The organism is Mycobacterium sp. SMC-13 (assembly GCF_045311035.1).
GTDB lineage: Bacteria > Actinomycetota > Actinomycetes > Mycobacteriales > Mycobacteriaceae > Mycobacterium.
Genome location: NZ_JBJIAI010000009.1, coordinates 1 through 112776 on the forward strand (window position 1 = coordinate 1; position 112776 = coordinate 112776).

Below are 112776 nucleotides of genomic sequence, written 5' to 3' on the forward strand. Positions count from 1 at the left end.
GAATTCGAAGCAATCATGACCACACCGGCCAGTCAGGCCGCGTGACCGAAACTGTCACCTGATCGTGCAGCAGACCCTTGTCCCCGAACGTGTGCAGCAGTGTCTTGACGTAATCGGCCCGGGTGACGAGTGAAGCGGCCGCGACGACGAGGTAGGGCCCGAGCACCCGGGCGAACATCCGGGTGCGGTGCGCGATCATCGATCCGCCTCCTCGTCGCCAGCTGCCTGTGAGCCCATCGCCGGGTCGTCTTCGTGCAGAAGGGAAATGACGTCCGTCAGCGCTCGGCGCGGGGTCGCGGGCAGCGGATCGGCGTTGAGGGGTGCCCAGCCGACCCGGATGAGCATCTGCGGGAACAACTCGTCGCCGAAAACGTCCGACCGGACGATGGCTCGGCACGCGGGATTCTCCAATGCCTCTGTGACAGGGCACGTGGACAGTCCCTGTGCGGTGGCAGTCAGCAGAACTGCGCTCGTTGCTTCGCCGGCCCGCAGTCGATCGATCGGAGCGTCGGTCGTGGTGCCGAGCGCCAGTAGCGAACCGTTGTCATCGGTGGCCGTCGTACCTGCGGCCTGGTTGAGCACGGGTCCGGCGAAGATGCGGCTGGGCAGCGCGGCGCTGTGGTCGGGTGTGGGCGTACTTCGAGCGGGCACTCCGGCGACGGACGCGTAGCGCCCGCTCCAGACCGTCAGTTCGGTGAGATAGTCCGGATCGTGCACATGATGCGAAACAGCTTGGCGCAGTGCACTTGTGAGGACGTCATTGAGCTTCACCCGGCGGAGTCCGATGCCCAGACGGGCGGCACGCGCGGTCATCAGAGCGATGTCGCCGAGTGGCACGGGCCAGCCGCTGTAGTAGCGCCTGTCGGTTCTGCGCCGCGGAATCGCGGCGGCGAGCGCGATGTCGGGTTGCTCCGGGGTGCAGGGCGTCAACTCGATCGCGGCGAGATGATCGGGTTCGGCCGGGTTGGGGAATCTGCGCACCGCCGGCTGCCAGCCCAGCGCGTGGAAGGCCACGGTCGCGTGGTGCAGGGCCGCACCGCAACTGATCAACAGGTCGCGTCCGTCTGGGTCGGTATGAATCAGGTGCAGTGACGACTCCGCATACAGGTGCACACTGTTCGAGCCGATCCGCCACCGCCACGGCTGCGTGTTGTGGACCGAGGGGGCACGCGTTGCCAGCGCCATGGCTGCGCAAATCGTCTGATGATCGGGGAACGTCTCGGACATCTGATTCACCTCGCAAGACCTGTCGTCGAGATCGACGCGGAGCGATTCAGGTCGCGCCCACTGCTCGTTTCTCATACGACGATCCTGCAGGTGGCCCGACACGAGCGACAGAGCATTACGTCACTTGCCGTAGGGCCTTTGCCGACGAGCGCGTGCGGTGGAGCGGGCCTGTCTTCGTTGGCGGCCAAGGGCATTGGTCCTCGACGGCTGACTCGCCCGTCAGGGCAGCGGCGCCCACCACCGCAGGACTGTGCCGGCGTCGACGCCGGGTTCGAGGGTCATGTCGCCGCCGGTGTCCTGCGCCCGTCGGCGAAGGTTCGCGAGGCCACTTTCGGTGATTCCGTCGGGCAGTCCCTGACCGTTGTCGGTGACCTCGATCCGCAAGTCGTTGTCGACGTTGACGGTGACGCTGACGGCGCTGGCCTTGCCGTGACGCACGGCGTTGCTCACCGCTTCCCGGACGACGGCCTCGGCGTGATCGGCCAGGTCTGGCTCGATGACCGATAGCGGGCCGTCGTAGCGGACCGTGGTGTGCAGTTCGTGGCTGGAGAATGAGGCGACAGCGGCATCGAGGCGCTGACGTAACCGGGTGGTGGAGGCGGTGCTGCCGTGCAGATCGAAGATCGCCGTGCGGATTTCGGTGATCACTTCCTGGAGGTCGTCGACGCAGTCGGTGATGCGCCGCTGCACATCGCTGGATTTGGCGCGTGGGATCGCGCCCTGGAGCGTGAGACCGACCGCGAACAGTCGCTGGATGACGTGATCGTGCAAGTCGCGGGCAATGCGGTCGCGATCTGCCAGCACGTCCAGCTCGCGCTTCTGACGCTGGCTGGCGGCGAGCTGCCAAGCCAGCGCGGCCTGGTCGGCGAACGCGGCCATCGTGTCCAGCTGATCCGGAGTGAAGTCCGGCCGGCCCGCACGCCGCAGCACGAGCAGCACGCCGATGACGCTCTCGGTGGTGCGCAGGGGCAGCACCAGTGCCGACGCCATGTCGGCCGATATCTCTTCGGGCAACTCCGCGGCCCGGCAGATCAGGGGCGTCCGATCGTGAAACGCCCGGCCGATGGGTCCGTCGGCCCCCGGAGCCTCCAGCGATGATGCGCGGACATCGCCGACGACGTCGATGACCTGCAGTTCGGTGATCTCGCTGGTCGGCGCATCGTCGTCCTCGGGAACCGCGATCAGCGTCGCATCCGCGTCTGTCAGGGAGCGTGCTTCCGCTGCGATCTGGCGGAACACCCGCGACGGCTCGGTTCCGGAGAGCAGGGCGGTACCGATATCGCGGGTGGCCTCGATCCAGGCCTGGCGTTGCTGCGACTGGCGGTAGAGCCGTGCGTTGTCGATGGCGATGCCGGCCGCCGCGGCCAGTGCCTGTGCGAGAACTTCGTCGTCTTCGCTGAAGGGCTGCCCGGACGCCTTCTCTGTCAGATACAGGTTGCCGAAGACTTCGTCGCGGATGCGCACCGGTACACCGAGGAACGTACGCATGGGTGGGTGGTTCTCGGGAAACCCCACCGAGGCAGGGTGGGTACGAATGTCTTCCAGCCGAATGGGTTTCGGCTCATCGATCAGTACGCCGAGCACGCCGCGCCCTTGGGGAAGCGGGCCGATCTTGCAACGAGTTTCCTCGTCGATGCCCTCGTAGACGAATTCGACGAGCTCGTGGTCGGTGCCCCGGACCCCGAGAGCGCCGTACCGGGCGTCGATCAGCTCGATCGCGGTGTGCACGATGGTGCGCAGCGTCTCGTCCAGTTCCAGACCGGACGTGACCGTGAGCATCGCCTCGACCAGACCGTCGAGCCGGTCACGGCCCTCGATGATCTGTTCGACGCGGTCCTGGACTTCACTGAGAAGCTCACGCAGCCGGAGTCCCGATAGCGGCGCTCGCAGCGGATGGCCGGCGCTGCTGTCTTCGCTTGTCACATCGGTGATTCTGCCATCGCGGCAGTCGCGCGCCAGGAATTTGACGCCGCGGGCATATCAGTCGTCAGTGCGCCGCGGCCGGTCCAGCTTCGACACGAACACCGCGGCCTGGGTTCGACGTTCCATGCCGAGTTTGGCGAGGAGGCGCGACACGTAGTTCTTGACCGTCTTCTCCGCCAGGAACATTCGGGCGGCAATCTGCTTGTTGGTCAAGCCCTCACCGAGCAGATCCAACAGCACCCGTTCCTGATCGGTCAGGCCCGAAAGCGGGTCGGAGCGCTCGGCGGCGTTGCGCAGCTTCGCCATCAACGCCGCGGCGGCACGATTGTCCAGCAGGGACCGTCCGGCGCCGACGGCCTTGATCGCCTCGGCCAGTTCCATGCCTTTGATGTCCTTGATGACATATCCGCTCGCGCCGGCCAGGACGGCGTCGAGCATGGCCTCGTCAGAGGTGAACGACGTCAACATCAGACACCGCAGGTCGGGCAGCCGCGACAGCAGATCGCGGCACAGCTCGATGCCGTTGCCGTCCGGCAGACGCACATCGAGGACGGCGACATCGGGTCTGAGCGCGGGAATCTGCGCCATGGCATGCGCCACGGTGCCGGCCTCGCCGATGACCTGCAAATCCGGGTCCGCACTCAACAGGTCGATGAGTCCACGGCGCACGACTTCATGGTCATCGACGAGGAATACTGTGACCATTCGTGTGCCCTTCTGCGCGCCGCCGGCGTGCTTTCAGTGATGATGTCCTGCCCATGACGATAGGCCAGGCTCCGGCTACAGACGCTGATTATGTTGGCAAATCAGTGCCGTGCAGTTCACCTGGGGCGAGGTCGAGCGTGCGGTTCCCACGATCTCACCCATCCCGGGCCTGCGATGCCTGCCGATCACCAGCAACTGGATCGAATCGGCCTGGCGATCAAGATAATTGATCGTGGAACCACGGATTGCGACGGGGTTGAACTCGACGTCCGGGTTGGCCAGTCGGTGCCGGGCCAGACGTTTGTCCAGACGTGCCTGCACGCCGTCGTCCTGCACTTTGTCCCGACCGTCCGACGGTGCGTTCTGTCGCGCCGCGAGCACCGTCAGGGGCGCTTGGCGCAGCCGGGCCTCGCTGATCCCGGTCTCGAGAACGACGGTGCTGTCCGGACTTTCATCGACTTCGACGACGACATGCCGGGGCTGCATCACCCCATGGTGGTTGCCGCCGCGGACGATGGCCACCGGGCACGGCGCGGACGTGGCCAATGTCGCCGCGGTGGAACCGAGTCGGTGCCCTGTGGCATGCGCGATGCCGAGCGAGCCGAGACACAGCAGATCAGCAGATCGGCTGGCGTCCAACAGGACGCGGGAGGGATGCCCTTGCAGTACTTCCCATTCGACTTTGACCGGCTTCTTGGTGGACTCGACCGCGACCAGCGCGCGCCGTACGGAGACGTCCGCGCACGCCAGGTCTTGAGCTTCCTGCTGCGGATCGACGGCACCATGGCCGCGTGGCTCGACCACGTAGAGCAGGCGCAGGGGCACATCGCGGCTGACGGCTTCATCGACCGCCCACAAGGCAGCGTCGACCGACCACCGCGAGCCGTCGATGCCGACCACGACGGCCGATGACGGTGAAGCTGACTTGTACATCTTCACACCCTTCTGACATCCCCGAGCTGAGTATTCGTCGACGGTAGGTGCGGTGACCGTGTCCGCGGCAGGGGCATTGGTCCCTAGTTGCCTGACCGTGGGTCCATGTGCCCTATGAGCGGGCTGGCGACTTGTCATCGTCGACGATATGAAGAAGCAACTGGCAACGGGTGTAGCGCTTGCGGCTGCACTGTGCGTAGCGGGCCGACTGTATCGCAAGTGGGCGGCCGCCAGGCGCACATCCAGCGCTCCGCCATCACTTCCGGTCATCAGAGCCATGTGGCCGGAAGCGGAAAACATCCGCCAGCTGGCGTCGCGGTGTCGGTGGCGGGACGTCCTCCAGGGCTGGGGCGGTGCCGATGCGGACCAAAACCTGGGGCAGGGGATGGCCGGTGAGCGCGCTGATGATGTCGCAGGTGGCCGGGTGCTCCGTCAGGTGGGTGAGCGTGCAACTGGCTAGGCCCGCGACGGTGGCTTCGAGCAGCACTGCCGACAACGTCTCGCCGCACGCCAAGATGTCCTCGCGCGTATCGCCGAGTGCGGAGATGACCACCACGGTGGCCTGGTCATCGCCGGCATGTTGGCGACGCTCGCGGACATGGGAAACCGGGAACGAGCGTCCGATGTCAACCCGATCACCTTCTGCAGCCGACAACAACGCACTGTGTGGAATACCGGTTGTACTCTCAAAAGACGAAGTCCACCAGTCCAATTCGGCGTGATACGCGGCGTCGTACATCCGTAGCGCATCGGTGAGATGTGAGGCCTGGGCTACTTCGGTGCGTTGTCGGGCGGTCAGGACGTCAACCTGTGCCGGGTGATTCACCGTTGCCAGCCGCAGCATTTCGACCAACGCGGGCCGGTCTGTCACTGCGCCGAACGGAAGTCGATCGGATCGCCGGCACAATATCGCGTCTGCTGCCCGTCGCTGTGCCGGTGTGACGCCGGCGGCCGACTGGAAGCGGATGTCGGCGAGGTGCCGGTGGTTCTCGGGGTCGGGAAAGCGCTCGACCTTGGTGGTCCAGCCAGTTGCGGCCATCGCCACGCGGAGATGGTCCAAGGCCGCGCCGCAGCTCAACAGTGCCTGGCGGCCTGAACCGTCGGTGGTAACCAGCCAGCCGGCGTCGAGATACAGCTTCAGCGTGGCGGATTCGAGCACCCAATTCCACGGCTGGCTGTTGTGGATCGACGGCGCTCTGCAGGCCAGAAGTACCGCATCTTCGATTTCCGCGAGGGAAATAGTGGCTTTCGTCATGCGGCGTCCTTCTCGACAACAGCGAGGTGCACCTTGAAGCCTGCGACGGTTCGGACGCTTCGCACAGGGTCGGAAGTCATCATTACCTCGCCCGTTGGCGGTCAAGCACGTCATCGGGTGTCGACAGAGCACTTTTCGGATCCCGCGAGGACCTTCGACACTATGCCGTGTTCGAGCAGTGCGGTCAGATGTCATCGGAGAGCTGCATGACCACTACGGCACAAGGACCTTTGATGAACATCCAAGCCCCGGTCAACCCGGTCGTCGTCGGCATCGACGGTTCCAAACATGCGGTGCGCGCTGCGCGCTGGGCCGCACTCGAGGCGGCGAGCCGGGACACCACGTTGCGGCTGGTCTACGTCATCGACTCGGATCATGCCGACAGCCAGGAGAGCATCGACCGCGCTCAGCACGCGTTGCACAAGGCGTGGAAAGCCGTGACCGCTACACGCGTCGACGTGAAGCTCGAATCAGAGATTCTCTCGGGCAGCCCGGCTGAATGCCTTGCCGATGAGTCCCGCCAGGCGGCTGTGGTGTGCGTCGGCGACCGCGGAACACATGACACGCCTGATGCTCCGCGCGGATCGACGGCTGTTGAGGTGGCCCGGAGCGCGCCAGGCTCGGTCGCGATCATCCGGCGGAAACATCGCGAGTTCGACCATCGCAAGTGGATCGTGGCCGTCCTGGACGAATCAGCCTCTGCCGCAGCCGTATTGAAGGCTGCCGAGTCTGATTCGGCATGGCGTGATGCGCCGATTCTGATGCTGGAGCCCTGGTCGCATTCGGGTGAGCCGGTCGATCTCAGAAATCCGGTGCACGCCGCTCTGGAGCGGTATTTGAGGGCCGCGGACAACAGTTACCTCGAGTCGGTCACCCTCGCGATGCCGGGGCATCTGAGCAACTTGCTTCGGCAGAGTGCATGCATCGACCAGCTTGTCATCGTGCCGGGAGACGACCGGGACTTGGTTGCGGAACTGACCAGCGACGAAATGCGCGAGACCTTGAAAGGTTCGGACTGCACACTGTTGTTCGTCCGGCCGGCCTACCGCCCATCACGTGGCAATGGAACAGCTTGCCACCAGAGTTCGACCGAGCTGCTGACGGTAGGGCAGTCATGACCCAGGTGCTGCATGAGCCGATCCGGCGCACCCAGTCGGCAACCAGACAAGGGTCGGTGGCGACCGAATTCGGGACGCGGCAGTCCCGTGACACCGCGGGTACGGACTGGATTGCCCACGTTGCGGCGAAACTCGCTCTTCGCGAGGGGCGCCACGATACCGCGCGGGATGCGGAGATCGCGAGCTGGTGCCGGGAGACTGCGATGCAGTTCGCGGATGCCTGCATTCAAGCGTTCGTCCCACTGTTGGTCGAGCGAATCGTCGCCGACCGCATTCGGCGTGGCAGTGATTTGGGCTGCTAGTCGGCATCCCGGACGGTCAGCAGCACCTTTCCGACGCTCTTGTCGGAGTCGAGCAGGCGGTGCGCCTCAGGGGCGTCGGTGATCGGCACCTCCGCCGCGACGACAGGCACCACCGCTCCGGCGTCGATCAGTGGCCACAGATGCTGCCGCAGCGCGCTGATGATCTCGGCTTTGGAGCCGGGGCCTTCCTCCGGCCGGCGGCGCAGGTTCGTCACATGTACCGATCCTCGTTTGAACAGCAGCGTGCCGAGATTCAGTTCGGCGACGGCGCCACCCTGTAAGCCGATGATGGTCAGGTGGCCGTTCTCGGCGAGGGCGTCGACATTCTTGCCGAGGTAACTGCCGCCCATGATGTCGAGAATGACGTCGGCGCCACAGTATTCGGCGTTGACCACCGCCGGGAAATCCTGGTCGCGATAGTTGATCAACGTCTGCGCGCCGAGTTCGCGGCAGGCGTCCAGCTTGAATTGTGTGCCGGCCGTCACCGCCACGTTGGCCCCGAGTGCGCGGCCGACTTGTATTGCGTGCGTGCCGATTCCGCTGCCGCCGCCGTGGATCAGCAGAGTCTGCCCGCTCTGCAGGCCTCCGGTCATGACGACGTTCGACCACACGGTGGCCGCAGTTTCCGGCAGCGCCGCGGCGGCGATGACGCTCACGCCCTGCGGCACGGGCAGCACATGACTGGCGGCGACGTTGACGCGTTCGGCGTACCCGCCTGCGGCGAGCAGAGCGCACACCGCATCACCGGGTGCCCAATCCTGCACTCCGGCACCGACTTCGGCGATGTAGCCGGAAACCTCGAGGCCCGGGATGTCGCTGGCGCCCGGTGGGGGCGGGTAGAAGCCCATGCGCTGCATGACGTCGGCGCGGTTGACGCCGGCCGCCACAACGTCGATGGCCACCTGACCGGGCCCGGGCGCAGGAAGGTCGTCGACCTTGGCCCACTCCATCACCTCGGGCTCACCGTGGCCGTTGAGAGTTGTCGCGTACATACTTATTTACCTCCAGGGACGGGGAATTGGGTGCGCATGGCAAGGTCCCAGAACTTGTCCGGGGTCAGTTGGCGTTGCAGTATGCTCAGCGTTGCGCTGGGTGTGACGGTGTAACGGGCCTTCGGCCGTTTGGCTTCGATGGCCTTGCGGACCACCTCGGCGACCGAATCCGGGTTGCCGCCCAGGAACTTCGCGATACTGCCGGCGTAGATGTCGGCGGTGACAGTGCCGACCCGGGAATTGAATTCGGCGTACGGTCCGTCGTTCAGGCCGTCGACCGACCCGACGGCGGTGTCGGCGAAACCTGTGGTGATCAGCCCGGGTTCGATGAGCACAATCTGGACGCCAAACCCCTGGACCTCGAACCGCATGGCGTCGGAGATGGCTTCGACGGCGTACTTGGTGGCGTGGTAGATGCCCCCGCCGGGGAAGGTGAGCTTCCCGCCCATCGACCCGATGTTGATGATGCGTCCGCTGCCGGCCGTGCGCATGCCCGGCAGCACCAGTTGACTCATCCTGATGAGCCCGAACACATTGGTTTCGAACTGTTTTCGGATGTTGTCGAGCGGAATCGACTCCACGGCGCCGGATTGTGAGTAGCCCGCGTTGTTCACCAGGACGTCGATCGAGCCGGCTTCGTCCTCCACGGCGGCCACCGCGGCGGCCATCGACTCTTCGTTGGTGACGTCGAGCGCCAGGGTGTGGCATCCCTTGCCTGCCAGCGCCTTCAGTGTCTCCGGACGCCGGGCCGTGGCATAGACAGTGTGGCCGTGTGCCACCAGATCGGCCGCGGTCGCCTCGCCGATGCCGCTCGAACAACCGGTGATGAGTACAACGGACATGCGTTCCTCCTTGGTTGGTTGTGATTGACGGACTGTGGTCGGGGTTATCGCCCGGTACTTCTCGTGGGTCTGTTCGGGTAGGTCTTCCGGCGTGCCAGGTAAGCCCGCGGGCTGGAGCCGTTCCAGCGGTGGAAGGCGTGGGAGAAATTGCTGACATCGGTGTAGCCCAGCCGGTTGGACACCTGCTCGACCGTCATGCCGCTCTGCAACAACTCCGTCCCGAGGTGGTGACGCACTTCGTCGAGCAGTTTCCGGAACGACGTGCCCTCGGCCTCCAATTGGCGGCGCAGCGTTCGGGTACTGCACGAGAGTCGGTCCGCCACCTGGGCCAGGCTCGGCGGGTTGGCTGGGTCGGCCAGCAGCAGGTCACGGACCAGGCCGGCCCGGCCGGTACGGGCTTCCCGCTGTTCGAGCAGCATCCGGCACTGCTGCTCGGTGAGCTTGGCGGTGTGGCTACTGGCTTGCGGCAGAGGAATGTTCAGCAAGCCGGACTCGATGGTGACCGATGTTTCGGTGTCATCGAATTCCGGCGTCGAGCCGAACATGTCTTCATAGAACGTCACGGCTGGCCCCGGATCGGGGAGGGCGAAGCTGATGCGGCTCGGCGGCGGGGTGGCGCCCAGAATTTCCTGGTACAGGTTGGGGATGGCCGCTGCGTCGCGCTCCAGGACGAACCTGCGGATCGGTGCCGGCACGGCCCGGGCGTCGATCACGATCGTCAGATCGTCACCGTGTCGGCGGGTCTCGAAAGTGCAGAAGGCGTAACTCAATTGGACGAATCGCACAGCGACATCGATCGCCTCACCCAAGGTCGGACTGGTCAGGATGGCGAATCCCCACAGCCCGAACGCCGTGACCGGGTACCGGGCCGCCGCTTGCAGGCCGAGGCCGGGCTGATCACCCAACGCGGCAACGATATTGGTGATGGCCCTGAGTTCCTGCTGCGCGGTGACCTCGGCATCGGGAACGCGAATCGCCGCGGGCGGGATCCTGGTGCCGGCGAGGCATTGCTGCGCGGTCAAGCCGAAGTCGGCGGCCCAGTCGAGCATCACCGTCAAGCTCGCGGCAGACCGGTTGGAGTGCAGGTCAAGCGTCGTCATCGGTCGCGCAATCGCTCGCGGTACTCGCGGGGCCCGACGCCCTTCCACCGGCGGAACGCCTGCGTGAAGCTGGAGGTCTGCGAATAGCCGAGGCGGTCGGCTATTTCGGCAACGGGCATCCCGCTCGCGACCAGTTCCTCGGCGAGTGCCTCACGGGTTTCCTCCTGCAGATCGCGCAGCGACACCCCCTCCTGAGCGAGGTGCCGGCGTAGCGTGCGCGCGCTGACAGTCAGCTGCCGTGCGGCCTCGTCGAGTGTCAGCACGGGCGCCGGACTCGACAGCATCATGTCGCGCAGGAGGCCCGCGACACCGGCACGCGCAGACCGCTGTCGCAGCAGTTCGATGGCTTGCTTCTCGGCCATCGAGCGCGCGTACTGGTTCGCCTGGGGCAGTGGTTTGTTCAACGCGTCGAGGCTGACGATGAGGCAGTTCTGCGGTGCGCCGAACTCGGGCTCGACGCCGAAGATGTCGACGTACTTCCGCACGATGTCGTCCGCGGGCCGCTCGGTGGTGTACGCGACCTGCAGCTGGGCGTCCGATGACATGAGCAGGTCACGCTGCAGCGTCTGGATACCGGTGCTGTCGCGCTCGACGGCGAACTGACGCAGGTCGGACGGCAGGTGGGACGGGTCGAGAATCAGCCGGCCGTAGCCGTCCGTCATGTCGGGCGACACCGTGAGCCGGCACAGGCAGAAACTGAGCGCAGCCAGCGATACGCCCACCTGCATCGCCTCGCCCAACGTGCGCGAGCTCATCAACGCCAGGCCCCAGATTCCGGGCGAGGCGGCATGGCAGCGCAGCCCGGCTTCGATGCCGAGGCCGGGGACATCAAGGGCGCCAAGCATATTGGTGATGATCTGGATCTCGTCGCGCAGATGTACTTCGGCGTCCAGGTCATCGAGGGCGGAGCGGGTCAGCGACGTGCCATGCAGTGATGCGGTGGCGGGCATTCCGTGTTCGGTCGCGAGGTCGACGAGCAGAGCCACCCCCGCCGGTGAGCGGAGAACATCGTGCGTACTCACATGCTCCTCATTCGGCCGAATCCGATTGCTGTCACCCTGCGGTACCGAGCCTAGGGGCCGAGCCGTCTCACGCAATAGGTGATGAATGGCCAACAAGTTGTGAGAAGTGGCCAACTCGTAGCGCCGCATTCCCGCCTGCGGAATTCTTGCCGTATGACCAAGCGCATCCTGAACGTCGTCACCAACGTCTCGCACTACGAGGACCCGTCCGAGCCGACCGGCTTGTGGCTGTCGGAGCTGACGCATGCCTACCACGTCTTCGCCGAGGCCGGCTACGAGCAGACCATCGTCAGCCCCCAGGGTGGGCTCTCGCCGCTGGAGCCGCGGTCGCTGAAGTTCCCCAACTTCGACAAGAGCGCCAAAGCCTGGAAAGCCGACGCCGCCAAGATGGCGCTGCTGGCCGACACCGCCGCGCCGGCGGACATCGACTCGGCGGATTTCGACGCCATCTACTTCACCGGCGGCCACGCGGTGATGTTCGACTTCCCGGACAGCGAAGGACTGCAACGTATCTCACGGGAAATCTTCGAACGCGGGGGAGTCGTGTCCTCGGTCTGCCACGGCTACGCCGGGCTGCTGAACACCACGCTTTCGGACGGCTCGCTGCTCGTGGCGGGCCGCAAACTCACCGGCTTCTCCTGGACCGAGGAAGTCGTGGCCCGCGTCGACAAGCTGGTGCCCTACAACGTCGAAGAAGAAATGAAGAAGCGCGGCGCACTCTACGAAAAGGGGCTCATTCCCTTCGCTTCGTACGTCGTTGCCGACGGTCGCCTCGTGACCGGGCAGAACCCCGGCTCCGCGAAAGCCACGGCCAAGAAGGTCGTCGAAGTCCTCGGGCGCGGCTAGGGGCGCGCCGAGCCGGGCAGATTCGGGTCGAGGGTGCGCACAGATCGTCAGATCCGTGGTTGAGAGGCGCTGATCGCACAGTCGCGGCCAGATACCCGGTCGCGCCGAAAACGATGATCTGGTTGGTCATCTCGGCTCGCAGATCACGACCGGTATGTCCCGGCTGGTCCGTCGTTGGTAGTCGGCGTAGCCCCGGTAGGCGGACACGATCTTCGGCCACAGCTCGGCCTTTTCTGCGGCTGTTGCGGTGCGCGCAGACATCTGCCGGCGCTGTCCGTCTATCACGATCTCGCACTCGGGGTTGGCCTGGAGGTTGCGGTACCAGTCCGGGTTGCGGTCGTCGCCGCCCTTGGAGGCGACGAGCACGACCTGACCCGAATTGTGCACGGGCGACGTCAGATAGCAGGACCGCGGCAGCCCGGACTTGCGACCTGTCGTATGCAACTCCACCAGCGCCATGCCGAAGGGCTTGGCCAACAGCCTGTTTCCGCTGAGGGTCAGGATCAGCCGGTGTGCGCGGTTCATTAGCTTGGCACCGGCGTCACTCAACGTGTTGCTGGTCATTTGACTCCTGGGATCCGGCGCAGCAGCGCGGTGCGGGCGCCGGCCACGGGCGGAGACGCGAATGTCGTCATGGTGTCTGCTCCTGCAGTGCGGTGCGCAGCGTGTCCTGCGCGAGTTTGATTGCGGCAGTGGCCGCGTGAGTCGAACGGAGTGCATTGAGCATCATGAAGTCGTGGATGATGCCGCCGAACCGCACCTGCACGACAGGCACACCGGCCTCGCGCAGTTTCGCGGCGTAGGCCTCGCCGCCGTCGCGCAGGACGTCAGCCTCGGCAGTGATCACCAGAGCCGGTGGTAGACCTTCGAGCTGCTCGACGGTGGCACGCAACGGTGACGCGTGGATCTCATCGCGTTGCGCGTCGTTCTCGGTGTACTGATCCCAGAACCACTTCATGCCCTCGCGGCTCAGGAAGTAGTGTTCGGCGAACTGGTGATACGACGGCGTGTCGAAGTCCGCCGCGGTGACGGGGTAGAGCAGCACCTGGTGGCAGATCGTCACGTCGCCCCGGTCCTTGGCCATGAGCGTGAGCACGGCGGCCATGTCGCCACCCACCGAATCGCCGGACACCGCGAATCGCGAAGAATCCAAGCCTTTTTCGGCGCCGTGGGCGAAGACCCATTGTGCGGCGGCGTAGTTCTGCTCGATGGCGGTCGGATACTTGGCTTCGGGGGACAGGTCGTACTCGGGGAACACCACGGCGGCGTCGGCGCCGACGGCCAGTTCCCGGACCAGGCGGTCGTGCGTGTGGGCGTTGCCGAATACCCAGCCCGCGCCATGGATGTAGAAGATCACCGGCAGGGGGCCGGTGGTCCCGGCGGGCTTGACGATGCGGACCTGCACCGAGCCCGTGGGTCCGCCCTCGACGGTGATCCACTCGTCGTCGACGTCGGGCATCTGGACTGCGCCGGACTGCACCTCGTCGACCGTCTTGCGGCCTTCGGCCGGCGGCAGCTGGTAGGGGAATGGCGGTGTGTCGGTGGCCTGGCAGAAGGCGAGGGCCTCGGGCTCGAGCACCGGCTTGATGTCGGTCATGGTTGTCTCCTCATGCTCACGGGGTGGAACTGCTCAACGAGGTGGGACCTGTTCGATAGTTGTCCACTTGCCTACCCCTGACACCTGTTTGGCCACTTATCACAAGTTATTGGCCATCCGACACCTGTGGACCGTGGCCGCCTGCTGTCAGCCTTGAGCTGTCAATCCCTACGAAGGACGAGGTCCATCACCATGGCTACGCAACTCACCGAGGTCGAATTCGCCGGCCAGACCGTCGAGGTGCCGAAGGGCGGTTACTACGACCGCTACCGCTCGAACCCGAATCTGGACGAGGTGGCACAAGACCCCGCGGTAGGCAACATCGACTGGTTCCGGCGCATCCCGAAGGTTCAGGTCGACTCACGGGTGGGGCCGTTGTGGGCGCCGAACTTCTACTACCGTGCCAGCATCGTTCAGGCGAATCTGCTTGCGCCGCTGGACCGTTTGGCCGCGATGCTCCCCGCACCGCTGGAGCCATTGCGCGCCGTGCCCGGTTACGGCATCGCCGCGCTGACGTTCTTCTCGTACGCGGTGTGCGACAACGATCCCTACGATGAGGTGTCCGTTGCCGCCGTCATCCGCAGGCCCGGAGACCACGGCGTGGTGTCCGGCCTGCTGCCCGAACTCGAACTGCTGAATGCCGTGCGGCGCAGGAACTTCTACGCGCACGTGCTGGCGCTACCGGTCACCACCGAGATCGCCCGGGTTCGCGGAGTCAACGGTTACCAGCTGCCGAAGTGGCGCACCGACATCAGCGTCGACATCAGTGACGCCGTGCACGCCGAGATCGACGGGCCCACAGGGAAACCCGATGTGACGCTGCACGCGCCGCTGCCCGAGTTCACCGACGTGCCGTCGCAGTCCCGCATGGGCACCAACACCATGATCCATCTGGTCGACGGCCAGTGGCACCAGACGTCGGTGCAGTCCAACACGCTGTCGTACGCGCAGCGCAGCTTCCCGCGCGACGTGACCATCGCCCGTAACGGCGGCCCGCTCAGCGACCTGCTCGACGGGCTCGGCGCGTCCCGGGTCCTGAGCCTGGACATCGCCAAGGATGCGCAGTTGGTCCTGAACCTGCCGCGGCCGCTGAACGCCTTCGGCTGATCGGGTACTCGTGCCGCATCTCAGCCCGCGGGCCGTCAGAGCACCGGTGACTGCAGTTCACAGAAGCTGTGGCACAACCGATCTCGCACGATCACGTCGGTGGTCTCGGGATCGAACCAGCGATCCACCACGGTCCAGTGGATCGGGTGCATCAGGTACGGCCCCAGGAGACCGTCGACGTCGGTGAACTCCTGCTCGAACACGTGCGTCCACGGGCTGGAGCCCATTGCGGTGTCGACGCGGCTGAGCTGCCACGCCGCAATGGTGGCGACGAACCCCGGCATCGACAACAGTTCGCCTTCGAACCGGGCGACCGTCGCGTCGTCGACTGCCGGATCAACCCGCAGTAGCAGTGTGCGGTAGACGGTGCCCGAGCCGCGTCGTGTGGGTGTGCCGTGGTAGGTCGCGCCGTTGACATGGGTGATAGCCGGGTCGGCCAGGGCCTCATCGAATGTGCTTTGCTCCCAGGACTGCTGATCGTGGAACCGCAAGTGCACCAGGATGTCGCCGCCGTTGCGCGTGCCCGGCAGTGTCGGCGCCACGACATGCGCGAAGGCTCCGCTGCCGTGAGCCGCGACACGCAACGCGTCCAGTACGCGGACGCGGTCGGTCTCGGCGACGTCGACCAGGCGCGTCACGCAGAGCGCCGTTGAACCCGTGGCACCCACCAGCGCGTCATCGGCCGCCAGAACGACGTTGTCGGGCCGGCCGGCCACACTCCGCTCGCGCTCGACGACGAAATCGCTGATGCTGTCCCACCATTCGGCCAGGCTCGGGTCCGAACGGCCGCACCACGTCATCCGCCACCAGGCGGCGGCATCGGGCAGTGTCCAGGTGATGGTGACGGTGTTGGTCCGATCGTCGAACCAGATCGGCGGGCTCACGAGGACGTCCCGCAGCGTCATGCCGCGCGCACGGGCACCGGGCGCGTACCCGGCCAGGTAGGCGTCGAGGAATCGCTGCGCGCATCCGGGCGCGATCACCACGCGGTCGACGATGAACACCTCGTCCATGGCACGAGGCTAGGGTCCGGCGATGGCGCAGGGTGGGCGGGTTCCCGGATATCGGGAGCTTCCTCTGGCGCCGAGGTCTACCGTCTTGGCTAACCACCGACCGGAGGAGACCGCGATGCCACTCAACCCCAAGGATTCGCTCGACGCGGTACGGGACGTCGCCGCGCATTCGGTCGAGAAGGCGTCGGACATCGTCGACAACGCCGCAGACATCATCAGAGGTGATGTCGCAGAAGGGATTTCCGGAATCGTCCAGAACTCCGTCGACATCGGCCGGCACGCGGTCGAGAAGCTCAGGGCGGCCGTCGCCGGCGATGGTGCCGATAGTGACGCCGAAGCGTGATCCGGATTTCCAGCGAATGGCCGCGGGTCGGGGATAGGGTGCGGGCGGCGACGCGGCCCAGCGGCCTGTGCGGGGTCGGCGCCATACCGACAATGGCCGGCGAGCCCCGGGGAAGGACGGACGATGAAGGTTCTGGTGACCGGGGGGACGGGCTTTGTCGGAGCGCATATCGTTGCCGCGCTGATCCGTGACGGACACGACGTGCGGATGCTGGTTCGGCGGGCGGAGCAGGTGCCGATATCACTTGAACCGCTGGGTGTTTCGGTCGACGACATCGTCGTCGGTGATGTGCTGGACCACGAGGTGGTAGCTGCCGGACTCGACGGTGTCGACGCCGTCGTCCACGCGGCCGCCGTGTTCAGTCTCGACGCGCGCCGAGCCGCCGAGATCACCCGGACCAACCTGCGCGCAACGGAATTGGTCGTGGGCGGTGCCGTGGAACGCGGTCTCGACCCCATCGTGCACATTTCGTCGACGGTGGCCCTCACGTGTAGCGACGGCGGCGGACCCGACCTGCCGCTGGGCGACGTCGACCTGCCGTACGCCAAGTCGAAACGTGAGTCAGAGGTACAGATTCGAGCATTCCAGTCGGGCGGGGCTCCCGTGGTGTCGGTGTACCCCGGTGGCGTGTTGGGGCCGCACGATCCGTATCTGGGGACTCAGGTCGAGCTGTTCACCTGGATCGTGAAGGGCTGGCTTCCCGTGTGGCCGAGGGGCGGTGCCCACTACGTCGATGTCCGCGATGTCGCCGATGTCGTTGCCGCATGCATGGTGCGGGGCAACGGACCGCGTCGCTATGTGGTGCCCGGCCATCACCTGACCGGGGACCTGATGCACGGCACGCTGCACAAGATTACCGGACGCTGGCTGCCATTTGTGACGACGCCGTCCATCGTGGCCAAGCCCTTCAGCCGTTTCGTGGAACTGCTCAACAAGGTGCTGCCGGACGACATCCACCTCCCCGCGGACGTCGAGACCGTCGAGGTCGCCGAGCGGGACACCCGCTTCGACACGTCGCCCACCACGGAGGACCTCGGCATCGTCGCGCGGCCGTTCGAGGAAACCGCCCGCGACACCCTGCTGTGGCTCATCGAAATCGGCGCGCTGGCAAGCAGATACGCCGGAAATCTGCGCTGAGCTACGTTTTCGCGGCTGTGGCGGCAGCGGCTGCCCGGTCGGTGAGCAGGTCGTAGATCGGTCGCGAGCCGAGTGCGATGGCGACCAGTAGCGCCGTCGCACAGGCACCGAGCATCGGGGGCAGCTGGTTCGCGCTGCCCGTGAGTTCGGTGGCGAGGATGAGGCCCGTCACCGGCGCCTGGACGGTGGCGGTGAAGAACGCTGCCATGCCGATGAGGGCAAGGGCCGCCGGAGCAGGCGCCGATTGTGGCGCGACATGGGTCGCGATCAGGCCGACGATCAGTCCGACATCGGCGCCGAGGACGAGCATCGGTGCGAACAGGCCGCCCGGTGTACCCGCGGCATACGAGACCACGCCCAGGACGAAACGCAGCACCAGCACCGCCGTGACGGCACCGATGGCGCCGTGGCCCAGCAGCGCTTCCTGGGTGAGGTGGTCGCCGCCACCTGCGAGGTTGGGGGAGTACCAGACCAGCACACCGACGCCGGCGCCGATGAGTGCGGCACGGACCTCGACCGGCCAGCGGCTGGTATCGGCGGTGCGCAGGCCGAACATGATGGCTTTGTTGTAGAGCACCCCCAGGACTCCGGTGAGCACGCCGACGGCCAGTATCCACCCGGAGTCGGCCAGCGCCGGATCGGCCAGGGCCGGCACCTCGAATTCACTGCCCGAGCGGACGAATGGGTAGGCCGCCATGAAGCCGGACGCCGAGGCGACCAGCGTGGCGACGGTGGTGCGCGGGTCGAAGCGCTTGACGAGCTCCTCCAGGACGAACACCCCGCCGGCGATCGGCGCGTTGAACGCGGTCGCCAGGCCGGCGGCCGCACCGGCGGCGGCGAGGATGCGCAGATCAGCTTGGGGACGGCGGGTCGCCGAGGCGACGATGACGGCGATGGAACCGCCCATCTGTACCGACGGCCCTTCGCGGCCGAGGGCGAGGCCCGAGCCGAGGGCCAGCAGTCCACCGACGTACTTGACCGGCAGGATTCGGAACCGGCCCGGTTCGGCGCGGCCGGCGACCACTGCCTCGACGCGCGGAATACCGCTGCCCTCGGCGAACGGTTCGACGCGGCGGACCAGCGACGCCGCCAGCGCGGTGCAGGCGGCACAGATGGCGACGACGACGATTGGGCCCCACCAACTTCCGTGAGACCACTGCGACAGCGAGGCGCGCCACTGTGTCGCGTAATCGAGCAGCACGCGGAAGCTGCCCGCCGCCAGACCGGTCAACGCACCGACGACGGCTGCGGCGAGGACGAACCCGATGACGTTGCCGGCGCGTCCCTTATCCATCAGAGCCCACCGCGGGCGACCAACTGCGCGGCGATGACGTTGCGCTGGATTTCGTTGGTGCCTTCGCCGACGATCATCAGCGGGGCGTCGCGGAAGTAGCGTTCGACGTCGTATTCGGTGGAATAGCCGTAGCCACCGTGGATCCGGACGGCATTGAGCGCGATCTCCATGGCGATCTCGGATGCGAACAGCTTGGCCATGCCCGCTTCCATGTCGCAGCGTTCGCCGCTGTCGTAGCGCTCGGCGGCATACCGCGTCAGCTGGCGCGCCGCGGTGAGTTTGGTGGCCATGTCCGCCAGGTAGGTGCCCACCGACTGGTGCTTCCAGATCGGTTGCCCGAAGCTCTCGCGTTCCTGCGCGTAGTCGAGTGCGTCCTCCAACGCCGCGGTCGCGACGCCGAGCGCACGCGAGGCCACCTGAATCCGGCCTGTCTCAAGGCCTTTCATCATCTGGCCGAAGCCCTTGCCGGGCTCGCCCCCGAGGATCGACGACGCGGGCGTGCGGTAGCCGTCGAACGTCAGCTCGCAGGATTCGACGCCCTTGTAGCCCAGCTTGGGCAGATCGCGTGACACCGTCAGCCCGGGACCGTGTTCGACGAGCACCACCGAAATGCCTTTGTGCCGTGGCTCGGCGGACGGGTCGGTCTTGCACAGCAGTGCGATCAGCCCCGAGCGGCGCGCGTTGCTGATCCACGTCTTGGATCCGTTGATCACCAGGTCGGTGCCGTCCCGGCGGGCAGTGGTCGACATGTTCTGCAGATCCGAGCCGCCGCCCGGTTCGGTCAGCGCCATGGTCGCGCGCAGTTCACCGGTGGCCATGCGCGGCAGGTACGTCTGCTTCTGTTCCTCGGTGCCGAACAGGCCGATCAGCTTGGCCACCACGGTGTGACCGCCCATGGCGCCGGCCAGGCTCATCCACCCGCGTGAGAGTTCCTGCGTCACTTCGACATAACACGGCATCGACACCGGGGAACCGCCGTACTCGTCGGGGATCGCGAGCCCGTAGATGCCGATCTGCTTCATCTGTTCGATCCACGCCTCGGGGTAGGTGTTGGCGTGTTCGACATCGCGCACCGTGGGCTTGACGTCGCGGTCGATGAACGCGCGCACGGTCGCGACGAGCAGGGCCTCTTCGTCGGTCAGGTGAGTGGACACGGGCACTACCTTGCCAGGGCGGTGCCGCTCTCGAAGCAGGTCGGTCTAGGCGAGTTTCCGGTGCGCAGCCTGCTCCACGAAGAGTGGGATGAAGTCCCGCACCGCGTGATCGTGGAAATCGGCGTGTATCCGGCGGACAACGGCCCGCACCGTCCGGGGGTCGATGTTCGGGTAGGTGATGGTCAGTTGCGCCACCAGCGCGTCGATGGCGGCGTATTCGGTGGCCCGCGCCGTGGTGGGATCGACCTCGGCCTCGACGTCGTTCTCGGTTCCGTCGATGCCCTGATGTTCGATCGCGAACGCGTCGTATGCCGCGACGACGCGCTCGGGCGTGGCGTCCGGGTGCTCGCGGGCCAGCGCGTCGAGCGCAATCCAGCAGGTCGGGCCCAGAATCGTGGTGGGTGGCGGCCGGTCTCCCCGCGTGATGGCCGCGGTGAGCAGATCCCGGAAGGTCTGCTCGGCGAGGCTCGTGGGTTCTTCGGACATGCCAGCGACTGTACGGATCGTTGGTTACCGCCAGGCGACGCGCACGTGAGATCGACTTTTCGCCCCACGGGGTGGGACACGTGCCGTCAGCGGCCGGTGATCCCGCACACAATCGGCGGCGCCTGTCAACGAAGGAGCGCGAATGTACCTGCACATCGACCCCACCGGAATCCCGCCAGTCGTCGAGGTGCGTGAACCGGACGACTTCACGGCCTTCAATGTGGTCATCGAGATACCCGAGCACGCCTGGATCGCGCCGGACGTGCTGACCGACCTGGCCGGCCGGGGCGATGACGACCAATGGCGGCAGAACCTGGCCGGCATGCTGGCATACGCCGCGAGCAAGGGCTGGTGCGACGACGCCGGACGGGTCCGGGCCCACGTCGAGGTGACTAGCGCAGCACCGCACCGGGGTTGAGAATACCCTGCGGATCCAGCGCGTCTTTGATGCGCCGGGTCAGGGCCATGGCGTCGTCGCCCAGCTGAGCGGGTAGCCAGTCCCGCTTCAGCCGTCCGACGCCATGTTCGCCGGTGATGGTGCCGCCGAGCCCGATGGCCAGCTCCATGATGCGGGCGAACGCGCGCTGGGCGCGGTCGGTGGCGTCGGGGTCGGTGGGGTCGTACACGATGATCGGATGGGTGTTGCCGTCGCCGGCGTGCGCCACCATGTAGATCTGCACGTCGCAGGTATCGGCGATGTCCTCGACCCCAGTGACCAACGCGGGAAGTTGCGGTATCGGGACGCCCACGTCCTCGAGCAGCAAGCTGCCGAGCTTCTCGACCGCGCCGAACATGCCGCGGCGGGCGGCGGTGAACGCGGCGCCCTCGGCCGGATCATCGGTGGCGAAAACTTCGGTGGCACCGCACTTCTCGCAGTTGCGCACGATCGTCGCCACTTCTTCCGCTGCGGCCCCCGGCGCGTCGGACTGCATCAACAACATCGCCCGGGCAGACCGGTCCAGGCCCATCCGCATGTGGTCCTCGGCGGCGTTGATGCTCGCGTGATCCATGAATTCCAGCATGGCCGGCCGGATTTCACCGGTGATGGCGACCACCGCGTTGGCGGCATCCTCGACGGAGTCGAACAAAGCCACGACGGTCGACGCGGGCGGCTGAGCCGGGATCAACCGCAGCGTCAGCTCGGTGATGACCCCCAGAATGCCCTCGGATCCGATGAACAGTTTCGTCAACGACAGTCCCGCAACGTCTTTCAGTAACGGACCACCCAGCCGCAACGCCGTGCCGTCGGCCAGCACGACCTCCATGCCGAGCACGTAATCACCGGTGACGCCGTACTTCACGCAGCACAGGCCGCCCGCGTTGGTCGCGGCATTGCCGCCGATCGACGAGATGTCGATGGACGACGGGTCCGGCGGGTACCACAGACCGTGTTCGGCAGCCGCGCGCTTGACCTCGGTGTTGGTCAGGCCCGGCTGCACCACGGCTGTCCGGGTGGCCGGATCGATCCGGATGTCCCGCATCCGTTCGGTGCTGAGCACCATGGATCCGTCGACGGCGTCGGCCCCGCCGGACAGGCCCGATCCGGCGCCGCGCGGTACCACGGCGACGCGGTGTTCGGCGGCCCACCGCAGCACCTGCTGCACGTCAGCGGTACCGGCGGGGCGCACCACGGCGACGGGGGTGCCGGCGTTCGGGTCGGCTGCCGAATCTCGGCGGTAGCGCTCGATGATGTCGGGGTCGGTGATCAGCGCGCCGTCGGGCAGGGCATCGGCCAGACGGTTCAGCGCGGCGGCGTGCATCGTCGGACTGTATCGAGATCGCGGCCCTCATGGACCGGACTGGTCCGCTGGGCGGATTTGTCGACGTTGCCTGCGCCGGCACCCCCGCGGGGTCGATCATCGGGTTGCGACCGATGATGTACGCGCGGTCCAACGGGTACACCGCCCCGTCGTCGGCAGTGAGGATGCCGGTGACGGGACCGACCCCGTGCCATGCGGCGAGTGCCCGTCGGCGGCGGGTGCTCGGCCGCCGGTACTGACCGCTGAAGAGGTACGACGTCCCTGACGTCGATCACGGCGGCAATCTGCCGTCGGTTACCGAACTCAGGGACCTCAGACGGCCTCAGCGCGTACCTGGCTTCAACCGCGATGGGCGCGCGGCCCTCGTGGGCGACGTCACGGATCGTCTTCGTGTACCCGCTAGCTGCAAGGGCACAACGGGTGCCTGCGGGAGCGACAAACGTGCAGGTCAGGCCCGACGATGGAAGCACGCCGGAATACCGGCCACCGACCTGAAAGGACGTGCCGACCATGAAGATCGCCGTCAAGCACTTCGCCCCGTGGCTGGCCGCTGTCGCCGCCATCGGAGCGTTGACGCTGGCACCTGTCGCCGGCGCAGACCGCGACGAGGCCAACCAGTCTGCCGGCGCGCTGGATCAGCCTCTCTGATCGCGCGCCCGGCGACCGGCCCGGCTCCACCAGACCAGTGTTTCTGCCTTCCAAGGGTTTTCGATGAGAAGGCGGTATCGAGGGGTGACATTGGCGGGGGCCGGGCCGTTTCGGCTGTGTGGCGCGGCCGGGTGCGGCTCGGGCCGTCAGGCGATGAGGGCGCGGATCGCGTCGCCCGACAGATCGAGTTTCGGCAGAAACCTCGGGGGCGAGTCCGTCAGCTCGGCGACGGGCAGTTCGGTGAAGGTGGAAGTCAGGATGGCCATGACGGTGGCGGTGCCCGCATGGGAATTCAGTTGGGCGACAAGGTCGAATCCGCTCTCCTCGCCCAGGTTCACGTCCACCAGCGCGATGTCCGGCCGCAGCCGTTCGACGGTGTGCATTCCGTCCGAGAGCGACCGCGCCGTACCGACCACGTCGATGCCGCCCTGCTGCAGCAGTGCTGTCGCCGCGGCCAGGTAGTCGGCGTTGTCATCGACGATGACGCATCGCAGAGATCGTCCGTTCGTCATGTACTTCATTGTCGCGCGGGTGATGCAGTCGGGGCATTCCTGCTAGCTGCCATCTGTGCCGACGGCGGTGGCCTCTTTCAGCGGCATCTCCGCCACCAGGGTGGTGCCGGCGCCCACGGTGCTGGACAGGTGGAGCTTGCCGCCGAGTGCGGCCACCCGGTCCTCGAGGCCGACCAGACCGCTGCCGGCGTCGAGGTTCGCACCACCGACCCCGTCATCGGCGACCGAGATGCGCAGCGATGTCGCGTCGGTGTGGACGTTCACGGTGACCACGGATGCCTGCGCGTGCTTTGCGGCGTTGGTGAGGGCTTCGGCGACGGTGTAGTACGCGGCGATCTCGACGGCCTGGGGCAGCCGCGCCGGGACATCGACGTTGACCTCCACGGGCAGCGGTGCGCGCCGGCCAAGATCGCGCAGTGCCGGACGCAGCCCGCCGCGCGACAGGATCGCGGGATGGACCCCGTGCGCGAGCTCGCGCAGCTCGTCGCTCGCGGTACGCAGTCCGTCGCCGATGCCGGCGAGGCGGGACCGCAGTTCGGCGGGATCCGGCGGGATGGCCATCTCGAGGGTGCGCACCTGCAGGGCCAGCGTGACCAGGCGCTGCTGGGCGCCGTCGTGCAGGTCGCGTTCGATGCCGCGCCGGGCGTTGTCGGCGGCGGTGACGATGCGGGCGCGGGACGCGACGAGCTCGGCGCGCGCATGCGCGTTCGCGATGGCCGTGCCGATGAGTTCGGCGAAGTCCTTCAGACAGTCCTCGGTGTCGGCGGGCAGTGCATCCGGACCGGATGTGCCGACAATCATTGCGCCCCAGAGCTGTCCGTCGACGGTGACGGGTACGCCGACGCACGCGTACAGCCCCAGGTCGCGGAGTGTCGAACCACTGGCACCGTCCTGGATGTCCATACGCGCCGGGCGGCCGGTCGAGCGGACCTTGGCGATGACGCCGTCGCCGTCGAGGGGCAACGTGGTCCCGACGGAGACGGCCGTGAGTCCGGGCTCATCGTGTGCCGCAACGAGAGTCGCGGTGCCGCCCGGCTCGAATCGGACAAGCCCGGCGTTGCGGACGTGCAGCACCGCGGCGACTTCGTCGGCAACGCCCGATAGGACGTCGGACGGTGATCTGCCTTCGGCGATCTGCGTCGCGACCCGCCGCAGCGCCCCCTGCTGGTCGGCGAGTTCGCGCACGCGCTCGGTGGCCTCGGTGGCGACCTGCCAGCTCTGGTAGGCGTCGCGGGCGCGGTTACGCAGTTGCCAGCCAAGAACATTCGCGATCCCGGCGATGGGCAGGAACACCGACACGGTGAGAACGTCGATGGGCTTGAGGGGCAAGAGCGGGCCGCCGTCCAGATGCACCCACAGATAGGCGAACGTGCTGGCGACGGTGGTGAGCAGTGACAGGCCCAGGCCCCAGCCCGCGCTCATGACCAGCACGCCGAACATGAAGACGATGGCGTAGGTGCTGTGCGGCGGCGGATCCCGGAGCAGCTGCACCACCCCGACCTCGGCGGCGATCAGTCCCGCCGCGACGAGTAGGCCGATGTACCACGGCGGGGTGGAGACAGCCGGATTCCATCGTGCCGGGTTCATCGGCCGCCTCCCGTCTGGTCGCCTGATCTCGTCACGACCCTAACCGCGGTCAGGACGGCGCAGACGGCGAGTTGGCGGAAGCGTCAGAACGACTGATCGACGTGGCCTGCCGGCGCGTTCGTGTTGTGTTCGCCGTTCACGTACTGGCTGTAGGTGTCGGTGCCGGAGGGAACGGTCGGGTTGGTGTCCGCGGCGGCGACGGGTGCCACCACGAGTGCCCCGCCGACCGCGGCGATGGCCAACCAGACGGTGGCGCGCTTCAGGGAGTTCTTCATGATCGGTGCTCGCTTTCGGTCGGACGGTTAGGGGTCGGGATCGGGTCAGTGGTTGTGGAACAGCAGGAAGCCGTAGTCGCCGCCGAACGGCTGCTGCAACTGGCCGGCTTCCTGGGCTGCCGGGCCCGGGGTCGCCACGATCTGGGCGTTGCCGCTGCTCTGGGTGACGGTGGATCCGGTGGGCAGGGTCGCGGCCGCCGCGGTCGGGGCGGCGACGATGGCCAGGGCCGCAGCGGCGGTCGCGGCCAGCGGGATGATCCGGGTGCGGGTGATATGCATTGTCCTCTACCAGCTTTCGGTGTTCTGAATTCTTCGGTTGGCCGTGTCCGGCTGGTATCCAGATTGCTCCGCGGCATCGCCGGTGTCGTCGATGCCAGCGCCCAAATAGGGGGTAGGGCTAGCTGCAATGCCCGGCCCCGGTCAGCGGGTCCCGGGCCGATTCACCGGACCGCGAGCGACTCGGGACCGGGGCCAGGCAAGATGAACGCAATGAGCGGCACGTCCGGCGTCTGACGGCACGGCGGCCAGGATCGAGACGAACAGGACATACGTGGACGCAGTGGGCGCACGGGAGGGGACACGCGTCGTCGTCGCCGACGACGACGTGCTGCTTCGGGAAGGGGTGGCGAGCCTGCTCAGCGGCGCGGGTTTCACCGTCGTCGGGCAGGCCGGTGACAGCGACGAGCTGCTCGCCTTGGTCCGGGACACCGTCCCCGACCTGGTGGTGACCGATATCCGCATGCCACCGACGCACACGACCGAGGGTCTGGACGCCGCCAAGGTGATCCGCGGCGAGCTGCCGAATGTCGCGATCCTCGTGTTGTCGGCACACGTCGACGTCGAGCATGCGATGGAACTGCTCGGCGGCGGTCAGCGTATCGGCTACCTGCTCAAGAGCCGCGTCATCGATGTGACCGACTTCCTCGAGACGCTGCACCGCATCACGGGCGGCGCATCGGTGGTGGACCCCGCCCTCGTCCAGGAGCTGTTCGCGGCCCAGCGCCGGGAAGACCCGCTGGCGGTGTTGACCGAACGCGAACACGAAGTGCTGGCCCTGATGGCGGAGGGCCGGTCGAACGCCGGCATCGCACATCAGCTCTGGGTGACCGAAGGCACCGTCGAGAAGCACGTGCGCAGCATTCTCAGCAAGCTGAACCTGCCCGACACCGGTGAAGATCACCGCCGGGTGCTGGCGGTCATCACCTTCCTGGACTCGCGCTGACCAGCGGGCGGGATGCGCCGCCCAGCGCCCAGACGGTCACGTAGGCCAATCCGAAGAACGCGGCGACCGCCAGCCCGACCCCGGTGGACTGCACGTACGACAGTGGCGAGCGCACCCACTCGAACGTGGCCGCCACGACCGCGTGGGGCCGGGTGACCAGGTCCCAGGAGTTCCAGCGCTGAAACCGGCCGATCACGACGCCGATCGCACAGAGACCCACGGACGTCACCACGGTCAGCCAGCCCCAGATAGGTCCGAACTCGCGATCGATCCTCTTGTGCACCAGCAACAGGGACACGGTGCCCAGCAGGATGCCGGTCCACGCCGCGAACCCGTACTGCAGGACGTGGCGCCACAGCTCGTCCCGTTCACCCAGGTGGACCAGGTCGGTGACCAGGTATGGCGCGTTCGGCAGGAACGCGAGCCAGCCCAGCCCCAGCGGAAGCAGCCAGCGGCGCCGCGTCACCGCGGCAAACGCGGCCGCGAACAGCACCGGGATCCAGGCCAGGAACATGTTCCACACCAGGAACCGGGTCGGGTAGGACAGCGGCGCCTCGGGATCGGTGATCCCGAGGACCAGCGTCAGGGCGGTCGTGGCGAGCAGGGCGGCGACCAGCAGGTACCCGCGGAAATCGATCACCTGACCAGTGTGCCTGCGATTTTCCCCAATTTGCGGCTCGGAGGTTTCGGCCGGCCCGTGCCCGGGTATGTGAAGCCGAGGGCAGCGCCTGCCCTGAGCTGATCGAGCGGAGCCATGGAGGGGAGCAGTCCTTGACGGACGCGAGCGACAACTCAATACGGTCGATTCGACGCGTGGCGGCGATCGGTACAGAGGCGCCGACGGCAGCGGACGCAATTGCGTGGTCCGCGCGCGTATCCCACTGTCCAACGGGGTAGTGGCACAGACATTTTGACGAGGTTAGTCGGCTACCGCGCAAGGCGGTAGCCGGCTAACCGGACCCTGCATCCCGAAATCGATTGGAAATCAACAGGAAACGCCAGATGACGCTGCGGGAGCGCAGTCAGCGGCACGGGCACTTTCGTGGCCGTAAATCGGATCGCTGAGAGCTTCGCGAGCAAACATATTGCAGCAGAACAAATTTGAATCATCCGCACGTCGACGGTGCACATCGGGTACGGTGGAGCCGGAGACGTCCACCAAGGGAGCTGACTTCCACCATGTGCGGCATTGCCGGCGAAATCGCCTGGGGCCGTGGTGCTGATCTGGCGGCGGTTGCTGCCATGACCGACCGCATGGCACCGCGGGGCCCGGACAGTAGCGGACTATGGGTGCGGGACGGGGTGGCGTTGGGTCACCGGCGTCTGGCCATCATCGATCTGTCCAGTCACGGACACCAGCCCATGCACGATCCGGAGCTCGGCCTCACCGTCGTCTTCAATGGGTGCATCTACAACTATCCCCAACTGCGCCAAGAACTTTCGAGCAAGGGATACCGCTTCTTCTCGCACAGCGACACCGAGGTGGTGCTGAAGGGGTACCAGGAGTGGGGTGAACGCGTCGTCGAGCACCTGTACGGGATGTTCGCCTTCGCGGTCGCGGAGATCGAATCGGGCCGGGTGCTGTTGGCGCGTGACCGCCTCGGCGTCAAGCCCTTGTACTGGTGTGAAGCCGACGGGGGAGCGCTGCGTTTCGCGTCGTCACTCCCGGCGCTGGTGGCTGCCGGCGGTGTCGATACCGAACTCGATCCTGTTGCGCTGCAACACTATCTGAGCTTTCACTCGGTCGTGCCCGCCCCGCGCACCATCCTGCGTGGTGTGCAGAAGCTGCCGCCGGGCACCGTCATGCGCATCGAACGGGACGGCAAGCGCACGGAAACGACGTACTGGGAACCGGTTTTCGAGCGGTCGCTCGAGCGGGCCGACTGGACCGAGAACGACTGGCGGGACGCGGTGCTGGCGGCACTGCGCACCGCGGTCGAGCGCCGCCTGGTCGCGGACGTGCCGGTGGGCTGCCTGCTGTCCGGTGGCCTGGACTCCAGCTTGATCGTCGGTCTGCTCGCCGAAGCCGGCCAGCACGGCCTGGCCACCTTCTCCATCGGATTCGAATCCGCCGGTGGCGAGGAGGGCGACGAGTTCAAGTACTCGGACATCATCGCCCGCCAGTTCGACACCGACCACCACCAGATCCGTATCGACTCCTCGCGCATGCTGCCTGCGCTCTCCGGTGCCATCGAAGCCATGAGCGAGCCCATGATGAGCCACGACTGCGTGGCGTTCTACCTGCTGTCGCAGGAGGTCAGCCAGCATGTGAAGGTCGTGCAGTCCGGACAGGGCGCCGACGAGATCTTCGCCGGCTATCACTGGTACCCGCCGATGGCGCGGGCCGTCGACAACGATCCGGCCGACGCGCAGCGGCACTACCGCGCGGCGTTCTTCGACCGCAGCCACGACGCGGTCAACCGCCTGCTGCAACCGCAATGGCGGCTCGAGCACGATTCCGCGGGCGCTTTCGCGCTGCAGAACTTCAGCCATCCCGGCGCGGCCACCGCGACCGATCGGGCATTGCGCCTCGATACCACCGTCATGCTCGTCGACGACCCGGTCAAACGCGTCGACAACATGACCATGGCGTGGGGGCTGGAGGGCCGCGTGCCCTTCCTCGACCACGAGCTGGTCGAGCTCGCGGCGACGTGCCCGCCGGAACTCAAGACCGCCCAGGACGGTAAAGGCGTCCTGAAAGACGCTGCGCGCAAGGTCATCCCGGCCGACGTCATCGACCGGCCCAAGGGCTATTTCCCCGTGCCCGCGCTCAAGCATCTCGCCGGTCCCTACCTCGACCTGGTCCGCGACGCGCTGCACAGCCAGGCCGCGCGTGACCGTGGTCTGTTCGCTCCCGACGCGGTCGCCGGGATGCTCGACGATCCCAACGGCAATCTCACCCCGTTGCGGGGGAACCCGTTGTGGCAGATCGGATTGCTGGAACTCTGGCTAGCCAACCACGTCGACGGAGCAGGCCGATGACGACAACGGAAACCACCGACAGGGCCGAGGGTGTCATACAGGACATGGGTTGGGGGCGGCTGGTTTTCGGTCAGACCTTCCACGACCCCGACGCGTTCGGCACCGCGCTGCGGGAAGAGGGCAGCGGGCGCCGTGACATCGGGATGTACCTCGACGCGCCGCATGTCTTCGTGGCACTGCACTCCCACGAATTCTTCATCGACCCCAGTTTCACCTACCGCCTCGACCTGACGAAGCCCATGCAGTACCGGCCGCCCGACGTACCGGGACTGACCGTGCGCCAGGTGAATTCGCTCGAGGACTGCGTGGCGATCAACCACATCTACGTGCGGTGCCACATGGTGCCGGCCGACAGTGACCTCATGTGGACCAACAGCCAGACCGCACCGCAGGTGGTGTACCTGGTCGCCGTCGACGACGCGACCGGACAGGTCGTCGGCACGGTCACCGGCATCGACCACCGCCAGCTGTTCGGAGATCCGGAGAACGGCTCCAGCCTGTGGTGCCTCGCGGTGGATCCGGCCGTGACCCGGCCCGGCACCGGCGGCCTGCTGGTGCGCTCGTTGATCGAGGAGTTCGTCCGGCGGGGACGGGCACAGATGGATCTCTCGGTGCTGCACGACAACGACGGTGCCATCGCGCTGTATGAGCGCATCGGCTTCGCCCGTGTCCCCGCCGTGCTCGGAATCAAACGCAAGAACGCCATCAACGAAGCGCTGTTCGCCCCGGTGAAGCCGGAAGAGGAACTGGCCCAGCTGAATCCGTATGCGCGCATCATCGCCGACGAGGCGATCCTGCGCGGCATCGCGGTGGACGTGCTCGACGCGCAGGCAGGTTACCTCCGGCTGACCCATGGCGGGACGAGCATCGTCACCCGCGAATCGTTGTCCGAGCTGACCAGCGCAGTGGCGATGAGCCGGTGTGACGACAAACGCATCGCCCGATCCGTCGTCGCCGAGGCCGGCATCCGCATACCGGAAGGCTGCACTGCGACATTCACCGACGAGGACTGCCGCTTCCTGGAGAAGGTGGGCAGCGCTGTCGTCAAGCCCGCCCGCGGAGAACAGGGCGCGGGCATCACCGTCGGGGTCACCACACCCGACGAACTCAACCGGGCCATCGGGCTCGCCGTGCAGCACTGCCCCGACGTTCTCATCGAAGAGCGTTGTGAGGGTGAGGATTTGCGCATCATCGTCATCGACGGCAAGGTGATCGCCGCCGCCCTCCGCCGGCCACCCGAGGTGATCGGCACCGGCACCCACACCATCCGCCAGCTGATCGAAGCGCAGAGCCGGCGCCGGTCGGTGGCCACGCACGGGGAGTCGGTGATCCCGCTGGACAGCGTCACCGATGACACCGTGCACAAGGCGGGCTGGCAGCTGGACGATGTGCTGCCCGCCAACGAACGCCTCATCGTGCGGCACACCGCGAACCTGCACACCGGTGGAACCATTCATGACGTCACCGACGAACTCAACCCCATGCTGGCGAAAGTGGCGGTCGACGCGGCCGCTGCGATCGAGATTCCGGTGACCGGGATCGATCTGATCGTGCCGTCGGTGAGCGGCGAGGAGTACGTCTTCATCGAAGCCAACGAGCGGCCCGGCCTGGCCAATCACGAGCCGCGGCCGACCGCACAGGCGTTCATCGATCTGCTGTTCCCGCGAACCGCAGCGACGCCCTGGGCCTGGCATCCCGACCCGATCGAGCAACACTGACATTTGGAGAGATGATGGCTGAGCCCGACGATGCCGAGAACGTACGGATGTCGCCGGACGACCGGGGCTGGATGGTCGACACCCTGTTGGCGCTGCTGCAGACGCCGAGCCCCTCGGGTCGCACCGATGCCGTGATGCAACTGATCGGCCAGACCCTGACGAAACTCGGCGTGCCGTTCACGCTGACCCGGCGCGGTGCACTCATCGCCGAACTGCCGGGGCGGTCGCAGACCACCGACCGCGCCATCGTGGTGCACGCCGACACCATCGGCTGCATGGTGCGCGAACTCAAGGACAACGGCCGGCTGGCGCTCGTGCCCGTCGGCACCTTCTCGGCGCGGTTCGCGACCGGCGCCCGGGTCCGCATCCTGCCCGACGACAATGACCAGTTCTTCACCGGAACCGTGATGCCGCTCAAGGCGAGTGGTCACGCGTTCGGCGATGAGATCGATACGCAGCCGACCAGCTGGGACGACGTCGAGGTCCGCGTCGACCGCAGCGTGTCATCGCGCGCGGATCTCGAAAAGCTCGGCCTCAACGTCGGCGATTTCGTCGCGCTGGTCGCCAGCCCCGAGCTGACGGAGGACGGCTTCGTCGTCTCCCGCCACCTCGACGGCAAGGCCGGTGTGGCCATCGCATTGACGCTGGCCAAGGTCGTCGCCGAGGGGAACATCGTGCTGCCGCACCGGACCACGCTCATGGTGACGATCACCGAGGAGGTCGGCCACGGCGCCAGTCACGGCCTGCCGCCCGATGTCGCGGAGCTGGTGTCGGTCGACAACGCCGTGTGCGCGCCCGGCCAGCAGTCCCTCGAGCACGGCGTCACCATCCCGATGGCCGACATGCACGGGCCGTTCGACTATTACCTGACCCGCAAGCTGTGCAAGCTGGCGCAGGAAAAGGGAATCACCTACGCCCGCGACATCTTTCGGTATTACCGGTCGGACGTGGCGGCGGCGATCGAGGCCGGCGCGGCCACGCGCGCCGCGCTCGTCGGATTCGGGCTCGACGGCAGTCACGGCTGGGAGCGCACGCACCTCGATTCGCTCGAAGCGACCTATCTGCTGCTGTACAGCTGGCTCCGGACACCGCTGACGTTCGCGATGTGGGACGCGCAGCCGTTCGGCGATCTGGAAGATTTCCCCGCCGAGCAGGCCGCAGCGAGCGAGCAGTGGGTGCCGTTGTCACGCGGCGACTTCCACGACCCGGGCGCGGCGTCACAGGGGCACCACTGGCCACCCGAGGAGGGCAGCGCCGACGTCTCGCAGCATTGATTCAGGCGCAATTGGTGGGTTTACTTCGCCGCGAATTGGGTAGCAGAAGCTGGAACACCGGCCGGAACGACCTTGGAGGGGATTTTCATGACACCTGCATCGACGACTGCCACCGATGCCGTCATCGACTACGTCAAGGCCCGGCACCTCATGGCACGCGAGCTGTTCAGCAAGACGTTGCACGCGGCCGACACCGCTGCGCGCCGGCGGCACTTCGCGGAGCTGCGCGCGGCGCTCACCGCGCAGGAAGTGAGCGAGGAACTACTGGTTCACCCGAGGGTGCGGCGCGGGCTGGTGGTCGAGTCGTTGCGCGGCGAGACGGACGACACCAAGCAGCGGCTGGACCGCATGGCCCGGCTGGACCCGGCCTCGGCAGAATTCGAGAGCGCCCTGACCGACTTACAACAGGCCGCAGAAGACCACACGCAGCGCGTCGAAGCCGAGGAGTTTCCGCTGCTGACCGGCCGCTGATCAGCGCGGCGCGGCCTGCTCGACGCGGGGTTGTGCAGGGGAGCGGCCGAGCTTGTTCATGACGAATTGTGCTGCCTGGTCGGCCATTCCGTTGTCGGAGTACGCCACATGGGCGGCATTGTCGCCGCCGCCCGTCGAGCACACCGGGTCATCGGCGATGCACAGGTCGAGGGTCTTAGACACATAACGCGAGCCGACCGTGATCGGAGGCGCGCCCGTGTAGACCATCTGCAGGAAACCGGACGAGGGCTTGCCGAACAGTACGACCGCGGCAACATGGTCTGCCACGAATGCCGGCATCGGTCCCGTGATGCCCATCGGCAGGGTGACGCCGGCGGGGACGGCGTCCTCGGTGATGTACGCGGCCACCGCCGCGCCCTGGGAATACCCGCCCAGCACGATCTTGGTGGTGGGACAGACTGATGCTGTGCTCTGGACCCTGTTCGTCGCGTCGACGACCCCGTCCGCGGCGGTCGCGAAATCGAGCGACGCCGGGTAGTCCACGGGGGCCACATCGACGGTCCGGCCCGCAGCCCGTGCGGTCAGTGCGTCGACGAAGGCCTGACCGGCCTTGCCCACGCCCGGTGGTTCCATCGTGCCCCGCGCGAAAATCACTTGAATATCGGGGCAGGGTTGCGCAGGCGCTGGAACGCTCCCGGCCGGTACGGCCAGCAACAGGGAGGTCAGCGGCACCGCCGCGGCGATACAACACGTGATGGTCTTCATGACTGAACCCACCGATCTTCGGCTCACCGGTCGGATCGCTCCATTGCGGTCGACGAATACGGCCCGTTTACCCCGGGAACCGTCGGTCTAAACCATCAGTGGCGTCACTCGTCCGGGCTGGGCCGGGAGACCGCTATCCGAATTGCCAGCGGTCGGTGTTCGCCGCCGGCCGGGCCGAGTGTTCGCCGGCCTGCGCGCAATGGTCGCAGCAATACTGGCGGCCGTCGAGTCGCAACCCGTGGCCCAGTATTCGGCATCCGCAGTGGCGGCACATCGGGGCCACCATCGTGGCCATACATTCGATGCAGTCGAAGCTCGCGCTGCGTCCGTTCCAATTGACCGTGAACGACTCGTCGCAATCCGTTCCGCAGGTAATACACACCGCCATCGAAAAGAGCCGTTCCTGTTGGGGTTTTCAAGTGCTGCTCACGCCGACGGGGTGCATACCCTGGGCCATTCTCGGCCAAACCTGTTCTCGCAGAAATGTTTTTTGCCGCCTGACCAGCTGTGATGGCCGGTCGGCGCAGCGTCGCGGTGGTGCCCCGATGCGTTCGGCGGTAAGGTCGGGTACAGCGTCAAGATGGCGCAGTTGCTTAGACCGAAGCGACAGCAGCTGAGAGCTACCTGTCCGGTATGCAGCCGCGGTCCAGATGAGGGCACGGCTGTGCTGGGTGCCGTAGGTGGCGATCGGCGACGGCAGATTGCCGGTCCACCTCACTGGTGGAAACAACACGCATGCCACGGCGCCGAGTCGATACTCAGGGAGCCGAATCTCCCGATGCGTGTTGTGGGCCTGGGGAAGGCACGTCATGTCAACTTCGTTGCTGGAGAAGCGTTTACCTGAAGGAGACCGCTACGCCGACGAGTATGCGGACGTACCGGGATTGGTGGCGGAGCTACGCACCCTTCCGGCCGAATCCGACGAATTCGCTCGGCAACGCGAACAAATCGTGTTGCGGTGCTGCCCGTTGGCGGACCGGCTGGCCCGCCATTTCGACGGCAGGGGAGAGAACCTCGACGACCTGGTCCAAGTTGCGCGACTCGGACTGATCCAAGCGATCAACCGCTTCGATCCGGACAACGGTGCCGGGTTCGTGGCGTTCGCCGTCCCGACCATCATGGGGGAGTTGCGCCGCCATTTCCGTGACTACGGCTGGAAAGTCCACGTCCCGAGGAGCATTCGAGACATCCGCCAGCAAATCAAGGGCGTGACAACGGAATTGACGCAGCGGTTGGGGCGCACGCCGACAATCAGCGAACTGGCGGAGGCATTGTCCGTTGCGCCGGAACAGATCACGGAAAGCCTCCTGGCGGCCAATGCTTATCAACCGCAATCACTCGACACGCCCGTCGTCGACAACGAGGACAATCCACAATCGCTGTCCGATCTGCTCGGTGACGTCGACGAAGGTTTCGAGCGCATCACCGACCGCGAATCGGTCAAACCGGTGCTGCAGTCCCTGCCGGTGCGTGAACAGCGGATTCTCTACCTGAGGTTCTTCAAATCCAAGACCCAGCGCCAGATCGCAGAGACGATCGGCGTCTCGCAGATGCACGTCTCGCGCATCCTGGAGCGGACGCTGCGGGACATTCGCATGCAGGTCGCGCAGACCTGACGGCGACCGTGGCCGCCCAATCGCTCAACCACTCGACGCGCTGATGCACCAAGGGCTTTCGCCCGAGAGCACCAGCGTCGTCGAGCGTCTGTTGGTCGCGGAAACCGGGCTCACCGACGATTAGCCGTGCCCGCCGCCGCAGCCCACTCCGGGAATGCAGCCGCTACCACCGGGGACTCCGCCCGGACCGGCATTCGTGCCGCCGGAACCGCACGCCGTGCCCCATTGGGTCGGTACGCAGCCGGCACCTCCCGGGCCGCCTCCGGGACCACCATTCACGCCACCGGAACCACACTGGCCGTTGACACAACCGCCACCGCCCGGGCCGGGGCCGGGATCATCGACGGGCTGCAGCGGGTAGCTGGTCAGCACGGGGTGGGCGCCGACGGTGCTCGGCACGATATCGGCTGACACGAACGAGGCGGCCACGCCGGCCGCTGCGAACGCTCCGGCCGCCAACAGGGGAATCATTTTGTCAGTGAACATATCTCGTTCATTGCCGTCTGACGGTGGAGTCAAACCTCTGGCTGCCGGATTCGCGGGATCGGTCGTCCCGGCTGCGGACAGGTGGTTACTACATGGTGTCGTAGGTCACGCGGCGTAATACTTGCATCGATCATGCTTATTTAAATAGCCTGCTGGCAGGCGGCGGACCGGCATCGACGAATCTCGATCCGGGTGGCGCCGACACATTCACGACGAAGTGAGAGGTTCTGCCATGTTGTCCACGTCCACGTTGTCGCCGGCCCACGCCGAGGTTGTCAAAGCCACGTTGCCTGTGGTCGGCGGTGCGATCGGCGAGATCACCCCGGTCTTCTACCGTCGCCTGTTCGCGGCGCATCCGGAGTTGGAGCGCGACCTGTTCAACCGCGGCAATCAGGCGAACGGGTCGCAGCAGAAGGCATTGGCGGGGTCCGTCGCGATGTACGCCACGCTGCTCGTGGACCCTGACGCCCCCGGGGCGGACGTCATCGAGCGCATCGCACACAAGCACGCGTCCCTCGGCGTGGCGCCGGACCAGTACCCGGTGGTCTATGAACACCTGTTCGCGGCGATCGTCGAGGTGCTCGGTGCCGATGTCGTCACTGCCGATGTCGCCGAGGCGTGGACGGCGGTCTACTGGTCGATGGCGGACCTGCTGATCGGCCGTGAACGGGAGTTGTACGAGGCGGCCGGCACCAGTCCGGAACACGTCTGGATGCCGGTTCGGGTGGTCGAACGGGTGCAGCAGTCGCCACTCACCGTGGCCTTCGGACTGGCTGCCGCCGATGGTGTCAAGTTGCCCGATTTCGCTCCGGGACAGTACGTTTCGGTGGCGGTGCAGCTGCCCGACGGCGCGCGCCAGATTCGTCAGTACAGCCTGTCGCACGCCGGTGCCGAGGATCGGTGGCGCATCTCGGTGCGCCGCGACGGCGCAGTGTCGTCGCACCTGCACGAGTACGTTTTCGAAGGTGACGTGCTGCAGGTGTCGCACCCCTTCGGTGACATCACGCTGGACAGTCCGGCCGAGACGCCGCTGTTGCTGATCTCGGCGGGCATCGGGATCACGCCGGTGCTGGGGATGCTGTATTTCATCGCGGCCGAGCAGCCGCAACGGCCCGTGACCGTCGTGCACTGCGACCGCACCCGCGCCAGTCACGCCCACCGTGCGGAACTGGCCGATCTGGTCGCGCGGATTCCCGGCGCTGCACTGCACACCTGGTACGACGGGCTGCCCGACGGCTATCCGCTCACCGAACCGGACCGGCATGGCCGAATCGACTTGAGCGCCATCGCATTTCCGCCGGATGTCAACGTCTACATCTGCGGTCCGGCGCCCTTCATGGCAGAGGTGGTCCGGCAGCTCGGGACCGCCGGTGTGGCGCGTGACCGCATCTGGTTCGAAGCGTTCAGCCCGCTGGCCGTCTAACCTCGCCGCTGATGAGTACACCGACTGCGATCCAGGTCGCCATCACCTTCGTCTGGTTGGGGATGGTGCTCGCCATCTCCTTCCTGGAGGCGCCGCTCAAATTCCGCGCGCCGAACGTCACCCTTCCGATCGGTCTCGGCATCGGGCGCCTGGTGTTCCGCGCGCTGAACACCGTCGAGCTGGTGTTCGCCGCGGCAATCGTGCTCGCAGCCTTGATGAATCGGCCGTCGGTCACCGTCATGGTCGCGCTCGCCGTGGCCGTGGGGGCATTGGTCGTGCAGCTGGTCGCTGTCCGGCCCGGGCTCAATCGCCGGTCGGACGAGGTGCTCGCCGGCCGCGAAGGTCCGCGCTCCCGCGGTCACTACGCCTATGTCGCGCTCGAGATGATCAAGGTCATCGCGCTCCTGGTCGCCGGTGCGGGTTTGCTCTAGTCGCGCCGCGTGAGCAGTGTCGGTGGGCCTACGTAGCCTGGGGCCATGAAGCAGCAAGTGCACTTCTTCACCCTGGCCACGGTCGATCTCGACGCCACCCGGCAGTTCTACGGCGCGCTCGGGTGGACCCCGGCGCTCGATGTGCCGGGGGAGATCATCTTCTACCAGACGGCGCCGGGCCAGCTGCTCGGATTCTTCCTCGCGGAGAAGTTCAATGCCGACCTCGCGCAGGCTGCCGACCATTCGCAGGTCAGCGGAATCACGTTGGCGCACAACGTCGACAGCCCGGACGCAGTCGTCGAGCTGGCGAACGCCATGACCGCCGCGGGCGGCACCACACTCAAGCCGCCGCAACCCGGTCAGTTCGGTGGCGTGTTCCACACGCACGTCCAGGATCCGAACGGCGTGATCTGGGAGATCGCGCACAACCCGAACTGGCGCATCAACCCGGACGGCACCGTCAGCCTGGGGTAGAAGCCGCTACATCTTGATGGCAGGCAAGAGCCGGATCAGGTTCCAGGTCCGGTTGCGGCGGGCGCACAGGCTGGAAATGCCCAGTGCGCCGAGCCAGATGCACACCAACACGATGATGGCCTGCCACAGCCGGCCGTCGATGCCGCCGAGGATCAGCTGGCGAAGTCCGTTGACGCCGAACGTCATCGGATCGAACTTGTGCATCACCTGGAACGGCCTGGACGTCGTCTCGACCGGGTACATGCCGCCGGCGCTGACCATCTGCAGCATCAGCAGCGCCATGATCAGCACGCGGCCGACCGCCGGCCCGACCAGTGCGTTGATGGCCTGCGTCGCGGCGACGAAGGCCAGCGAGATCAGCATCATGAAGCCGAGCATCGCCACCGGATGCGCCACCTGCATGCCGAGGGCGAACCGCACCACGCAGTACAGGATGATCGACTGGCCCAGTGCGAGGACCGCCGCGGGCAGATAGCTGGCGAACACCACGCGAATGGCCAGCACCTCAGCGGCGATCGGGCGGTTCTGCAAGGGCCGCAACACCATCCACAGGACGAGCGCACCGAAGAACAGGGCCAGCGTCAGGAAGAACGGGGCCATGCCGGTGGCGAAGTTGGGGGCACCGTTCTCGTGTGAGGACTCCAGGTTCACCGGACCGCCGATGGTGTCGGCGATGGCCTGCTTCTGCTGCTCGGTCCACGTCGGCACCTGCTTGGCGCCGTCGGCCAGCTTGGTGGCCAGTTCGTGGTTGCCGTCCTTGAGCTGGACGGTGCCCGACTTCAACTGGCGCGCCCCGTCATCGAGTTGCACGATGCCGCTTGCCAATTGCGCGTTGCCGGTGGCCAACTGCTGGGCGCCGTTACGCAACTGGTTCAGTTTGTCGGTGAGCTGCTGGCCGGTGCCGCCCACCTGATCGAGAGCAGTCCGCAGCGGGCTGCCGGGGGACCGCAGGTTCTCGGTCATCGAGATCGCGGCATTGCGTCCATCGGTGATCTGCTGGCGGATCTGTGGCGTGAACTGGTGGCCGTTCAGCTGGTCCTGGACGCCGCGCAGGGTGTTGACCGCGCCGACCGAAACCGGGTCCTGGTTCACCGAAAGTTGTTGGATCACCGAACCGATCGCTGCTGCCGCGGTGTCCTGCGCGGTGGCGAGCGCGCCGGCCTGATCGGCGGCCTGCTCCAGCGCCGTCGCGCTCTGCTGCAACTGCTCGGTGCTCCCGCCGACCTGCGACAGGGCCTTGGTCACTTTCAGCAGCGGATCGGTGGCCTGGTTGATCCCCGCGGAGAGTTGTTTGGCGCCGGCCGACAGCTTGGCCGAGCCGTTCCGGGCGTCGTCGAGGCCGCCGACCAGCTTGCCCGCGCCGGCGTCCACCTGCGCTGCGCCGTCGGCCAGCTTCTGCGCTCCGTCGGCGGCCTGCTTGATGCCGGCTCCGGACGAAACCACCACGGACAGAATCTGATTCACCGCCTGGCCGGAGATGCGCGTCGACACCGCGTTGAGCACCTGGCTGGTGGCCGTGCGGCCGATGGTCGAGGAGATGTAGTTGTTGGCGTCGTTGTACACCGCGATCAGCTGGGCCTTCTGGGGATCGCCGCTGACGGGCGAGGCAATGGCCTCGCTGAAGTTCTCCGGCAGCTCCAGCATGAAGTAGAACTTGCCGTGCTCGACGCCGTCGCGCGCCTCCTTTTCGCTCACCACATGCCAGTCGAGGCTGTGGTCCGCGGTCAGGCTCCGGGCGATCTCGTCGCCCGCGTTGACGTGGACGCCCTCGACGACGGCACCGCGGTCGGCGTTCACCAGGGCCACTGGCATCTTGTTGACCTGGCCGAACGGGTCCCAGAACGCCCACAGGTACAGCGCGCCGTACACCAGCGGCAGCAGCATCAGCACCACGATCGCGGCGCGCGTCATGCGGCTGCGGCCGAATCGCTTGATCTCCGAGCCGAATGCGAGTCCAGCAAGCATGGTCAGGCCTTTCCGGTCAGCATGCGGCGGTCATGCAGAACGTGGTCGGGGGCGTCCTCGCCCAGCGGGTTGGTCACTCCGACGACGACGGTGCGGTGCTCGGCGAGGGCGCCGAGCCGCTGTACCGCGAGGGCACGGCGTTCGTTGTCGCGGACCTGCTCGAGGTCGCCGACGATCAGCACCGGCCGGTCGGACATCAGGGCCAGGGTGATGCGCAGCAGAAAGAGCTCGAGATCGGACAGCTCGATGATGAAGCTCTTTGGCGACAGCAGCGGAAGGTCGTCGCCGAAGACCGCCGTCATCTCCGGGACGTCCGACTGGACCGGAACCCAGGCCGGGAACGGCGACACCCAGCGGCGCTGCTCGGTGATGACCGTCTGGACCGTCACCATGTCTTCCAGGTCGTCGATGTCGGCGAACGCGGCGATAGCACAGTGCTTCCGGATGCCGCGGGGCCCCGTCGCGCCATTGACGGTGACGGTGCCGCGCGTCGGCTTGAGCCGGCCTGCCAGCGACAGCAGGAGCGTGTGCTGCGCCGGACCGCCCGGCATCTGAATGGCGTGGAATCCCGGCCGCAACTCCAGGTCGACATCAGAGAAGAGCGGGCCGTGCTCGCCGATGACAGCGAGCCCCTGCGCGGTGATCACCGGCGGGCTGTCCGCTGCGTCGGGGGCGGCCGTCGTCTCGTCGTCCATTGCTGCTCATCTCCGGGGTCGAAGTAACGATGGCCAGTAAATCAGCGCGCCGGGGCAGAAACTCCGATAGCGGCGTTCTCGCAGGTGTGATGTCACGCGGAATCGCCCGCGATATGCCGTGGCGGACACATCGGGCTCGCCGACTTCGTGGATCGCTTCCAGGTAATGTCTGTGCGGCCTGTCACTCGACGTCTGTCAAGAATTGAATTCTTGATTTCAGGTACTTCTCATTTCGTGTACGAGATTCCCATTGTTATTGTCCCGTTATGCATCGTTTCGGGGGCGTTCTGGCAGCGTGTCTGCTCATCGGTTCAGTGCTCGCGGGAGTGCCCGCAGCCCACGCGGACGGCGACGAGCCGCAGTACGCCGAGTTCTATCTACCCCCGGACCCGCTGCCGCCCGGCCGCCCCGGGGACCTGATCCGCACCGAACCGTCGCGCCTGGTGCTCGAACCGTCCGGCCAGCTCGGCGCCATCATGGCCACCGGCACGCGAATCATGTACCGCAGCACCGATGCCCGCGGAAACCCGGTCGCCGTGACCGGTACCTACTTCGAGCCGTACAACGACTGGCCGGGCAAGGGGCCGCGGCCACTGATCAGCTACGCGGTCGGTACGCAGGGCCAGGGCAACCAGTGCGCACCGTCGCGCCAGTTCAACCAGGGCATCCATTACTCGGGTGGCTGGGACATCATGGTCAACTACGAAGAGGCGTTCATCGCCACGATGGTCGCGCGCGGATTCGCGATCGTGATGACCGACTACGAGGGCCTCGGTACTCCCGGGATGCACACGTACGTCAACCGCGTCGCCGAGGCCGCCGCGGTGCTCGACGCCACGCGTGCCGCCAAGAAGCTGCCGGGCACCTCGCTGGATCCCGATGGGCCCGTTGCTTTCTGGGGCTACTCGCAAGGCGGAGGCGCGGCGGCGTCGGCGGCCGAGCTGGCGTCGTCCTACGCGCCTGAACTGCACGTCGTCGGCACGTACGCCGGGGCGCCAGTGGCCGATCTCAAGGAACTGTTCCCGTACACCGACGGCAGCGCGCTGGTCGGCGTGGTCGGTTACGCGCTCAACGGCGAAATCTACGCCTACCCCGAGTTCGCCGACCTGATCCGCTCCAAGCTCACCCAGCGCGGCAAGGACATGCTCGAGAGCGTCTCACGGCAGTGTGTCGCTCAGACCATCGTCGACTTCATGTTCCGGCATCTGCAGCCGTACTTCACCGAGGACATCAACGTGCTGGTCGAGGAAGAGCCCTTCAAGACGCTGTTCGACATGCAGAAGCTCGGCAAGTACAAGCCCAACGCTCCGGTCCTCATCAACAGCAACCGCTACGACCCGCTCGTGCCGTGGACCGCGGCCAACCAGCTCGGGCGGGACTGGTGCGACAAGGGGGCCGATGTCGAGTTCCGCACCAACGAGGAGCCCCCGTTCCTGAACAAACTGGTGATCAACCATGCCCTGCCGATGCTGGTCGACGGCGAGCCGGCCATGCAATGGATCGCGGCGCGCTTCAACGGTGAGCCCACGTCGCCGAACTGCGGGACGTACTGAGTCGAGAGCTCAGTCCCTGCCCGCCGCGGAGGCGCGGATCACGCGGTCGCGGCCCCGGCTCTTCGCTTCGTACATCGCCACGTCGGCGCGGCGGATCGCCGACCGCAACCCCGCCTTGTGCCCGAGCTGCGATACCCCGATGCTCACCGTTCCGGCGAGCACCGCGTCATTGTGGCTGAACGTGGCGGCGGCGAACGCCACCCGGAGCCGGTCGGCGATGACGGCCGCCTGACTTTCGTCGACACCCGGCAGCATCGCGCAGAATTCCTCGCCGCCGATCCGGGCCAACAGGTCGCCGCTGCGCAGATTCGACCGTGCCACGCATGCGAACTCGGTCAGCAGCCGGTCGCCGGCCTCGTGCCCGAAGACGTCGTTGACGGCCTTGAACTCATCCAGATCCATCACGATGACCGAGCACCGCAACTGGCGCGCGACGCATTCCTCGGCCAGCCGCTGCGCCTGGATCATGAAGCCCGCGCGGTTCAGCGTCCTGGTGAGAGAGTCGAGCATCGCCGCGTCGGCCAATTGATCCTCGAGCCGCTCCCAACCCATCAGCGACAGGCACAGGTTGATGGCCATCACGGCGAAAGCGAAGAAGAGCATCGGCACCGACACGGCCGCGCTGGTGGTGGCGAACTGCACCGCGCCGGCGTCCAGATGGAGGCTGACCGAGCGCGCGACGGTCGCCGCGGCCGCGACGACGTACAGGCCGATCAGGATGCGCCGCGACGCCAGGCGCTCGACACGCTGGGCTTTGATGCCGTCGACGACGCTGAGCGTGAAATATCCGGCCAGCACGAGAGCCGTCAGAGACACCCGGGCCGGGATGCTGACGTTGAACGGCGGTATCAACTCGAACGCGGCCAGCACCACCAGCGGACCGGCAGCCATCACCCGGCCGCGGACCGGCTGGCCGTTGAAGGCGCACAGACCACCCCAGATCAACGACCAGCACGTGACGATCAGGACGTTGGACACCGTCACCGACAACACCTCGGGCACCAGCCCGCGGGCGCTCAGCAGCCCGGCCCCCAGGGCGCCCAGGAAATTGCCCGCGCCCCACAGCTGGACCGCCGGATGTCGCCGCTTACCGGCCCCCACCCAGACATGCAGCAACCCGAACAGCAGGGCGGTCATGGAGACGACCATCCACAGGGTGCGCACGTCGGGATTCATGTCGCGCTACCGGGTGCGCCCAGGGGCGTGGTGCGTCGGGATCGGCTGAGGCATAGCGCAAACTTACTCGCCGCTGCCGACGACTGTCGGCAGCATTGGGTAGGGTCCAGCCCGTGAATTTGAGCGTCAAGTCTGTCGTCAAGTCCGTGAACGCCCGCCTGGCCGAAGAGTTGGCCGTCGCCGAAGGTCAGGTCGACGCCGCGGTACGGCTGCTGGACGAAGGCGCGACCGTGCCGTTCATCGCGCGGTACCGCAAGGAAGTCACCGGCAGCCTGGACGACGGTCAGCTCCGCACCCTCGAGGAGCGGCTCCGGTATCTGCGCGAACTGGATCAGCGGCGCGACGCCGTGCTGGCCTCGATCGAAGAACAGGGCAAGCTCACCGACGACCTGAAGGCGGCGCTGCTGGCCGCCGAGACGAAGTCCAGGGTCGAAGACATCTACCTGCCGTACAAGCCCAAGCGCCGCACCAAGGCGCAGATCGCCCGCGAGGCCGGCCTGGAGCCGCTGGCGGACCGGCTGCTCGCCGACCCCACGCTCAACCCCGAGGACGTGGCCGCCGAGTTCCTGGGTGAGGAGGTGGCCGACGTCGCCGCCGCACTCGACGGCGCGCGCCACATCCTGGTGGAGCGGGTGTCCGAGGACGCCGAACTGGTCGGTGCCGTGCGCGAGAAGTTCTGGTCCGACGGCACCCTGACCACCAAGCCGTGGTCGGAGGAGGCGGCGAAAAGCCCTGCCGCGCAGAAGTTCCGCGACTACTTCGAGTACTCCGAGCCGCTCGAGGACATGCCGTCGCACCGCGTGCTGGCGGTATTGCGAGGTGAGAAGGAAGAGGCGCTGTCGCTCAACTTCGACGGCGGCGACGAGACGCTGTACCAGGCCATGATCGCGCAGTCGCTCGGTGTGGACATGGCTGCCGGGGGCGCCGCCACGCCGTGGCTGACGGCGACGGTCGGCTGGGCCTGGCGCACCAAGCTGATGTTCTCGGCGGCCGTCGACGCCCGGATCCGGCTGCGGCAGCGCGCCGAGGAGGACGCCGTCGCGGTGTTCGCCAAGAACCTCAAGGACCTGCTGCTGGCCGCGCCGGCCGGAACCCGCGCCACGCTGGGACTCGATCCCGGGTTCCGCACCGGTGTGAAGGTCGCGGTGGTGGACGGCACCGGCAAGGTCGTCGACACCTGCGCCATCTACCCGCATCAGCCGCAGAACAAGTGGAACGACGCCAAGGCGACGCTGGCCGCCCTCGTCGCGCGGCACAACGTCGAACTGATCGCCATCGGTAACGGCACCGCGTCCCGCGAAACCGATGCGCTGGCAACCGAACTCATCGCCGACCTGAAAGCGGCGGGCGCGTCCGGTCCCAAGCGGCTGCCGACCAAGGCGATCGTCAGCGAGGCCGGCGCCTCGGTGTACTCGGCATCGGCCTATGCCGCCCACGAGCTGCCCGACCTGGACGTGACGCTGCGCGGCGCGGTCTCGATCGCCCGTCGTCTGCAGGACCCGCTCGCCGAACTGGTCAAGATCGAGCCGAAGTCGATCGGTGTCGGGCAGTACCAGCACGACGTGACGCCCGGAACGCTGGCCCGCAGCCTCGACGCGGTGGTCGAGGACGCCGTGAACGCGGTCGGTGTCGACCTCAACACGGCCTCGGTGCCGCTGCTGGCCAAGGTCTCCGGCGTCACCGAATCACTGGCCGAGTCGATCGTGTCGTACCGCGACAAGACCGGACCGTTCCGCAGCCGCAGCGGCCTGCTCGACGTTCCGCGTCTGGGCCCCAAGGCTTTTGAGCAGTGCGCCGGCTTCCTGCGTATCCGGGAAGGCGACGACCCGCTGGACGCCTCCGGTGTGCATCCGGAGGCCTACCCGGTGGTGCGGCGCATCCTGGACCGCGCCGGCGTCACCCTCGCCGAACTCATCGGTGACGAGCGGAAGCTGCGCGCGCTCAAGCCGGGCGACTTCGCCGACGAACGATTCGGCATCCCGACCGTGACCGACATCCTGGGAGAGCTGGAGAAGCCGGGCCGCGACCCGCGCCCCGCGTTCTCCACCGCGACCTTCGCGGCCGGCGTCGAGAAGGTGTCCGACCTCAAGGTCGGCATGGTGCTCGAGGGCGTCGTGACAAACGTGGCCGCGTTCGGCGCTTTCGTGGACGTCGGCGTGCACCAGGACGGTCTGGTGCACGTGTCGGCGATGGCCGACCGCTTCGTCTCCGACCCGCACGAGGTGGTCAAGTCCGGCCAGGTCGTCAAGGTCAAGGTGCTCGAGGTCGATGTCGAGCGGCAGCGCATCGGACTGAGCCTGCGGCTCAACGACGACCCGCAGCGCGCCCGCGACGGCAAGCGGCCCGAGCAGGGCGGCGGAGCCCGGCGCGACGGCGGCGGGCAGCCGCGCGGACGCGACGGCGGCAACCGCGGCGGTAACGGTGGCGGACAGAACCGCGGCAATGGCCAGGATCGCGGACGTAATCCGCAGCGCGGCAACGGCGGTGGCCGCCGCGAGTCTGCGCCGTCCGGCTCGATGGCCGACGCCCTGCGCAAGGCGGGCTTCGGCAAGTAGCGGTGTTCTCGCGAGCAGAGATAAAACTGTCGATACCCCAGTGATTTTCGACAGTTTTATGGCTGCTCGCGAGAAGTGATCAGGATTCGAGAAGCGACCCGGCTGAAGGCCCGGTTAGCGTGTGGGTATGCCCAGCAGAACCCATGCCGCTGACAGCCATGACCTCATCCGCGTGGTCGGTGCCCGCGAGAACAACCTCAAGGACATCAGCGTCGAGATCCCCAAGCGGCGGCTGACGGTGTTCACCGGGGTGTCGGGCTCCGGCAAGAGTTCGCTGGTGTTCGACACGATTGCCGCCGAATCGCAGCGGCTGATCAACGAGACGTACAGCGCCTTCGTCCAGGGCTTCATGCCGTCGCAGGCCCGCCCCGACGTCGACGTGCTCGAGGGTTTGACGACCGCGATCATCGTCGACCAGGAGCGGATGGGCTCCGACCCACGTTCCACGGTCGGCACCGCCACCGACACCGGTGCGCTGCTCCGGATCCTGTTCAGCCGGATCGGCGAACCGAATATCGGCTCGCCGCAGGCGTTCTCGTTCAACGTCGCCTCGATCAGCGGGGCGGGTGCGGTGACCATGGAGCGCGCCGGACGCACCGTCAAAGAGCGTCGCGACTTCAACATCGTGAGCGGTATGTGTCTGCGGTGTGAGGGTCGCGGCGCCGTCAACGACATCGATCTCACCGCGCTGTATGACGACAGCAAGTCGATCAACGAGGGCGCCATCACCATTCCCGGCTTCAGCATCGACGGCTGGTACGGCCGAATCTTCAACGGCTGCGGCTTCTTCGACCCCGACAAGCCGATCAAGAAGTTCACCAAGAAGGAGCTGGACGCCCTGCTGCACAAGGAGGCGACCAAGATCAAGGTCGACGGCGTCAACCTCACCTATCTGGGGCTGATCCCGCAGATCAAGAAGTCGTTCCTGAGCAAGGACGTCGAGGCGATGCAGCCCCATATCCGGGCGTTCGTCGAGCGGGCGGTGACGTTCACGACTTGCCCCGAGTGCGAGGGGTCGAGGCTGTCGGAGCTGGCTCGCTCGTCAAAGATCAAGGGCGTCAACATCGCTGAGGCCTGCGCCATGCAGATCACCGACCTCGCGGAGTGGGTCGGGGCGCTGGCCGACGACAAGCGGCTCGGCGCCGGCGTGGCGCCCCTGTTGGCGACGTTGCGGCACACGCTCGACTCGTTTGTCGCGATCGGGCTGGGCTACCTCTCCCTGGCGCGGCCCGCCGGCACACTCTCCGGCGGAGAAGCGCAGCGGGTCAAGATGATTCGTCACCTCGGCTCGGCCCTGACCGACGTCACCTACGTGTTCGACGAGCCGACCATCGGACTGCATCCGCACGACATCACCCGCATGAACGAGCTGCTGATTCAGCTGCGGGACAAGGGAAACACCGTGCTGGTCGTCGAACACAAGCCGGAAGTGATTGCCATCGCCGACCACGTGGTGGACCTCGGTCCCGAGGCGGGCTCGGGTGGCGGCCAGGTGGTTTACGAAGGCCCGGTGAAGGGGCTGCGCGGTAGCGGCAGTATCACCGGACGGCATCTCGACGACCGGGCGGCGCTGAAGGAGTCGGTGCGAGAAGCCAACGGGGCGTTGGAGATTCGCGGTGCCAACACCAACAATCTGCAGGACGTCGACGTGGACATCCCGCTCGGCGTGCTCGCCGTGATCACGGGCGTGGCGGGCTCGGGCAAGAGCTCCCTGATCGACGGTTCGGTGGCCGGGCGCGACGGCGTCGTCACCATCGACCAGGCACCGATCCGGGGATCGCGACGCAGCAACCCGGCCACCTACACCGGACTGCTCGACCACATCCGCAAGGCGTTCGCCAAGGCCAACGACGTCAAACCCGCACTGTTCAGCTCGAATTCGGAAGGCGCCTGCCCGGCATGCAACGGAGCCGGAGTCATCTATACCGACCTGGGAGTGATGGCGACCGTCGAGTCGCGCTGTGAAGAGTGCGAAGGCCGGCGGTTCGGCGCCTCGGTGCTCGAATACACCCTGGGCGGGCAGAACATCGCCGAAGTGCTCGCCATGCCCGTCGCCGAGGCCGAGCAGTTCTTCTCCGACGGTGACGCGAAGGTGCCGGCCGCACAGAAAATCCTCGCCCGGATGGTGGACGTCGGGCTGGGCTACCTCACGCTCGGGCAGCCGCTGACCACACTGTCCGGCGGGGAGCGGCAACGGCTCAAGCTCGCCACGCAGATGGGGGAGAAGGGCGACGTCTACATCCTCGACGAGCCGACCACCGGCCTGCATCTGGCGGACGTCGAGCAACTGCTCGCGCTCTTGGACCGGATCGTCGACGGCGGCAAGTCGGTCATCGTCATCGAACATCACCAGGCCGTCATGGCGCACGCCGACTGGATCATCGACCTGGGTCCCGGCGCAGGTCACGACGGCGGCCGGGTCATCTTCGAGGGTTCTCCGGCCGACCTGGTCGCGGCCGGGAACACCCTGACCGGAACCCACCTTGCCGAATACGTCAGATAGCAGTCAGGGCTGCCATCGCTGAGCGGTGGCAGCCCTGACTGTGAAACAGAGGGGTCGTCGAACGGTTAGACGGGCATCTCCGGGCCCTCAGGAGCCGGGGCAGGCGCCTCGGGGGCCGGCGCCGGGGCCTCGGGAGCGGGCGCGAAGTTGGCCGCCTCGATGATTTCCGGGGCCGGGAGGTCGGCCGGGCCGGCCGGAGGCGCCAGGGGCGCGTCCAGCGGGCCGTCGAGAGGCAGGTCGGCGGGGATGTCCTCACCCGGGGCCATCGGCAGGTGCATGTGGTGGGTGAACTGGCGCTGGAAGGCGCCGCCGCCACCGATGCGGACGCCACCGCCCTCACCGCTGGACACCGGAGTGCCGTCCGGCAGCGTCACGGCCGTGTGGCCGCCGTTCCAGCCGATGTTCAGGGCGCCGGGCGCGGTGCCGGGCAGGAAGCCACGAGCCCGCAGTGCGGCCTCTTCGTTGCCGGTGTTGAACCGGTTGCCGTAGATGGGGCGGCCGGTGGCCGCGTTGGCCACCCAGGAGGCCAGTCCGGAGCAGTCAGTGCCGCGTGCCGTGTCTCCGCCGGAGACGTACGGCGTACCCGAAACCTGGTTGACCAAAGCCAGCAGCGAGGCGGTCGCAATAGCAAACATGGCGATGAACGCTAGCAACGGAAAATCGCGACGGTCAAAATACTGTGTCTGCCATCACGTTTCGCGAATCCTGTGGTGTGCGTTACATCGGTGTGTATTCGCATCGTTTGGGGCAGAAGCGATTTCACGTCTTCGCAGGTGAATGCGCAAAACATACTGCCATACACAGCTTTTGCGCAAATGCAAGGTCGTGACGGTCGTTGCGAGGTCGTGACCAGCTAATTCCGAGACCGGCGTGACCGGCCTCTGCGCGGCTTTTGCGTCGGTTTCGACGTCCTGTCGGGCAGCTCATGCCGCCGATTCGGCGGATACTGGCTGACCATCTGAAACGGTCAAGTTACGGTGGGTCGATGTGGCTGTCGCGGTCCCGGTTCGAACTCAGGGAAGAGGTGCCGGGGACGCCCGACGAAGTCCGCACCTTCTATACAGATCTGGCGAATATGAAGCTGGTTCATCCGCTCGTGGTGGCGGTGGACTGTCTGGCCGATCAGCAGGATGTGCGGGGCCGCCGCCGTGACTATCGGGTGCGGGATCGCATCCCATTCGGCCCGTTGAGTCTGCGCGTGACCTACCGGGCCACGGTGCTGATCGCGCCCGACGGCGTCGTGCACACCGAGGCGCGCCAATTTCCGTCCGTGCGGCTCAGTGGCACCGTCACCTTCGCGCCTGCCGGCGCAGGCACCGCTCTCACCGAGGTAGTGGATATAGAGGCACCTTCTCCGTTCATGGCTTTCACTGCTGCGCAGGCGGAGAAGGCGCACGCGGCGATGCTCGCTGCCATTCGGCGTCATTTTGAGAAAAGCTTGGGCTGATCCAGGCTGCCGGATGGGGTGCCGCGCTGGATGGCCGGGTTTCCTTGCCTTACCGGCGACGCTCTCGAAAAAACTTTGGTCACTTTGTTAGCGCTGGTTGCAGGAGGTAACTAGTGGCCCATTCGTCACAGCGCCTTGTCGGTGATTCGAACTAATGTTCGAGTATGGCCATCGACTCCGCTACTGTCCTCAACGCCTACGCGGCGCTTGAGGATGCGATCGCCACGGTCAACGGCCTGGACTACAGCGGGTTGCCCATCAAAGTCCTGTTGGAGCTGCAGTCCCGCCGCGAAACCCTGAAGTGCGCGGCCGAGGCGGTCGACCATCAGATCCTGGCCGCGGCACAAACCCAGGCCACCGCCAAGGGGATCGGGGCCAAGGATTGGCCTGAGGTGTTGCATGTGCGGTTGCGGATCAGCCGGGAGGAGGCCCGCCGGAGGGTGCGGGACACGGATAATTTGGGTCCGCGCTCGGCGATCACGGGCGAGGCGTTGGGTCCGGTGTGGGAACTGGTGGCCGCCGCGTTGGCCGAGGGTGCGATCAATAGTGAGCACGTGCAGGTGATCGCCTGGTTTTTCGGCAAGGTGCCGTTGTGGGCGGCCGACCCGGTCACGTTGTTGCAGTGCGAGACGGATCTGGTGGCCGATGCCCGGGTCAAAACCCCCGAAGACCTCCGCAAAGTCGCGGCGGATTTGTTGTACAAGCTGGATCAGGATGGGCCCGAACCCAACGACGATGAGCCGGACCCGAAGCGGTCGTTCGTGATGGGTAAGCAGCGGCCTGACGGGCGCACCGACGTCACCGCTCAACTCGATCCGGAAGGGCGGGCTTACTGGGAGGTGTTGTTCGACAAGTACGCCGCCCCGGGCATGTGCAACCCGGCCGATCCGGAACCCTGCTTCTCCGGGACCCCGACGCAGGAGCAGATCGACAACGACACAAGGACTGTGGCGCAGCGGCAGTACGACGCGTTCAAATTCGTGGGCCGGATGATGCTGGCCACCGGGACCTCCGGGGTGCACAACGGGTTCCCGGTCGCGGTGGTCGCCACCTGCACCGTCGCCGACCTGGAAAAGCGTGCCGGGATGGCGCTCACCCACACCGGCACCAAGCTCCCGGTCAAGGATCTGGTGCGGATGGCCGCCCAGGGCTCGGACAACTACCTGGCGGTGTTCGATGAGCACACCGGCCAACCGCTCTACTTGGGCCGGGCAGCGAGAACCGCCAGTACAGCCCAACGCCTCGCGCTGTTCGCCCGCGACCACGGCTGCACCCGCCCCAACTGCATCGCCCCCGCCTCGCGCTCGCAGGCTCATCACGTCAACACCAACTGGCGCGACGACGGACCCACCGACATCACCAACCTCACCCTGGCCTGCGGCCGCGACAACCGTCTGGTCGACACCGGCGGCTGGCACACCACCATGGGCCCCGACGGTCGCACCCAATGGACCCCACCACCCCTGCTCGACGTCGGCCAACCACGAACCAACCACTACCACCACCCCACGCTCTACCCGCCCGAGAGCGGAGATTCCGATGGTGAAACAGACAGTCCCGCAACCTGATACGACGCCCCGATGCGGCAACCCAGCCTCACCGGCGATGTCCTATGGGCGAATATCGGCCGTCCGTTCGAATCGGTCGGCTGGTCCGAAACAGAAGGCGGGATCGGGGCGCGGTGCGGGTCGCGGCGATGACGGTCAGCAGCGCGGCGGATCGCAGCGACGGCGGTCGGCAGCGATGGCGGTCAGCGACCGCGGCACTTGAGGCTACCGGTGACCCACAACCATGGAAGGCGAAAATGCTGCGCTGCAAACGAATTGAATGCGCACTACCGCCAGTGACGAATGTCGACACCCGGCCAGCGGCTCGCGGTGCAGTGTGGGGATCAGCTCGGGAAGAACCCGTCGCCGGTCTTGAAGCCGGGCTGCCAGCCCTGCGCTCCCAGGCACAGCAGCGGTCGGCCGTCAGGAGCCTGCGCCGCGGTCTGCGGGCCCGGGCACGGAGAACCGATGTCCTTGACGCCCTGGATCGCATAGGAGTAGCCCCAGAATCCGGTGTCGACGGGCGGCCACTGGTTGGGAATCCAGTGGCAGGCCATGGATGCGCCGCCCGGACCGCGTCCGAAGATGAAGATGTCGTGGTTGTCGCACGGCGCGCCATTGACGGCCTGGTAGTTCATGCCGGGGACGTCGGTGGGGTAGCGGCCGGGATCGTCGCTGCCGCCCAGCGCCGGATCGGCGCTCGCGAAAGGTGCCAGCCCGATGGCGGTTCCGGCGATCGCTGCGGCCACCGTCAGTACCCGAAACATCCTGGTCATCTCCCCTCGCACTACTGCCACACGACAATGTGGCAAAGCGTAGCGTGTCAGCCGCGTCGCCGGGGATATTGTCGGCAGGTCAATATCAGCGGGGTTCGTGCCCCGCCGTCTGATCGTCGTCACGCTGCGGTGGGCCGGCCTGTTCAGGCGCGTCCAACACGCTCACCCCGATGCCGTAGGGCAGGAACCTGACCTTTCGGGACGGGTCGGTGTTGTTCTTGTTGGCCCGCAGGGCCTCCAGTTCGGAGGGGTAGACCTCCTCGACGTGCGCCCCGCCGTCCGCGGCGACGGTGTACACCACCCACACGCCGTCGCCGGTGTCGCCGGTGGTCTCGGGCTGCGTCGCGTGCCGCGGAGTCCGGGTCAGGTCGTTCACCACGTTGGCCCAGGCGGCACCGCGGCCGAGGCGGTCGAATACGCCCCGTATGCCCTCGCCCGTCTCGCGCAGGACGCGATCGAACTCTTCCGGATCGATGCCGAACGGGCCGTTGTTGCTCATACCGACCAGTGTGCGCGACATCGGCGACATCTGCCACGACGATCCGGCAGGCCATCCCCTCGCAGCCGAACTCGGCGGTGGTGGACGATGGAGACATGCCGGTACCACAATCGCCGACCCGCGACGACCTCCTGGCCACCGTCGAGCGCTCGCCCGCCGCCACGGCAGCGCACGACAAGGCTGCCTGGGTGGATCTGTTCAGCGCCGACGGACGCGTCGAGGACCCTGTCGGTTCCCGGCCGCACGTCGGTCACCGCGCCATCGCACAGTTCTACGACACCTTCATCGGGCCGCGCACCATCGTGTTCCACCGCGACGCCGACATCGTGCTCGGCAACACCGTCGTGCGTGACCTCGAGCTCGAAGTGCACATGGGCACCCAGGTGCAGCTGCGCATCCCGGTCTATCTGCAGTACGACGTGGTGGCAGAGGGCTCCGACGCGTCGCTGAAAATTTCTCGGCTGCAAGCATTTTGGGAGCTGCCGGGCATGGTCGTGCAGTTCGTCCGGTGCGGCGCCGCGGCGCTGCCTGCGGGTTTGGGGCTCTCGGCGGCGCTGTTGCGCAACCAGGGCCCCGGCGGCGCGGTGGGCTTTCTCGGCGGGCTGCGCACCGGAGGGACAAGAGCAAAGCGTGCGTTGACGGGGCTGCTGGCCGACGCCGCGACGGGCGACGAGCTGGCGGTCAAGCGCCGGCTCAGTGAGCCGGTGCAGATCACCCGCGGCCCTGACGCCCGGCTCAGCGTGTCCGAACTGGTCGAAGAGCTCGCCGGAACGCGCGTGCAGAAGGTCATTGCCGCAGGCCGGTACGTCCTGGCCGGCGTCCGACGGGACGGCTACCGCGGTGTGGTCATCGCGGAGCTGGGTATCGGGGGCCGGGGCATCATCGGCCTGCGACTCTTTGCCGAATGAAGCCGCCAGTTGCCGCTGCTTCCGTCCCCGACATGAGAACGTAGTCACACCATGCCAGTGCAACCACAACACGAATACATGTCCTACGAGGAATTCGGTCGACGATTCTTCGAGGTCGCGGTCAGCGAGGAACGTGTCGCGGACGCGATCGGCGGCATCGCCGGTGAAGCCTTCGACATGGGTCCCATCGCCCAGGGCCCCGGCGGGCTCGCGAAGGTCACCGCGCGCGTGCAGATCAAGCACCCCGTGGTGGCCAGGACGCTCGGTGAAGAAATCACCTTCGCAATCCGCATCCCGCTGGAAATCGACATGACGCTGGACCTGCGCATCGACCGGCCCCGGTTCATGGTGTTCGGCGAGATCAACCTGACCGCGACCGCGCGGGCCGCCCACCCGCTGCTCCTCGTCATCGACGTCAAGACGCCACGGTCGTCGGACATCGCCATCCACGTCACGTCGTCATCGATCCGGGCGGAGCTGTTGCGCATCGTTGCCAACGTCGACGGCGAGATCCGGCGCTTCATCGCCCAGCATGTGGCAGGCGAGATCAACAGCGCAGATGCCAAGGTCATCGACATCGGAACCCGGATTGCGAGCGCCTGGACGGGCGTCTGAGACGGCCGCGAGGCGGTAGCGGCAACCTGCTTCCCCTATGATGAGGACATCATGAAGAGCACATTCGGCGCCGCCATCGCAATTGCAGCTACCACCGTCGGAATCGTGGGCAGCCTCGTCGCGGCCGCTCCGGCCAGCGCCGATGCGGGCGTCGATGCCTTCAACAACGCGCTCAGCAACGCCGACATGATGCTGCCGAACGGGTCTGATCCGGTCGCGCTGGGCCAGTCGGTGTGCCCGATGCTCGCGCAGCCCGGCCAGACCCTGGCCGACGCGGCGGCCAAGGTCGCCGACACCTCGGGCATGTCGCTGGGCCCGGCCACGATGTTCACCGGCTTCGCGATCTCGTCGTTCTGCCCGGGCGTCGTCGGTGCGCTCGGACGCGGTGAATCGCCGCTGCCGCTCGGGCTACTCGGCCTCGGATAACGCCGGGCTGGCGTCGAGCGGCGCCAGCACCGGGCGCTTCGGCTCGAGCCCCTTACCTCGAGAACTGCCCAGCGTGTGCCGCCACACCCACGGCATCAGCATGTTCTGGGCCCACATCAGCTGCGAATACATGCGCTCGCGCAGTCGCGGCAGCACGAGTTCACCCTCGACCTCGGCCCAGCGGTGATCACTTCCGGGCAACTCCAGCGCCTCGGCGGCGGCGTCGGCGAACAGTTGATGGCCGTGCGGGGAGCCGTGCACCCGGTCGACGGCCCAGGTCGCGGGGTCCAGCATCGAGGTGGCCGTCGACAGGTCGACCAGCCGGAAGCCGAAACGGGTCGAGTCGGCCCGGATCACCTCATTGATGCGGCGCAGCCGGCCGCTGAGCACCCGTCCCACCGGCAGGATGCGGGCGATGTCGGGAAACGTCGTCGTGACCACGGTCGCGCCGGTGGCGGCGAGTTCGGTGTGCACACGGCGCATGTCCTCCAGCGCCTTGTCGAAGCTGCGCACCGGCCGGGTGACGTCGTTCATCCCGATGCAGCTGGTGATCAGGTCGGGGTTCATGTCCCGGGCCAGCGGCAGTTGCCGGTCCAGTACGTCACTGATGCGGCGGCCCCGCACCGCGAGGTTCGCGTACTGGAGTCCAGGCTGTAATGCGTTGAGTCGCCAGGCCAGGCGGTCGGCGAAACCCTGGATGCCGGTGTTGTCGTCGCCATCCAACAGGCCCTCGGTCTGGCTGTCGCCGAGCGCGACGTATCGGGAGTAGCCGATGGTCACGACCGTGACTGTAATGAAGGATCGGCGGATCTTCAGCGCAGCGGATCAGCCCGGCCAGATCACGTCGAGCGGGCGGCCCACCACACTGAGTTGGTTGATCAGCTCGTCCAGGACGGCGCGCGGCAGGTCGAACCGCCATTCCGGCAGTGTCGCACCGACACGTACGACGCCCGGACCGACTTCCACCGAGGTCAGGGTCATGCCGTACGGCAGCTCGGGCAGCCGCACCGGGTACGCCGGGGCGAGGCCGGGCACCGGCACCCGGGCGGCGCCCAGCGTCAGGCCACGGGGCTTGAGCCATAGCGTGTTGCCGTGCAGGTGGGGATCGACCTCGATGGCCCCGGAGCGGAAGCGCGACAACCGGATTCGGGCGACCCCGTCGTCGCCGATCTCGGTGCTGACGCGCGGTTCGGCGGCCCGGATCAGCTCGTCGAGCGAGTCGGACGGCACCTCCACCGTCACCTCGACGGGGGTGGCGGCCAGCATCGGTGGCACCGAGGGCCGGATGTGCAGGTTGTTCAGCTTCGCCGAGACCGAATTCAGTTCGGTTCCCGCCCATTTCACCTTGTCCGCGGCGATGTTGACCGTGCCGATGTGGCCGACGGCGAAGATGCCGGCATCCCACCGGGAATCGAACTTGGTCACGGTAAAGGCCAGGTCGCTGGTGTTCATGCGGACGGTGATCCGGCGCCCGATCACCAGCGGCCGCACCGTCAGCAACGCCGTCCGATAGGCCGCGGCCGCCCCGGTGCTCACCGGCAGCACCGCGGCGGTCGACACCACCGAGGTGAACAGATCGAGCGGCCGGAGCGGGTCCCACCGGCGCGGCGGACGCGTCATGGGGTCCAGCATGCCCGTAGCTGCCGCCGGTGCACCACTCGGCATCCGGGGAACGGGCTCCCGGTAGCGTCGAGTCGTGGCTGAGTCTGATGAGCTGTACCGGCAGCGTGACCGAGCTGATTCGTTCGGCGGTGCCGCCCGGTCGTATGACCGGCACCGGCCCCGCTACCCGGAGGCCATGCTCGACGAACTGGTCGGGACCGGTTCGGTCCGGGTGCTCGACGTCGGCGCCGGGACCGGGATCGCGTCCCGGCAGCTGATCGCCCGCGGGGCGGAACTGGTTGCGCTGGAACCGGATCCGAGAATGGCCGAGATCGCCGCCGAGCACGGCGTCACCGTCGAGGTGGCGACTTTCGAGGACTGGGACGACGCCGGCCGGACCTTCGACGTGGTCCTGTTCGCCCAGTCGTTCCACTGGGTCGACCCGGCGGCGGCGCTGCCGAAGATCCGCCGGTTGCTCGCCCCGGGCGGCCGGCTGGCGCTGGCGTGGAACCGGCTGTTCCCGGTGCAGCCGTCGCGCCAGGATTTCGCGGAGGTGTACCGCGACTTCCTCGATGCCGCTTCACCTTTGGTGACCGGGACCCCCACCGGCGGGACCGGCTCGGGCATGGACAGCGCCGACGTGGTGGCCGACCTGGAGACCGCCGGATTCGCCGTGCAGCAGCTGACCTACGCCCGCGGTGAGCAGTACACCCGCGAGCAGTGGCTGGACCTCGTGTTCACCTACTCCAACCACCTGGTGCTGCCCGCCGACCGGGCCGCCGAGCTGCGGGCTCGGCTGGCGGCGGTGATCGGCGACGGCGGCGTGCAGGTCGGCGGAGACACGCTGCTGATCGTGGCGCAGCCGACGTAGACGACGGCTAGTCCCTGAGGCGGCGGACGGGCCGGGTCTCGATGGCGTTGAGCGTCAGGGCGCGGCGCCGGATGCGCCAGCCGTCGCCGGTCGGGGCGTACTCGTCGTCGTACCGCAGGTGCCACACCAGATCGGTGACGTCCGAGTCGGCGCCGCGGGTCCAGTGGTGGGCGACGCACGTGATGCGGCCACGAGCGTGGTCCACGGCGTCGGTGTAGACCTCGCCGACGATCTCGTGCTGGGTGCGGGCGACGCTAGACAGGGCGGCCATCGCGGCCCGGACCCCGTCTGGCCCGTGCTCGGGCCGTATCGGGTCCAGCGATCGGGGCGGGTCCGGGAGGACCAATTCCGCTGTGCTGGTGAAGAGTTCGACGACATCGTCGAACCGGCGGTCGTCGACGGCCGCGGCGTAACGGTGCACCAGGTCGGTCAGCGCCAGCCGGTCGGCCACGGTCAGCGGCACGGCGTGAGCCCGAGCCGTTCGGCGCACGCCGACAACATGTCCTTGGCCTCGTCGATGTCGGTGACGGGCGGCATCGCTAGCACGATGCGGTCGGCGCCGAGCTCCGCGAGCCGGCCGGCGCGATCGGCGTCGACCTTGGGCACCAGGTGTCCGAGGGAGAGTTCGAGGGCGTCGGGGTCCCGGCCGGCCCGCTCGGCCGACTCCCGCATCAGCGCGATCAACGCCGACAGTTCCGCGCCGGCGACGCCGAGCGGCTGCAAACCGTCACCGCGCTGGCCGGCCCGGCGGGCCGCGGCCCGGCTGTGCCCGCCGATGTGGATCGGGATCTGCGAAACCGGCTTGGGATAGCAAGCGGCATGGGCGAATTCGAAGAACTCGCCGGAATGGGTGGCGCCGTCCGGCTGATCCGACCACAGCAGCCGCAATACGTCGATCTGCTCGTCGGCGCGGCGGCCACGGGCGTCGAACGGGGCCCCGCACGCCTCGATCTCCTCGCGCAGCCAGCCCATGCCGACGGCCAGGCGGACACGACCGCCGGACAAGGCGTTCAAGGTGGCGACGCGCTTGGCCAACACCACCGGGTGGTGGTTGGGCAGCACCAGCACGCCCGTCGCCAGGCCCAGTGTGCTCGTCTGCCCGGCGAGGAACGCCAGCAACTCCAGTGGATCCGGGACCGCACAGTCGGCGGGAATCTCCACGCGGCCCGAGGCTTCGTAGGGATACACGCTCGAGTACTCGGTGAGCAGTACCGTATGTTCCACGGCCACAATGGATTCGAAGCCACAGCTCTCCAGGTGGCGGGCGAACTGCGTCATCCAGACCGGATCGGCGGTGACTCCGGCCGCGACCGGCGCGACCACGGCGAACTTGGGTGACATCAGCGCCTCCGCTCGCTGCGGCGAATCTCTTCCCAGCACTGCAGCCGTGTCATCCCGGTCCGGTCCATGCATTCGCGGATCGGCGTCTCCTGTTCTGGCGCAGGCGCTTCGGTGGTGGCCGGGGTGGTCGGCGGCGCGGCCGTGGTGGTCTCGACCGTGACCGTGCTGGTGATCGTCGCCTCGGTCGGTTCCGCGGGAGGCTCGGTGGGCGCGACGGCCGATGTCGGGCTCGGTGGCGCCTCGGTGGTCGACGGTGTGGTGGTCGCCGGGGGAGCCGTGGTGGTCGTCGCTGCGGGACGCGGCGGTGCCGGCTGTTCATCCTTGGCGCGGGTGAACTCGATGGCCGCGAAGACCAGTGCGGCGATCAGCAGCACCGTGAGCACGACGGGCAGGATCAGCGACCGGCGGGACCGCGTGGATTTGTCCGGCTGGAGGACCTGCGTCCGGTCCGCCGCCGCGGGAGCCAAAATGGTGGCATCCGCGCCCGTCACGCCCAGCCCGTGCTGAAGGGCGCGGGCGAAATCGGCGCACTTGTCGAACCGGTCCTTGGGATCCTTGGCGAGTGCCTTGGCCAGTACCGGGTCCAGGGCGGCGAGATCGGGCCGGCTTTGTGAGAGCGACGGCGGGGGAGCGCTGAGGTGCTTGCCGATGATCACCGCGGCATTGGAGTTCTCGAACGGTGGTGACCCGGTGAAGAGCTGAAAAGCGGTGGCCGCCAACGCATATTGGTCGGCGCGGCCGTCGATGACGCTGCCGGTCAGCTGCTCCGGAGCGGCATAGAACACGGTGCCGACGGTCATGTTCGTCGCGGTCAGCCCGGCGGAGTCGTTGGCGCACCGCGCAATGCCGAAGTCGGCCAACTTGATTCGCCGGCTCGCCGGATCGGTGTCGCTGATCAGGATGTTGGCCGGCTTGACGTCGCGGTGCAGCAGATGGTGCTGGTGCGCGTAGTCGAGCGCGTCGGCGACGGCGCTGATGATCGCGACCGCCTGGTCGTCGGATACGCCGCCGGCGCCGCGCAGCAGGCGGCTGACGTCGATGCCGTCGACGTACTCCATCGAGATCCACAACTGGCCGTCGAACTCGCCGCGGTCGTACACCCCGACGATGTTCGGATGCGACAACGCAGCGGTCAGGTCCGCCTCACGCAGGAACCGCTCGCGGAACTCCTGATTCGTGGACATCTCGGGACGCAGCACCTTGAGCGCGTCCTGCCTGGGCAGTCGCGGATGCTGGGCGACATAGACCTCGCCCATGCCACCGGAACCCAGGCACCGGACGATGGTGTAGCCCGCGAAATCGGTCCCCTCGGCCATTGGCATTGGGGCATCGTAAACCGGACGGCTAGAGGTCCAGGGTCAGCGGTCCGTCGCCCTGCGCGCGCGACACACAGATCAGTGCCTGACCGGCCTCGCGTTCGGTCTCGGTCAGCAGGCCGTCCCGGTGGTCGACGGCACCGGCGAGCACCTTCACCCGGCACGTGCCGCAGAAGCCCTGCTGGCACGAATACGGTGCGTGCACACCGGCTTTGATCAGCGCCGTCAGCAACGTCTCGTCGGCCGCGACGGCAACGGTCTGGCCCGTCGAGGCGACCTCGACCTTGAACTCCTGGCCATCGGTCACCGGAGGCGCGGCGAAGCGCTCGAAGTGCAGCTCGATGTCGTCCGCCCCGACCAGCCGGGTACGGATCGCATTGAGCATCGGCGCCGGGCCGCACGTGTACACCGAGGTGCCCGGCCGGCAGTCGCCCAGCAGATCGTCGGCCGTCGGCAGGCCGTCGACGTCGTCGGTGCGGATCTGCACCTTGTCGCCGAATCGCATCAGCTCGTCCAGGAACGGCAGGCTGTCGCGGCTGCGGCCGACGTACAGCATCGACCAGTCGATGCCGAACTGTTCGGCGCGCGCCAGCATGGGCAGGATAGGCGTGATACCGATACCGCCGGCGATGAACCGCAGCGTTCGGGTCGGCGACCCGAAGCCGGGCACCGCCAGCGGGAAGGCGTTGCGCGGTCCGTTGGTGGTGATCACGTCCCCGACCGCCAGCTGGTGCGCCTCGATGGAGCCACCGCCGCCATCGGGTATGCGCCGCACGGCAATTCGGTAGGCGCCCTGCTCGTCGGGATCGCCGCACAGCGAGTACTGGCGGACCAGACCGCTGGGCAGGTGGATGTCGAGATGTGAACCCGGGTGCCAGCGGGGAAGTTCCGACCCGTCGGCGCTGACGAACGTCAACGCCACCACGTCCTGGTCGTGCGCGACGACCTCACGGCCGGCGATCTTCAGCGCGATGGTGCGCTCGACGACGGCCGGTACCGGGGGCTTGCGCACCCGCGTCGACACCCAGAACGTGCTGCTGACGACGGCGTCGGCCACGGTCACCAGCAGGTCGTGCGGCAACAGGCCCATCACGCTGGGCGGCGCCAGACGTGACCGGAAGCGGCGCGCCCTCACAGGTGTGCGGCGCGGGCAGCGGGCGAGGCGGCCAGATACGCCACGGCCTGCGCGGTCGAGCCCATGTCTTCCGGGCTGTAGTTCGGTTTGAAGTACACCAGCGTCTGGGTCAGCAGCAGGTTCCGGTACTTAGGCAGGAGCCCCAGCTTCGAGTCGCGCATCCGCAGGCGCTGCGACTTCCACCAGCCGAGCTTGAGCTGCGGGTCGCTCTTGACCAGGAACCGCATGCCGCGCTGGAAGAACACGTACATCAGGACCGCCACCACGCTCATGGCGCGGATGCGGTCGAAGTAGCTGTTGCGGAAGTACACGGCGACCTCGTGGGCCACCGAGCGGTGCTCGACCTCCTCGGCGCCGTGCCAGCGGAACAGGTCGACCATCACGGGGTCGGCGTCGTAGTTGTCCCACGTGCAGTTCAAGACGAAGTCGCCGAGCACCGCGGTGTAGTGCTCGACGGCCGCGATGAACCACAGCCGCTCGATGAGGTTGTTCATCTTGCGGCGCGGGTCGTCCGTCTTGGCCGGAGCGAGGATCTCTTCGAAGACGAACTCGACCTGATCGAGCAACGGCGTGACATTCATGCCACTGCGCACCAGGTAGTCGTTCATGACGGTGTCGTGGGCCTCGGCGTGCATGGCCTCCTGGCCGATGAAGCCGCGGACGTCGTCGGCGAGCTTCGGATCCTTGATGAGCGGCAGCGCCTCGTTGAACGTCTCGATGAACCAGCGCTCACCCGCCGGAAGCAGGATGTTCAGCAGGTTCACCACATGGGAGGCGACAGGGTGGCCGGGAATCCAGGACATCGGCTTGTCCGCGGTCTCGAAAGCCACGTTGCGGGCCTGGATCTGCACCGGACCCGGGTCTACCTCATGGGCGAAACGTTGTGGTCGCAGCATGGAACAGCTACCTCCGGATCCTCAAGCATCGTTGCGAGTGGACTCAGTGTAATCGTTTTATGTGGGAACGGCGGTACTGGGTTTTGCCGTGAGACGACGAAACGGCATCCCAGCAGCCAGAAACTGTGTCTTGACCTGCTGGAATGCCGTCTCGGCAAAAGTTACATACCGGGGACCGACATGCCCGGCTGCGGGCCGACAGGCGTCGCCTGCACGGTCGTCACGCCGTTGGCGCCGACGTGCGGGCCCTGCGGAGCACCGGGCGCCCCGGCGGGAGCGCCGCCACCGGCCGCCGGCGCGCCGGCGGAGGCGTTCTCGACGGCCTTGGTGGTGCAGTTCAGCATGAGGATGACGCGGCCGTGGCTGCCCATCTTCTCCTGATCGACGATGCACTGCGCCTGCGGCACATCGCTGCCGACCGAGCCGCCGAACGTGGCCCGCACACCCTGGCTCTTGAGAATCGAGACGGCGCGGGCGTAGGACTCGCCCACCACGTTCATCGAGCTCGAACCGCCCGGATCCGACGCGGCCACCGACGAGCCGAACATCGCGGTGGCACCCACCGCCACCGCACCTGCTGCCACGGCGCCTGCCGTCAGCATCTTCAGCTTCTTCACCTGACCTCCTCGAGTACAGCGAAGATAGCGCAGATGGCGGGGTGGAGAAACTCGAATCAACTCAATCCCGGTGTCACCGCGTCGGCCATCACCTGCGCCAACGCGGCCGCACGAGCATCGGAAAACAGGTCTTCGAGGAGGATCTTCCGGCCGTCCGGACCCGCCAGCGGGACCCGCCAGTTCGGATATTCGTCGGTGGTGCCCGGCTGATTCTGGGTCCGCACGTCACCGACGGCATCGGGCAGCGCCAGCGCCAGGAGCCGCGACGGGGTGCGGGTGAGATAGCGGTACAGGGCGAGGACGGTCTGCTCGGGGTCGATCGCATCCGGGGCGTTCGGCGGCAACAACCCCGCCGCGCGCAGGACGTCCAGCCAGCGCTGCTGATCGGCGCGGTCGGCCGCGACCTCTTCTTTGTAAGGGCGGGTCAGCAGGCCGAGATCGCGGCGCAGCCGCAGATGCGCGCCGGCCAGGTAACCCGCCGTCGGTGGCAGGTCATGCGTCGTCACCGCCGACAGGCAGTATTCGCGCCACCGCGGCGCTGGCAGTGGTCCGCCGTCCTGGTCGGCCTCGAACCACAGGATCGAGGTGCCGAGCAGACCGCGGTCGTGCAGGTAGTCGCGAACCCATGGTTCGACGGTGCCCAGATCCTCGCCGACCACCACCGCGCCGGCCCGCTGCGCCTCCAGCGCCACGATGCCGATCATCGCCTCGTGGTCGTAGTGGACGTAGGTGCCGTCGACCGGCGTCGCACCGTCCGGAATCCACCACAGCCGGAACAGGCCGATGATGTGGTCGATGCGGACACCGCCCGCGTGCCGCAGCACGGCCCGGACCACGGCGCGGAACGGCTCGTAGGCGCGCTCCACCAGCTCATCCGGACGCCACGGCGGTTGCGACCAGTCCTGTCCGAGCTGATTGAACTCGTCCGGCGGCGCCCCCGCCGACACCCCGGTGGCCAGCACGTCCTGCAGGGCCCAGGCGTCGGCGCCGCCCGGGTGCACGCCGACCGCCAGATCGTGGACGATGCCGAGGGACATCCCCGCCTGCACCGCGGTGGCCTGCGCGGCGGTCAGCTGGTCATCGAGTTGCCACTGCAGCCACCGATGGAAATCGATACGGCTGCTGTGCTTTTCGGCGAACGCCCGCACCGCCGGATGGTCCGGGTGCTGAAACTCCGCCGGCCAGTCGCGCCAGTCGTCGCCGTGCTTCTCGGCCAGCACGCACCACGTCGCGAAGTCGTCGAGCGTGCGGCCGGTCCGTTGCCGGTAGCCGTCGTACGCGACGGCTCGCCCCGCCGAGCGGTGGGCCCGGTACACCTCCTTGAGCGCATTGCGCTTGGACTTCCACGCGGCGTCGCGATCGATGAACTCGTTCTTGTCGGCGCGGGACTGGGCGTCGGCGCGGGCTTTGCGCAGCGTGGCCGGGGTGCGGACGGCGGTGTACTCGGGAACGGCCTGCACGCGCAAGTAGAGCGGGTTGGCGAACTGGCGCGACGTCGGCAGATACGGCGACGGCTCCATCGGGGCCACCGGGCCGGCGGCGTGCAACGGGTTCACCAGGATGAAGTCGGCCTGGTGCCGGGTGGCCGACCACACGGCGAGGTCGGTGAGGTCGGTGAGATCGCCGGTACCCCAGGACTCCCGCGACCGCACACTGTAGAGCTGGGTGGCCAGGCCCCAGGCCCGGCCGCTGCCCAGGCGGCTCGGCAACGTCAGCGCATCGGGGGTGACGATCAGGACGGCATCGGCGTCCGCGGCGGCGCCGGCCTGGACGTGCAGCCGGTGATAGCCCAGCGGAAGATCGGCGGGCAGTTCGAAGCTCGCCTCGCCGACCAGGCGACCATCGAGATCGAAGGGCGGCCGGTTGTTCTCCAGCTGGCGCAGCCCGGCCCGCACCGAACCGTCCTCCAACCGGATCCACACGCCGACGGGCGCGCCGTGGGTGACATGCACCCAGAAGCTCGACGGCTGACCGGTCCGGGCGACGATGGTGGGGGACAGGGCGCGCTGCCAGTACGCGCGCTCGTGGTCGGCCAGGGCCGCCGCGCGGGCGTCCTCGGAATCGGCCGGTACGCCGAGCGCCGCGAGCACGGCGACCAGCGTGGACGCGGCGACTGCGTGTTGCGTGCCGCTCCAGTCCAGGTACTCGGTGGCCACACCGTGGCGTCGGGCGAGCTCGACGAGCGACGCGGTGCGATCAGTCATGCGCGCCATCTTGCCGCGATTCGGAGCACGATGGGAGCTGAGTGGAGGGTGCGGGCGCATTTCCGGCCGGCGGACGGTGCGTGCCCGGATACGCTGCGCCCGGAGGTGTCGACGTGAGTTCCGATCTGCTGTCCGACGTGCTGCCGACGATGCTGCACGACCCGGTGTCGTACGCCATTCCGTTCTTCGTGGTGGCGCTCCTGCTGGAGTGGGGCGCGGCCCGCAAGCTGGCGTACGACGAACAGCGGCCGCCGTCGGGCGCCTACCTGCGCGCCGATGCCTGGGCCAGCATCTGGATGGGCGCGGTGTCGCTGTTCACCAGCGGTGTACTGAACTTCCTCGCGCTGGTCGGCTACGCGGCGCTGTATGTGTACGTCGCGCCGTGGCACCTGCCGGGTGACGCCTGGTACACGTGGGTGATCGCGATCCTCGGCGTCGACCTGATCTATTACACCTACCACCGCATGGCCCACCGGGTGCGGCTGTTCTGGGCCACGCACCAGGCGCACCATTCCAGCGAGTACTTCAATCTGTCCACCGCACTGCGGCAGAAGTGGAATCCCTCCGGCGACCTGGCGATGAAGGCGGTACTGCCGGCGCTGGGCGTGCCGCCGTGGATCGTGTTCGCCAGCTTCTCGCTGAACCTGGTGTACCAGTACTGGATTCACACCGAACGCATCGGAAAGCTCTGGCGGCCAATCGAATACATTTTCAACACGCCGTCGCACCACCGCGTGCACCACGGCCGGGACCGGCAATACCTCGACAAGAACTACGGCGGCATCCTGATCATCTGGGACCGGATGTTCGGCAGCTTCACGCCGGAGACCGCGCGGCCGAACTATGGATTGACCAAACCTGTTGGCACGTACAACATCTGGAAACTTCAGACGCACGAGTATGCGTCGATTATCCGAGATGTGCGCCAGGCCAACGGGTTCGGTGACCGAATGGGCTACGTCTTCGGCCCGCCGGGATGGCAGCCGGCGGGACCGGAGGCCGCGCCGGTTCACTGACAGGGGCGTCAGCGCTGACAGAACGCTGTGATTCCTTCGCGATAACTCATTGTTCGCCAACTGTTTTGATTTCAGCGAGCGCAAACACTGGCGTTCCCCGGAACCGTCGGTACTGTCGTTGCTCGACAGGGGTGAATCGAACCAAAGGAGCTGTACTTTCATGGGTGACACACTTCAGAAGGGCGAGAAGCTCGAGGTCGGCCAGTCGCTGACGTCGAACAACGGTGCGTACCGCCTGGTGCTGCAGGACGACGGCAACCTGGTGCTGTACGCAGGGGAGCAGTCCGTGTGGGCCACCGCCACCGACGGCCAGGACGTCAAGCGCGCCGAGGTGCAGGAGGACGGCAACTTCGTGCTGTACACGCCGGACAAGCCGGTGTGGGCCAGCCAGACCGCCGGCGCCGACAACGTCCGTCTCGTGCTACAGGACGATCGCAACCTCGTGCTCTACAGCGGCGATGACGCCAAGTGGTCGTCCGAGACCCACACCGACGAGGTGCCCCCGGCGCCGGTCGAGGCGGCTCCGGAGCCCGCGCCCGCACCCGAGCCCGAGGTGGCGGCCGAGCCGGTCGCCGAGGTCGCTCCCGAACCCGAGCCCGCCCCGGTGCCCGAGGCGCCGGCGCCGCGCACCTACACCGTGCAGTCGGGTGACACCCTGTGGGCCATCGCCGAGCAGTTCTACGGCGACGGCAACCGCTACCCGGAGATCGCCGGTGCCAGCGGTATCGACAACCCGGACCTGATCCAGCCCGGTCAGCTACTGACCATTCCCTGACCTGGACGGACGTTGGCGGCCCGGATCGAAAGATCCGGGCCGCCAACGCGTTTCAACGCCCGGTTCGAGGGGCAGTTTGTTTGCTGGTGCGGGGCGGCCGCGGGTCGCCCACGGCGGGGCCTTTCCCGTCCCGGGTTGGGGTTTGCGGGGTAGGCTGGCGCGACGTCCGTCCCGAGGTGATGGGAGCAAGTCATGTTTGTGGGGGGTTTGCGGGCCGTGGCAGTAGCCGCGGTCGCAGTTCCGATGCTCGCTGTGGGTGGCCCGGCGCCGGTCGCGTCGGCTGATCCCGGAGTGCTCGTCTACCCGGGTATGGAGATTCACCAGGGCACCACGCGCTGCACGCTAGGTTACGTGGACCCGGTCGCGCGGACCGGCTACACCGCAGGTCACTGCCGCGGCAACGGCCCGGTGACCGACAAGGACGGCCGCTTCATCGGCACCATGATCACGTTCCGGGACAACACACCGGACGGCGCCACCATCGCGACCGACCACCAGATCTCCGACTGGGAGTCCATCAACATCGCCGGCGACGTCATGGTGAACAACATCCTGCCTGGCGGGCGGATGCTGGTCACCGACCCCGCGGTGAATCCGCAGCGCGGTGCACCCGTCTGCCACTTCGGTGTCGTCACCGGTGAGACGTGCGGCACCGTCGACGCGGTGAACAACGGTTGGTTCACCATGTCCAACGGCATCGTCAGCCAGAAGGGCGACTCCGGCGGACCGGTCTACACCATCATGCCGGACAACCGGGCCGTCCTCGTCGGCGTCTTCAACAGCACGTGGGGGCATTTCCCGGCGGCGGTGTCGTGGAGTGCGACCGACCAGCAGACGGGCGACGGCGTCGTGCAGCAGGCCGCCGCCGGCAACTGACCGGGGGCGCGGCCCGCGTCGATCCTGCGCTGTGGGCGCGAACGTGGTTTCTGCGTCACGCCCAGATGTGTAACTCTTGACTTATATAAGTCGTGACTATAACTTTGCGATGTGCACGCCTTCGATGTCCTGGGGGACCCGGTTCGCCGACGGATCCTGGAACTGCTGGCGCACGGTGAACTGACCGCGGGCGCCATCGGAGCGACGATCCAAGCCGAGTTCTCGATCAGTCAACCGGCGGTGTCGCAGCATCTGAAGGTCTTGCGCGACAACGGTTTTGCCAGCGTGCGCCCGGACGGTCAACGACGGCTGTACGCCGTGGACGGCCGGGGTATGCAGGACATCGACAACTGGCTGGCCGGCTTCCGCCGGTTCTGGCAACCGCATCTGGACGCGCTGGCCACCGAAGTGGCGCGCGGAAAACGCAACCGCAAGGGGGAGTGATGATCGACGTCACCGCACAGATCAACGCCGTACAACGCACGGTCGGCACGCGCACGTGGCAGGCGGGCGAAGTCCGCGTCGTCACGATCAGTCAGACCTACCCGACCGATGGCGCCGACCTGTGGGACGCGTGTACCAATCGGGAGCGGATTCCGCGATGGTTCCTGCCGATCACCGGCGACCTCGTGGTCGGCGGCACGTTCCAGATCGAGGGGAACGCCGGCGGCACCGTGTTGACGTGCGATCCGCCGCACACCTTCACGGCCACCTGGGAGTGCAACGGGCAGACCAGCTGGATCGAGCTGCGCATCGTCGACGGGGGCGACGGCTCGGCGCGTCTCGAGCTCGACCACATCGCCCCGGCCGACGACGACGAGTTCTGGGCGCAGTACGGCCCCAGTGCCGTGGGTATGGGCTGGGACGGCGCGCTTCTCGGGCTGGCCATCCACACCTCGACGGGGCAGGACATCGATCCGTCGTTCGGCCCGCAGTGGACCGTCAGCGACGAGGGCCGCCGGTTCACCCGCGAATCCGGCGCGGCCTGGTGCGCGGCGGATATCGCCGGTGGCGCCGACCCTGAGCAGGCGCGCGCCGCGTCGGCCCGGTGTATCGCGGCCTACCTGGGTGCCGACGGAAACGGATAGCGAACTAGAACACGTTCTAGCCATGGTCCCGTCTCGACGTTATTGTCTAGTCGATCACTGATCAGACACGTGTCCAGGTTTCCTGAATCGACCGACCTGGACACCACCGAGACCGGCCCAGGAGAGACGATGCAAACAGTTCCCGAGACCGTCAACGCCGCCGACGTCACCGAATGGTCCGACGAGGCCGACGTCGTCGTGATCGGCTTCGGTATCGCCGGTGGCTGTGCCGCGGTCAGCGCCGCCGCCGCGGGCGCCAAGGTCCTGGTGCTGGAGAAGGCGGCCGGTGCCGGCGGCACGACGTCCATGGCCGGCGGCCACTTCTACCTGGGTGGCGGCACGGCGGTGCAGCAGGCCACCGGCCACGACGACAGTCCCGACGAGATGTACAAGTACCTGGTCGCCGTCGCCCACGACCCCGAGCACGCCAAGATCCGGGCTTACTGCGACGGCAGCGTCGAGCACTTCAACTGGTTGGAGGACTTGGGTTTTCAGTTCGAGCGCAGCTATTACCCGGGCAAGGTGGTGGTGCCGCCGGGCACCGAGGGCCTGTCCTACACCGGCAATGAGAAGGTGTGGCCGTTCTGCGAACAGGCCAAGCCGGCACCCCGCGGCCACTCGGTGCCGGTGCCGGGCGAACTGGGCGGCGCCGACATGGTCATCAAGCTGCTGCTGAAGCGCGCCGACGAACTCGGCGTCGAGATGCGCTACGAGACCGGCGCGACGAACCTCGTGCTCGACGACACCGGTGCCGTCGCCGGGGTGGCATGGAAGAACTTCGGCGTGACGGGCACCGTCAAGGCCGGTGCGGTGATCATCGCCGCGGGCGGTTTCGCGATGAACCCCGAGATGGTGGCCGAGCACACGCCGGCGCTGGGCCAGAAGCGAAAGACCAAGCACCACGGCGAAGTCGAGCCCTACATCCTGGGCAACCCGAACGACGACGGGCTGGGCATCAAGCTCGGCGTGTCCGCCGGCGGCGTCGCCAAGAACCTGGACCAGTTGTTCATCACCGCCGCCGCCTACCCGCCGGAAATCCTGCTCACCGGCGTCATCGTCAACCAGAACGGCCAGCGCTTCGTCAACGAGGACTCCTACCATTCGCGCACATCGGCTTTCGTTCTCGAGCAGCCCGACCAGGTGGCCTACCTGATCGTCGACGAAGCGCACACCGAGATGCCGGCGATGCCGCTGATCCGGTTCATCGACGGCTGGGAGACGATCGCGGAAATGGAAGAGGCGCTGGGCATTCCGGCCGGCAACCTGGCGGCGACACTGGAGCGGTACAACGCCAACGCCGCGGCCGGCGCCGACCCCGACTTCCACAAGCAGCCGGATTATGTTGCGGCCCAGGACAACGGGCCGTGGGCAGCCTTCGACCTGTCCCTCGGCCGGGCCCTGTACTCCGGATTCACCATGGGCGGGCTGTCGGTCAGCATCGACGGCGAAGTGCTGCGCGCGGACGGCACCGCCGTGCCGGGCCTGTACGCGGCGGGTGCCTGCGCATCGAACATCGCGCAGGACGGCAAGGGCTATGCCAGCGGGACCCAGCTGGGCGAAGGGTCGTTCTTCGGCCGCCGGGCCGGAACCCACGCCGCCACGCGGTGATCAGACGGGGGCGGGCACGCCGTCGTCTTCGATCCGGGTGAGCCGCCAGTTGCCGTCGCCCAGCAGCTCCAGCTCCTGCTGGTGGTGCTGTTCGACGGTGCTGCGGTGGCTGACGCTGACCACGGTGGTGTCGGGCAGTTCGTTCCGAACCAGTTGGTACAGCATCATTTCCAGGCCTTCGTCGAGTGCCGAGGTGGACTCGTCGAAGAACACGGCCTTGGGCCGGGTCAGCAGCACGCGGGCGAAGGCGACGCGCTGCTGCTCGCCGGGCGAGAGGACCTTGGCCCAGTCGTCGACCTCGTCGAGGCGGTTCGCCAGGTGCGGCAGTGCGACCTTGCGCAGGACCTCCTGCAGCTGCTCGTCGGTGTGGGCGCCCACTTTGCTCGGGTAGGACACCACCGCGCGCAGATCACCCAGTGGCACATATGGGAGCTGCGACAGGAACAGCGTCTCGTTCTCCTCCATCGGGAAGTGCATGGCGCCGTGGCAGAAGGGCCACAGCTTGGCGAGGCTGCGCAGCAGGGTCGTCTTTCCGCTGCCGGACGGCCCGGTGACCACCAGGGCCTCGCCCGGGTACAGGCACAGATCCAGCGGCGCGATGAGTTCGCGGCCGTCCGGCGTGCTCACCGTCACCTGCTCCAGCGTGATGGTGTCGTCGGGGCAGTCCTCGGTGGCGAGCTCGGGCAGGTGCCGTGCCGCGTCGTTGGCCGTCACCAGGCCGTGCAGACGGATGATGGCGGCGCGGTAGCCGGCGAACTGGTCGTACACGTTACGGAAGAAGGACAGGCCGTCCTGGATGCTGCCGAACGCCGACGCCGTCTGGTTCATGTCGCCGAGCTTGATCTCGCCGGCGAGGAAGCGCGGGAACTGCAGGACGTACGGCAACGGCACGATGATCTGGCTCATCGACAGGTTCCAGCCGTTGAGGCCGATCATCCGGTTCACGTACCGCTTGTAGTTGTCGACGACGGGCGCGAACAACCGGCGCAGACCCGTCCGCTCGGCGAGCTCGCCGTGATAGAAGGCGACGGCCTCGGCCGCGTCGCGCATCCGCACGAGCGCGTAGCGGAACGCGGCGTTGAAGCGCTCGTTGTCGAACGACAGCCAGATGATGGGACGGCCGATCCAGAAGGCGACCACCGAAGCGACGAGGACGTAGCCGAGCCCGATCCAGAACATCGCCTTCGGGATCGTGAGGCCGGCGATGGTCAGGGTGCCGGACAGGTTCCACAGAATCGCGGTGAACGAAAGCATCGATGCGATGGCGTTGATGGCGCCGAACAACAACGTGGAGGTGGTCATGTTGTTGGGCGTGTTGGGCAGTGGGCCCACGCCGGCGGTGAAGATGTCGATATCGCTCTGGATGCGCTGGTCCGGGTTGTCGATGGTGTCGTCGATGAACCGCGACCGGTAGTACGCCTTGCCGTCCAGCCAGTCGCCCGTGAGCCGGTCGGTCAGCCAGGCGCGCCACCGCAGGATGAACCGCTGCGTCATGAACAGGTCGAGCATGATGCGGCAGACGTGCAGCACCGCCAGCAGCGAGAAGATGCCGATCGACATCCAGAAGCCGTGTGCGCCCGAGTCCTTGACGGCCTGGTCGTGACCGGCCAGGCCGGAGGCCACCACCTGGAAGCTCGTCATCAGGTCGTTGCTCTGATAGCTGAAGAGCACCGTGAGCCGGACACCGGTGATCACCGACAGCAGCAGCGCCGCCAGCCACAGCCACACGACGATGCTGTCGCGGCCGACGAAGTAGGCGCCGGTGATGCGCCAGAACTGCCTTCCCCAGACCGTGAAGCGGCCGATGGCGGTCACCACCACCAGCGTCGATACCGCGGCGATCAGCCAGGCTTTCGCGATCCACCACAGCGAGGTCGTGAGCTCACTGCCCCATTCGAGGGTCGGGGTGAACAAATCCATCCCCGCAAGGTACCCGTGACCTATTGACGTTCGCGCTGCGACAGGCAATGACGTGAGACGCCGGTCACCTTCCGCGGGGCTCCGGCAGGTGGACGGGCAGGTGGACGGCTGCAGCAGAGCGGACGGACGGGACCGGTACCTTTGACCTGTGGCGAAAACCAGCACCGCGAAATCCGGCCGGCTGAGCAGCAAGTTCTGGAAGCTGCTCGGTGCTTCCACCGACAAGAACCAGAACCGATCGATGAATCAGGTTCGGGCGTCGGCCGAATTCGACGACAAGGCCGCCGGGCTGGACGACGAGCAGATCACCAAGGCCGCCAAGCTGCTCGAGCTGTCCGATCTCGCCGATGCCGCCGACATCCCGCAGTTCCTGGCCATCGCCCGGGAGGCCGCCGAACGCACCACCGGTCTGCGGCCGTTCGATGTTCAGCTCCTCGGCGCGCTGCGCATGATGGCCGGCGACGTCGTCGAGATGGCCACCGGTGAGGGCAAGACCCTGGCCGGCGCGATCGCGGCCGCCGGTTACGCGCTGGCCGGCCGGCACGTGCACGTCATCTCCGTCAACGACTACCTGGCCCGCCGCGACGCCGAGTGGATGGGACCGCTGCTGGCGGCCATGGGCCTGACGGTCGGCTGGATCACCGCCGAGTCGACGGCCGACGAACGGCGCGCCGCCTACGAATGCGACGTCACCTACGCCTCGGTCAACGAGATCGGGTTCGACGTCCTGCGCGACCAGCTGGTCACCCATGTCGACGACCTGGTGTCGCCGCGGCCCGACGTCGCGCTGATCGACGAGGCCGACTCCGTGCTCGTCGACGAGGCGCTGGTGCCGCTCGTGCTCGCCGGCACCACGCACCGCGAGACCCCGCGCATGGAGATCATCCGGCTGGTGGGGGAGATGACCTCCGAGAACCGGGTCGACGACTCGCTGCAGTACTACGACACCGACGCCGACCGCCGCAACGTGCACCTGACCGACGCCGGCGCGCGCAAGCTCGAGAAGGCGCTCGGCGGCATCGACCTGTACTCCGAGGAGCACATCGGCACCACGCTGACCGAGGTCAACGTGGCCCTGCACGCGCACGTGCTGCTGCAGCGCGACGTGCATTACATCGTGCGGGACAACGCCGTTCACCTCATCAACGCCTCGCGCGGCCGCATCGCGTCGCTACAGCGCTGGCCCGACGGCCTGCAGGCGGCCGTCGAGGCCAAGGAAGGCATCGAGACCACCGAGACCGGCGAGGTGCTCGACACCATCACCGTGCAGGCCCTCATCGGCCGCTACCCGACGGTGTGCGGCATGACCGGTACCGCGCTGGCCGCCGGTGAACAGCTGCGCCAGTTCTACCGGCTCGGGGTGTCGCCGATTCCGCCGAACACACCGAACATCCGCGAGGACGAGGCCGACCGCGTCTACATCACCGCGGCCGCCAAGAACCAGGCCGTCATCGAGCACATCCAGAAGATCCACGCGACCGGTCAGCCCGTGCTGGTCGGCACCCGCGACGTCGCCGAATCCGAAGAGCTGCACGCGAAACTGGTCAAGGCCGGCGTGCCCGCCGTCGTGCTGAACGCCAAGAACGACGAGGAGGAAGCCGCCGTCATCGCCGAGGCCGGCAAGCTCGCCACCGTCACCGTCTCGACCCAGATGGCCGGCCGCGGCACCGACATCCGCCTCGGCGGATCCGACGAAGCCGACCATGACGCCGTCGCCGAACTCGGTGGCCTGCACGTCATCGGCACCGGCCGGCACCACACCGAACGCCTCGACAACCAGCTGCGCGGCCGCGCCGGCCGCCAGGGCGACCCGGGCTCGTCGGTGTTCTTCTCCAGCTGGGAGGACGACGTCGTCGTCTCGCACCTGGATCCCGAGAAGCTCCCGATGCAGACCGACGAGGACGGCCGCATCATCAGCGACCGCGCCGGCCAGATGCTCGAGCACGCGCAGCGCGTCGCCGAGGGCCGGCTGCTGGACGTGCACGCCAACACCTGGCGCTACAACCAGCTCACCGCGCAGCAGCGCGCGATCATCGTGGAACGCCGAGAGACGTTGCTGCGCACCACAACCGCGCGGGACGAACTCAAAGAGCTGTCGCCGGACCGCTACCAGGAACTGGTCGACGAGGTCGGTGAGGACGCGCTCGAGCGCATCTGCCGGCTGATCATGCTGTACCACCTGGACCGCGGCTGGGCCGACCACCTGGCCTACCTGTCCGACATCCGCGAGAGCATCCACCTGCGCGCGCTGGGACGCCAGGATCCGCTCGACGAGTTCCACCGCATGGCGGTCGACGCGTTCGCGTCGCTGGCGGCCGACGCCATCGAGGCCGCGCAGCAGACCTTCGAGACCGCCAACGTGCTGGAGGACGAGCCCGGACTGGATCTGTCCAAGCTGGCCCGCCCGACGTCGACGTGGACGTACATGATTCACGACAACCCGCTGGCCGACGACACGATGGCAGCGCTGAGCCTGCCCGGGGTATTCCGTTAGGTTTAGCCCTATGGACCCCCAGCGAGAAGCCGGAGGCGGATCGCACACAGACGTGGAAGCCGAATCGGGCGACCGGGTGCTGACGATTCCCAACGCGCTCAGCGCGTTGCGGTTGCTGCTGGTCCCGGTGTTCCTCTACCTGTTGTTGTCGGCGCACGCGAACGGCTGGGCCGTCGCGATCCTGATGTTCAGCGGCTTCTCCGACTGGGCCGACGGCAAGATCGCGCGCCTGGTCCCGAACCAGTCGTCGCGGCTGGGCGAGCTGTTGGACCCGCTGGTCGACCGGATCTACATGCTCGTCGTGCCGGTCGCGCTGGCGATCGCGCACGTCGTGCCCTGGTGGTTCGTGCTGACCCTGATCGGCCGCGACGCCGTGCTGGCGGCCACGCTGCCGCTGTTGCGCGGCCGCGGGCTGACGGCGCTGCCCGTCACCTACATCGGCAAGGCCGCGACGTTCGCGCTGATGTCCGGCTTCCCGCTGGTGCTGCTGGGCCAATGGCCCGACGCCTGGAGCCGCGTGGTGCTGGCCTGCGGCTGGGCGTTCCTGGTGTGGGGGATGGCCATGTATCTGTGGTCCGCGGTGCTGTACCTGATCCAGGTGGCAATGGTGCGCCGGGATCTGCCGCCGGTCGCGAGGTCCGCCGCGTGACTGAAGCCGGGACACCCCGGGACCGGGCGCTGGGCGGTTACTGGCCGGAGGCCGGCCGCAACAGCCACGTCGCCGACGAGCCGGTTCGGATTCCGGTGCCGTCGCTGCTGCGCTCGCTGCTCACCGATCACCTGGACCCCGGCTATGCCGCCGCGGCCGAGCGTCGCAAAGCGGACGGCGACGGTGCCCGGCGCGGTCGCTCCCGGCGGTTCGCCGACGGCGCGTGGCTGCTGGTCGGCGTCGCCGCGGTGTCGGTGGTGTTCGTGACGGCGGCACAGCATGCGGTGTCGATGGCCCCCGCCAACGACCAGACCCAGCACGTCCTGTCGGCCAACGCGCGTACCGCGGAAGCGCGCACCCGCGACAGCACCGCCACCCGGGACGCGCTGGCCGGCCAGGTGGAGGCCGCACGCCGCGGCCGGCTGGCCGGCGACGCGAAAGGCCGTGAACTGCTGGCCGCCCTCGAACAGGCCGAGTTCGGCGCGGGCGTGACCGCGGTGACCGGCCCCGGCCTCACCGTCACCGTCACCGAGCCCCCGCCGAGCCCGAACCTGTCCGACGTGTCGAAGCAGCGGGTCGCCGGCAGCCCGCAGATCATCCTGGACCGGGACCTGCAGCTGGCCGTCAACTCCTTGTGGGCCGCCGGTGCCGAGGCGGTGTCGGTCGGCGGCGTACGGATCGGGCCGAACGTGACCATGCGGCAGGCCGGCGGTGGCATCCTCGTCGACAACCAGCCGGTGGCCAGCCCGTACGTCGTCGTCGCCATCGGGCCGCCGCACGCCATGCAGGAGGTGTTCGAGCAGACCCCTGCCATGCAGCGGCTGATGCTGCTCGCGCAGTCGTACGGGGTGGGGATCAGCGTCCAGACCAGGGACCGGCTGACGGTGTCGGCCGCGTCGGTACGAGATGTCAACTTCGCCAAGGAGATTGGACCAAAGTGAGCAGGGCTACATGATCGGGATCGCGGCACTTGTGGTCGGCATCGTGGTGGGTTTGATCTTCCACCCCAGCGTGCCCGAAGCGGTCCAGCCGTACCTGCCGATCGCCGTGGTGGCGGCGCTCGACGCGGTGTTCGGCGGACTGCGGGCCTACCTGGAGCGCATCTTCGACGCGAAGGTCTTCGTGATCTCGTTCGTCTTCAACGTCCTGGTCGCCGCCGTGATCGTCTATGTGGGCGACCAGCTGGGCGTGGGTACCCAGCTGTCCACTGCGATCATTGTGGTGCTGGGCATCCGGATCTTCGGCAACGCGGCGGCGCTGCGGCGCAGGTTGTTCGGGGCGTGACGGTGCACCATGGCTGACGACGAACAGCACGCGGAAGAAGAACACCACGGCCGGCACGAGCTGCCCGACGGCGTTCCGGCGCGGCTGCCGCGCACCCGGTCGCAGTTGATGTTCGGCGCGCTGGCCGTACTGCTCTGCGTGCTGCTCGGGGTGGCCATCGCGACGCAGGTGCGCCAGACCGAATCGGGTGACGCGCTCGACACCGCGCGGCCTGCCGACCTGCTGGTGCTGCTCGACTCACTGCAACAGCGCGAGGCGTCCCTCAACACCGAGGTGGCGGACCTGCAGAAGACGCTGTCGTCGTTGCAGGCGTCGGGCAACAGCGACCAGGCCGCCATCGAGAACGCGCAGGCGCGGCTGCGTGCCCTGTCGATCCTGATCGGCACGGTCGCGGCGACCGGCCCGGGCGTCACCATCACCATCGAGGACATCGCGCCCGGCGTGTCACCCGAGACCTTGCTCGACGTCATCAACGAGTTGCGCGCCGCCGGCGCCGAGGCCATGGAGATCCGGTCGGGACGCGGCGACCAGCAGACCGCGGTGCGGGTCGGCGTCGACACCTGGGTGACCGGCACCGCGGGCGCGCTGGTGGTCGACAACGTGACCATGAACCCGCCCTATTCCATTCTCGCCATTGGGGATCCGCCGACGCTCGCGGCCGCGATGAACATCCCGGGCGGGGCGATGGACAGTGTGAAACGCGTTGGCGGCACAATGTCCGTGCAACAGGCCGACACGATCGACGTGAGTGCCCTGCGGCAACCGAAACCGCGCCAATACGCTCAGCCCGTCAAGTAGACGCCGGGCCTGATCGTCGAGCCGTATCCTTACTGACCGAAAACACACTGACCTGAACTCGCAAGGAGCGTCGTGAGCGAAACGCCAGCCGATCTGCTGTACACCACCGAGCACGAATGGGTGCGCCGCACCGGCGAGGGCACCGTGCGGGTCGGAATCACCGATTTCGCGCAGGGTGCGCTGGGTGACGTCGTCTACGTCGATCTGCCCGAGGTCGGTACCACCGTGGCCGCCGGCGACGTGTTCGGTGAGGTCGAATCGCCCAAGACGACGTCGGAGCTGTACGCCCCGATCGCCGCGAAAATCGTTGCGGTCAACGGTGATCTGGAAGGCTCGCCCGACCTGGTCAACTCCGATCCGTACGACGGCGGCTGGCTCATCGAACTGCAGGCCGACGCGGCCGAACTGGACGGCCAGCTCGCCGGACTCCTGGACGCGGACGGCTACCGGGCGACCCTGGACGAGTAACCCTTTTGTTAGGGTGCTGCGGTCCGGTTCGGCCGTGGCGACACCAAAGTCGGCGCGGCGGATCCGGTAGTGGCGGGCACACTGGCCCGCGCCGCGCGGTACGGTCAATAGTGAGACGTATGCGACATTCGATGACTGCTGGCAGCACCTGCCGGCTGGTCGTGCAAAAGAGCGCCACAGCAGCCAGTAGAGGAGCAGCGCGTGACGGATAACGACAGCGGTTCGGGGACCGATTTCGGCTCCGAGGAGGCAACGGTGGAGACCACTTCGGTCTTCCGGGCGGACTTCCTCAATGAGCTCGACGCCCCGGCTTCGACGAGCGGCACCAGTGCCGTCTCCGGAGTTGAAGGACTGCCGGTGGGCTCGGCCCTGCTGGTGGTCAAGCGCGGGCCGAATGCCGGCTCGCGATTCCTGCTGGATCAGCCGAGCACCTCGGCAGGCCGTCATCCCGACAGCGACATCTTCCTCGACGACGTGACGGTGAGCCGTCGCCACGCCGAGTTCCGGCTCGAGTCCGGTGAGTTCCAGGTGGTCGACGTCGGCAGCCTCAACGGCACCTACGTCAACCGCGAGCCCGTCGACTCGGCGGTGCTGGCCAACGGGGACGAGGTCCAGATCGGCAAGTTCCGCCTGGTGTTCCTGACCGGCCCCAAGACCGACGACAGCTCGGCTGGTTAGACCGGCGGTCAGTCCATGACGCAGCCCGACCGCAGTGCAGTGGCCGGGATGTCGATCGGAGCGGTGTTCGACCTGCTCCGGCCAGACTTCCCGGATGTGACCATCTCCAAGATCCGGTTCCTGGAGGAACAGGGTCTGGTCACGCCCGAACGCACTGGGTCGGGCTACCGTCGTTTTACGGCCTATGACTGCGCGCGGCTGCGGTTCATCCTGTCCGCGCAGCGGGACCAGTACCTGCCGCTCAAGGTCATCAAGGCCCAGCTGGACGCCCAGCCCGACGGCGCGCTGCCGTCGAACGGATCCGCTTACGGCGTACCGAAATTGGTTCCGGATCCCGACAGCGACCAGGCCGGCGGCCCGGCTGACGTCGCACCCGCCCAGGTCCGGCTCAGCCGCGAGGACCTGCTGCAGCGCTCCGGGATCAAGCCGGAGCTGTTGGCCGCGCTGGTCAAGAGCGGCGTGATCATCCCCGGCCCGGCGGGGTTCTTCGACGAACATGCCGTGGTCATCGCACAATGCGCCCATGCGCTGGGCGAATACGGTGTCGAACCGCGGCACCTGCGGGCCTTCCGGTCCGCCGCCGACCGGCAGTCGGACCTGATCGCCCAGATCGCCGGCCCCATCGGAAAAGCCGGCAACGCCGGGGCCCGGGACCGGGCCGACGAACTGGCCCGCGAGGTCGCGGCGCTCGCCATCACGCTGCACACGTCTCTGATCAAGTCTGCCGTGCGCGACGTTCTCGATCGCTGAGGACTAGACTCGAATTCGTTGATGGCACACGGATTGCGGAGGGCAGACGCAGATGGGCGAGGTTCGTGTGGTCGGCATTCGGGTGGAACAGCCGCAGAACCAACCCGTGCTCTTGCTGCGCGAATCCGACGGTGACCGCTACCTGCCGATCTGGATCGGGCAGTCCGAAGCGGCCGCGATCGCGCTCGAGCAGCAGGGCGTCTCGCCGGCTCGGCCCCTGACGCACGACCTGATCAAGGATCTGATTGCCGCGCTTGGTCATTCGCTGCGCGAGGTGCGCATCGTGGACCTGCAGGAAGGCACCTTCTACGCCGACCTGGTGTTCGACCGCGACATCACGGTGTCGGCGCGGCCGTCGGACTCGGTGGCCATCGCGCTGCGGGTGGGCGTACCGATCTACGTCGAGGAAGCGGTACTCGCAGAGGCGGGTCTGCTCATCCCGGACGAGGGTGACGAGGAGTCGTCCGGCCCCGTGCGCGAGGACGAGGTCGAGAAGTTCAAGGAGTTCCTCGACAGCATTTCGCCGGACGATTTCAAGGCGACTTAGGTCGGAGTGCGCTGTCCCGGAGGGCCCTTGTTACGGATGCATCTCAGTTAGGTCAGCGCGTGTCGACACTCGGTGCGCCGTTTGCGGATTCGCCGAATCCGCGCCACATACTTTCCTCGTTCTGGCAATAGTCCGATTGGCGGCACCGCCGCCGATGGGCTGAAGTGGCCCGGCGGGAAGCGTATGCTCGACACATTCGAGCAGCGGACATGCCCGCCGAGCAGCAGTGGCCGCCAGGCAGGTTAGTTCGATCGGCGAGAGGATCAGGCAGTGGGCGACGAGACGCCACGTCAAGAGCAGTTGGACCTGACGACCAACGGCGCGCCTGAGCAGGCCGCCCCGACACCGGCTCCGGTGCCGGTGCCGGTGCCGGTGCCGGTGCAGGCAGGCCTGTTCCCTGACGAGTCTGTTCCCGACGAACTGGTCGGCTACCGCGGGCCGAGCGCCTGCCAGATCGCCGGCATCACCTACCGTCAGCTGGACTACTGGGCCCGCACCTCGCTGGTCGTGCCGTCGATCCGCGGCGCCGCCGGCTCCGGCAGCCAGCGCCTGTACTCGTTCAAGGACATCCTGGTCCTCAAGATCGTCAAGCGGCTGCTGGACACCGGCATCTCGCTGCACAACATCCGCGTCGCGGTCGACCACCTGCGCCAGCGCGGCGTACATGACCTGGCGAACATCACGCTGTTCTCGGACGGCACCACGGTGTACGAGTGCACGTCGGCCGAAGAGGTCGTCGACCTGCTGCAGGGCGGTCAGGGCGTGTTCGGCATCGCGGTTTCGGGCGCCATGCGTGAGCTGACCGGCGCCATCGCTGACTTCCCGGGCGAGCGTGCCGACGGCGGCGAGTCCATCGCGGCGCCCGAGGACGAACTCGCCTCGCGTCGCAAGCAGCGCGACCGCAAGATCGGCTGAGTCCCGCCAACCCAAGCACGAGCAACGGCCCCTCTCCCCGCAGAGAGGGGCCGTTTGCTGTCCATTCGTGGCCATCGGTGACCGACCGGTAGACTGGCGCGCGCATCGTCCCGACGCGGGAGAGTTCTGTGGCCGCCAGCCATGGACGCCGAAGGAGCAATACCTCTCCATCAACCTCTCAGGCCCCCGGACCGCGCCGGAGCCCGATGCCTCTGGAAAGCGGCGAGCTGCGACTCGCCCGCCCATGGGGAAAGGCCGACCACGCCGTCGGGCCGAATCTCTCAGGCACCGACGACAGAGGGGGAGGAACCCCTAGCGGTTCCGTGGCAAGCCTGCCCCGAGCCTGAACGTCTGGAGAGGCCGTCATGACCGACAGCACGTCCCGTTCCTCTGCCGAGCACCACCAGCTTCGCTTCGTCGACCGGCACATCGGTCCGGATGCCGACGCGGTGGCCACCATGCTCGGGGTCATCGGCGTCGACTCGCTCGAAGAGCTCGCCGCCAAGGCCCTGCCCGCGGGCATCCTCGATGCCCTGTCCAGCGCCGGCCTGGCCCCCGGCCTCGACGAACTGCCGGCCCCGGCCTCCGAAGAGCAGTCGCTGGCCGAGCTGCGGGCGCTCGCCGAGACCAACACCGTCGCGGTGTCGATGATCGGCCAGGGCTACTTCGACACGCTGACCCCGGCCGTGCTGCGCCGCAACATCCTCGAGAACCCGGCCTGGTACACGGCCTACACGCCGTACCAGCCGGAGATCAGCCAGGGCCGGCTGGAGGCCCTGCTCAACTTCCAGACCATGGTCACAGACCTGACCGGCATGGAGATCGCCAACGCCTCGATGCTCGACGAGGCCACCGCCGCCGCCGAGGCCATGACGCTGATGCACCGCGCCGTCAAGGGCGACTGCCGCCGCCTGGCCGTCGACGTCGACATCTACCCGCAGACCGCGGCCGTGCTGGCCACTCGCGCCGAACCGCTGAACATCGAGATCGTCACCGCCGACCTGCGCGACGGCCTGCCCGAGGGCGACTTCTTCGGTGTCATCGCCCAGGTTCCGGGCGCCAGCGGCGCCGTCAACGACTGGTCCGCGCTGATCGCACAGGCCCACGAGCGCGGTGCGCTGGTCGCCATCGGTGCGGACCTGCTGGCGCTGACGCTCGTCACCCCGCCCGGTGAGATCGGCGCCGACGTCGCGTTCGGCACCACGCAGCGTTTCGGCGTGCCGATGGGCTTCGGCGGCCCGCACGCCGGCTACCTGGCCGTGCACGGCAAGCACGCCCGGCAGCTGCCCGGCCGCCTGGTCGGTGTGTCGGTCGACGCCGACGGCGCCAAGGCCTACCGGCTGAGCCTGCAGACCCGCGAACAGCACATCCGCCGCGACCGGGCCACCAGCAACATCTGTACCGCGCAGGTGCTGCTCGCGGTGATCGCCGCGATGTACGCCAGTTACCACGGGCCGCGCGGGCTGACCGCGATCGCGCACCGGGTGCACGGCCACGCCCTCGCGGTGGCGATGGGCCTGAAGGAGGCCGGTGTCGAAGTCGTCCACTCCGGATTCTTCGACACCGTCCTGGCTCGGGTTCCGGGCAAGGCCGCGCAGGTGCAGGCGGCCGCCAAGGAGCGCGGCATCAACGTCTGGCTCGTCGACGCCGACCACATCTCGGTGTCGTGCGACGAGGCCACCACCGCCGAGCACGTCGACGCGGTGCTCGCCGCCTTCGGCGCGACGCGCGGCGGCCGCCACTGGGACGGCCCCGAAATCCACACCCGCACTTCGGAATTCCTCACCCACCCGGCGTTCTCGCGGTACCGCACCGAGACCGAGATGATGCGCTACCTGCGCTCGCTCGCCGACAAGGACATCGCGCTGGACCGCAGCATGATCCCGCTGGGCTCGTGCACCATGAAGCTCAACGCGGCCGCCGAGATGGAACCCATCACGTGGACCGAGTTCGCGCAGCAGCATCCGTTCGCCCCGGCGTCGGACACCCCGGGTCTGCGCAAGCTGATCGCCGATGTGGAGTCGTGGCTCGTCAGCATCACCGGCTATGACTCGGTGTCGCTGCAGCCCAACGCCGGGTCGCAGGGCGAGTACGCCGGTCTGCTCGCCATCCGCGCCTACCACGAGGCCCGTGGCGAGGCCGGCCGCAACATCTGCCTGATCCCGTCCAGCGCGCATGGCACCAACGCCGCGTCGGCCGCCATGGTCGGCATGAAGGTCGTCGTCGTGGCATGCCGCGAGAACGGTGACGTCGACCTGGACGACCTGCGCGCCAAGGTCGCCGAGCACGCCAGTGATCTGGCCGCGCTGATGATCACCTACCCGTCGACGCACGGGGTTTACGAGCACGACGTCGCCGACATCTGCGCCGCCGTGCACGACGCCGGCGGTCAGGTCTACGTCGACGGCGCCAACCTCAACGCCATCGTGGGCCTCGCTCGCCCCGGCAAGTTCGGTGGCGACGTCAGCCACCTGAACCTGCACAAGACGTTCTGCATCCCGCACGGCGGTGGCGGTCCGGGCGTCGGCCCGGTGGCGGTCCGGTCGCACCTCGCGCCGTACCTGCCCGGCCACCCGCTGGCCGCCGAGCTCGCCGACGACCACACCGTGTCGGCGGCGCCGTACGGCTCGGCGTCGATCCTGCCGATCACCTGGGCCTACATCCGGATGATGGGCGCGGCTGGCCTGCGCGCGGCGACGCTGACCGCGATCGCGTCGGCCAACTACATCGCCCGTCGTCTCGACGAGCACTACCCGGTGCTCTACACCGGCGAGAACGGCATGGTCGCGCACGAGTGCATCCTGGACCTGCGGGCCATCACCAAGGCCACCGGCGTCACCGTCGACGACGTGGCAAAGCGCTTGGCGGACTACGGTTTCCACGCGCCGACCATGAGCTTCCCGGTTGCCGGCACGCTGATGGTCGAGCCCACCGAGAGCGAGAGCCTGACCGAGGTCGACGCGTTCATCGCCGCGATGATCGCGATCAAGGCCGAGATCGACCAGGTCGGCTCCGGTGAGTGGCCGGCCGACGACAACCCGCTGCACAACGCGCCGCACACTGCCGAGTGCCTGCTGGTCGACGAGTGGAAGCACCCGTACACGCGCGAGCATGCCGCCTACCCGCTGGGTAAGGGCTTCCGGCCGAAGGTGTGGCCGCCCGTCCGCCGTATCGACGGCGCGTTCGGCGACCGCAACCTGGTCTGCTCCTGCCCGCCGATCGAGGCGTTCGCCTAGGTCTGTGCAAAAACGTCCCGCTCAGCGCTGCTGAGCGGGACGTTTTTGTATGTAGGTCGCGGCGTGTCGCGCGCAGACGCGGCCGCTCGCGGGTGGTGAGAAAAACCCGGGTTAGGGCAGGGCCGCGGCGACGGCGTTGACCAGCTCCGGCGCCGCCGAGGTGGGCATGCTGGTGAACGTGCCGCCGGTGAGCTGCGCGACGGCCTGCCACGTCGAACCGTCCGAGTCGGACCCGATGTCGATGACGTTGACCGCCAGCGGCCGGGCCGGATCGAACGCCGACTTGATGTAGTCCTGCAGGCCCTGGCCGTCCAGCGACTGGTCGGTGTGCGGGCCCGAGGTGATCAGCAGGATCGAATTCGCCTGTCCGTCGACATATTTCGACATCGCGTCGCCGTAGAGCATTCGCAGCGTCGTGAACGAGACGTGCCCGCCACCCGACGAGCTCTGGCTGTTCAGGTTCGAGATCAGCTGCGTCGAGTGCGCCTGCTCGCTCAGCGGCGCCACCGGAATCTCGCTGCGCCCCGAGACGCCGTCGAACGTCCACAGACCCACCGAACTGTTCGGCGACATCGCCTTGAGCCGGTCCATCAGCGCGGTGGTCACGTTGCCCAGGCGGGTCTTGGCGCCGTCGCTGGTCGGCATCGACTGGTCCAGCATGATCGTCACGGCGCCGCTCTTCGAGGTGCCGCCGACGGCGTTCGCCAGCGTGGCGCGCGTGCCCGTGTCCCCGACGGCGAGGGCGTCGGGCAGGGAGCCGAGGTTCATCACGTCGTTCTTCGGGGGATTGCCGCCGCTGACGCGGAAGCCGGCCTTGGACAGCTCGGCGAGCTGTTCGGGCTTGCGCAGGAAGCGTTCGAACTCGCTGGCCGCGGTGACCTCCTCGTGCGACAGGCCATCGCCGCCGAGCAGCACGGCGGGGTAGTCGGCGACCGCCGGTGCGCCGGGCGGCAGCCAGGCCGCCAGCTTGCCCTTGGCGTTGTCGGTGTGTTGCGACCGCTGGTAGAGCTGCTGTTCGGTGGTGACGACGGCGTGCACCGGCGCCGTGGCCGGGTCGCTCGCGGAGATCAGGGCATCCAGCGCTGTCGAGGCCTTGGGGTCCGCGAGCTTCGGCTGTGCGGCCGTCAACCGGTGCACGGCACCGGCGCCGGCGTTGACCGGCCCGCCATTGGCCGCGGCCGAGGCGACGGCTTCGGCCGCCAGAAATGCCGCGTCACTGTTGTCGACGGTCGGCACGGCCAGGCGCAGCGAACCCCAGCCCGGCAGGCTCAGGCCGTCAAGCGCCGTCGGGTTCGTCTGCAGTGCCGGCAGGGTGCCCCAATTCTGTTGGGCCAGCGCGTCTTTGAGTTGTGGCCGGACGGCCAGCAGCACGGGCGAGGTCGCCAGCGACTTGGCTTCACCGCTGACAGCCTGCTCACCGGCGCCGGCCACCAGCCGGGCCGCCGACACCGAGCTCGCCGGCACCCACAGTGCGGGCCGCGGGCCCAGGTTCGACGGCCACTTGTTCACCACCCCGTCGACGACGGTGGTCGGGTCGGTCGCCTTGACCTCGACCTTGACGCACTTGTCGCCGATGGGCGCGGCGGTCTGGCTGTACTTGCCGGCCAGCGAGTTGAGCTGGTCGGAGATCGACGGGTCGGCGAGCACGGGCACGCTGACCGAGCCGGACACGCACCGCGCCGAGGCCTCGCGGCTGCGGTCGGACAGCACGCTGCCGAAGAACCGCCACAGGATCACCGCGGCGACGACGACCACGACGGTCACGAGCGCGGCGATGACGCCGACGCTGACGCCGCGGCGCTTGGTCTGAATGGCCCGGTGGCTGCCGGTCCATTCGCCGCCCTCCCAGTCGCCGCCGTGCGACCGGACCGAGGCCCGGCGCGGGACGGACGGGAACGCCTGGGTGACGCTGTCGGCGCCGGTGAGGTCGGGCTGGTCCGAATAGTCGGGCTCGCCGTAGTCGGGTTCGTCGGTCTCGTACCGGTCGCCGTTGTCGGACGGCGGCGCGGCGGGGGGTGGGGTGGCAGCACGCGGGTTTTCGGCAGCAGGCATCCCGTGCATCTCGGCCCAGTCGTCGGGCACCCGGAATCCCAGCACGCCGGTCGCGGTGTCGTCGGCTTCCGGGATGTCGGGCGACAACGCGTCGTAGTCGGAGACCGCGTCGTCGCGTGATTCGTCGGCGTTCGATTCGTCGTCGTCGGGAGCTCTGTGCCTACCCATTGGTGTCTGCTCCTGGTGTCGGCGTGCAATCGGCGGACCCGTGTCGAGTGACGCGGGCCCGCCGAATTTTAATCAACGATGATGGGGGAGTTGACCGTTCACGAACCGGCGTGTGCGGCCTTGAACTCCCGCCGGCGCCGATGCAGGATCGGCTCGGTGTAACCGTTGGGCTGGCTGCAACCTTCGAGGATCAGCTCCTGCGCGGCCTGGAAGGCGATGCTGCCCTCCGGATCCGGGGCCATCGGCAGGTACGCGGGATCACCGGCGTTCTGCTCGTCGACCACCGCGGCCATCCGGCGCAGGCTCGCCTTCACGTCGTCCTCGGTGATGACGCCGTGCCGCAGCCAGTTGGCCAGCAGCTGGCTGGAGATGCGCAGCGTGGCGCGGTCCTCCATGAGGGCGATGTTGTGGATGTCCGGCACCTTCGAGCAGCCGACGCCCTGGTCGATCCAGCGCACCACGTAGCCGAGGATCGACTGGCAGTTGTTGTCGACCTCTTCGTGGATCTCCTCGGGCGCCCAGGCCAGTTCCTTGGCCAGCGGGATGGTCAGCAGTTCGGCGCGGGTGGTGCGCTTCTTGCCGGCCAGCTTCTTCTGGACCTCGTAGACGTCGACCTGGTGGTAGTGCATGGCGTGCAGCGTCGCGCCGGTGGGCGAGGGCACCCACGCGGTGGTGGCGCCGGCCTTGGGCTGACCGATCTTCTGCTCGACCATGTCGGCCATCAGGTCGGTCATGGCCCACATGCCCTTGCCGATCTGGGCGCGGCCGGCCAGGCCGCACGCCAGGCCGGTGTCGACGTTGGCGTCCTCGTAGGCCTTGATCCAGGTCTGGGTCTTCATGGCGCCCTTGCGCACCATCGGACCGGCCTCCATCGAGGTGTGGATCTCGTCGCCGGTGCGGTCCAGGAAGCCGGTGTTGATGAACACCACGCGGTCGGCGGCAGCCTTGATACAGGCCTTGAGGTTGACCGTCGTCCGGCGCTCCTCGTCCATGATGCCGACCTTGAGGGTGGCCTCGGGCAGGCCGAGGACGTCCTCGACGCGGCTGAACAGCTCGCAGGTGAAGCCGACCTCGTCGGGCCCGTGCATCTTGGGCTTCACGATGTAGACCGAGCCGGTGCGGCTGTTGGTCAGCTCGCCGTTCTCCTCGGTGGACTTCAGGCCGTGCATGGCGATCAGGCCGGTGAACAGCGCATCCTGGATGCCCTCGGGAATCTCGTTGCCCTCGGCGTCGATGATGGCGTCGTTGGTCATCAGGTGGCCGACGTTGCGGACGAACAGCAGGCTGCGGCCCGGCAGGGTCAGTTCACCCTCGCCGTCCGGCGTGGTGAACACGCGGTCGGGGTTGAGCACGCGGGTGAAGGTCTTGCCGCCCTTGCTGACCTCTTCGGACAGGTCGCCCTTGTTCAGGCCAAGCCAGTTGCGGTAACCGAGCACCTTGTCGTCGGCGTCGACGGCCGCGACCGAGTCCTCGAAGTCCATGATCGTGGTGACCGCGGACTCCAGCACGACGTCCTTGATGCCGGCCTTGTCGGTCGAGCCGACCGGCGAGGTGGGGTCGACCAGGATCTCGATGTGCAGTCCGTGGTGCTTGAGCAGCACCGACCACGAGGCATCCCCGAGCTGGCCGGTGTAGCCGACGAACTCTTCGGGGTTCGCCAGGCCGCTCGACAGTTCGTCGCCCAGTTCGGCCTGCAGCTGGTGCTCGTCGTCGATCTTCAGACCGGTGACGTCGGCCCACGAGCCGGCCGCCAGCGGGACGGCCTGGTCCAGGAAGTTGCGGGCGTAGGCGATCACCTTGTCGCCGCGCACCTTGTTGTAGCCACCCTTGCCGGCCTCGGCGCCGCCCTCGTCGGAGATGACGTCGGTGCCGTACAGCGCGTCGTACAGCGAGCCCCAGCGGGCGTTGGCGGCGTTGAGCGCGAACCGGGCGTTCAGGATCGGCACCACCAGCTGCGGTCCCGCGGTGCTGGTGATCTCCGGGTCGACGCCCGAGGTCGTGATGCTGAAGTCGGCCGGTTCCGGCTGCAGGTAGCCGATCTCGGACAGGAACTCCTGGTAGGAGGTCTTGAACTCGTCGGTGTCGACGGGATCGATGACGCGGGCGCGGTGCCACTTGTCGATCTGCGCCTGGAGGTCGTCACGGCGGGCCAGCAGGTCCTGGTTCTGCGGGGTCAGGTCGGTGACAACCTTGTCGACCCCCGCCCAGAAGCTGTCCGGATCGACCCCGGTGCCGGGCAGAGCCTCGTTGGTGATGAAGTCGTGCAGTACGCGGGCCACCCGCAGATTTCCCACCGTCACACGATCAGTCATTTTCTTCTTCCTCCTAAGCAGCCCACACGGCGACCATCCACTTTACCCGTGGGTAACTGCAGCTCACCGGTGCGTCGGCCAATGAGAACCGGGTCACACCGTTATTGCGGCGTCGAGCCGGGCAAACCGATGGCCGGGACGCCGGGCGTGTGCAGGCGTCCGGCCAGCCACGGCAGGGCCGCGGTGAATACCTCTGCGGCGCTGGGGAACGTGTGGTCACCGCCGTGCGGGACGACCGAGCACTCGATGCCGGCGGCGCTGACCAACGCACACATGTAGGTCGCGACGGCGGTGTGGCTCTCCGGGTTGTCCGGCGGTTGCACGTTCGTCGGCGCGCCGGCCTGGGCCGGTTGGTACACCACCGGTCCGTTCTCCGACACCGCGAACCAGCCGGCGACGCCGGTGTACGGCCCGTGCCCCCGCACCACGGTCGCCGGATCGAAATGGGCGAATGCCGCGGCGTCACCGCCGAACAGGCGGGCGATGGTCTGGGGTTCGGAACCGGCGTTGGGCCCGACCTGGCCGTCCATGTCGACGAAGGTCTGGAACAGCTCGGGGTGCATGACGGTCGTCATCACCGCGCACGTGCCACCGGCCGACCAGCCGACGATGCCCCACCGCGACGGGTCCGGGCTCGCCGAGAATGTCGAAGTGACAAATGGCACAACATCTTTGGTGAGATGATCGGCCGCCATGCCGCGGGGCCCGTTGACGCACTCGGTGTCGTTGGAGAACTGGCCGCTGGTATCGACGAACACCAGGATCGGCGCGTTGCCGCCGTGGGCGGCCGCGAACTCGTCGGCGGTGCGCTGCGCGCCGCCGGCCGTCGGCCAGTCGGCGGGCCACCCGAACTCGCCGCCGACCATGACCACCGCCGGCAACTGTGGGGCGTCCTTGGCGAACCAGGCGGGCGGCAAGTAGACCAGCTCGGGGCGGGTCCGGAAGCCCGATGCGGTGGTGGGGATCTGCACCGACACCAGGACACCGCGGTCCGGATGTTCGCCGGAGCGCCGCATGTTCAATGCGGTCTCGAGGTCGATCTCGCCGCGCAGCTCGGCGCCGGTGGCGCGCTGCCACAGGGCCTCGACGGTCGGCAGGTAGCCGGTCCAGGTGTTCACCGCCAGGCCCGCGCACACCGCGCACAGCGGCACCACGGCGACGGCCACCGCCCGGCGCCACCAGTGCAGGCCCGGCCACCCCGCGATGGCCACGACGAGTGCCGCCCCGGTCAGCACGAGCCACACCCACAGGGACGTCGGCGCCGGCCCGCCCGCCAGGCCCTGGTCGGAGATGAACCAGCTGCAGGCCAGCGCCAGGACGACACCGGTGCCGACGGCCACCGGGAGCCACAGCCGCAGCCAGCGCGGAGACCGCCGCCCGACGGCGACGACGAGCGCCAGCACCGTCACCACCTGGATCAGGGTCGGCAGCCAGCCGTCGAGCAGGCCGATGTTCATTCGGCGTCTCCGGAGTCCGCCGGCGGCGGGGGTGCGGGTTGTTGGTGATGCGGCGTCTCGGTCTCGGACGCGGTCTGTTCGGCGGTAGAGGTCGCCTCGTCGCTGTCCGAGCCCGACTGCTCGGTGTCGGAGTCGTCGGAGCGCGAACTCGCCGTGGACGTCGGCGTGGTCGAGGTCGGTGTCGCGCCGGGGCAGGTGTTCGGCGCGGGCACCCCGTTGAACCGGTCGGTGATCCAGCCCAGGGCGTCGGCTTCGTCGGGCTGGACGTAGTCGATGACGTCGCCCATGGCGCAGGCCCGTTCGACGGCCGCCGCGGTCTGTTCCGGCGGTACCAGCCCGTCGGGTGGTCCCGGGGTGATCAGCATCGGCGCGGCGGCCGGTGCCTGCGGCAGCGTCGCCTTGCGCAGGTAACCGCGCAAGGCATCGGCAGCGGCCGGTGTCGTCGGGCCGAGGTCGTTCGGCCCCAGTGAATCCAGCACGCCGGTGCGGTCGGCGACCGCCGGGCCGCGGCAGGCCGACAGCGTGTCCCAGTGGTCGCGGGCGGCGCCGCGGCGGTAGTCCTCGATGGGAAATCCGGGGTAGGCCTGCGGCATGATCGCGAGGTACTGCTGCAGCATCAGCTGCTGGTCGCGGTTCAGGTTCCCGGCGGCCGACGCGTCGGCCAGCCATTCGAGCGCCGCGGTCGGGGCCAGCGCGACGGCACCCTGCGGGCGGAGACCGCCGCCGTAGTCGGTGGCCAGCTCCGCGGCCGCCCAGGCCGCCTGACCGCCCTGCCCGGTGCCCACGGCGACCCAGTTGGTGGACGCTGCGGAGACCAGTTTGCGCGTCGCCCGCGCCAGGTCGATCAGGTTGAAGCCCTCGGTCGTGGAGTCCAGATACGGGTGGTAGGTCTCGTCGAGACCGATGCCCTGATAGTCGGTGATCGCCACCAGATAGCCGGCGCCGACCATGAGCCGCACGGTCGGCAGCAGGCCCAGCAGGCTCGGCGACGACGACGGCGCGCAGTCCGACTTGATGCCGCTGCCCGGGTTGGCCAGGGCGATGATGCGCCAGCCGCCCTCGGGCGGTTTGCCCTTCGGCAGGAACACCGAGCCCGTCACCTTCGGGTGGCTGTCGTTGATGCCGGACGTGGAGACGTAGGTGATGCGCGCGGAGATGGCGGTCAGCCCGGCCAGTTCCGGGTCGACGGTCGTCAGCGGTTGCGCGGCGACGAGCGTGCCGGGGCCGGCGCCGCTGTAGTCGCCCGGCAACACCTGACCGGTGCGCTGCGTGCCGCGCCCGGGCTGGTCGTCGGAGCAGCCGGCGACGGTCAGCGCGGCGGCCAGGGCCACGGCCGCGACGCGCAGCACCGTCCGGGCCGTCACAGCATGCCGCCCTCGGTGTCGCCCGCGAGCAAGGCCCGGCACTCCGCCAGCAGGGATTCCCGCAGCGGCCCAGCGAGATTGGCGATGTCCTGCTGACGGCGCACGTACTCGGCGCGGCCCGTCGGATCCTCGATGGCGATGGGCTCGATGCCGTAGTCGCTCAGGTCGTACGGGCTGGCCTGCATGTCGAGGACGCGTGCGTCCGCCGCGAGGTCAAGGCAATCCATCAACAGATTCGACTCCAGCAAAGGTCCGAGCTTGTAGCTCCATTTGTACAGATCCATGTTCGCGTGCACACAGCCCGGCTGCTCGGTGGCCGTCTGGGCGTGTCGGGTCAGGGCATCTGCGTTCCGTGGCACAGCGGCGTCGGTGAAGAACCGGAAGGCGTCGAAATGCGTGCACCGCAACGGCATCGACTCGACCACGGCATCGGTGTCGGCCGCGCTCAGCCGCAGCGGCACCTGGGCGTGCCGTACCTCGGGAGCGCGGTACACCATGGCCCATTCGTGCAGGCCGAAACAGTTCAGCCGCGCCGGGCGCCCGGCCGTCGCAGCCAACAGGTCGGCGACGAAGACGACGGTCTCCCGGCGCCCGGCGAGGTAGCCGTCCGTCACGGTGACGGCGCCGTGGCGGCGGCCGTACCCGGCCCGGTCGGCGAACCGCAGCGCGTCCGGGCCGGTCAGTGCGCGGCCGAAACCCGGGTGCCAGCGCCGCAGCTGCCGGGGCTTGAGGCTGTAGTACGTGAACAGGAAGTCCCACACCGGGTGCGGCTCGCCGGCCCGCATCCGTCGCTCGTGCGGTGCCAGGAAGGCGTCGACGCGGTCGAGGTAGCGCTGTTCGCGCGGTGCCCAATCGTCCTCGCCCAGGACCCGCAGCGGCGCGCACAACGTCTCAGACACGGTGGGTACCGTCACGCACCACGCCGACGAGGTCCTCGACCAGGTCTTCCAGCGCCACCATCGCGGTGACGTAGCCGTCGGTGGTCACCAGCGAGAGGTGACTGTTGTTGCGGCGCAGCCACGACAGCGCGTCGGCCACCGGCAGCGTCGAGGCCACCATGGGCAGCGGGCGCACCATGGACCGGTCGAGCACCGCGTCGTTGTCGTCCATGCACGGCAGCACGTCCTTGATGTGCAGGTAGCCGAGGTAGGCGCTGTGCCCGTCGGTGACCGGGAACCGGGAGTAGCCGGTCTCGCGCAGCGCCTGGGCCACCGCACCCACCGTCGGGCCGGTGCCGGGCGCGGCGATCGGCACCGCGCGGATGTCCTGCAGCGGTATCGCGACGTCCTTGACCGTGCGGGTCCGGATGTCCAGCGCGCGCTTGAGCCGGACGTGCTCCTCGGCGTCGAGAAGCCCCTCCGAGAGCGACTCGGTGAGCATCTCGGACAGTTCGACCGACGAGACCGTGACATCCAGTTCGTCCTTGGGCTCCACCCCGAGCAGCCGCAGCGTGCTGTTGGCGCACCAGTTGTAGAAGAGGACGAACGGCCGGGCGATGCCCATGTAGACCAGGTACGGCGGGATCAGCAGCATCGCGGCCTTCTCGGGCCCGGCGATGGCGATGTTCTTGGGCACCATCTCGCCCAGCAGTACGTGGACCGTGACCACGATCGCCAGCGAGACGCCGAACGACACCGTGTGCAGCACCGTGTCGGGCACGCCGACCGCGTCGAAGGGTTCCTCGAGCAGGTGCGCGACGGCCGGTTCACCGACGCGGCCCAGCAGGATCGAGCAGATGGTGATGCCGAGCTGAGCGCCGGCCAGCATCATCGACAGTCGCTCACCGGCCCGCAGCACGGTGACCGCGCTGCGCTTGCCCTGTTCGGCCAGCGCCTGCAACCGGTCGCGCCGCGCCGAGACGAGCGCGAACTCGGCGCCCACGAAGAACGCGTTGGCGCCCAGCAGCACCATGGTCAGCAGGATGCCGAGCACGTCATTCATGGTCGGCTCCCGACTCGGCCGTTCCCGGTGCGCTGCCCAGTTCGGTGAGTTCGAGCTGGTCGATGCGCCGGCCGTCCATCCGGATCACGGTGGCCTTCCAGTGCACCGGGTCCAGTTCGGGGTTGTCCGGGTCGAATTCGGTCAGGACGACGGTGTCGCCCACGTCCGGGATGTGGCCGAGCTCCTTGAGCACCAGACCGCCGATGGTCTCGTAGTCGCCTTCGGGTGCGCGGAACGGGGTCTCGGTGTCCACTTCGTCGATCCGCATCAGACCGGACACCAGCCAGCCGTCGCGCACCTCGACGACGTCGGGGGTGGCGTCATCGTGTTCGTCGCGGACGTCGCCGACGATCTCCTCGATGAGGTCCTCGACGGTGACCATGCCGGCGGTGCCGCCGTATTCGTCGACCACCAGCGCGGTCTGGACGCCGTTGGCCCGGATCTGGGTCATCACCGCATCACCGTCGAGGGTCGACGGCACCGTCGGGACGGGCCGGGCGAGCTGCGCCAGCCGGGTGCCGGCCCGCAGCTCGACGGGTATCGCGAAGACCTGTTTGACGTGCACGATGCCGACAGTCTCGTCGAGGTCGCCGGCGACGATCGGGAAGCGCGAGAACCCGGTACGGATGGCCGTCTCGATGAGGTCGGCGACGGTGTCGGTGACCTCCAGCGACTCGATCATGGACCGCGGCGTCATCAGCTCCTCGGCGGTGCGGCCGCCGAATTGCAGGGAACGGTCGATCAATTCGGCTGTCTGCGGGTCCAGTGATCCGCTCTCGGCGGAGTTGCGCACCAGCGCCAGCAGCTCCTGCGCGGAGCGCGCCGAGCGGAGTTCCTCGGCGGGCTCGACCCCGAGCCGGCGCAGCACCCAGTTCGCGGTGCCGTTGGTCAGCTTGATCACGGGGGAGAAGACGAGGGAGAAGAACCACTGCAGCGGCACGGTGGCGCGGGCGGTCGGTACCGGCCGGGCGACGGCGAGGTTCTTGGGCACCAGTTCGCCGAACACCATCGACACCGACGTGGCGATCAGCAACGCCAGCGTGAGGGCGACCGCGTCGGTGTACTTTTCCGGCAGTCCGACGGCGCGCAGCGGACCGTGCAGCAGCCGCGCCACCACGGGCTCGGCGAGATAACCGGTGATCAGTGTGGTGATCGAGATGCCGATCTGGGCACCCGACAATTGGAAGGACAGGTTGCGGTGCGCGGTGCGGACGATGCGGTCGCGGCGTCCGCCGTCGCGGGCGCCCGCCTCGACGGTGCTGCGTTCCAGCGCGGTCAGGGAGAACTCGGCGGCGACGAATATCGCCGTCCCGAGGGTCAGCAGGATGAACGCGGCCAGGCTCGCGATGGTCAGCGCGGTGGTCACCGTGCACCACCGCTCGGGGCGCCGGGCTGACGGCCCGGCCGGCTACTGGGAGGTTCGGCGTCGATGGACTCGGGGCCCGGCTCGGGGAGTGCCTGATCGGCCTGGCACGCTCCCGCCTGGCTCGGGGCGGAGGGCGCCCCAACGGGTGCCTGCGGCACGTGCTCCCTTTCGCTGAGTCGATATCGACGGCCGACCGACACCTGATGCGTTCGGCGGCCGTACGGCAATGGTAGCTGGTCGGCCCTTTGGAACCTGCTCACCAACCCGTCGGCAGCGGGTGCCCTTCGGCGAATCCAGCGGCCGACTGCACCCCGAGCACCACCTTCTCGTGCAGTTCGGCCAGGTTTGCCGCGCCGACGTAGGTACAGGTGCTGCGGACGCCGGACGTGATGTGGTCGAGCAGGTCCTCCACCCCGCCGCGCACCGGATCCAGCGCCATCTTCGACGACGAGATGCCCTCTTCGAACAGGGCCTTGCGGGCGCGGTCGAACGCACCGTCGCCGGCGGTGCGGGCCGCCACCGCGCGCTTGGAGGCCATGCCGAAGCTCTCCTTGTAGACGCGGCCCTCGCGGTCCATCAGCAGGTCGCCGGGCGACTCGTACGTGCCGGCGAACCACGAGCCGATCATCACGTTGGAGGCACCTGCGGCCAGCGCCAGTGCCACGTCGCGCGGATGCCGGACGCCGCCGTCGGCCCACACATGGCCGCCGAGTTCCTTTGCCGCCGCGGCACATTCGACGACGGCGGAGAACTGCGGACGGCCCACGCCGGTCATCATGCGCGTGGTGCACATGGCGCCCGGACCGACGCCCACCTTGACGATGGACGCGCCCGCGTTGATGAGGTCCCGGGTGCCGGCGCCCGACACCACGTTGCCGGCCGCCAGCGGCAGGCCGAGATCCAGCGCCGCCACGGCCGACAGGGCATCGAGCATCTTGGCCTGGTGCCCGTGTGCCGTGTCGACGACCAGGACGTCCACGCCGGCTTCGGCCAGCGCCCGCGCCTTGGCGGCGACGTCACCGTTGATGCCGACGGCCGCCGCGATCCGGAGCCGGCCCTGTGCGTCGACGGCGGGGGTGTAGATACCGGTGCGGATGGCCCCCGTGCGGGTGAGCACGCCGGCCAGCGAACCGTCGGCGTTGGTGAGCACCGCGACACCGGTCTGGGAGTGCTCGAGCAGGTCGAACACCTTGCGTGGTTCGGTGCCCGCCGGCGCGGACACGAAATCGGTGCTGGCCACGTCGCGGACCCGCGCGAACCGGTCCACTCCGGCGCAGCCCGCCTCGGTGACCAGGCCGAGCGGACGCCCGTCGTCGAGAACCACCGCGGCGCCGTGGGCCCGCTTGTGGATCAGGGCCAGGGCATCCGAGACCGCGTCGTCGGGGGCGAGCACAACTGGGGTGTCGACCACGAGGTCGCGGCTCTTGACGAAGTCGACGGTGCCCCGGACCGCATCGATGGGCAGGTCCTGCGGCAGTACGACGATGCCGCCGCGGCGGGCCACGGTCTCGGCCATCCGGCGGCCGGCGACCGCCGTCATGTTGGCGACGACGATCGGGATGGTGGTGCCCGTACCGTCGGTGGTCGCCAGGTCGACGTCGAAGCGGGACGTCAGTTCCGAGCGCCCCGGTACCACGAAGACGTCGTTGTAGGTCAGGTCGTACGGGGGCCGGTGGCCGTCGAGAAACTGCACGCCTTCAGCCTAGTGGCCCCCGGACGGTCAGGCCTCGACCTCGGTGCGGTCACCGCTCCACAGGGTGTGGAACTTCTTGCCCTCGGGCGCGTCGGTGCGGCCGTAGGTGTGGGCGCCGAAGAAGTCGCGCAGGCCCTGGGTGAGGGCGGCGGGCAGCCGTTCGGTGCGCAGTGCGTCGTAGTACGACAGCGAGGAGGCGAAGCCCGGGACCGGGATACCCAGTTCGGTGGCCGTCACCACGACGCGGCGCCAGCTGTCGATGCCCGACTCGACCGCGGCGCGGAAGTACGGCGCGGCCAACAGGGTGGCGAGCTCCGGTTCGGCGTCGAACGCGTCCTTGATCCGGTTCAGGAACTTGGCGCGGATGATGCAGCCGCCGCGCCAGATGGTGGCCAGGTCGCCGGGTTTGACGTTCCAGCCGTATTCGGCGCTGCCGGCCTCGATCTGGTTGAAGCCCTGCGCGTACGCGACGATCTTGGAGGCATACAGCGCCTGTCGCACGTCTTCGATGAACTTCGTGGCGTCACTGGGCTTCTCGCCGAGGTGGCCCGAGGCCAGGCCGACGGTCGCGCGGCGCTGCGGCACCGAACCCGACAGGGCGCGGGCGAACACGGCTTCGGCGATGCCGGTGATGGGGATGCCGAGGTCCAGCGCGGACTTGACGGTCCAGCGGCCGGTGCCCTTCTGCTCGGCCTCGTCGACGATGACGTCGACCAGCGGCTTGCCGGTCTTGGCGTCGACCTGCTTGAGCACCTCGGCGGTGATCTCGATCAGGTAGCTGTCCAGGTCGCCCTTGTTCCATTCGGCGAACACGTCGGCGATCTGCCCGGCTGCCATGCCGAGACCGTCGCGCAACAGCTGGTAGGCCTCGCCGATGAGCTGCATGTCGGAGTACTCGATGCCGTTGTGCACCATCTTGACGAAGTGGCCCGCGCCGTCGGGGCCGATGTGCGTGCAGCACGGCACGCCGTCGACGTGCGCGGAGATCTCTTCGAGCAGCGGCCCGAGCGAGACGTACGACTCGGCGGGCCCGCCCGGCATGATCGACGGGCCGTTGAGCGCGCCCTCCTCGCCGCCGGAGATGCCGGCGCCGACGAAGTGCAGGCCGCGTTCGCGGATGGCCTTCTCACGGCGGATGGTGTCGGTGTACAGCGCGTTGCCGCCGTCGATGATGATGTCGCCGGGCTCCATGGCGTCGGCGAGCTCGTTGATGACGGCGTCGGTCGGGTCACCGGCCTTGACCATGATGATCACGCGGCGCGGTTTCTCCAGCGCGTCCAGGAACTCGGCGATGGTCTCGCTGCGCACGAACTTGCCCTCTGCGCCGTGCTCGGCCAGCAGCGCGTCGGTCTTGGCGACAGAGCGGTTGTGCAGCGCGACGGTGTAGCCGTGGCGCGCGAAGTTACGGGCGAGGTTGGAGCCCATGACGGCCAGGCCGGTGACCCCGATCTGGGCAGTAGCGGTGGTTGATTCCGGGTTTCCCGACGAGCTCACGGCTGGCCCTTTCGTTGTTTGGTTGTGGCGCACAGCATTTCGGACCGGCCGGGGCCGGTGCGGCGTCATCGGCCACCGAAGCTGATGCTGCCAGTCGCAAAGTCTACGAGAAGAACAACCGGTGCAATTCAGTGAGCCAGGGCACTGCCACCGCCACGGTCGGTACGACCAGGACGGCGGCGGCCGCCAGGTAGGCGGCCGCGGCCACCCACGAGCTGTTGGGTTCACCGGCCAGGCGCTGCACCCGCAGGACGGTCGTCGGCCCACCGGCGGCGAGGGCCCCCTTGGGCGCCCGCCCGGACGCGCAGGCCACGAGGGCGCGGGCCAGCGGCGTGGGGCCGGTGGCCCGGACGGCGGCGTCGTCGGCGAGCAGTTCGATGAGGAACCGGACCGCGTCGAGGGCGCTGGCGCTTCGGACGAAGCGGGGGAAGGCGGCGTGCACGGCGATGAACATCTCGAGCACCAGGTCGTGCCGGGCACGCAGGTGTGCGTGCTCGTGGCTGAGGATGGCGGCGATCTCGCTGTCATCGAGGTGCTTGAGCGCACCCTCGCTAAGCACCACGCGGCTGCGGACGCCGGGCAGACAGTAGGCGAGGGGCTGCTGGACATCGAGGATGCGCAGTCCGTGGCCGATCAAATGCCGGGCCTGGGGCGCGGGCGCGGTGTCCCGCGAACAGTCGAGGAGGTCGACGATCATCCGGTGGTGGGCGCGCCGGCGCCGGGTCGCGATGGCGACCTGGATGAAGGCGATGGCCAGGCGCGCGCCGACGACGAGGGTCAGCGCGAAAACCGCGACATGCGTGATCCACAGCGGCCAGCCCAAGACGCTGATCTCGCTGGTCGCGGTGGTGGTCGGCTTGCCGTCGGGGCCGGGCGCGAAGAGCCTGCTGGCGACGGCGATACCGGCGCTGAACGCGGACAACACGGCGGCAATGGCGATGGACTGCCACAACACGATCGCGGCGCGCGGGGCCCGCTGCGGCCACGAAGCGCGTGCCAGCAAGTCGGGGACCGGCCCGACCAGCAGTAGCGCTACGAAGGAGAAGGCCAGGGCGGACACGCGCTTAGTGTCTCTCAGGCGGTGCCGGAATTGCCAGTCGCCGGTGGGATTCGGTGCTTGGCTTCCAGCTCATCGAGGGCGCGCCGGAGCGCATCGGCCTCGTCGACGCCGACGCGTTCGACGAAATGCACCAGCGCCGCGACGCGGCTGCCGGAGTCCGCGGCCTGGTCGAGGGCGTCGACCATCAGCCCCGCGACCAGTTCGTCGCGGCCGTGGGTCGGTGCGTAGCGGTGTGCGCGGTCGTCACGATGCTGGACGACCAGATTCTTCTTCGCCAGGCGCTGCAGCACCGTCATGATCGTGGTGTAGGCCAGGTCCCGGCGCTCCGCGAGGGCTTCATGCACCTGACGCACGGTCTGTGGCTCGCGCGCGGACCACAGGTGGTCCATCACCTCGCGCTCAAGCTCGCCCAGTCGCGTCAATTTCGCCATGTCCTATTTCACTCTTCCGGCAGTGTTTCCAGGGTACTACGCATTTACTACCGTGCGTCGTATCCATTTCGGATGCTCTCCCCAACGCCCCGGCGGAGCGTTGTGGTTCCCGGTCAGGGCCATTTTTCGGTCACTTGTGAGTCCCGTCACAGCGGTTTACATCTCGCGGGTCGTCACTATAGTAAGGCTAACCTAACCTAAGGATGTGTTCATGCCCTCCGCTGTGATTGACCCGCTGATCGCCACGATGGACATCCGCCGGATGCTTCCTCTGCACGAGTCGAGCCGGCGCCTGCGCGAGTTGTGTCCCAGCGATCCTCGGGTCTACGGCGTTGCGGTCATGGACGACATCTCGCGACGCCGGTGGTGGCCGCTCGCCGAAGCGGTGACGGGCGACCGAATGCAGATGATGTTCGACACGGCGACCGGCGACACCGGCAGCGAGGCGGTGGCCGCACAGCAGGTGGCCGCGATGCTGGCGCACGTCGTGGTCGGCCGGGTCGTGCCGCTGCTGGTGCTCGAGGGCCGCGCCTGGGACCCCGGCTTGGAGAACCTGTGGGTCCACGTCGACTCGGAGGGCGGCATCGACTGGGTCGGCGTCGCCGACCCGACATTGCGGGTGCTGCCCGGGGATCCGGTGTTCGGAGGGCTGGGAGTGCCGGCGACCCGCCGGATCGGGGAGGGTGTCGTCGCGTTCCCGGGTGAGGAAGCGCTCGCGACCTGGCTCGCCCATCGTTGCCACCGCGCGCTGAACCCGCTGTTCGCGAAGCTCTTCGACGTCAGCGGCGGCATCCTCGCGGTGTCGGCGATGTGGCACATCGTCGGTGCGTCCGTGGTCAGCACGGCGACCCAGGTGCCGCTGCTGGCCGGGGTGGGCGAGGCCGACGGTATGCGCCGTGCGCAGGCGGTGCTGGACACCCTTGTCGGGTTCGGTGCGCCGGTGCGTGGCCGCGACCGGATGCAACTGGCAAGGGCTTGCTAATTAGGCAAGCCTTGCCTACTATTCAGGAGTCGAAAGACCAACGGACCGCGCCGGAATCCTGAGGGCTGCAGTGATTCCCGGTCCATTCGAAGAGCAGGCCCCGCACCATCGGTGCGGGGCCTGCTCGCTTTGGTGGCGCGTGGGTGCCGAACTCGCCGCCACCGGCGCTCGTGTAGACAGCTATTCGTGACGACATCTGTGCCCGAGGGCCTCGGCAAGGGCTTCGACAACGAAATCGGACTGACCTATCTCGAGGTCACCCCGGACGGCGGCCGCGCCCAGCTGACCATCACCGACAAGATCCTGCAGCCGTGGGGCATCGTGCACGGTGGCGTCTACTGCGCCATCGTCGAGGGTCTGGCGAGCGTGTCCGGCCACGTCTGGCTCGCCGAGCACGGCGGCGGCACCGTCGTCGGCGTCAACAACAACACCGACTTCCTCCGCGCGCTCAAGGCCGGCACCGTCACCGCCACCTCGACGCCGATCCACCGGGGCCGGCGGCAGCAGCTGTGGCTGGTCACCATCACCGACGAGAACGATCGCCCGGTGGCGCGGGGCCAGGTGCGGCTGCAGAACCTCGAGGGCTGAGCGCCCGCCTGTGGTGAGGGGCTGAAAACCACCGCCCGACATGCCATTCCCGGCGTGCCGTGGCAATATCGCCCCTTATGCGTTTGACGCCGCATGAGCAAGAACGCCTGCTGATTTCGTACGCCGCCGAACTGGCGCGCCGACGGCAGGCCCGAGGGTTGCGCCTCAATCATCCCGAGGCGGTCGCGGTGATCACCGATCACCTGATGGAAGGCGCCCGCGACGGGCGGACCGTCGCGGAGCTCATGGTCAGCGGCCGCGAGGTGCTCAGCCGCGACGACGTCATGGAGGGGGTCCCGGAGATGCTGTCCGACGTCCAGGTCGAGGCCACCTTCCCGGATGGCACTAAACTCGTCACCGTCCACTATCCGATCGCCTGAGGCCCGACGATGACCGAGCGCGCGACCGTCGAGGGGGCGGGGCTGATTCCGGGCGAAATCCTCTACGGCGACGGCGATATCGCCATCAACGCCGGTGCCGAGCGGCTGACCCTCGACGTGGTCAACGCCGGTGACCGGCCGGTGCAGGTCGGCAGCCACGTGCATTTCCCGCAGGCCAATTCCGCGTTGGAGTTCGACCGCGCCGCCGCACACGGGTACCGGCTCGACGTGCCGGCGGGCACCGCGATCAGGTTCGAACCCGGTGTCGCGCAGCGGGTTGCCCTCGTTCCGTTGGGCGGAACCCGCGAGGTGTACGGGCTGTCGCTGAATCCGCCCGGAAAGCTGGATGGCTGATGAGCGCTCGCGCGAAGAACGGACGGCACGAATGAGTTCCCTTTCCCGCTCCCGGTACGCGGCGCTCTTCGGCCCGACGACGGGTGACCGCATCCGCCTGGCGGACACCGATCTGCTGATCGAGATCACCGAGGACCTCAGCGGCGGCCCGGGCCTGTCGGGCGACGAGGCGGTCTTCGGCGGCGGCAAGGTGCTGCGTGAGTCGATGGGGCAGGCGCGTACGACCCGGGCCGACGGTGCGCCGGACACCGTGATCACCGGGGCGATCATCATCGACTACTGGGGAATCATCAAGGCCGACATCGGGATTCGGGACGGCCGCATCGTCGCCATCGGCAAGGCCGGCAACCCCGACATCATGTCCGGGGTGCACCCCGATCTCGTGGTGGGACCGTCCACCGAGATCATCGCCGGCAACGGGCGCATCCTCACCGCCGGCGGCATCGACTGTCACGTGCACTTCATCTGTCCCCAGCTGCTGGAGGAGGCGATCGGCGGCGGCATCACCACCATGATCGGTGGCGGCACCGGACCGGCCGAGGGCAGCAAGGCCACCACTGTCACGCCCGGCGCCTGGCATCTCGGGCGCATGCTGCAGGCGCTCGACGGCTGGCCGATGAACATCCTGCTGCTCGGCAAGGGCAACACCATCAACCCCGACTCGATGTGGGAGCAGTTGCGCGGCGGCGCTGCCGGTTTCAAATTGCACGAGGACTGGGGCACGACCCCGGCCACCATCGACGCGTGTCTGCGGGTGGCCGAGGAGGCCGACGTCCAGGTGGCCCTGCACTCGGACACGCTCAACGAGATGGGGTTCGTCGAGGACACGCTGGCGGCCATCGCCGGCCGGGCCATCCACGCGTACCACACCGAGGGCGCCGGCGGCGGTCATGCGCCCGACATCATCACGGTCGCCAGCCACCCGAACGTGATGCCCAGTTCGACCAACCCGACGCGCCCGCACACCGTCAACACCCTCGACGAACACCTCGACATGCTGATGGTGTGCCACCACCTCAACGCTGCCGTGCCCGAGGATTTGGCGTTCGCGGAGAGCCGGATTCGGCCGTCCACCATCGCCGCAGAGGACCTGCTGCACGACATCGGCGCCATCTCGATGATCGGCAGTGACAGCCAGGCCATGGGCCGCATCGGCGAGGTGGTGATGCGGACGTGGCAGACGGCGCACGTGATGAAGAAGCGCCGCGGGCCGCTCGAAGGTGACCCCGGCGGCTCGAAAGGCAACGACAACAACCGGGTCCGCCGCTACGTGGCGAAGTACACCATCTGCCCGGCGGTGACGCACGGTATCGACCACGAGCTGGGCTCGGTGGAAGTCGGCAAGCTGGCCGACCTGGTGCTCTGGGAGCCCGCGTTCTTCGGCGTCCGTCCGCACCTGGTGCTCAAAGGCGGCGCGATCGCCTGGGCGGCGATGGGCGACGCCAATGCCTCGATCCCGACGCCGCAACCCGTCCTGCCGCGGCCGATGTTCGGCGCCCACCCGACGGTGGCGGCCGGCCTGGCGGTGCATTTCGTCTCGCCCACCGCCATCGAGGACGACCTCGCGGCGCGACTCGGCTTGCGGCGCAGGCTCGTTCCGGTCAAGAACGTCCGTGGCCGGGGCAAGGCCGACCTGCCGCTCAACGACGCCATGCCCGACATCCGGGTCGATCCCGACACGTTCACGGTCCGCATCGACGGCGAGGTCTGGCAGGAACAACCCGCCGCCGAGCTGCCGATGGCACAGAGATACTTCCTGTTCTGATGGACAGCGGCTGTTCTGATGGATAGTGGCCTGGCCACCCTGCTGGCACTGGCGGATTCGCGGCTGCCGACCGGCGGGCACGTGCACTCCGGCGGTGTCGAGGAGGCGGTCACCAGCGGTCTGGTGACCAACGTGGTGACGCTGCGGGCATACCTGCGCCGGCGCATCCGGACCCAGGGGCTCGTCACCGCCTCCATCGCCGCGGCGGTCCACAGCGGGCTCGACCCGGTGGCAGCCGACCGCGAAACCGACGCGCGCACAACGGCTCCCGCGGCCCGGCAGGCCTCCCGGGCGCAGGGCCGTGGGCTGGTGCGGCTGGCGCGCCGGGTCTGGCCCGAAACCGACTGGAGCATCGTGGGCACCCGGCCACACCTGGCGGTGGCCTCGGGCGTGGTGGGTCGCGTCAGTGGCCTCGACCCCGAACGGACCTGCGCCACAGTCGTTTACACCACCATGACGGGTTCCGCGACGGCAGCGCAACGACTGCTCGCGCTCGACCCCGCCGATGTCGCCGCGCTCACGTTCGAGCTGTCGGGGCTGTGCGACGCCACCGCCGCCGAAGCCGCGAAAGGCATCGCCGACCTGTCCGATCCACTGCTCGACGTCCTGGCGCAACGCCACGCCGGCCGCGACCGCCCCCTGTTCGCCTCCTGAGCCGAAAGGTCCACCATGCCACCACATTTCATCGACGGTCAGCCGCACCATCACCACGACCGGCCCAAGCGCGAGCGGCAGCCCGGTGAGCCGTTGCGCATCGGCGTCGGCGGCCCCGTCGGCTCCGGTAAGACGGCGCTGGTGGCGGCGTTGTGCCGGCAGCTGCGCGACGAGCTGTCGCTGGCGGTGCTGACCAACGACATCTACACCACCGAGGACGCCGATTTCCTGCGCCGGCACGCCGTGCTGCCCGACGAGCGGATCGCCGCGGTGCAGACCGGCGGCTGCCCGCACACCGCGATTCGCGACGACATCACCGCGAACCTCGACGCCATCGACGATCTCATCGAGGGCAACGACAAGCTCGACCTCATCCTGGTCGAGTCCGGGGGAGACAACCTGACCGCGACGTTCTCGTCAGGCCTGGTGGATGTGCAGATCTTCGTCGTCGACGTGGCCGGCGGTGACAAGGTGCCGCGCAAGGGCGGGCCCGGCGTCACGTACTCGGATCTGCTGGTGGTCAACAAGACCGATCTGGCGCCGATGGTGGGCGCCGACCTGGACGTCATGCGGCGCGACGCGGGCCAGGTCCGCGGTGACCGCCCGACGGTGCTGATCTCGCTCACCGAGGACCCGGCGGCGTCGTTGGTGCAGGCGTGGGTACGCGAGCAACTCGCCGGCGCCGGGGTGACGAACGCCTGAGCCATGCACACCCAGGTTCTGATCGTCGCGACGCCCGGCCGGGGCCCGCGCATCGAGTGCGTCGGCGGGGTGGCCGCGCGCCGCACGGCGCCTGACGCCGTCCACCTGGTGTCCACGGCCGCAACGCCGTTGGGCGGTGACACCATCGACGTGCGCGTCGTCGTGGAGGCCGGTGCCCGGCTGCGGGTGCGCAGTGTCGCCGCGATGGTGGTGCTGCCCGGCGCGACGACGACGCGGTCCCGCTCGGGTTGGGAGCTCGAGGTGGCCGGGGAGCTCGATCTGGATCCGGAGCCGACCGTCGTCGCAGGCGGCAGCCGCCATCAGGCCACGACGCGGCTGCAGATCGCCGAGGCGGGGCGGGTGCGGCTGCGCGAACGGGTGCAGGTCGGCCGGGCCGGCGAACAGCAGGGCTTCTGGGAGGGCACGCTGCACGTCGACCACGATGCGCTGCCGGTGGTGCGGCACCGCGTCGAACTCGGCGCCGGTGCGGTCGGCGACGACGAAATCGCTGCCTCGCGTGCTTACGTCAGCGAATTCTGCTACCCAGAAAGCGATTTCGGCGTGATCCGCACCGCTGAGCGATACGAATCACGCCGAGATCAGGTGGTCATGGCCCTGGCCGACGGCGGTTGCCTGTCGGCGTGGCAGGGCCCGCGCCTCTAGTCAGGAAGCCACCGGGTCGGGGGTGGCTTGAACAGACGATGCGATCTCCTCGAGCTCACCGATCCGGGTGCGGGCGTAGGCCTGCTGCTCGGTGATGGTCAGCTGACCGCGCTGACGGCTCATGAAAGTCACCGTCCACGACAGCAGGGTGGCGATCTTGGTCTTGAAGCCCACCAGGTAGATCAAATGCAGCCCGAGCCAGGCCAGCCAGGCGATGAAGCCGCCAAATTCGAGCTTGGCCTTCTCGCCGAGCGGGATCTGAGCGACGGCGTTCCACTTGGAGACCGTGGCCATCGAGCCCTTGTCGAAGTACGAGAACGGTTCGCGCGGCTTGGGTTTGGTGCCGTGCGCGCGGGCCTTGGCCTCGTTCTTCAAGATCGCGGCGACGTGCTTGCCGCCCTGGATGGCGCCCTGCGCCATGCCCGGGACACCGTCGACGAAGGCCATGTCGCCGACGACGAACACGTTCGGGTGGCCCGGGACCGAGAGGTCCGGGTTCACCTTGACGCGGCCGGCCCGGTCGATCTCGACGTCCGACTGGTTGGCCAGGTCGCGGCCCAGCGGGCTGGCCTGCACGCCGGCGGACCACACCTTGCATGCCGACTCGATGCGCCGGATGGTGCCGTCCTTGTCCTTGACGGTGATGCCGTTGCGGTCGACGTCGGTGACCATGGCGTTGAGCTGAATCTCGACGCCCATCTTCTCGAGCCGGTTCTTGGCTTTGAGGCCCAGCTTCTCGCCCATGGGTGGCAGCACCGCGGGCGCGGCGTCGAGCAGGATGACCTTGGCCTCGGTCGGGTCGATGTGCCGGAAGCTGCCCTTGAGGGTCTGGTCGGACAGCTCCTGGATCTGGCCGGCCATCTCGACGCCGGTCGGGCCGGCGCCGACGACCACGAAGGTCAGCAGCTTCTTGCGGCGCTCGGGATCGCTGGACCGCTCGGCCTGCTCGAACGCACCCAGGATGCGGCCGCGCAGCTCGAGCGCGTCGTCGATGGTCTTCATGCCCGGCGCCCACTCGGCGAAGTGGTCGTTGCCGAAGTACGACTGGCCGGCGCCGGCGGCGATGATCAGGCTGTCGTACGGCGTGCTGTAGGTGTGGCCCAGCAGGATCGAGTCGACGGTCTGGTTCTCCAGATCGATGTGCGTCACGTCGCCGAGCAGCACCTGTGCGTTCTTCTGCTTGCGCAGGATCAGCCGGGTCGGTGGGGCGATCTCACCTTCGGAGATGATGCCCGTCGCCACCTGGTACAGCAGCGGCTGGAACAGGTGATGGGTGGTACGGGCGATCAGCTTGATGTCGACATCAGCGTGCTTGAGGGCTTTGGCACTGGTCAGGCCACCGAAGCCCGAACCGATGATGACGACCTTGTGGCGATCCGTTGCCGTAGCTCCGGGGTGAACCATGTTGAGGGGCTCCTCGACGTACTACTACAAGACTGTTTACATCCACCAGGCTAGTCGTAGCTGAATCGATCAATGCAGTGAGATGCCCCACCGCGCCCGGCTAGGCGCCGATCACGGAATGCAGGGCAGCTCCGAGAGCGCTGATGACGCCGGGGACATAGCCCGTGACCTGCGTCGGAATGTTGACGATCACACCACCCACGCCGACATCGAATACCTTGGCCTTCAGCTGTTCGGCGACGCTCTCGGCGCTGCCGGCGACCATGTTCTGGCGGTTGGCCTCGGGGATGACGTCGGGGGTCGCGCGGTCGTCGACGAGCGCGGTGAGCAGCATGCTGGTTTCCAGCGTGGCCGGGTCGCGGTCGATCTTCTCGCAGGATTCGCGGACGACGCCCAGCTTGTGCGGCAGTTCGTCGAAGCCGCCGATGATGTTCAGGTGGTCGAAGTGACGCGCGGCCAGCGGAATGGTCTTCTTCTCGCCACGGCCGCCGATCAGCAGCGGGATGTGGTCCCGATAGCGGGGGTTGGCCATGGCTTCGACGGTGCGGTAGTACTGGCCGGTGAACGTCGGGCGCTCGCCCTTGAGCATCGGCAGCACGATCTGCAGCGATTCGCCCAGCCGGTTGAAGCGGTCGGTGAAGGTGCCGAAGTCGTATCCGAGTTGGTCGTGTTCGAGCTCGAACCAGCCGGTGCCGATACCGAGGATCGCGCGGCCCTGGCTCATGACGTCGAGCGTCGTGATGGCCTTGGCCAGCAGCGTCGGGTTCCGGTAGGTGTTGCCGGTCACCATGGTGCCCAGCTGCACCTTCTGGGTGGCGGCCGCCAGGCCGCCGAGGGCGGTGTAGGCCTCCAGCATCGGCTGGTCGGGGGTGCCGATCATCGGCAGCTGATAGAAGTGGTCCATCACGAAGACGGAGTCGAAGCCCGCGGCCTCGGCTTCCCGCGCCTGGGCGATGACGGTCGGGTACAGCTCGCTGACACCGGTGCCGTAGGAGAAGTTGGGGATCTGCAAAGCGAATCGAATCGTCACGATTCGACCCTAGTCACCAACCATGTTGCCGCGTCACCCTTTTCGCCGGGCGCGAAGCCCAGGCAAAACGGGAATAAAACGGGTCGGGTCAGGCGAAGGTCGCGAGCGCGCCGGCGCTCACGTGCAGCGTCTCGCCGGTGATGTGGCGGGCGGCGGGCGTGGTGAGGAAGAGCGCGAGCTTGGTCAGCTCGGATCCGACGGTCGCGCCGCTGGTCTCGACGCCGTCGTAGCCGGCTTCGCTGCCACGGCCGGCGGCGACCACGTTGATGGTGATGCCGCGGATGCCGAAGTGCTCGGCCTGCCCGGCGGTCCAGTTCGACACGGCGGCCTTGATCGCGGCGTCGGCGGTGCCGTCCTTGGGGCACTCCGGCACGACGGTCACGATCGCGCCGCCCGAACGCATCTGGTCGCCGAGGATCTGGACGGTCAGTACCGCCGACAGCAGCGAGGAGTCGAGGGTGTTGCGCCACACGGCGGCGCGCTCGGCCAGCGTGTAGGTGCGCGGGTCGCCCGCGGACCAGACCGGAGCCGGCACGTTCACTATGGTGTCGAGGTGCTGCGGCAGCTTGTCGCGCATCGCCTCGAGCGTGGCGCCGTCGGTGTTGTCCAGCACGATCGACTCGACTTCGAGTTCCTTGGCGGCCACTTCGAGCTCGTCGCGGCGGGCGCCGGCGATGACGACGTTGTGCCCGGCGTCACGGAATCCTTCGGCGATGACGCGGCCGAGGTCGGTGTCGCCTCCGGTGACCAGAACGTCCATGAGCAGGGCCTCCTCGTGTGCAACGCTGAACGCGGTTGCGGCCATGTTACTGGACAGTAGCTAGCGCGCGAAACTCGCCACGCGGAGGAATGAGCCCTAGGGTTTGGCGAATGTGGCTCATGCGCAATTTGTTGCGTGTTCTGGCGGTATTGGTCCTGCTCGGAACCGTGACCGCGCTCTCAGCGTGTGATTCTGGCTCCAAAAAGGCCGGCCCTGTGGTCAACGTGTATGCGGCGGCGTCCCTGAAGGGGGCGTTCACCGCCATCGGGGACCAGTACAAGAAGGACAACCCCGGTGCGGATGTCCAATTCAACTTCGCGGGCTCGTCGTCGCTGGTCGAGCAGTTGACTCAGGGCGCGAAGGCCGACGTGTTCGCCTCGGCCGACGCCAACAACATGACCAAGGCGGCCAAGGCCGGATTGCTCGCCGCGACTCCGGTGAACTTCGCCTCCAACACCCTGGTCATCGTGACACGGCCGGGTAATCCGAAGCAGCTCAACAACTTCGGTGATCTGGCCAAGCCGGGACTGAACGTCGTGGTGTGTGCCGCGCAGGTGCCGTGCGGCACGGCCACGCGCAAGGTCGAGAAGATCGCGGGTGTGGAGCTCAAGCCCGTCAGCGAAGAGACGTCGGTGACCGACGTGCTGAACAAGGTCACCAGCGGCCAGGCCGACGCCGGCCTCGTCTACCAGACCGACGCGCAGTCGGCCGGGGACAAAGTCGCGAAGGTCGACTTCCCGCAGGCGGCGTCGGCCGTGAACATCTATCCGATCGCGGTGCTGAAGTCGACGGCCGACAACGCGGCCGCACAACGGTTCCTCGACCTGGTCACGGGAGACACGGGCCGTCAGACCCTGGCGAAGTTCGGATTCGCGAAGCCTTGAACCCTGGATTGCCGCGCTGGATCTACGTCCCCGCGGCGCTCGGGGCGCTGTTTGTCGTCCTGCCACTGATCGCGGTTGCCGCGAAGGTCGACTGGTCCCGATTCCTGGAGCTGATCAGCAGCGAGTCGTCGGTGACCGCGCTGGTCCTGAGCCTCAAGACCGCAACCGCCAGCACCGTGCTGTGCGTCCTGCTGGGCGTGCCGATGGCGCTGGTCCTGGCGCGCAGCGGCTCCCGCGTGGTGCGCTGGACCCGCCCGCTGATCCTCCTGCCGCTGGTGTTGCCGCCGGTCGTCGGCGGCATCGCGCTGCTGTACGCCTTCGGCCGCCTCGGGCTGATCGGCAGGTACCTGGACGCCGCGGGGGTGCACATCGCCTTCTCGACGACGGCGGTCGTCCTGGCGCAGACGTTCGTCTCACTGCCGTTTCTGGTGATCGCCCTGGAAGGCGCGGCGCGGACGGCCGGGGCGCAGTACGAGGCGGTCGCGGCGACGCTGGGCGCCCGCCCGACCACGGTGTGGCGCCGCGTCACGTTGCCGATATTGGCGCCGGGCCTCGTATCGGGTGCGGTGCTGGCCTTTGCGCGGTCGCTGGGGGAGTTCGGCGCCACGCTGACGTTCGCAGGCTCGCGCCAGGGGGTGACGCGCACGCTGCCGCTGGAGATCTATCTGCAGCGCGAGGCCGACGCCGATGCGGCAGTGGCGTTGTCGCTGGTGCTGGTCGTGGTCGCGGCCGTCGTGGTGTTGGCGATGGGTGGCGCCCGGTTCAGTCACGGGCCGTTCGAGGCGGAGAGCCGGCAGTGACGGGCGGTCTCGCGGTACGCGCGATCATCGAGGCTCGCGGCATCGATGTGGATTTCGAGGTCGCCGCCGGCGAGGTGCTGGCCGTCGTCGGGCCCAACGGCGCGGGGAAGTCCAGTGTGCTGCACGTGATCGCCGGTCTCCTGCGGCCCGACGCGGGCACCGTGACGGTGGGCGAGCGCCGGCTGACCGACGCGGCATCGGGCGTGCACGTCGCGGTGCACGACCGGCGGGTCGGCCTGCTGCTGCAGGACCCGGCGCTGTTTCCGCACCTGACGGTCGCCGGCAACGTGGCCTTCGGACCACACGCCCGCCGGCACCGTCGTCGGGGCATGCGCACCGAGGCGCGGCGGACGGCCGGACGCTGGCTCGGCGAGGTCGGTGCCACCGAACTGGCCGATCGCCGGCCGGGCCAGTTGTCGGGTGGTCAGGCACAGCGGGTCGCCCTGGCCCGGGCGCTGGCCGCCGAACCCGACGTGCTGCTGCTCGACGAACCGCTGTCCGGTCTGGATGTCACGGCCGCCGCGGCGATGCGCCGGCTGCTGCGTGGTGTCCTGGGGCGGAGCGGGCGCAGTTCGGTGCTGGTGAGCCACGATCTTCTCGATGTCGTCACGTTGGCGGATCGGCTGGTCGTCATCGAGGGCGGCCGCATCGTCGAATCGGGCGCCGTCGCCGACGTGCTGGCCGCGCCGCGGACGGCGTTCGGGGCGCGGTTCGCGGGCGTGAATCTGGTCAGCGGGCGCGCCGGTGACGACGGCGGTTCGGTGCTGGCCGCGGGACAGACATGGCGCGGGGTGTGGGGGCCCGACGTGACGCCGAGCGGTCCGGCGATCGCGGTGTTCGCTCCGGCGGCGGTGTCGGTCTGCCGGGAGCGGCCGTCGGATGACCTCAATGTCGTCGCGGTCGGGGTCGCGGAGCTGGATCACCGCGGCCCGCTCATCCGCGTCCGCGCCGAGGCGACGGACGACGGCGGCGGGGGTCTGGCGGCCGACATCAGCGCGGAGGTGGCGGCCGGTCTGCGGCTGATTCCGGGGGAGCAGGTGTACTTCGGCGTCGATCCGCGGGACGTGGCCATTCGGCCCTCCTGACGGCACGCCCGGATCGTCCCGGGCCTCGGCGGGGCACCGCAACGCCTCAGCAACCGAGCGATATCGCCGTGGTCTGTCCGGATGCCGGAAGCGAGCTAACCGACTCGCGAGGGAATTAGCCGCAACTCGCACTTGCGTCACGCCGGTAACACTGTATTTTCGTCCCCATGCGACACCCGGATGCGCGGACAAGTGCCCGCAAACGCCTTCCGAAATCACTGACTGCTGCTGTGGCAGGTGCGGCGGCCGCGGCCATCGCGCTGCCGAGCGCGATCTCGTATGCCGACCCGGTGCCGCCAGCTCCTGCACCCGCCCCGGCTCCCGCCCCGGTCGGGGAACCGGCGCCTGCTCCGGCCCCGGGGGTCGAGGTGCCGCCGCCGCCCGCCGCGGACCCGGCCGCACCGCCGGCCGACCCCAACGCACCGCCACCACCGCCTGCGCCCGCCGCGCCCGGCGCACCGTCAGCGCCTGCCGCACCGGGTGCCGCGCCCGCTGCCGCTCCGGCCCCCGCGCCCGAGCCCGGCCGGGTCAACAACGACGCCGGTGGCTTCAGTTACGTTGTGCCGCAAGGCTGGAAGATCGCCGATGCCACGCAGCTGTCCTACGGCCAGGCGCTGCTGACCAAGGCGCCGGCCGCAGGTTCGGAGCAGGCGCCGAGTGATACCAGCGTGCTGCTGGGCCGTCTGGACCTGAAGCTGTTCGCCGGTGCCGAGTCGGACAACGGCAAGGCCGCCAACCGCTTGGCCTCGGACATGGGCGAGTTCTTCATGCCCTTCCCCGGCACCCGTGTCGGCCAGGAGACCACGGCGCTGACCGCCGGCGGGCTGCCGGGCGCGGCGTCGTTCTACGAGGTCAAGTTCACCGACACCGGCAAGCCCAACGGCCAAATCTGGGCGGGCGTCGTCGGCAACCCGCCGCCGGACGCCACCATCCGCAGCCAGCGCAACCCGCAGCGATGGTTCGTCGTGTGGCTGGGTTCAGGTAACCACCCGGTCGACAAGGCCGCAGCCGTGACACTGGCGCAGTCGATCCGCCCGTGGAACCCGCCGCCCCCGCCGCCGGTGGACCCGAACGCGCCGCCCAAGCCCGCCGATCCGGCCCACCCGATGGTCGGCGTGCCGGTGCCGGTGACGAATGCGCCGCCGGAGATGGCGCCCCCGGGCCAGTAGCCAAAAAATTGAGGACCGTGCCGGTTGGGCACGGTCCTCAATTTTTTGAGCGGGAGTTCTACGTCGAACTCTTCGACTTCACGAAGCGGTAGATCAGCACCAGGATCACCGCGCCGACCAGTGCGCCCCAGAAGGAGTGCTCGATCGGCGGGCGGAAATCGAGCTTGTGCGGGGCGTAGACAACACTGCTCAACGTGCCGCCGACGTAGCCACCGGCGATGCCCAGCACGCACGTGAGAATCCACCCCATCTCGTCCTTGCCGGGTACGACGAACCGCGCGATGGCTCCGACGATGAGGCCGAGAAGAATCAACCAGACGATATGCATCATTGTCATGACCTTTCGATTGACTGATACATCTCGAGGCTAGCCCGGTTCGACACGGGACAACGAGGTCTGAAATGCAGCGATCTGGTGACGGTTAGGGGGCCAGTCCCGTCCCGGATGCCTAGCTGAAGTGCCAGACC

Annotated in this window: 112 protein-coding genes and 1 riboswitch (1 of these 113 only partly in view); of the genes, 55 read left to right on the top strand and 57 right to left on the bottom strand. The window is 68.0% G+C overall.

Going from position 1 to position 112776, the window contains the following annotated elements; genetic code table 11:
* Positions 1-13 precede the first annotated feature (13 nt).
* The 6 genes from ACJH6I_RS14770 to ACJH6I_RS14795 all read right to left on the bottom strand — a co-directional run bounded on the left by ACJH6I_RS14770 (position 14) and on the right by ACJH6I_RS14795 (position 6043).
* The gene (locus ACJH6I_RS14770; protein ID WP_406784241.1) at positions 14-199 is read right to left on the bottom strand and encodes a hypothetical protein; all 186 of its coding nucleotides are present in this window, start codon (positions 197-199) and stop codon (positions 14-16) included.
* On the bottom strand, positions 196-1227 hold the full coding sequence (locus ACJH6I_RS14775) for an Acg family FMN-binding oxidoreductase (protein ID WP_135356001.1): 1032 nt from the start codon (positions 1225-1227) through the stop codon (positions 196-198). The genes ACJH6I_RS14770 and ACJH6I_RS14775 overlap by 4 nt, the downstream gene beginning before the upstream one ends.
* Before the next feature lie 219 nt (positions 1228-1446).
* Positions 1447-3159 (bottom strand): GAF domain-containing protein, encoded by a 1713-nt coding sequence (locus ACJH6I_RS14780; protein ID WP_406784275.1) that lies wholly within the window; start codon positions 3157-3159, stop codon positions 1447-1449.
* 48 nt (positions 3160-3207) lie between these two features.
* Positions 3208-3855 (bottom strand): hypoxia response regulator transcription factor DosR/DevR, encoded by a 648-nt coding sequence (dosR, locus tag ACJH6I_RS14785; protein ID WP_135355999.1) that lies wholly within the window; start codon positions 3853-3855, stop codon positions 3208-3210.
* Between the two features lie 75 nt (positions 3856-3930).
* On the bottom strand, positions 3931-4755 hold the full coding sequence (locus tag ACJH6I_RS14790) for a universal stress protein (RefSeq protein WP_406784242.1): 825 nt from the start codon (positions 4753-4755) through the stop codon (positions 3931-3933).
* 289 nt (positions 4756-5044) lie between these two features.
* The gene (locus ACJH6I_RS14795) at positions 5045-6043 is read right to left on the bottom strand and encodes an Acg family FMN-binding oxidoreductase (RefSeq protein ID WP_318985109.1); all 999 of its coding nucleotides are present in this window, start codon (positions 6041-6043) and stop codon (positions 5045-5047) included.
* A 233-nt stretch (positions 6044-6276) separates the two neighbouring features.
* Between ACJH6I_RS14795 and ACJH6I_RS14800 the strand changes: the two genes are divergently transcribed.
* Both ACJH6I_RS14800 and ACJH6I_RS14805 read left to right on the top strand, forming a co-directional pair.
* Positions 6277-7161 (top strand): universal stress protein, encoded by an 885-nt coding sequence (locus tag ACJH6I_RS14800; RefSeq protein ID WP_318984903.1) that lies wholly within the window; start codon positions 6277-6279, stop codon positions 7159-7161.
* A 56-nt stretch (positions 7162-7217) separates the two neighbouring features.
* On the top strand, positions 7218-7463 hold the full coding sequence (locus ACJH6I_RS14805) for a three-helix bundle dimerization domain-containing protein (protein ID WP_406784243.1): 246 nt from the start codon (positions 7218-7220) through the stop codon (positions 7461-7463).
* Here the strand turns inward: ACJH6I_RS14805 and ACJH6I_RS14810 are convergent.
* The 4 genes from ACJH6I_RS14810 to ACJH6I_RS14825 are packed head-to-tail and all read right to left on the bottom strand — an operon-like array spanning position 7460 to position 11419.
* The gene (locus ACJH6I_RS14810; protein WP_318984905.1) at positions 7460-8455 is read right to left on the bottom strand and encodes an NAD(P)H-quinone oxidoreductase; all 996 of its coding nucleotides are present in this window, start codon (positions 8453-8455) and stop codon (positions 7460-7462) included. The two genes, ACJH6I_RS14805 and ACJH6I_RS14810, sit on opposite strands and share 4 nt — an antisense overlap.
* 2 nt (positions 8456-8457) lie before the next feature.
* On the bottom strand, positions 8458-9297 hold the full coding sequence (locus ACJH6I_RS14815; RefSeq protein WP_318984906.1) for an oxidoreductase: 840 nt from the start codon (positions 9295-9297) through the stop codon (positions 8458-8460).
* Between the two features lie 44 nt (positions 9298-9341).
* Positions 9342-10397, bottom strand: a complete 1056-nt coding sequence (locus ACJH6I_RS14820) for an AraC family transcriptional regulator (protein WP_318984907.1) — start codon at positions 10395-10397, stop codon at positions 9342-9344.
* Entirely contained in the window at positions 10394-11419 is a 1026-nt protein-coding gene (locus tag ACJH6I_RS14825) for an AraC family transcriptional regulator (RefSeq protein WP_318984908.1), read from the bottom strand. Before ACJH6I_RS14825 ends, ACJH6I_RS14820 begins: the two co-directional genes overlap by 4 nt.
* 153 nt (positions 11420-11572) lie before the next feature.
* Between ACJH6I_RS14825 and ACJH6I_RS14830 the strand changes: the two genes are divergently transcribed.
* Positions 11573-12265 carry a type 1 glutamine amidotransferase domain-containing protein gene (locus ACJH6I_RS14830; RefSeq protein WP_318984909.1) on the top strand — a complete coding sequence of 231 codons (693 nt, stop codon included), beginning with the start codon at positions 11573-11575 and terminating at the stop codon, positions 12263-12265.
* A 126-nt stretch (positions 12266-12391) separates the two neighbouring features.
* Here ACJH6I_RS14830 and ACJH6I_RS14835 read toward each other — a convergent pair whose 3' ends face one another.
* Both ACJH6I_RS14835 and ACJH6I_RS14840 read right to left on the bottom strand, forming a co-directional pair.
* Complete coding sequence (locus ACJH6I_RS14835; protein WP_318984910.1) at positions 12392-12829, bottom strand: nitroreductase family deazaflavin-dependent oxidoreductase; 438 nt, start codon at positions 12827-12829, stop codon at positions 12392-12394.
* Positions 12830-12896: 67 nt separating this feature from the next.
* The gene (locus ACJH6I_RS14840) at positions 12897-13862 is read right to left on the bottom strand and encodes an alpha/beta hydrolase (RefSeq protein WP_318984911.1); all 966 of its coding nucleotides are present in this window, start codon (positions 13860-13862) and stop codon (positions 12897-12899) included.
* A 192-nt stretch (positions 13863-14054) separates the two neighbouring features.
* Here ACJH6I_RS14840 and ACJH6I_RS14845 point away from each other — a divergent pair, with 192 nt between their 5' ends.
* Positions 14055-14969 (top strand): acetoacetate decarboxylase, encoded by a 915-nt coding sequence (locus ACJH6I_RS14845; protein ID WP_318984912.1) that lies wholly within the window; start codon positions 14055-14057, stop codon positions 14967-14969.
* A gap of 35 nt (positions 14970-15004) precedes the next feature.
* Here the strand turns inward: ACJH6I_RS14845 and ACJH6I_RS14850 are convergent, their stop codons facing one another.
* Complete coding sequence (locus tag ACJH6I_RS14850; protein ID WP_318984913.1) at positions 15005-15982, bottom strand: Dabb family protein; 978 nt, start codon at positions 15980-15982, stop codon at positions 15005-15007.
* Positions 15983-16097: 115 nt separating this feature from the next.
* On the opposite strand from ACJH6I_RS14850, the gene ACJH6I_RS14855 reads away from it, so the two are divergent.
* Entirely contained in the window at positions 16098-16325 is a 228-nt protein-coding gene (locus ACJH6I_RS14855) for a hypothetical protein (RefSeq protein WP_318984914.1), read from the top strand.
* Between the two features lie 123 nt (positions 16326-16448).
* Positions 16449-17462 carry an NAD-dependent epimerase/dehydratase family protein gene (locus ACJH6I_RS14860; protein WP_318984915.1) on the top strand — a complete coding sequence of 338 codons (1014 nt, stop codon included), beginning with the start codon at positions 16449-16451 and terminating at the stop codon, positions 17460-17462.
* 1 nt (position 17463) lies between these two features.
* Here ACJH6I_RS14860 and ACJH6I_RS14865 read toward each other — a convergent pair whose 3' ends face one another.
* The 3 genes from ACJH6I_RS14865 to ACJH6I_RS14875 are packed head-to-tail and all read right to left on the bottom strand — an operon-like array spanning position 17464 to position 20396.
* The gene (locus ACJH6I_RS14865) at positions 17464-18756 is read right to left on the bottom strand and encodes a ClC family H(+)/Cl(-) exchange transporter (RefSeq protein WP_318984916.1); all 1293 of its coding nucleotides are present in this window, start codon (positions 18754-18756) and stop codon (positions 17464-17466) included.
* Positions 18756-19910 (bottom strand): acyl-CoA dehydrogenase family protein, encoded by a 1155-nt coding sequence (locus tag ACJH6I_RS14870; RefSeq protein WP_318984917.1) that lies wholly within the window; start codon positions 19908-19910, stop codon positions 18756-18758. The genes ACJH6I_RS14865 and ACJH6I_RS14870 overlap by 1 nt, the downstream gene beginning before the upstream one ends.
* A 45-nt stretch (positions 19911-19955) precedes the next feature.
* Positions 19956-20396: a three-helix bundle dimerization domain-containing protein gene (locus ACJH6I_RS14875; RefSeq protein ID WP_318984918.1), complete on the bottom strand. Its 441-nt coding sequence runs from the start codon at positions 20394-20396 to the stop codon at positions 19956-19958.
* A 142-nt stretch (positions 20397-20538) separates the two neighbouring features.
* Here ACJH6I_RS14875 and ACJH6I_RS14880 point away from each other — a divergent pair, with 142 nt between their 5' ends.
* A complete protein-coding gene (locus tag ACJH6I_RS14880) occupies positions 20539-20814 on the top strand; it encodes a hypothetical protein (protein WP_318984919.1) in 276 nt (91 codons plus the stop codon).
* Here the strand turns inward: ACJH6I_RS14880 and ACJH6I_RS14885 are convergent.
* Positions 20789-22156 carry an FAD-linked oxidase C-terminal domain-containing protein gene (locus ACJH6I_RS14885; RefSeq protein WP_318984920.1) on the bottom strand — a complete coding sequence of 456 codons (1368 nt, stop codon included), beginning with the start codon at positions 22154-22156 and terminating at the stop codon, positions 20789-20791. The two genes, ACJH6I_RS14880 and ACJH6I_RS14885, sit on opposite strands and share 26 nt — an antisense overlap.
* Positions 22157-22666: 510 nt before the next feature.
* Between ACJH6I_RS14885 and ACJH6I_RS14890 the strand changes: the two genes are divergently transcribed.
* Positions 22667-22804 carry a hypothetical protein gene (locus ACJH6I_RS14890; protein WP_318984921.1) on the top strand — a complete coding sequence of 46 codons (138 nt, stop codon included), beginning with the start codon at positions 22667-22669 and terminating at the stop codon, positions 22802-22804.
* A 146-nt stretch (positions 22805-22950) separates the two neighbouring features.
* Here the strand turns inward: ACJH6I_RS14890 and ACJH6I_RS14895 are convergent, their stop codons facing one another.
* From ACJH6I_RS14895 to ACJH6I_RS14910, 4 genes are all read right to left on the bottom strand, one after another.
* Positions 22951-23316, bottom strand: coding sequence for a response regulator (locus ACJH6I_RS14895; RefSeq protein ID WP_318984922.1), 366 nt, complete (start codon positions 23314-23316; stop codon positions 22951-22953).
* Positions 23317-23358: 42 nt separating this feature from the next.
* The gene (locus ACJH6I_RS14900; protein ID WP_318984923.1) at positions 23359-24903 is read right to left on the bottom strand and encodes a histidine kinase; all 1545 of its coding nucleotides are present in this window, start codon (positions 24901-24903) and stop codon (positions 23359-23361) included.
* A gap of 83 nt (positions 24904-24986) precedes the next feature.
* The gene (locus ACJH6I_RS14905) at positions 24987-25178 is read right to left on the bottom strand and encodes a hypothetical protein (protein ID WP_318984924.1); all 192 of its coding nucleotides are present in this window, start codon (positions 25176-25178) and stop codon (positions 24987-24989) included.
* Positions 25179-25223: 45 nt separating this feature from the next.
* Positions 25224-25457: a hypothetical protein gene (locus tag ACJH6I_RS14910; RefSeq protein WP_318984925.1), complete on the bottom strand. Its 234-nt coding sequence runs from the start codon at positions 25455-25457 to the stop codon at positions 25224-25226.
* 280 nt (positions 25458-25737) lie between these two features.
* On the opposite strand from ACJH6I_RS14910, the gene ACJH6I_RS14915 reads away from it, so the two are divergent.
* Entirely contained in the window at positions 25738-26400 is a 663-nt protein-coding gene (locus ACJH6I_RS14915; protein WP_318984926.1) for a response regulator transcription factor, read from the top strand.
* Here ACJH6I_RS14915 and ACJH6I_RS14920 read toward each other — a convergent pair.
* On the bottom strand, positions 26378-27040 hold the full coding sequence (locus ACJH6I_RS14920) for a DUF1361 domain-containing protein (RefSeq protein WP_318984927.1): 663 nt from the start codon (positions 27038-27040) through the stop codon (positions 26378-26380). The genes ACJH6I_RS14915 and ACJH6I_RS14920 overlap by 23 nt on opposite strands.
* A gap of 539 nt (positions 27041-27579) precedes the next feature.
* On the opposite strand from ACJH6I_RS14920, the gene ACJH6I_RS14925 reads away from it, so the two are divergent.
* The 4 genes from ACJH6I_RS14925 to ACJH6I_RS14940 all read left to right on the top strand — a co-directional run bounded on the left by ACJH6I_RS14925 (position 27580) and on the right by ACJH6I_RS14940 (position 32845).
* Positions 27580-29382 (top strand): N-acetylglutaminylglutamine amidotransferase, encoded by a 1803-nt coding sequence (locus ACJH6I_RS14925; protein WP_318984928.1) that lies wholly within the window; start codon positions 27580-27582, stop codon positions 29380-29382.
* Complete coding sequence (ngg, locus tag ACJH6I_RS14930; RefSeq protein ID WP_212814305.1) at positions 29379-31100, top strand: N-acetylglutaminylglutamine synthetase; 1722 nt, start codon at positions 29379-29381, stop codon at positions 31098-31100. The genes ACJH6I_RS14925 and ngg overlap by 4 nt, the downstream gene beginning before the upstream one ends.
* An 11-nt stretch (positions 31101-31111) precedes the next feature.
* Positions 31112-32374 carry an osmoprotectant NAGGN system M42 family peptidase gene (locus ACJH6I_RS14935; RefSeq protein ID WP_212814308.1) on the top strand — a complete coding sequence of 421 codons (1263 nt, stop codon included), beginning with the start codon at positions 31112-31114 and terminating at the stop codon, positions 32372-32374.
* Positions 32375-32461: 87 nt separating this feature from the next.
* Entirely contained in the window at positions 32462-32845 is a 384-nt protein-coding gene (locus tag ACJH6I_RS14940; RefSeq protein ID WP_318984929.1) for a hemerythrin domain-containing protein, read from the top strand.
* Here ACJH6I_RS14940 and ACJH6I_RS14945 read toward each other — a convergent pair whose 3' ends face one another.
* Positions 32846-33571, bottom strand: a complete 726-nt coding sequence (locus tag ACJH6I_RS14945) for a cutinase family protein (RefSeq protein ID WP_318984930.1) — start codon at positions 33569-33571, stop codon at positions 32846-32848. It lies immediately after the preceding gene.
* A 133-nt stretch (positions 33572-33704) separates the two neighbouring features.
* On the bottom strand, positions 33705-33959 hold the full coding sequence (locus tag ACJH6I_RS14950; protein WP_318984931.1) for a hypothetical protein: 255 nt from the start codon (positions 33957-33959) through the stop codon (positions 33705-33707).
* Between the two features lie 421 nt (positions 33960-34380).
* Between ACJH6I_RS14950 and ACJH6I_RS14955 the strand changes: the two genes are divergently transcribed.
* Positions 34381-35187: a SigB/SigF/SigG family RNA polymerase sigma factor gene (locus ACJH6I_RS14955; protein WP_406784276.1), complete on the top strand. Its 807-nt coding sequence runs from the start codon at positions 34381-34383 to the stop codon at positions 35185-35187.
* 120 nt (positions 35188-35307) lie between these two features.
* On the opposite strand, the gene ACJH6I_RS14960 is transcribed toward ACJH6I_RS14955, so the two are convergent.
* Positions 35308-35658 (bottom strand): PE-PGRS family protein, encoded by a 351-nt coding sequence (locus ACJH6I_RS14960; RefSeq protein ID WP_212814784.1) that lies wholly within the window; start codon positions 35656-35658, stop codon positions 35308-35310.
* A 247-nt stretch (positions 35659-35905) separates the two neighbouring features.
* Between ACJH6I_RS14960 and ACJH6I_RS14965 the strand changes: the two genes are divergently transcribed.
* Genes ACJH6I_RS14965 through ACJH6I_RS14975 form a run of 3 tightly spaced genes read left to right on the top strand, consistent with a single transcriptional unit; the run spans position 35906 to position 38001 of the window.
* Positions 35906-37096, top strand: a complete 1191-nt coding sequence (locus ACJH6I_RS14965; protein ID WP_406784244.1) for a globin domain-containing protein — start codon at positions 35906-35908, stop codon at positions 37094-37096.
* Between the two features lie 11 nt (positions 37097-37107).
* Positions 37108-37527 (top strand): hypothetical protein, encoded by a 420-nt coding sequence (locus tag ACJH6I_RS14970; protein ID WP_318984934.1) that lies wholly within the window; start codon positions 37108-37110, stop codon positions 37525-37527.
* Between the two features lie 45 nt (positions 37528-37572).
* Positions 37573-38001 carry a VOC family protein gene (locus ACJH6I_RS14975; RefSeq protein ID WP_318984935.1) on the top strand — a complete coding sequence of 143 codons (429 nt, stop codon included), beginning with the start codon at positions 37573-37575 and terminating at the stop codon, positions 37999-38001.
* Between the two features lie 6 nt (positions 38002-38007).
* Here ACJH6I_RS14975 and ACJH6I_RS14980 read toward each other — a convergent pair whose 3' ends face one another.
* Together ACJH6I_RS14980 and ACJH6I_RS14985 are read right to left on the bottom strand one after the other, a co-directional pair.
* Positions 38008-39966 (bottom strand): YhgE/Pip domain-containing protein, encoded by a 1959-nt coding sequence (locus tag ACJH6I_RS14980; protein ID WP_318984936.1) that lies wholly within the window; start codon positions 39964-39966, stop codon positions 38008-38010.
* A gap of 2 nt (positions 39967-39968) precedes the next feature.
* Entirely contained in the window at positions 39969-40661 is a 693-nt protein-coding gene (locus tag ACJH6I_RS14985) for a hypothetical protein (RefSeq protein ID WP_318984937.1), read from the bottom strand.
* A 266-nt stretch (positions 40662-40927) separates the two neighbouring features.
* Here ACJH6I_RS14985 and ACJH6I_RS14990 point away from each other — a divergent pair, with 266 nt between their 5' ends.
* Positions 40928-42214 carry a lipase family protein gene (locus tag ACJH6I_RS14990; RefSeq protein WP_318984938.1) on the top strand — a complete coding sequence of 429 codons (1287 nt, stop codon included), beginning with the start codon at positions 40928-40930 and terminating at the stop codon, positions 42212-42214.
* 9 nt (positions 42215-42223) lie between these two features.
* Here ACJH6I_RS14990 and ACJH6I_RS14995 read toward each other — a convergent pair whose 3' ends face one another.
* Complete coding sequence (locus tag ACJH6I_RS14995; protein WP_318984939.1) at positions 42224-43390, bottom strand: GGDEF domain-containing protein; 1167 nt, start codon at positions 43388-43390, stop codon at positions 42224-42226.
* Between the two features lie 113 nt (positions 43391-43503).
* Here ACJH6I_RS14995 and ACJH6I_RS15000 point away from each other — a divergent pair, with 113 nt between their 5' ends.
* Both ACJH6I_RS15000 and ACJH6I_RS15005 read left to right on the top strand, forming a co-directional pair.
* Positions 43504-45945 carry a Tex family protein gene (locus tag ACJH6I_RS15000; RefSeq protein ID WP_318984940.1) on the top strand — a complete coding sequence of 814 codons (2442 nt, stop codon included), beginning with the start codon at positions 43504-43506 and terminating at the stop codon, positions 45943-45945.
* Between the two features lie 127 nt (positions 45946-46072).
* A complete protein-coding gene (locus tag ACJH6I_RS15005; protein ID WP_318984941.1) occupies positions 46073-48448 on the top strand; it encodes an excinuclease ABC subunit UvrA in 2376 nt (791 codons plus the stop codon).
* A 65-nt stretch (positions 48449-48513) separates the two neighbouring features.
* Here ACJH6I_RS15005 and ACJH6I_RS15010 read toward each other — a convergent pair whose 3' ends face one another.
* On the bottom strand, positions 48514-49083 hold the full coding sequence (locus ACJH6I_RS15010) for a peptidoglycan endopeptidase (protein WP_318984942.1): 570 nt from the start codon (positions 49081-49083) through the stop codon (positions 48514-48516).
* 350 nt (positions 49084-49433) lie between these two features.
* Here ACJH6I_RS15010 and ACJH6I_RS15015 point away from each other — a divergent pair, with 350 nt between their 5' ends.
* Positions 49434-49895 (top strand): SRPBCC family protein, encoded by a 462-nt coding sequence (locus ACJH6I_RS15015; RefSeq protein WP_212814335.1) that lies wholly within the window; start codon positions 49434-49436, stop codon positions 49893-49895.
* Between the two features lie 164 nt (positions 49896-50059).
* Positions 50060-51463: a DUF222 domain-containing protein gene (locus tag ACJH6I_RS15020; protein WP_318984943.1), complete on the top strand. Its 1404-nt coding sequence runs from the start codon at positions 50060-50062 to the stop codon at positions 51461-51463.
* 323 nt (positions 51464-51786) lie between these two features.
* Here the strand turns inward: ACJH6I_RS15020 and ACJH6I_RS15025 are convergent, their stop codons facing one another.
* Positions 51787-52209 carry a hypothetical protein gene (locus ACJH6I_RS15025; RefSeq protein WP_212814341.1) on the bottom strand — a complete coding sequence of 141 codons (423 nt, stop codon included), beginning with the start codon at positions 52207-52209 and terminating at the stop codon, positions 51787-51789.
* Between the two features lie 94 nt (positions 52210-52303).
* The gene (locus tag ACJH6I_RS15030; protein ID WP_318985110.1) at positions 52304-52717 is read right to left on the bottom strand and encodes a hypothetical protein; all 414 of its coding nucleotides are present in this window, start codon (positions 52715-52717) and stop codon (positions 52304-52306) included.
* A gap of 95 nt (positions 52718-52812) precedes the next feature.
* Between ACJH6I_RS15030 and ACJH6I_RS15035 the strand changes: the two genes are divergently transcribed.
* From ACJH6I_RS15035 to ACJH6I_RS15045, 3 genes are read left to right on the top strand one after another with little or no spacing between them, the layout of a single operon-like run.
* Positions 52813-53625, top strand: coding sequence for a nuclear transport factor 2 family protein (locus ACJH6I_RS15035; RefSeq protein ID WP_318984944.1), 813 nt, complete (start codon positions 52813-52815; stop codon positions 53623-53625).
* Positions 53626-53676: 51 nt separating this feature from the next.
* Positions 53677-54240 (top strand): hypothetical protein, encoded by a 564-nt coding sequence (locus ACJH6I_RS15040; protein WP_212814345.1) that lies wholly within the window; start codon positions 53677-53679, stop codon positions 54238-54240.
* 51 nt (positions 54241-54291) lie between these two features.
* Positions 54292-54666, top strand: coding sequence for a DUF732 domain-containing protein (locus tag ACJH6I_RS15045; protein WP_318984945.1), 375 nt, complete (start codon positions 54292-54294; stop codon positions 54664-54666).
* Here the strand turns inward: ACJH6I_RS15045 and ACJH6I_RS15050 are convergent.
* Positions 54649-55446 carry an SGNH/GDSL hydrolase family protein gene (locus tag ACJH6I_RS15050; protein WP_318984946.1) on the bottom strand — a complete coding sequence of 266 codons (798 nt, stop codon included), beginning with the start codon at positions 55444-55446 and terminating at the stop codon, positions 54649-54651. The two genes, ACJH6I_RS15045 and ACJH6I_RS15050, sit on opposite strands and share 18 nt — an antisense overlap.
* Positions 55447-55491: 45 nt before the next feature.
* Entirely contained in the window at positions 55492-56286 is a 795-nt protein-coding gene (locus ACJH6I_RS15055) for an LmeA family phospholipid-binding protein (protein ID WP_318984947.1), read from the bottom strand.
* 94 nt (positions 56287-56380) lie between these two features.
* Here ACJH6I_RS15055 and ACJH6I_RS15060 point away from each other — a divergent pair, with 94 nt between their 5' ends.
* Positions 56381-57139, top strand: a complete 759-nt coding sequence (locus ACJH6I_RS15060; protein WP_318985111.1) for a class I SAM-dependent methyltransferase — start codon at positions 56381-56383, stop codon at positions 57137-57139.
* 7 nt (positions 57140-57146) lie between these two features.
* Here the strand turns inward: ACJH6I_RS15060 and ACJH6I_RS15065 are convergent, their stop codons facing one another.
* The 7 genes from ACJH6I_RS15065 to malQ form a co-directional block, all read right to left on the bottom strand.
* Positions 57147-57602 (bottom strand): nuclear transport factor 2 family protein, encoded by a 456-nt coding sequence (locus ACJH6I_RS15065; RefSeq protein WP_318984948.1) that lies wholly within the window; start codon positions 57600-57602, stop codon positions 57147-57149.
* Positions 57593-58480 (bottom strand): LLM class F420-dependent oxidoreductase, encoded by an 888-nt coding sequence (locus ACJH6I_RS15070; protein ID WP_318984949.1) that lies wholly within the window; start codon positions 58478-58480, stop codon positions 57593-57595. The genes ACJH6I_RS15065 and ACJH6I_RS15070 overlap by 10 nt, the downstream gene beginning before the upstream one ends.
* Positions 58480-59802, bottom strand: coding sequence for a serine/threonine-protein kinase (locus tag ACJH6I_RS15075; protein WP_212814358.1), 1323 nt, complete (start codon positions 59800-59802; stop codon positions 58480-58482). The genes ACJH6I_RS15070 and ACJH6I_RS15075 overlap by 1 nt, the downstream gene beginning before the upstream one ends.
* A gap of 22 nt (positions 59803-59824) precedes the next feature.
* The gene (locus ACJH6I_RS15080; RefSeq protein WP_212814787.1) at positions 59825-60886 is read right to left on the bottom strand and encodes a PDR/VanB family oxidoreductase; all 1062 of its coding nucleotides are present in this window, start codon (positions 60884-60886) and stop codon (positions 59825-59827) included.
* 41 nt (positions 60887-60927) lie between these two features.
* Complete coding sequence (locus ACJH6I_RS15085) at positions 60928-61827, bottom strand: metal-dependent hydrolase (protein ID WP_212814360.1); 900 nt, start codon at positions 61825-61827, stop codon at positions 60928-60930.
* Between the two features lie 161 nt (positions 61828-61988).
* Positions 61989-62444, bottom strand: coding sequence for a hypothetical protein (locus tag ACJH6I_RS15090; RefSeq protein WP_212814362.1), 456 nt, complete (start codon positions 62442-62444; stop codon positions 61989-61991).
* A gap of 56 nt (positions 62445-62500) precedes the next feature.
* Entirely contained in the window at positions 62501-64648 is a 2148-nt protein-coding gene (malQ, locus tag ACJH6I_RS15095; RefSeq protein WP_318984950.1) for a 4-alpha-glucanotransferase, read from the bottom strand.
* A gap of 149 nt (positions 64649-64797) precedes the next feature.
* On the opposite strand from malQ, the gene ACJH6I_RS15100 reads away from it, so the two are divergent.
* The 6 genes from ACJH6I_RS15100 to ACJH6I_RS15125 all read left to right on the top strand — a co-directional run bounded on the left by ACJH6I_RS15100 (position 64798) and on the right by ACJH6I_RS15125 (position 70011).
* Positions 64798-65664: a sterol desaturase family protein gene (locus ACJH6I_RS15100; RefSeq protein WP_212814788.1), complete on the top strand. Its 867-nt coding sequence runs from the start codon at positions 64798-64800 to the stop codon at positions 65662-65664.
* Positions 65665-65824: 160 nt separating this feature from the next.
* On the top strand, positions 65825-66439 hold the full coding sequence (locus tag ACJH6I_RS15105) for a LysM peptidoglycan-binding domain-containing protein (RefSeq protein ID WP_212814366.1): 615 nt from the start codon (positions 65825-65827) through the stop codon (positions 66437-66439).
* A 192-nt stretch (positions 66440-66631) separates the two neighbouring features.
* Positions 66632-67315, top strand: coding sequence for a hypothetical protein (locus tag ACJH6I_RS15110; RefSeq protein WP_318984951.1), 684 nt, complete (start codon positions 66632-66634; stop codon positions 67313-67315).
* 111 nt (positions 67316-67426) lie between these two features.
* Positions 67427-67759 (top strand): helix-turn-helix transcriptional regulator, encoded by a 333-nt coding sequence (locus ACJH6I_RS15115; RefSeq protein WP_212814368.1) that lies wholly within the window; start codon positions 67427-67429, stop codon positions 67757-67759.
* Positions 67759-68403: an SRPBCC family protein gene (locus tag ACJH6I_RS15120; RefSeq protein ID WP_318984952.1), complete on the top strand. Its 645-nt coding sequence runs from the start codon at positions 67759-67761 to the stop codon at positions 68401-68403. Before ACJH6I_RS15115 ends, ACJH6I_RS15120 begins: the two co-directional genes overlap by 1 nt.
* Positions 68404-68532: 129 nt before the next feature.
* Positions 68533-70011, top strand: coding sequence for an FAD-binding protein (locus ACJH6I_RS15125; RefSeq protein WP_318984953.1), 1479 nt, complete (start codon positions 68533-68535; stop codon positions 70009-70011).
* Here ACJH6I_RS15125 and ACJH6I_RS15130 read toward each other — a convergent pair whose 3' ends face one another.
* Positions 70012-71931 (bottom strand): ABC transporter ATP-binding protein/permease, encoded by a 1920-nt coding sequence (locus ACJH6I_RS15130; RefSeq protein ID WP_212814374.1) that lies wholly within the window; start codon positions 71929-71931, stop codon positions 70012-70014. It lies immediately after the preceding gene.
* 148 nt (positions 71932-72079) lie between these two features.
* Here ACJH6I_RS15130 and secA2 point away from each other — a divergent pair, with 148 nt between their 5' ends.
* The 11 genes from secA2 to gcvP all read left to right on the top strand — a co-directional run bounded on the left by secA2 (position 72080) and on the right by gcvP (position 83750).
* Positions 72080-74425: an accessory Sec system translocase SecA2 gene (gene secA2, locus ACJH6I_RS15135; protein WP_318984954.1), complete on the top strand. Its 2346-nt coding sequence runs from the start codon at positions 72080-72082 to the stop codon at positions 74423-74425.
* Positions 74426-74435: 10 nt separating this feature from the next.
* Complete coding sequence (locus ACJH6I_RS15140) at positions 74436-75074, top strand: CDP-alcohol phosphatidyltransferase family protein (RefSeq protein WP_318984955.1); 639 nt, start codon at positions 74436-74438, stop codon at positions 75072-75074.
* Positions 75071-76015, top strand: coding sequence for a DUF881 domain-containing protein (locus ACJH6I_RS15145; RefSeq protein WP_318984956.1), 945 nt, complete (start codon positions 75071-75073; stop codon positions 76013-76015). The genes ACJH6I_RS15140 and ACJH6I_RS15145 overlap by 4 nt, the downstream gene beginning before the upstream one ends.
* Before the next feature lie 10 nt (positions 76016-76025).
* Entirely contained in the window at positions 76026-76358 is a 333-nt protein-coding gene (locus tag ACJH6I_RS15150; RefSeq protein ID WP_053856224.1) for a small basic family protein, read from the top strand.
* A 9-nt stretch (positions 76359-76367) separates the two neighbouring features.
* The gene (locus ACJH6I_RS15155) at positions 76368-77156 is read left to right on the top strand and encodes a DUF881 domain-containing protein (protein WP_318984957.1); all 789 of its coding nucleotides are present in this window, start codon (positions 76368-76370) and stop codon (positions 77154-77156) included.
* Between the two features lie 72 nt (positions 77157-77228).
* The gene (gene gcvH, locus ACJH6I_RS15160) at positions 77229-77624 is read left to right on the top strand and encodes a glycine cleavage system protein GcvH (protein ID WP_212814383.1); all 396 of its coding nucleotides are present in this window, start codon (positions 77229-77231) and stop codon (positions 77622-77624) included.
* Positions 77625-77825: 201 nt separating this feature from the next.
* Positions 77826-78302, top strand: a complete 477-nt coding sequence (garA, locus tag ACJH6I_RS15165; RefSeq protein WP_020100157.1) for a glycogen accumulation regulator GarA — start codon at positions 77826-77828, stop codon at positions 78300-78302.
* A 15-nt stretch (positions 78303-78317) separates the two neighbouring features.
* Positions 78318-79052, top strand: coding sequence for a MerR family transcriptional regulator (locus tag ACJH6I_RS15170; protein ID WP_212814385.1), 735 nt, complete (start codon positions 78318-78320; stop codon positions 79050-79052).
* 52 nt (positions 79053-79104) lie between these two features.
* Positions 79105-79599 (top strand): bifunctional nuclease family protein, encoded by a 495-nt coding sequence (locus tag ACJH6I_RS15175; protein WP_020100159.1) that lies wholly within the window; start codon positions 79105-79107, stop codon positions 79597-79599.
* Positions 79600-79869: 270 nt separating this feature from the next.
* Positions 79870-80514 (top strand): MerR family transcriptional regulator, encoded by a 645-nt coding sequence (locus ACJH6I_RS15180; protein WP_318984958.1) that lies wholly within the window; start codon positions 79870-79872, stop codon positions 80512-80514.
* A gap of 106 nt (positions 80515-80620) precedes the next feature.
* Positions 80621-80718: riboswitch (glycine riboswitch) on the top strand.
* A 161-nt stretch (positions 80719-80879) separates the two neighbouring features.
* The gene (gcvP, locus tag ACJH6I_RS15185) at positions 80880-83750 is read left to right on the top strand and encodes an aminomethyl-transferring glycine dehydrogenase (protein WP_318984959.1); all 2871 of its coding nucleotides are present in this window, start codon (positions 80880-80882) and stop codon (positions 83748-83750) included.
* A gap of 111 nt (positions 83751-83861) precedes the next feature.
* Here the strand turns inward: gcvP and ACJH6I_RS15190 are convergent, their stop codons facing one another.
* The 11 genes from ACJH6I_RS15190 to ACJH6I_RS15240 all read right to left on the bottom strand — a co-directional run bounded on the left by ACJH6I_RS15190 (position 83862) and on the right by ACJH6I_RS15240 (position 99088).
* A complete protein-coding gene (locus tag ACJH6I_RS15190) occupies positions 83862-85970 on the bottom strand; it encodes a substrate-binding domain-containing protein (protein ID WP_318984960.1) in 2109 nt (702 codons plus the stop codon).
* 98 nt (positions 85971-86068) lie between these two features.
* Positions 86069-88282 (bottom strand): malate synthase G, encoded by a 2214-nt coding sequence (locus ACJH6I_RS15195; RefSeq protein WP_406784245.1) that lies wholly within the window; start codon positions 88280-88282, stop codon positions 86069-86071.
* A 101-nt stretch (positions 88283-88383) separates the two neighbouring features.
* A complete protein-coding gene (locus ACJH6I_RS15200) occupies positions 88384-89739 on the bottom strand; it encodes an alpha/beta hydrolase (protein ID WP_406784246.1) in 1356 nt (451 codons plus the stop codon).
* The gene (locus tag ACJH6I_RS15205) at positions 89736-91103 is read right to left on the bottom strand and encodes a hypothetical protein (protein ID WP_064860701.1); all 1368 of its coding nucleotides are present in this window, start codon (positions 91101-91103) and stop codon (positions 89736-89738) included. Before ACJH6I_RS15205 ends, ACJH6I_RS15200 begins: the two co-directional genes overlap by 4 nt.
* Positions 91100-92002, bottom strand: coding sequence for a 3-methyladenine DNA glycosylase (locus ACJH6I_RS15210; RefSeq protein WP_406784247.1), 903 nt, complete (start codon positions 92000-92002; stop codon positions 91100-91102). The genes ACJH6I_RS15205 and ACJH6I_RS15210 overlap by 4 nt, the downstream gene beginning before the upstream one ends.
* Positions 91995-93044 (bottom strand): hemolysin family protein, encoded by a 1050-nt coding sequence (locus tag ACJH6I_RS15215; protein ID WP_064860699.1) that lies wholly within the window; start codon positions 93042-93044, stop codon positions 91995-91997. Before ACJH6I_RS15215 ends, ACJH6I_RS15210 begins: the two co-directional genes overlap by 8 nt.
* On the bottom strand, positions 93037-94410 hold the full coding sequence (locus ACJH6I_RS15220; RefSeq protein WP_406784248.1) for a hemolysin family protein: 1374 nt from the start codon (positions 94408-94410) through the stop codon (positions 93037-93039). The genes ACJH6I_RS15215 and ACJH6I_RS15220 overlap by 8 nt, the downstream gene beginning before the upstream one ends.
* Positions 94411-94666: 256 nt before the next feature.
* Positions 94667-96103, bottom strand: a complete 1437-nt coding sequence (locus ACJH6I_RS15225; protein ID WP_406784249.1) for a GuaB1 family IMP dehydrogenase-related protein — start codon at positions 96101-96103, stop codon at positions 94667-94669.
* 27 nt (positions 96104-96130) lie between these two features.
* Positions 96131-97597 (bottom strand): NADP-dependent phosphogluconate dehydrogenase, encoded by a 1467-nt coding sequence (gene gndA / locus ACJH6I_RS15230; protein ID WP_406784250.1) that lies wholly within the window; start codon positions 97595-97597, stop codon positions 96131-96133.
* Positions 97598-97700: 103 nt separating this feature from the next.
* Positions 97701-98657 (bottom strand): M56 family metallopeptidase, encoded by a 957-nt coding sequence (locus tag ACJH6I_RS15235; protein ID WP_226518535.1) that lies wholly within the window; start codon positions 98655-98657, stop codon positions 97701-97703.
* Between the two features lie 14 nt (positions 98658-98671).
* Entirely contained in the window at positions 98672-99088 is a 417-nt protein-coding gene (locus ACJH6I_RS15240) for a BlaI/MecI/CopY family transcriptional regulator (RefSeq protein WP_226518534.1), read from the bottom strand.
* A 211-nt stretch (positions 99089-99299) separates the two neighbouring features.
* Between ACJH6I_RS15240 and ACJH6I_RS15245 the strand changes: the two genes are divergently transcribed.
* From ACJH6I_RS15245 to ACJH6I_RS15280, 8 genes are all read left to right on the top strand, one after another.
* Positions 99300-100070 (top strand): iron reductase, encoded by a 771-nt coding sequence (locus ACJH6I_RS15245; RefSeq protein WP_318984964.1) that lies wholly within the window; start codon positions 99300-99302, stop codon positions 100068-100070.
* Positions 100071-100256: 186 nt separating this feature from the next.
* On the top strand, positions 100257-100658 hold the full coding sequence (locus ACJH6I_RS15250; RefSeq protein ID WP_318984965.1) for a PaaI family thioesterase: 402 nt from the start codon (positions 100257-100259) through the stop codon (positions 100656-100658).
* A 77-nt stretch (positions 100659-100735) separates the two neighbouring features.
* Positions 100736-101038 carry an urease subunit gamma gene (locus ACJH6I_RS15255; RefSeq protein ID WP_212814411.1) on the top strand — a complete coding sequence of 101 codons (303 nt, stop codon included), beginning with the start codon at positions 100736-100738 and terminating at the stop codon, positions 101036-101038.
* 42 nt (positions 101039-101080) lie between these two features.
* Positions 101081-101392 carry an urease subunit beta gene (locus ACJH6I_RS15260; RefSeq protein WP_212814790.1) on the top strand — a complete coding sequence of 104 codons (312 nt, stop codon included), beginning with the start codon at positions 101081-101083 and terminating at the stop codon, positions 101390-101392.
* 31 nt (positions 101393-101423) lie between these two features.
* The gene (locus tag ACJH6I_RS15265) at positions 101424-103157 is read left to right on the top strand and encodes an urease subunit alpha (protein ID WP_318984966.1); all 1734 of its coding nucleotides are present in this window, start codon (positions 101424-101426) and stop codon (positions 103155-103157) included.
* Between the two features lie 18 nt (positions 103158-103175).
* The gene (locus tag ACJH6I_RS15270; RefSeq protein WP_318984967.1) at positions 103176-103811 is read left to right on the top strand and encodes an urease accessory UreF family protein; all 636 of its coding nucleotides are present in this window, start codon (positions 103176-103178) and stop codon (positions 103809-103811) included.
* Between the two features lie 15 nt (positions 103812-103826).
* Positions 103827-104513: an urease accessory protein UreG gene (ureG, locus tag ACJH6I_RS15275; protein WP_064857627.1), complete on the top strand. Its 687-nt coding sequence runs from the start codon at positions 103827-103829 to the stop codon at positions 104511-104513.
* A gap of 3 nt (positions 104514-104516) precedes the next feature.
* Positions 104517-105176: an urease accessory protein UreD gene (locus ACJH6I_RS15280; protein WP_226518529.1), complete on the top strand. Its 660-nt coding sequence runs from the start codon at positions 104517-104519 to the stop codon at positions 105174-105176.
* Here ACJH6I_RS15280 and ACJH6I_RS15285 read toward each other — a convergent pair whose 3' ends face one another.
* From ACJH6I_RS15285 to ACJH6I_RS15295, 3 genes are all read right to left on the bottom strand, one after another.
* Positions 105177-106580 (bottom strand): NAD(P)/FAD-dependent oxidoreductase, encoded by a 1404-nt coding sequence (locus tag ACJH6I_RS15285; protein WP_061000592.1) that lies wholly within the window; start codon positions 106578-106580, stop codon positions 105177-105179.
* A 100-nt stretch (positions 106581-106680) separates the two neighbouring features.
* On the bottom strand, positions 106681-107610 hold the full coding sequence (locus tag ACJH6I_RS15290) for an LLM class F420-dependent oxidoreductase (RefSeq protein ID WP_226518528.1): 930 nt from the start codon (positions 107608-107610) through the stop codon (positions 106681-106683).
* 88 nt (positions 107611-107698) lie between these two features.
* A complete protein-coding gene (locus tag ACJH6I_RS15295; RefSeq protein ID WP_138249569.1) occupies positions 107699-108370 on the bottom strand; it encodes an SDR family oxidoreductase in 672 nt (223 codons plus the stop codon).
* A gap of 110 nt (positions 108371-108480) precedes the next feature.
* On the opposite strand from ACJH6I_RS15295, the gene modA reads away from it, so the two are divergent.
* From modA to ACJH6I_RS15315, 4 genes are all read left to right on the top strand, one after another.
* Positions 108481-109254, top strand: coding sequence for a molybdate ABC transporter substrate-binding protein (gene modA, locus ACJH6I_RS15300; RefSeq protein WP_226518527.1), 774 nt, complete (start codon positions 108481-108483; stop codon positions 109252-109254).
* The gene (locus ACJH6I_RS15305; RefSeq protein ID WP_226518526.1) at positions 109251-110054 is read left to right on the top strand and encodes an ABC transporter permease; all 804 of its coding nucleotides are present in this window, start codon (positions 109251-109253) and stop codon (positions 110052-110054) included. Before modA ends, ACJH6I_RS15305 begins: the two co-directional genes overlap by 4 nt.
* Positions 110051-111139 (top strand): sulfate/molybdate ABC transporter ATP-binding protein, encoded by a 1089-nt coding sequence (locus ACJH6I_RS15310; RefSeq protein WP_226518525.1) that lies wholly within the window; start codon positions 110051-110053, stop codon positions 111137-111139. The genes ACJH6I_RS15305 and ACJH6I_RS15310 overlap by 4 nt, the downstream gene beginning before the upstream one ends.
* A gap of 167 nt (positions 111140-111306) precedes the next feature.
* Positions 111307-112308, top strand: coding sequence for an alanine and proline-rich secreted protein Apa (locus tag ACJH6I_RS15315; protein ID WP_226518524.1), 1002 nt, complete (start codon positions 111307-111309; stop codon positions 112306-112308).
* Between the two features lie 58 nt (positions 112309-112366).
* Here the strand turns inward: ACJH6I_RS15315 and ACJH6I_RS15320 are convergent, their stop codons facing one another.
* Positions 112367-112639, bottom strand: a complete 273-nt coding sequence (locus tag ACJH6I_RS15320) for a GlsB/YeaQ/YmgE family stress response membrane protein (RefSeq protein ID WP_226518523.1) — start codon at positions 112637-112639, stop codon at positions 112367-112369.
* 118 nt (positions 112640-112757) lie between these two features.
* A protein-coding gene (locus tag ACJH6I_RS15325) for a CPBP family intramembrane glutamic endopeptidase (protein WP_064857622.1) crosses the window boundary here: on the bottom strand, positions 112758-112776 show its 3' end. 740 nt of this gene lie beyond the right edge of the window; the window shows 19 of its 759 coding nt (coding positions 741-759); the start codon falls outside the window, past its right edge — the gene reads right to left on this strand; the stop codon is at positions 112758-112760.

Coding starts and splice junctions, on each gene's coding strand:
- ACJH6I_RS15285 (WP_061000592.1), bottom strand. CDS start 106,580: ATGGTTCACCCCGGAGCTACGGCAACGGATCGCCACAAGGTCGTCATC.
- ACJH6I_RS15100 (WP_212814788.1), top strand. CDS start 64,798: ATGCTGCACGACCCGGTGTCGTACGCCATTCCGTTCTTCGTGGTGGCG.
- ACJH6I_RS15015 (WP_212814335.1), top strand. CDS start 49,434: ATGTGGCTGTCGCGGTCCCGGTTCGAACTCAGGGAAGAGGTGCCGGGG.
- ACJH6I_RS14880 (WP_318984919.1), top strand. CDS start 20,539: ATGTACCTGCACATCGACCCCACCGGAATCCCGCCAGTCGTCGAGGTG.
- ACJH6I_RS14885 (WP_318984920.1), bottom strand. CDS start 22,156: ATGCACGCCGCCGCGCTGAACCGTCTGGCCGATGCCCTGCCCGACGGC.
- ACJH6I_RS15030 (WP_318985110.1), bottom strand. CDS start 52,717: ATGAGCAACAACGGCCCGTTCGGCATCGATCCGGAAGAGTTCGATCGC.
- ACJH6I_RS14990 (WP_318984938.1), top strand. CDS start 40,928: ATGCATCGTTTCGGGGGCGTTCTGGCAGCGTGTCTGCTCATCGGTTCA.
- ACJH6I_RS15125 (WP_318984953.1), top strand. CDS start 68,533: ATGCAAACAGTTCCCGAGACCGTCAACGCCGCCGACGTCACCGAATGG.
- ACJH6I_RS15200 (WP_406784246.1), bottom strand. CDS start 89,739: ATGAACATCGGCCTGCTCGACGGCTGGCTGCCGACCCTGATCCAGGTG.
- ACJH6I_RS15055 (WP_318984947.1), bottom strand. CDS start 56,286: ATGACGCGTCCGCCGCGCCGGTGGGACCCGCTCCGGCCGCTCGATCTG.
- ACJH6I_RS15035 (WP_318984944.1), top strand. CDS start 52,813: ATGCCGGTACCACAATCGCCGACCCGCGACGACCTCCTGGCCACCGTC.
- ACJH6I_RS15105 (WP_212814366.1), top strand. CDS start 65,825: ATGGGTGACACACTTCAGAAGGGCGAGAAGCTCGAGGTCGGCCAGTCG.
- ACJH6I_RS14970 (WP_318984934.1), top strand. CDS start 37,108: ATGAGTACACCGACTGCGATCCAGGTCGCCATCACCTTCGTCTGGTTG.
- ACJH6I_RS14875 (WP_318984918.1), bottom strand. CDS start 20,396: ATGTCCGAAGAACCCACGAGCCTCGCCGAGCAGACCTTCCGGGATCTG.
- ACJH6I_RS15320 (WP_226518523.1), bottom strand. CDS start 112,639: ATGATGCATATCGTCTGGTTGATTCTTCTCGGCCTCATCGTCGGAGCC.
- ACJH6I_RS15020 (WP_318984943.1), top strand. CDS start 50,060: ATGGCCATCGACTCCGCTACTGTCCTCAACGCCTACGCGGCGCTTGAG.
- ACJH6I_RS15025 (WP_212814341.1), bottom strand. CDS start 52,209: ATGTTTCGGGTACTGACGGTGGCCGCAGCGATCGCCGGAACCGCCATC.
- ACJH6I_RS14835 (WP_318984910.1), bottom strand. CDS start 12,829: ATGACCAGCAACACGTTGAGTGACGCCGGTGCCAAGCTAATGAACCGC.
- ACJH6I_RS14905 (WP_318984924.1), bottom strand. CDS start 25,178: ATGAAGAACTCCCTGAAGCGCGCCACCGTCTGGTTGGCCATCGCCGCG.
- ACJH6I_RS15190 (WP_318984960.1), bottom strand. CDS start 85,970: ATGGGTAGGCACAGAGCTCCCGACGACGACGAATCGAACGCCGACGAA.
- ACJH6I_RS15195 (WP_406784245.1), bottom strand. CDS start 88,282: ATGACTGATCGTGTGACGGTGGGAAATCTGCGGGTGGCCCGCGTACTG.
- ACJH6I_RS14975 (WP_318984935.1), top strand. CDS start 37,573: ATGAAGCAGCAAGTGCACTTCTTCACCCTGGCCACGGTCGATCTCGAC.
- ACJH6I_RS14960 (WP_212814784.1), bottom strand. CDS start 35,658: ATGATTCCCCTGTTGGCGGCCGGAGCGTTCGCAGCGGCCGGCGTGGCC.
- ACJH6I_RS14995 (WP_318984939.1), bottom strand. CDS start 43,390: ATGAATCCCGACGTGCGCACCCTGTGGATGGTCGTCTCCATGACCGCC.
- ACJH6I_RS15120 (WP_318984952.1), top strand. CDS start 67,759: ATGATCGACGTCACCGCACAGATCAACGCCGTACAACGCACGGTCGGC.
- ACJH6I_RS14770 (WP_406784241.1), bottom strand. CDS start 199: ATGATCGCGCACCGCACCCGGATGTTCGCCCGGGTGCTCGGGCCCTAC.
- ACJH6I_RS14945 (WP_318984930.1), bottom strand. CDS start 33,571: ATGAAGACCATCACGTGTTGTATCGCCGCGGCGGTGCCGCTGACCTCC.
- ACJH6I_RS15295 (WP_138249569.1), bottom strand. CDS start 108,370: ATGGACGTTCTGGTCACCGGAGGCGACACCGACCTCGGCCGCGTCATC.
- ACJH6I_RS15075 (WP_212814358.1), bottom strand. CDS start 59,802: ATGCCAATGGCCGAGGGGACCGATTTCGCGGGCTACACCATCGTCCGG.
- ACJH6I_RS15045 (WP_318984945.1), top strand. CDS start 54,292: ATGAAGAGCACATTCGGCGCCGCCATCGCAATTGCAGCTACCACCGTC.
- ACJH6I_RS15005 (WP_318984941.1), top strand. CDS start 46,073: ATGCCCAGCAGAACCCATGCCGCTGACAGCCATGACCTCATCCGCGTG.
- ACJH6I_RS14950 (WP_318984931.1), bottom strand. CDS start 33,959: ATGGCGGTGTGTATTACCTGCGGAACGGATTGCGACGAGTCGTTCACG.
- ACJH6I_RS14840 (WP_318984911.1), bottom strand. CDS start 13,862: ATGACCGACATCAAGCCGGTGCTCGAGCCCGAGGCCCTCGCCTTCTGC.
- ACJH6I_RS14810 (WP_318984905.1), bottom strand. CDS start 8,455: ATGTACGCGACAACTCTCAACGGCCACGGTGAGCCCGAGGTGATGGAG.
- ACJH6I_RS14900 (WP_318984923.1), bottom strand. CDS start 24,903: ATGAACCCGGCACGATGGAATCCGGCTGTCTCCACCCCGCCGTGGTAC.
- ACJH6I_RS15315 (WP_226518524.1), top strand. CDS start 111,307: ATGCGACACCCGGATGCGCGGACAAGTGCCCGCAAACGCCTTCCGAAA.
- ACJH6I_RS15155 (WP_318984957.1), top strand. CDS start 76,368: ATGGCTGACGACGAACAGCACGCGGAAGAAGAACACCACGGCCGGCAC.
- ACJH6I_RS15215 (WP_064860699.1), bottom strand. CDS start 93,044: ATGAATGACGTGCTCGGCATCCTGCTGACCATGGTGCTGCTGGGCGCC.
- ACJH6I_RS14775 (WP_135356001.1), bottom strand. CDS start 1,227: ATGTCCGAGACGTTCCCCGATCATCAGACGATTTGCGCAGCCATGGCG.
- malQ (WP_318984950.1), bottom strand. CDS start 64,648: ATGACTGATCGCACCGCGTCGCTCGTCGAGCTCGCCCGACGCCACGGT.
- ACJH6I_RS14850 (WP_318984913.1), bottom strand. CDS start 15,982: ATGGACGAGGTGTTCATCGTCGACCGCGTGGTGATCGCGCCCGGATGC.
- ACJH6I_RS14820 (WP_318984907.1), bottom strand. CDS start 10,397: ATGACGACGCTTGACCTGCACTCCAACCGGTCTGCCGCGAGCTTGACG.
- ACJH6I_RS15150 (WP_053856224.1), top strand. CDS start 76,026: ATGATCGGGATCGCGGCACTTGTGGTCGGCATCGTGGTGGGTTTGATC.
- ACJH6I_RS14895 (WP_318984922.1), bottom strand. CDS start 23,316: ATGACGAACGGACGATCTCTGCGATGCGTCATCGTCGATGACAACGCC.
- ACJH6I_RS14940 (WP_318984929.1), top strand. CDS start 32,462: ATGACACCTGCATCGACGACTGCCACCGATGCCGTCATCGACTACGTC.
- ACJH6I_RS14865 (WP_318984916.1), bottom strand. CDS start 18,756: ATGGATAAGGGACGCGCCGGCAACGTCATCGGGTTCGTCCTCGCCGCA.
- ACJH6I_RS15110 (WP_318984951.1), top strand. CDS start 66,632: ATGTTTGTGGGGGGTTTGCGGGCCGTGGCAGTAGCCGCGGTCGCAGTT.
- ACJH6I_RS14925 (WP_318984928.1), top strand. CDS start 27,580: ATGTGCGGCATTGCCGGCGAAATCGCCTGGGGCCGTGGTGCTGATCTG.
- ACJH6I_RS14845 (WP_318984912.1), top strand. CDS start 14,055: ATGGCTACGCAACTCACCGAGGTCGAATTCGCCGGCCAGACCGTCGAG.
- ACJH6I_RS15140 (WP_318984955.1), top strand. CDS start 74,436: ATGGACCCCCAGCGAGAAGCCGGAGGCGGATCGCACACAGACGTGGAA.
- ACJH6I_RS14860 (WP_318984915.1), top strand. CDS start 16,449: ATGAAGGTTCTGGTGACCGGGGGGACGGGCTTTGTCGGAGCGCATATC.
- ACJH6I_RS14985 (WP_318984937.1), bottom strand. CDS start 40,661: ATGGACGACGAGACGACGGCCGCCCCCGACGCAGCGGACAGCCCGCCG.
- ACJH6I_RS15270 (WP_318984967.1), top strand. CDS start 103,176: ATGGATAGTGGCCTGGCCACCCTGCTGGCACTGGCGGATTCGCGGCTG.
- ACJH6I_RS15175 (WP_020100159.1), top strand. CDS start 79,105: ATGGGCGAGGTTCGTGTGGTCGGCATTCGGGTGGAACAGCCGCAGAAC.
- ACJH6I_RS14800 (WP_318984903.1), top strand. CDS start 6,277: ATGAACATCCAAGCCCCGGTCAACCCGGTCGTCGTCGGCATCGACGGT.
- ACJH6I_RS15255 (WP_212814411.1), top strand. CDS start 100,736: ATGCGTTTGACGCCGCATGAGCAAGAACGCCTGCTGATTTCGTACGCC.
- ACJH6I_RS14830 (WP_318984909.1), top strand. CDS start 11,573: ATGACCAAGCGCATCCTGAACGTCGTCACCAACGTCTCGCACTACGAG.
- ACJH6I_RS14965 (WP_406784244.1), top strand. CDS start 35,906: ATGTTGTCCACGTCCACGTTGTCGCCGGCCCACGCCGAGGTTGTCAAA.
- ACJH6I_RS14890 (WP_318984921.1), top strand. CDS start 22,667: ATGAAGATCGCCGTCAAGCACTTCGCCCCGTGGCTGGCCGCTGTCGCC.
- ACJH6I_RS15280 (WP_226518529.1), top strand. CDS start 104,517: ATGCACACCCAGGTTCTGATCGTCGCGACGCCCGGCCGGGGCCCGCGC.
- ACJH6I_RS15085 (WP_212814360.1), bottom strand. CDS start 61,827: ATGCTGCGACCACAACGTTTCGCCCATGAGGTAGACCCGGGTCCGGTG.
- ACJH6I_RS14935 (WP_212814308.1), top strand. CDS start 31,112: ATGATGGCTGAGCCCGACGATGCCGAGAACGTACGGATGTCGCCGGAC.
- ACJH6I_RS14795 (WP_318985109.1), bottom strand. CDS start 6,043: ATGACGAAAGCCACTATTTCCCTCGCGGAAATCGAAGATGCGGTACTT.
- ACJH6I_RS15265 (WP_318984966.1), top strand. CDS start 101,424: ATGAGTTCCCTTTCCCGCTCCCGGTACGCGGCGCTCTTCGGCCCGACG.
- ureG (WP_064857627.1), top strand. CDS start 103,827: ATGCCACCACATTTCATCGACGGTCAGCCGCACCATCACCACGACCGG.
- ACJH6I_RS14855 (WP_318984914.1), top strand. CDS start 16,098: ATGCCACTCAACCCCAAGGATTCGCTCGACGCGGTACGGGACGTCGCC.
- ACJH6I_RS14910 (WP_318984925.1), bottom strand. CDS start 25,457: ATGCATATCACCCGCACCCGGATCATCCCGCTGGCCGCGACCGCCGCT.
- ACJH6I_RS14980 (WP_318984936.1), bottom strand. CDS start 39,966: ATGCTTGCTGGACTCGCATTCGGCTCGGAGATCAAGCGATTCGGCCGC.
- modA (WP_226518527.1), top strand. CDS start 108,481: ATGTGGCTCATGCGCAATTTGTTGCGTGTTCTGGCGGTATTGGTCCTG.
- ACJH6I_RS15240 (WP_226518534.1), bottom strand. CDS start 99,088: ATGGCGAAATTGACGCGACTGGGCGAGCTTGAGCGCGAGGTGATGGAC.
- ACJH6I_RS15070 (WP_318984949.1), bottom strand. CDS start 58,480: ATGTCACCCAAGTTCGCCGTGGTCGCGCCGGTCGCGGCCGGAGTCACC.
- ACJH6I_RS15170 (WP_212814385.1), top strand. CDS start 78,318: ATGACGCAGCCCGACCGCAGTGCAGTGGCCGGGATGTCGATCGGAGCG.
- ACJH6I_RS15080 (WP_212814787.1), bottom strand. CDS start 60,886: ATGGGCCTGTTGCCGCACGACCTGCTGGTGACCGTGGCCGACGCCGTC.
- ngg (WP_212814305.1), top strand. CDS start 29,379: ATGACGACAACGGAAACCACCGACAGGGCCGAGGGTGTCATACAGGAC.
- dosR (WP_135355999.1), bottom strand. CDS start 3,855: ATGGTCACAGTATTCCTCGTCGATGACCATGAAGTCGTGCGCCGTGGA.
- ACJH6I_RS14815 (WP_318984906.1), bottom strand. CDS start 9,297: ATGTCCGTTGTACTCATCACCGGTTGTTCGAGCGGCATCGGCGAGGCG.
- ACJH6I_RS15245 (WP_318984964.1), top strand. CDS start 99,300: ATGCCCTCCGCTGTGATTGACCCGCTGATCGCCACGATGGACATCCGC.
- gcvP (WP_318984959.1), top strand. CDS start 80,880: ATGACCGACAGCACGTCCCGTTCCTCTGCCGAGCACCACCAGCTTCGC.
- ACJH6I_RS15040 (WP_212814345.1), top strand. CDS start 53,677: ATGCCAGTGCAACCACAACACGAATACATGTCCTACGAGGAATTCGGT.
- ACJH6I_RS15130 (WP_212814374.1), bottom strand. CDS start 71,931: ATGGATTTGTTCACCCCGACCCTCGAATGGGGCAGTGAGCTCACGACC.
- ACJH6I_RS15010 (WP_318984942.1), bottom strand. CDS start 49,083: ATGTTTGCTATTGCGACCGCCTCGCTGCTGGCTTTGGTCAACCAGGTT.
- ACJH6I_RS14955 (WP_406784276.1), top strand. CDS start 34,381: ATGTCAACTTCGTTGCTGGAGAAGCGTTTACCTGAAGGAGACCGCTAC.